Genomic DNA, 87,377 nt, shown 5'->3' with positions numbered 1-87,377 from the left:
CCGGAAGGCGAGGAAGCCGCGGCGCTCGCGAAGACGCTGCGCGACTGGGTCGGCAAGCAGATCGGGCCGATTGCGAAGCCGAAGGACATCCGTTTCGGCGACAACCTGCCGAAGACGCGCTCGGGCAAGATCATGCGGCGCCTGCTGCGCTCGCTCGCGAAGGGCGAGGCGATCACGCAGGATACGTCCACGCTCGAGAACCCGGCCATCCTCGAGCAGCTGAACCGCTCGGCCTGACACCGCCCGCCACGGCGGGCGCTCCGCTTCGCCGCAGCGCCGGCGCGCGGCCGTATCCGGCCCGCAACAAGCATCGCCGTGCGTTCCCCGACAGCACGGCATGCCGGCGGCTCGCATCGAGCCTGCCGCCGCATTTTTAATTAGTCATACGTATTAAAACACTCAACAAAACGGAGACAGGCGATGAAAGGAAGGATACGGATGATGTGCGCGGCATTGCTCGGCGCAGCGGCAAGCACGAGCAGCTTCGCCCAGAGCAGCATCACGCTGTACGGTGACCTCGACGCAGCATTGCTCTACACGAACCGATCGCTCGACTCGGCAACCGGCGGCAACGCCGGACGCCAGTTCGCGCTGACCGACACCGGCATGACGCCGACCAACTTCGGCATGACGGGTAGCGAAGATCTCGGTGGCGGGCTGCATGCGAGATTCAAGCTGGAAAGCGGCTTCAACATCACGGACGGCGCGTTCGGCCATTCGAACGGCAACTTCTTCGGCCGCCAGGCGTGGGTCGGAATCGACGGCGGATTCGGCGAGACGAAGGTCGGCCTGCAATTCTCGCCGTTCGTGCTCGCGGTGCTCGGATCGGATCCCCGCAATATCTCGCACTTCGGCGCCGCGCTGATCCCGTACGTCGACAACGTGCTCGTCACGGGCCTCTTCAACCCGAACGCGATTTCGTACACGAGCCCGACGATCGCCGGGCTGACGGGCAGCGCGATGTTCGGATTCGGCGGAAAGGCCGGGGATTTCCAGGCGGGACGCCAGTATTCCGGCAGCCTCACCTATACGAACGGTGCATTCATGCTCAACGCGGCGCTCTACGACGGCAACGGCGGCACGTCGCCGACGCCGGTTCCGAGCACGGTCGCGTTCGTCGGCCGCACGATCGGTACCGCGTACACGTTCGGGCCCGTGACCGGCAAGGCGTCGTTCACGAGCTACAAGGTCGCCGGCTCGTTCAGCAACAACGTGTATAGCGCCGGTCTCGACTATCGCGTCACGCCGGCGCTCGACCTGAACACCGGCGCGTGGTACACGACCGACCGCAACGATTCGCACAATCATTCGCTGCTTGCCGCGATCGGCGCCGATTACAGCCTGTCGAAGCGAACCGGCCTGTATGCGCAGGTCGGCGTCGTCAACAACCACGGCGCGATGAACACGGGCCTCGGCATCACGGGCGGCGCGTTGTTCGGATTGCCGGGCACGACGGTCGGTGTCAATGCCGGCATCCACCACGTGTTCTGACGCAGCGCATGCGGACGGGCGGCCGGCACGCGTCCGTCTCCGCATTGCAGCACAGCCGCCGCGAACCCGGGGAACGATGTGCCACGCCCGGCGTCGCCCGGGCCATCCGGCCTCGATGTTTACCCGACCTCAAGTCCGCGGCCGTGCTGCCGTCAAGTCAGGAGCGCGCACCCGATATCCGCAGGGAACCGGGCGTGCACACCCTCAAGGAGACCCAGCAACGTGAACTTCTTCGGAATCGGTCGCGGCCGCCGTTCATCGCGTGCGCTCGTCGGCGACATCGCCGAGCAGGCCGGCAGGCTCGGCATCGAGATCTGCGACGTGTCCGGGCACGTCGAGGAAGTCGCCGCCCGCGTCGCCAGGCAGGCGGAGGTCTGCCACACGCTGCGCGAATCGGCCGCCCTCACGCTGCGCGGCAACCACCGGATCGCCGAGGCCGCGCAGCAGGTGCGCGACGTCAGCGCCAACGCGTCGAGCGCGGTCCTGCAGTCGCAGCGGACGATCGAGGCATCGCTCGCGGACATTCACGTCCTCGTCGAGGGCGTCACCGCGATCGGCAGCCAGATGGGTGCGCTGCGCGACGCGCTCGATCACGTGCGCGCCGTGTCCGAGGAAATCTCCGTCATCGCCCGCCAGACCCACCTGCTCGCGCTGAACGCCGCGATCGAGGCCGCGCGCGCCGGCGAGTCGGGCCGCAGCTTCGCCGTCGTCGCAGCCGAGGTCAAGAACCTGTCCGCCAAGACCGGGCAGGCGACGGCCCAGATCGAAACGACCCTGGCGCGCCTCGCCGAGCAGACCGAACACCTGATCGCGGACGGAACCGACAACGCCGCGCGCGCGCACCGCGTACGCGAGGGTACGCGCACGATCGGCGAAGTCGTGCACGCGACCGGGCACGCGATCACCGAGCTCGCCGGCGAGGCCGAACAGATCGCATCGCTGACGGACGAGATCGAGACGCAGTGCCACCGCCTCGACGAACAGGTGGGCGAGATGGCGTCGGGCGTCGAGAACTCGAGCGACAACTTCTCGCAGGCCAAGGACCGGCTCGGCAATCTGCTCTCCGTCTCCGAGACACTCATCGAACTCACGGCCGCGACCGGCATCGAGTCGCCCGACACGCGCCTGATCGACACCGCGCGGAACACCGCCGCCGCGATCAGCAAGCTCTTCGAGGCAGCGGTCAGCCGCGGCGACATCGCGCTCGACGCGCTCTTCGACGCGCACTACGAGCCGATTCCCGGCACCGATCCGCAGCAGTTCATGACGCGCTTCACGGCCTTCACCGATCGCGTGCTGCCGGCCATCCAGGAGCCGGTGCTCGACATCGACGAACGCATCGTCTATTGCGCCAGCTTCGACAGGCAGTGCTACCTGCCGACCCACAACCGGAAATTCTCGCTGCCCCAGCGCGCGGACGCCGCCTGGAACGCGGCGAACTGCCGGAACCGCCGGATCTATACCGACCGGACGGCGCGCACCTCCGTGTCGCATACCAAGCCGTTCCTGTTGCAGACCTATCGGCGCGACATGGGCAACGGCCACTTCGCGCTGATGAAGGACGTTTCCGCGCCGATCGTCGTCGGCGGACGGCCATGGGGGGTCCTGCGGATCGGCTACAGCGTCTGAACCGGTGCGGGCGCACCGCCCCTACTGCTCCAGCCCCACTCCCAACGGCCGCTGATCGCTGCGCCCGTGATCGTCGACCACCCTGACCGTATAGCTGCCGGCCGTCCGGGGTTGCCAGAACAGCGCGTCGCCCGGCGCACTGCGGCCGACAAACGCATCGTTGACGAACCAGTACAGCGCATGCGCGCTCGCATCGGCCGTCGCGTTGAACGCGATGCGCGTCTCCTCCGTGCTCTTCACGCGCATCGCATACGTACTGCCGCGCAGCGGCGACGTGATGCGCGGCGGATCGCCCTCGACCTGCCCCGCGTCGCGGCAGTCCGCGTTCTGCGGCGGCCGCCGGCGCGGAATGCCGGCCTGCACGAACACCTGCTGCAGATCCGACGGCCAGAACTCGAAGATCTCCGTATGCGTGCGCTTGCCGTCATACGGCGGGCACGCAGCCTTCCCCGTCGCATCGTCGATCACGACCGGCCGGTGCACGGTGCTCACGCGGATCGGCGACGTGCCCGGAATGAACCAGGTCCAGCCCTGCTGCGGGCACCACTCGTTCGGCAAGTCGCCGCTCGCGAGGCAGATCCGCACGCGCTTCAGCTTCGGCGGCACCGCACGCGGCGGCTCGGCGAGCGTGCGCTCGGCATTCAGCGCGTCGACGACCTGGAAGAACAGCGGCGCGGCCGCGTCGACGCCGACGAACGCCGTATTGGTCGAGTTGTCGAAATTGCCGACCCACACGACCAGCACGTACGGGCCGAACACGCCGGCCGTCCACGCATCGCGGAACGACCATGACGTGCCGGTCTTCCAGTAGACGGGCACGCTCGATGGCTGCGCGCCGCTCGTCTCGTCGGGGCGCAGATGCTGGCGCAGCATGTCCATCGTCATGTAGCTCGCTTCCGCGCTGAGCAGGCGCCGGCCCGGCAGCGCCGGTTCGTCCGCGCGCAGCCGCAGCGGCCGGAACTCGCCGCGATTCGCGAGCATCGCGTAGAGCGCCGCGAGATCCTGCATCGTCACTTCGCCGCCGCCGAGCACGAGCGCGAGCCCGTAGTGCTGCGCGCTCGCGAGCCGGCGCACGCCGGCATCCTGCAGGAACCGGTACAGGTCGGGCGACTTGAGCTGCGACGCGACCCACACGGCCGGCACGTTGCGGCTGCGGTTCAGCGCGTCGGTCGCGGTGATCGGCCCGAGGAAATGGCCGTCGAAATTCTCCGGCGCATACGGGCCGAACGAAGTCGGCACATCGCGCAGCACCGTCTGCGGATGCAGCACGCCCTGGTCGAAACCGAGCGCATAGATGAACGGCTTGAGCGTCGAGCCCGGCGAGCGCCGCGCAAGCGTGCCGTTCACCTGCCCGTCGATCGTGCGGTCGAAGAAGTTCGCGGAGCCGACCAGCGCCTTCACGCCCATGTCGCGCGTATCGACGAGGATGGCCGCCGCGTTGCGCACGCCTCGCGTGTCGTTGCGCGCGACATAGCGTGCGATCTGCCGTTCGAGCGCGCGCTGCAGATCGAGATCGAGCGTCGTCACGAGCCGCGCGCCGGCGCCGCTGTCGTCCGCCGTGCCGCCCGACGTCGTGCGCCATGCGCTGCGCGCGGCGAGCGCCTGGTCGACCGCATGTGGCGCGTCGAACGGTAGCGCCGACAGCGGCCGCATCGCGAGCGGCAACGCGAACAGCGGCTTCAGCGACGCATCGCGCGGATGTTTCGTCAGCCAGCGTGCATACAGCCGGTTGCGCGACGCGGCCAGCGCGCGGTTGATCTCGTCCTGCCCGCCGCGCACACGCCGCGCCGGGTCCTGCGGAATCACCGCGAGCGCGAGCGCCTCCGGCAGCGTCAGCGCGTCTGGCATCCGGTCGAAATAGACGACGCTCGCAGTGCCTGCGCCTTCGACGTTGCGGCCGTACGGCGCATCGTTCAGATACGCTTCGAGAATCTGCCGTTTCGAGTAGAAGAGTTCGAGCTGCACCGCGCGCGCAACCTGCTCGAGCTTGCCGGCCGGCGTACGCGTGTTCAGCTTCCACAGCGAGCGCGCGAGCTGCATCGTCAGCGTCGAGCCGCCCTGCGGATTGCCGCCGCGCACGTACGTGATCCACGCGCCGCGCGCAAGCCCGTACGGGTTGAAGCCCGGATGCCACCAGAACCAGCGATCCTCGTGCAGCATCACGGCTTCGACGAGCTGCGGCGACATCCGGTCGAGCGGTACCCACAGCCGGTAGCGGTCGTCCTTCGCGAGCGTGAGCCGCAGCAGGCGGCCCTGCGCATCGGCCACCGCGACCGACGTCGGCTTCCAGTCGCGCAGCGGCGGATGCGGCCACAGCCGGCACGCGGCCAGCGCGCCGAACACGAGCAGCGCGCCGGCGATCCAGTTCTGCCAGCGATGCAGCCAGCGGCCGGCGCCGTGCAGCGCGCGCCGGAGCGCCGAAACATCGTCAGCCACGCGCGGACGCTCCTCGCACCCCGCGCGGCCGGCAACACCGTTGCGGCCGCATCGTCATCGCACGCGCTCCACCGTCAGCGTCGTGCCACCGGGCGCCTGGGCCTGCACGCGGCGGTCGTACATCGACTCGCCGTATGCCGGCGGCGCGACGAAGCGGCCCGCGTTGCTCGCCTTGATCCGGTAGACGAATTCGCGCACGTCGGTCGTCGCGGTTCCGTAGATCACGACGCGATCTTCACGCACGTCCGCGAACTGCGGCTGCCACGTGGAGCCCTTCACGCCGATCGGCGAACGCCACGGCGCATCGGCCACCGGCGCCGGCGCGCCGCCATCGCCGTTGCTGTCGCTATCCTGCGTGTCGGCGACGGGCGGCGGCGCGATCACCGGATCGAAGCCGCCGGGCAGCAGGTCGACGATCGCGACGTTGCCGACGTTCGCCGAGCCCGTCGCACGGATCTTCACGTGCACGTCGATCTCCTGGCCGAGCGTGATCTTGTCGAGCGGCTTGCCGTCCGTGTCGGTGTAGTCGCGCACGATCTCCAGCCCGTTCTTGATCGCCTTCGTCGACGTGCCGCGGTCGTAGCCCGACTGGCTCGCGACCCACCATGCGGGCAGCGTGCTGCCGTTCACGAAGTCGACGCGCGACGCACCGGCCGCCCATGTGCCCGAGCGCACGAGGTTCGCCTGGATCGACGATACGTCCTTCGGCGCAACGCCCGCGCGCACCTCGTCGATTGCGAGCTGGTCGAGCTGGCCCGCGCTCGACGCCGCATACGCATCGAGCGCGAGGATCGTCATCGCCGACGACAGCGTGTTGTAGCGGTTGTCGACGAGCGGCGCGGCAAGGTTGTCCATCGCGCGCGGCGACAGCTTGCGCACGCGCTCCGGGAAGTGTTTCGCGATCAGGTACAGCACGCTCGCGTCGCGCGTCAGCGGATCGAGGTAGTAGCCCGTCACGTATCCGCCGTCGGACGCACGCTTGCGCTCGAGCAGCGCCTGCGGGCCTGCGATCAGCGCCGCGGCCTCCTTGTCCTGCTTCAGCAGCTGGTACGACGCGGCGAGCCATGCGGCCGCAAGGTCGTTCTTCCAGTCGTTCGGATACGCATCCTGCAGCCGCTTCTGCACGGCCGCGAGGCTGTTGGTCGTCACGTTGCCCTGGCGCGTCAGCAGATACACCGCGTACGCACGCTGCCGCAGCAGGTCGAGCGAGCCGAGCGAATCGTTCGCCGCGAGCCTCTGCAGGTACTGGTTGCCGGCGTCGAGCATGTCCTTCGGCACCGCGATGCCGCGCTCGCGTGCGTCGAGCAGCACGTGCATCGCGTACGCGGACACGAATGGATCGGCATCGGGCGTCGCGCTCCACAGGCCGAACCCGCCTTGCGCGTTCTGCCGGCTGCGCAGCACGCCGAGGAACTGCGCGATCGCCGCCGCGTTCGTCGCGTCGGCGCCGGCGTCGGCCGCATGCATCGCGCTCGTCAGCGCGCGCACCGACAGCCACTTCGCCGCGAACACGCGCGGCACGGCTGCGCTCACCATCTGCTCGCTGCAGTAGTGCTCGAAGTTGACGAGATATGACGACAACCCTTCCGACAGCACGAGCGGCGCGGTCGAGATACTCGCGTCGCGCGATGCATAGGCGTCGTACATCGAGCGCAGGTTCGGCACGCTCGCCTTCTTGCCCGGATCGAGCCGCGCGATGTCAAGCTGCGTGCGGAACGCGGCGGCCGGCCGCACCGACACGTCGACGCGCTGCTGCGCACCCTTCGCGCCATAGCGCGCGCCAAACGACAGCGCGCCCGAGCCGAGCGTGTCGGTCGCCTTCACGCGGAACATCGCGACGCCCTCGTGCTGCGGCGCGAGCGCGACGTTCTGCGTGGCCGGCCCGATCACCTGCAGCTGCGGGCCCGTCTTCAGCGTGACCGCGACCGGCACCGGCTGGTTGCCGGCACCCGTCAGGTTGTTCGCGACGCCGACGCTGACGTCGGCCTCGTCACCCGGCGCGAGCGTCGTCGGCACGTTCGGCGACAGCACGAAATCGCCGCGCACCGTCGTCGCGCCTTCGAACGTACCGACCAGGTCCGGCGACACCGACACGGCCATCACGCGCAGCTTGCCGTTGAAGTAGTCGGGCACGGTGTAGCTCAGGCGCGTGTCGCCGTTCACGTCGACGATCCCCGACCAGTAGACGACCGGCTTGTCGCGCTTGCGCTTGAACGGGTTCAGCTGGCGGCCGATCGCATCGTCGGCGTCGCCGCCGGGCGCGGCCATCGCCATCAGCTTCTCGAAGTCCGGCAGGATCAGGTCGAGGATCTGCGACGTGCCGACTTCGAGCATCCGCTTGCGGAAGAAGAACTTCAGCGGATCGCCAAGCTTGTAGCGCGCGACCTGCAGGATGCCCTCGTCCACCGCAAACACGACGACCTTCGCAGGCTTCGCCGAATGCACGGTGAAATTCACCGTGTCGCCGGGCTTCACGAGCGCCGGCGCATCGACCGACACCGCATTGCGGCGCGCATCGAGGTTCACCGAGAACGGCACGACGCCGTAGCTCAGCGGGCTCATGAAGATCTCGTCCGACGACGGATCGCGGATGTATTGCACGTTGATGTAGCCGTTGCCCTCGAAACCGGCCGGCACCGTGATGTGCTGGATCGAGCTGGTCGTGTCCGCATGGAACCAGGCGTGCGCATACACCTTGTCGCGCTCGATCGTGATCAGGCCGCTGCCCGCGTAGGGCGCGCGAATCGCGATCTCGACCTGCTCGCCCGGCTTGTAGTCGTGCTTCGCGAGGCTCACCTGCAGCTCCGCGTTACGGTCGAGCGAACGCGTGACGTTCGCGTCGCCCGTGACCGAATACTCGATCCGGTTCACTGCGGCACCGGCCGCGTTGCGGATCACGAGCGCATAGCTGCCCGGCTTGTCGGTGCGCAGCGTGAAGTCGAGCCCGGCCGCCGGAATCGTCAGCGGCTTCTCGTCGACAGGCACTTCCTTCAGCCGCGAATCGTATTTGTACGCGCCGGAATCCTGCTTGGTCAGCACCGACACGTAACGCTCCTCGACGAGCTGCGCGCGCAGGTCCTTCACGTCGATCGCCTTCGCGTTCGGATCGATCGCGACGAGCCGCACCGTGCGCGGGCTGCCGCGCTTCACGTAGCCGAGATCGTCGACCGACTTGTAGCCGACCAGCCAGTCGTTGTTCGACACGAGCGTCTGCGCGTTCGCGGCGACGTTGCGCCCGCCTTCCGCTTCATAGGCCTTCGCCTGGAAGTAGAGCTGGTAGGTCGCGTCCGCGTACTTGTCGAGATCGAGATCGAACTCGGCATGGCCCTTGTCGTCGGTCGTGCCGTCCTGCAGCGTCGTCGTGTAACCCTCCTTCGCGCGACGCGCGTCGAAGAAATGGAAACCCTGCCAGCTGCGGAACGACGGCCACACCGGGCGCAGCGTCAGCGTCGCCGCGACGCGGCGCTTCTCCGCCGGCGTGCCGAACAGGTTCTGCGCATCGACGAGGCCCTTCAGCCCCTTCGGCTTCACCCACCCTTCGACGACCTGCTGCGACAGCTTCGCGTCGACCTTCATCCGGTCGGGCAGGAATTCCTTCACCTGCACCGTCGTGCTGCCGATCGGCTCCGCACCGGGCTGGCCGTCCTTGACGATATACAGGTTGACCGTCCACGTGCCGGTCGGCGCCGTTTCGGCCGTCGTGTAGCCGAGCTCGGTGAAGCCCGTCGCATCGACCGTCACCGGCTTGCGCTCGACGGTGATCCCGCGCGGGTCGACGATCTCCGCCTGCAGCGGCACGCCGGCCGGGCTGCGCGCCCAGCTCGCCGCGCGCACGATCAGGCCGACGTGGAACGGATCGCCGGGCCGGTACAGGCCGCGATCCGAGAACAGGTAGGCGGACAGCTGCCCCTGGCCCGTCGCATTGCGCTCGCCGTCGACGTCGAAACGCGAGAAGTCGAGCTGGCGGTCGCGGCCGGCCACCGGCAGGAACGACAGGTCGGTGTCCTTCTTCACGACATACAGCTGCGGCCGCTTCTCGCGGTCGAGCCCCTTGAACGCGGGGAAATGCACGATGCCGTCGGCGCCGGTCGTCTGCGTGAACAGCGCCTGGCCGTTCACCGCGAGCACCGACACGGTTGCGCCCGCAACCGGGCGGCCGTTGCGGATCGACTGGACGAACACGTCCTGGCTGCCGTCGAGCGCCTTCTTGACCAGCATCCCGAGATCGGTCACGACGATCAGGCGCGTGTCGCCGAGCGCGTTGTCGCTGTCGTCGCCGTTGCCGTTGCTGTCGCCCGAATCGGCGTTGTCGGACTGATCCTGGCTGCCGTCGCCGGACGATGCGTCGCTGTCCTTCGCCTCGTCGGCCTTCTTCTTCTCGGCCGCCGGGTCGTACTTGGTCAGGTGCAGCAGGAACACGCCGCGCTTGCCGTCCTTCAGGTACTGGCCGAGATCGATGCCTTCGTAATGCGCCTTGCCAGGGTCGCCGGCCGGAAACGCGCGCGTCTGCACGAAGCGCTCGACGATGTGATCCTCGCTGAACGAATACGACAGCTCGGGCCGCGCGTACGTGCCGTTGTTGAAGCTCACGAGATGCTGGAGCTGGTCGGGCAGCACGCGGCCGATCTCGACCTTCATCCCCGGCAGGTTGCGCGACACGACCGACAGCCGCTTGCTGCCGCTCATCGACAGCAGCGAACCGTCGGCCATGAAGCGCAGCAGCTTCGGATAGTCGGGCACCGTGAACGCGGTCGTGACGGGCGCACCAAGCAGGTAGCCGCCCGCCGATTTCAGGTCGCCCGCGAAACGCACGACGATGCGATCGCCCGGCGTCGCGTGGTACTTGAAGCTTTGCAGCGTCGCGTAGTCGTTCTCGGTCGGCACCGCATCGAGCGGCAGCGGCTTCGACTGCTTCAGCACCGCCTCGCTGATGTCGGCCACGTTCCATTCGTACGGCGGATCGTCGTCCGGCTGATCGACGCCCGGCTTGCGCTTCGGCAACACCCATGCCTTGGCGCGCGCGGCCAGGTCGGCGCTGCGCACGCCGTCGGATGCTTCCGCGACGAGCACCTGCTCGGGCTCGTAGCGCTCGTTGTCGACGAGCGTCGGCGCCACGTTGGCGATCGACAGGCTGTAGAGCCCCGGCACGCCGACCGACGCATGCAGCACGTCCGGCGTGCCGTTGCCGCCGCGCGAACTCTTCACGCCCTTGTCGACGTCGAGCCGCGCCACCAGCGGATCGCGCGGAATCTCGAGCGGCTGCGAGTAGACCCACGCGCTCGTCTTCATCTTGTCGTAGTTGACCGTGTAGCGCAGCGGCTGCGCATTCTTGCCGTCGCGACCCACCAGCACGAGGCCGATGCGCTTCTCGAACTCGGCCGGATCCACCGGGTAGTTGAAGCGCAACTGCAGCAGCGCCTGCTTCTCCGTCGGCTTGTCGGGATTCTGGTAGAACTCATTGTTGCCGAATGTCGCGGCGAATGCGGGCAGGTCGAATGCGAAACGGTCGTCGTGCATCGTCACCTGCGGCGCGAACACCCGGTGCACCGCGAAACGCACCTCGACGTGCGCGCCGACCGGCCAGTCGGCCGCCGGCGTGAAGCGCAACGTCTTGTCGTCGGCCCACTCCCACGCGCCCTTCAGCGCGGGCGTCATCTCGATGCCGTCGCCGGCCGGCTTGCCGACCTGTTCGATCGGCGCGGCGGACTGCGCGAACGCCACTTCAAGCGGATGCACGGTGATCTTCGGCTTGTCGCTGTCGTCCACCTCATAGGTGGTGATCGCCGGCGCCTTCACGGTGAAACTGACGGTTTCGGGCTCGGGCGGCTTCGGGCGATGCTTGAACCAGTAGCCGCCATAGCCGAGCGCGGCCGCGAGCAGCACGAGGCCGCCGGCATGCCACGGGCGGCGGCGCACGGCCGCGGCGGTGATGCCCGTCCATGCGGGCGCCGTCCACGACACGTCGCCGACCAGCGGCCGCAGCGCGCAGCCGAGCAGCCACCAGACGAAGCCCGCCGCGCGAATCGGCAGGAGCAGCAGGAAGCGCAGCAAATCCATTTGTTATTTCCTTGTCAAGGACATGCTGCCGGGTGCGGCAACTTTCCCCGAATTGTTATGGGTCTGTGACGGCGCGGCCCGGTTGCGCCGTAGTACTTGGAATATTCGACCGGATGCTGGGCGCCATTATCGATCAGACCCGAAACGATGGAAATATCGGTGTGCCGGCGCGCAACGCCGCTGGATAACCGGCCGGTCGGGTGGATATCGGTCTTCAATGGCGCAACCTCTACGCACGGCGGTGCCCGGTTCGCTAGAATGCGCGGCTCGGCATGATTCGAATCGAAATGAAAGGAAACCGCTTGAAACTCCCGTTCGAATGGCAGATCGGGCTGCGCTATGCACGCGGCGGCCGGCGCTCGGCTGGCGACGGCTTCGTGTCGTTCATTGCCGGCGCCGCGATGGCCGGCATCGCGCTCGGCGTCGCCGCGCTGATCGTCGTGCTGTCGGTGATGAACGGATTCCGGACCGAAGTGCGCGACCGGATGCTGTCGGTGCTCGCGCACGTGGAAATCTTCTCGCCGGCCGGCGCGATGCCCGACTGGCGGCTCACCGCGCACGAATCGCTGCAGAATCCGGCGGTGCGCGCCGTCGCGCCCTATGTCGATGCGCAGGCGCTGCTGACGAACGCGGGCAGCGTGACGGGCGTCGCGCTGCGCGGCATCGATCCCGTGCTCGAGCCGCGCGTGTCCGAGATCGCGCGCAAGCTGAAGACCGGGCGGCTCGACGCGCTCGTGCCGGGCGAGATGGGCATCGTGCTCGGCTCGGCGCTGGCCGACGCGCTGCACGTGAAGATCGGCGACCGCATCACGTTCTTCGCGCCCGGCAACACCGCGCGCATCGGCGACGCGCTGCCGCAGTTCCGGCAGTTCAACGTGGTCGGCACGTTCGAGTCGGGCCACTACCAGTACGACAGCGCGCTCGCATACATCCATATCCGCGACGCGCAGATGCTGTTCAACGTGCGCGCGCCGACCGGCATCCGGCTGCGCCTCGACGATCTGCAGCGCGCGCCGGAGATCGCGCTGGAACTGTCGCGCACGCTGTCGGGCGACCTCTATATCCGCGACTGGACGCGGCAGAACCGCACGTGGTTCGAGGCCGAGCGGCTGCAAAAGCGCATGCTGTCGCTGATCCTGATGCTGATCGTCGCGGTCGCCGCGTTCAACCTCGTGTCGTCGCTCGTGATGACCGTCACGCAGAAGCAGGGCGACATCGCGATCCTGCGCACGCTCGGCGCGCCGCCCGGGTCGATCATGAAGGTCTTCGCGATCCAGGGGATGACGATCGGCCTCGCCGGCACGCTGGCGGGCGTCGCGCTCGGCTGTGCGATCGCGGTGAGCATCCCGTGGGTGCTGCCGGCGATCGAGCAGTTGCTCGGCATCCGCTTCCTGACGCCGTCCGTGTACTTCCTCAGTTCGCTGCCGTCGAAGCTCGCGGCGGCCGACGTGATCGAGATCGCCGCGGCCGCGTTCCTGATGTCGTGCGTCGCAACGCTTTACCCGAGCTGGCGCGCCGCGCGGGTGCGGCCGGCCGAAGCGCTGCGCGACGAATAGGCGCGCGGCGGCCGGCGCGGCGGGGCGAGGCGAGGCGAGGCGTAGCGCGCCGTTATGCGATCTCGTGGAAACCGATGCTGTTGCGGCCGTTCAGGATGCCCGCGAACGCAGCCCCGAAGCCGACGTCGATCAGTTCCGCGCGCCTGCCGTACGTCTTCTGCCCCGAATCGTCGACGAAGATCGCCGCGCCCGACGACAACTGACGGTCGGTATCCAGCAGCGCGAGCGTGCCGCGCGCGCTGCCGGCCGACGGCTCGAACTTCAGCGGCATGCCGTCCTGCGTGGTGAAGTGCCCGCCGGCCTCTTCGAACTTCCGGTTGCGCGCGACGGACGTGTTGATCTCCTTCATGAAGAGGAAGCCCGCGTCGGCGCGCTGGCTGGCCACCTTGCGATCGTCGTCCGTGAACGTCTCGCCCACGGCCGCCGCGCCCTGCTCGGCGAAATCGACGGCCTGCCGGTGAAACTCGCGCGTCGCGAGCACGAGGCCCGCATTCGCGTTCAGCGTCGACTCCACCCACGCGCGATCGCTTTCCGTCATCGTCTTCGACACGACCTCGATCCGGCCGTCGTCGGTCGTGAAGTCGAACTGCGCGTCGGCCAGATCCGGGCGCTTCGCGATGATCTCGTGCAGGCTCGTCGCGAGCTGGCTGGTGACGCCGCGCAGCTTCGTCGACAGGTCACCCAGCATCGACATCTGCTTCATGCGCGCCGCGTGCATCGCGTCCTGATCCAGCGCCCGGACCGCAATCGGCGTGTCCTGCGGTTTCCCGGACGCGGCGTCCGTCTGTTGACGCCCGTCGAGCGCGGCTTCCTGCGCGATCTGCACGAGCGAAAGACCGCTCGCTGCCGTGACTGAAATCGGCATGCCCTCTCTCTCCTTTCAAGCTATTTTTTACCGTTTACGGACAGATTTCCCGGAAATTTAGACCGATCTCCTGTCGACCGCGGGGCACATCGAAAAACTTTGTTTGACTGAAACTAAAAAAGTTTGACACCGAGATTTCACTGAGATAAGTTTGCGCAAGCTTCCGGAAAGCAATCCGGCCAGCCCTGCCGACTCCCGTCGCGCTTTCCTGCCGTTGCAGCACCGCCGTTCGCAACATCCCCGCCTCATCGCATCATGCCGTTCCGTTTCATCTGAAACCTGAAGGAAGATCGGGCATGCCCGTATTTGATTCGCACTCCTCCATTCATTTCGTGCCGCCGGCCTCGCGTCGACCGTGCGGCATGAATCGGCCGCCGCGCTGACGCTTTCCGGTCGGGGCGATGCGGTCGCCCCGACACCCGCCGGGTTGCGCGATGCGTGACGCGCGTCGACGCCGGCCGTGACACCCGGGCGTTGCGCCCGGTGCTTTCGAAGGTGCAGTTCCGCTTCATCCGATGCAGCACCCGGCCGGGCCGCAGGGGGCATATCGCGGGCCGGCCGGTTCCGGACAATCACAAACAAGAATGAGGTCGACAATGAACATTCATCGAACCGGATTGCGTCGCGCGTGGCTTCCCGCGCTCGTTGCAGCCACGACGCTCGCCGCGTGCGGCGGCGACGACGGCGGCAGCGTGGCGGGCGTCTCCGCGCTCGCGCAGGGCCAACAGGAGGGGGCCGCCGCATCGGCGGCCGACAAGCAGCCGCTCGCATCCCGCATTTCGCCGTCCGGCGTCCCGTACGCCAATCCGGCCAGCGGCGGCCGCTACCGCCCCGTGATCGCGAACGGCCAGGTGCAGCCGTCGCTGTCGGGCGGCACGATCGAGGAGAACGCGTGGGTCGACACGCCGGTCGATTCCGACGGCGACGGCACGCGCGACCGCATCCACGTGCGCGTCGTGCGCCCGAGCGAAACCGCGAACGGCGCACGCACCCCCGTCATCGTGCTCGCGAGCCCGTACTACGCGGGCCTCGCCGACAGCCCCAACCACGACGTCGACGTCGAACTCGACGGCACGCCGCACCCCGCCGCCAACGCATCGGCCGCCGCGTCCGCATCGACGTCCGCGCGCATCATGGCCGCCGCGCCGCAGGTGCGGATGCTCCAGCAGGTCGAAGCGGCCGCCGCCGGGCGCTCGTGGATCGAGGGCTACTTCATTCCGCGCGGCTTCACGATCGTCTACGCGGATTCGCTCGGCACCGCCGGCTCGGACGGCTGCCCGACGATCCTCACGCGCGACGAATCGGTCGCGATGGCATCGGTGATCCGCTGGCTCGGCCGCGACGCGACCGCGAAGGACGCGAGCGGCAAGGCGGTCGTCGCGAACTGGTCGACGGGCCACGTCGGCATGTACGGCGTGTCGTACGACGGCACGCTGCCGAAGATGGTCGCGAGCCTGCGCACGCGCGGGCTCGACGCGATCGTGCCGGTGGCCGGGCTGACGAACATGTACGGCTACTACCGCTCGGGCGGGCTCGTGCGCGCGCCGGAAGGCTATCAGGGCGAAGACGTCGACGTGTACATCAAGGCGCTGCTGACGAACGCGCATCCGGAGCGTTGCACGCACCTGATCGATGAAGCACTGCAACAGGAAAACCGCGCGACCGGCGACTATTCGCCGTTCTGGGCCGCGCGCGACATCCCGTCCGCGTTCGCGGTCGCGCCGGCGCTCGTCGCGCAGGGGCTGACCGACGACAACGTGCGCGTCGACCAGTCGACCTCGTGGCATCTCGCGATGCGGCGCCAGGGCGTGCCGACGCAGCTGTGGCTGCATCGCCTGAAGCACACCGACCCGACCCGCGTGCCGGCGATGGCCGATGCGTGGACCGCGGAAGTGAACCGCTGGTTTACGCGTTATCTGGTCGGTTACGACAACGGCGTCGAACGCGATCCCCGCGCGGTGATCGAGCAGGCCGACGGCACGCTGCTGAAGGAAACGGACTGGGCCGCACGCCACGCCACGCCGGTCACGTATTTTGCCGGCGGCGACGGCGCGGGCACCGGCACGCTGCTGCGGCTGCCGAGCGGCGGCCCGCTCGCGCGCTTCACCGACGATGCGCGCATTCCCGCGCTCACGCTGGCGAACGCGCCGACGGGCGAGAACCGCAGCCGTTTCGAGACCGCGCCGCTCACGGCCGCGACACGCCTGTCCGGCGCCGCGACCGCACGCGTCAGGCTGACCTTCACGGCGGTGGCCAACGTGACGGCCCTGCTGGTCGATCGCGCGCCGGACGGTACGGCCACGATCGTCACGCGTGCGTGGACCGACCCGCGCAACCGGTGGTCCGAGTGGCGCTCGGAGCCCGTGCTGCCCGGGATGCCGTACGACCTGAAGCTGACGTTCATGCCGCGTGACTACAAGCTGGAAGCCGGCCACCGGCTGGGGCTCGTCGTGCTGTCCAGCGACAACGAGGCAACGCTGCGGCCGACGCCGGGCACGGGCCTGACGCTCGATCCGGCCGGCACGTCGGTGACGGTGCCGCTGGCCTCGTCGTCCACGGGCGCGTAGTCGCCCGCCGGCTGCCGGCGTAACGGCACGGCCTCCCCCGCCTGCGCGCCGGTCGGCGCCGGCGGGGGATCGCTGCACGAAGGGAACACCTGCGATAGGCTGCGAAAGTCGAATGCCAACGGTGAACCCACATGATCCCCATCAGCGCCAAAGCCATCATCCGCGACGGCCGCTCGGTCCTGTTCCTGCGCAATCCGCGCGACGAATGGGAGTTGCCGGGCGGCTGGCCCGAAGCGGGCGAATCGCTCGAAGAAACCGTCGCACGCGAAGTGCAGGAGGAATGCGGGATCGTCGCATCGGCGATCCGCTACGTGGCGAGCCGTTCGTGCGAGGTCGTGCCGGGCAAGCGCGTGCTCATCGTGTGCTTCGAGTGCCAGGTCGATCGGCACGAAATCGTCCTGAGCGACGAGCACGACCGGTTCGGCTGGATCGACCTCGATGCCGACAAGCCGGCAAACCTGCCGGCGTTCTATTGGGCGTTCTGCAAGCAGGCGGCCTGATTCGCGCCCGCCGTCTCGCCGTCACACCGGCGTCAGCACCGGCTGCCCTGAAAAGTGCCGCTCGGCATTGTCGATGAACTGCTGCACCGAGCGATCGAGCGCCTCGGGCGACCAGCCGCCCATGTGCGGCGTCAGCACGACGCCGTCGAGATCCGTCAGCGCGCGCGGCGGCTCGGGTTCGCCTTCGTACACGTCGAGCCCTGCGCCCGCAATGCGCCGTTCGCGCAACGCCTCCGCCAAAGCAGCGGTATCGACAACGCTGCCGCGCGACACGTTGACGACGAACCCGCCGGGGCCGAGCGCATCGAGCACCGCGCGATCGATCAGGTGCCGCGTGCCCGCACCGCCCGGCGTCGCGACGATCAGGAAATCGGCCCACCGCGCGAGCGCGTCGACACGGTCGAAATAGCGGTAAGGGACGTTCTTCTCCGACCGGTTGTGATAACCGATCTCGATATCGAAGCCGGCCGCGCGGCGCGCGCACTTCTCGCCGATCTTGCCGAGACCGACGATGCCGAGCCTCTTGCCCGACACGTTCGGCGGCATCGGCAATTCGTCGCGCCATACCCCCGCGCGGGTTTTCGCGTCGAGCTGCACGACGTTGCGCACGGCCGCGAGCAGCAGCGCGAATGCGTGATCGGCGACGCAATCGTCGTTGGTGCCGGCGCCCGTGACCACGGTAATGCCGCGCGCCTTCGCGTGCGCGACGTCGATGTGCTCGTAGCCGGCGCCGAGCGCGCTGACGAACGTGAGTTGCGGAAGGCGATCGATCTCGGCTGCGGTGAGCCCCGTGCTGCCGTTGGTCAGCACCGCGCGTATCGTGCCGCCGTGTTCGGCGATCGCGCGTTCGCGTGCTTCGGGTGTGGGGGCATGGCGCACGTCGAACGACGCGGCGATCTCGCGATGCGCGTCGCCGCGCAATGCGATCAGAACCAGCAACTCGGGCTTCATGTCAGGAAGTGTCGGCAAGGCGGGAACGGATTTCAGTGTAACAATCCCGCGAGACGGCTGCGGGTTATCCCCACACGGGCTGTGGGCACGCCGCCCATGCCGTTTGCCAAAGCCGGCTCAGTCAAGTAACTTTCGGCGTACGCCCCCGTCCTGGAGAATGGCCCGTATGAAGCTCGCCCTGCCCGCCCGGATCCTGGGCCTCGCGCTCGCCGCTACCCTCGTCGCGCCCGGCGCGCGTGCCGACACGCCCGTCGTGGTGTCGTCGAAGATCGACACCGAAGGCAACCTGCTCGGCAACCTCATCGCGCAGGTGCTGAAGGCGCACGGCATCGCCGTCACCGAAAAGATCGCGCTCGGCACCACGCCGATCGTGCGCAAGGCGCTCACGAGCGGCGAGATCGACATCTACCCCGAATACACCGGCAACGCCGCGTTCTTCTTCAACAAGGCCGACGATCCCCTGTGGAAGAATGCGAGCCAGGGCTACGACACTGCGAAGCAACTCGACTACGCGGCGAACCATCTCGTATGGCTCGCCCCGGCGCCCGCGAACAACACGTGGGGCGTCGCCGTGCTCGCACCCGTCGCGCAGTCGCAGCACCTGAAGACCTTCTCCGATTTCGGCAAGTGGGTCGCCGGCGGCGGCAAGGTGAAGCTCGCGGCGTCGGCTGAATTCGTGAACAGCGCGTCGGCCCTGCCGTCGTTCGAAAAAGCGTATGGCTTCAAGCTGAAGCCCGACCAGCTCGTCGTGCTGTCCGGCGGCGACACGGCCGCGACCATCAAGGCCGCCGCGAACCAGACCGACGGCGTGAATGCCGCGATGGTCTACGGCACCGACGGCGGGATCTCGTCGAGCGGCCTCGCGGTACTCGACGACGACAAGCACGTGCAGCCCGTCTACGCTCCCGCGCCGGTGATCCGCGAAGCCGTGCTGAAAGCGCATCCGCAGATCGCCGACTACCTGAAGCCCGTGTTCGCGAGCCTCGACCTGAAGACGCTGCAAACGCTGAACGCGCGCATCCAGATCAACGGCGAGCCGGCCGCCGGCGTCGCGAAAAGCTACCTGAAAGCGAAGGGCTTCGTTAAATGACGGGTCGCGCGGCAGCGTCCGCGCGGCGCATCACGGCGGACAAGGTCGGCATCCTGATCGGTATCCTGACGATCGTCGCCGTGCTCGGCCTGCCGTTCGCGGTGCTGCGGCCGAACCGCATCGCGGCCGGCACGGATCTGTCGCTGTTCGCCGCGCTGCCGGCCCTGCAGGGCGCCGCGCTCGCCGCGCTGTGGATCGTCGGCGCGCTGTGGGCGATGACGGCGAGCCGCCCCGCGTGGCGGCTCGTGGCCGGTTGCACGTGGCTCGCGACGCTCGCGTACGCGGTCGGCGCGGCTGCGACGCACGTCGTCGCACCTGACGACATGCTCGCCCGCGTGTCGCCCTCCTCCGGCGTCTGGCTGCTGCTGTTCGCATGGGCCGTGCTCGTCGCGGACGCGCTCGCGCGGCTCGCATTCGGCCCGTGGCGGCGCCTCGCCGCGCTCGTCGTCGCGATCGCGGCGATTTCGGTGCCGCTCGCGAGCGGCTGGTGGGATGGCCTCTCCGTGATGCGCGAATACGCGGTGCGCAGCGACGACTTCTGGCGCGAAGCGATCCGGCACGTATCGCTCGCCGGTGGCTCGGTGGCTGCCGCGCTCGTCGCGGGCGTGCCGCTCGGCATCGCCTGCGCGCGCATCGCGGCCGTGCGCACCGTCGCGATGCCCGTGCTCAATATCGTGCAGACGATCCCCAGCATCGCGATGTACGGGCTGATGATGGCGCCGCTCGGCCTGCTCGCCGCGCACGTGCCGCTCGCGGCCGCGCTCGGCATCCGCGGCATCGGCGTCGCGCCGGCCGTGCTCGCGCTGTTCCTGTATTCGCTGCTGCCGATCGCGTCGAGCGTCGTGGTCGGTCTCGGGCAAGTGCCGCCGCACGTGACCGAAGCGGCGCGCGCGATGGGCATGACGCGCACCCAGCGGTTGCTGCGCGTCGATCTCGTGCTCGCCCTGCCGGTGATCCTCAGCGGCGTGCGCATCGTGCTCGTGCAGAACATCGGGCTGACCGCGGTCGCCGCGCTGATCGGCGGCGGCGGCTTCGGCACCTTCATCTTCCAGGGGATCGGGCAATCGGCCGCCGATCTCGTGCTGCTCGGCGCGATCCCGACGATCGCGCTCGCGCTGGTGGCGGCCGTCATGTTCGAAGCCGCGACCACGCTCGCGAAGGGGCGTGCAGGATGATCGAGATCGAACGTGCGGGCAAACGCTTCGGCGATATCGTCGCCGTCGACGACGTGTCGCTGACGATGAAACGCGGCACGATCACCGCGCTCGTCGGCGCATCGGGCAGCGGCAAGTCGACGCTGCTGCGCATGATCAACCGGCTGATCGCGCCCACCAGCGGCACGATCCGCATCGACGGTGTCGATACGGCCACCGTTGCGCCCGAACAGTTGCGGCGCGGCATCGGCTATGCGATCCAGGGGCACGGGCTGTTTCCGCACTGGAGCGTCGCACGCAACATCGCGACCGTGCCGCGCCTGCTCGGCTGGCCGGCCGATCGCATCGACGCGCGCGTGAACGAACTGCTCGACCTGTTCCATCTCGCACCGGCCGAGTTCGCGGACAAGCTGCCGCACGAACTGTCGGGCGGCCAGCAACAGCGCGTCGGCGTCGCGCGCGCGCTTGCGGCCGAGCCGGCGATGCTGCTGATGGACGAGCCGTTCGGCGCGCTCGATCCGATCATCCGCGGCAAGGCGCAGGACGACCTGTTCGCGTTGCAGCGCCGCCTCGGCATCACGGTCGTGATCGTCACGCACGATATCGAGGAAGCACTGAAGCTCGGCGACACGATCGCGGTGATGGACGGCGGCCGGCTGCTCCAGGTCGCATCGCCGGCCGAGATTCTGGGCAGGCCGGCGGCCGGCGTCGTCGAGCAGCTCGTCGCGGGCGTCGACCGGCCGCTGCGCCTGCTCGCACTGACACCGATCGACGCAGTGGCCGAAGCCGGTCATGCCGACGGCGATCCGATCGCCGCGACGCGCACGCTGCGCGATGCGGTGTCGGAGCTGCTGTGGCGCGGCGTCGATGCGCTGCCGGTCGACGATGGCACCGGTCAAAACACGCGCCGCATCACGCTCGATGCGATCCGCGCACACGCAAGGAAACCCGCATGAAGACGCGCAGCAGCGTGCAGCCCAGGCGGCCGGCGCTTCTCGCATACGCCGCCCGCGCGGCCGCGCTCGCGCTGCTGCTCGTGCTGCTGTTGCGCCCCGCATGGCTGCAAGGATGGTTCGCGCCGTTCGCGGACAACGGCGCACCGGTCATCTACGATCGCGCGAGCCTGCTCGACCTCACGCTCGCGCATCTCGGCACGGTTGCGTTGTCGAGCGTGATCGGCACGATCGTCGCGGTCGCGGCCGGCATCGCGGTCACGCGGCCGTGGGGCGCGGATTTCCTGCCGGTCGCACGCAGCGTCGTCGACATCGGCCAGACCTTCCCGCCCGTCGCGGTGCTCGCGCTCGCGGTACCGGCCGTCGGCTTCGGATTGAAGCCCGTGCTGATCGCGCTCGTGCTGTACGGCCTCCTGCCCGTGTTCGAAAGCACGATCGCGGGGCTCGAGGACGTGCCGCGCGACGTCGTCGATGCCGCGCGCGGGATGGGGATGAGCGGCTGGCAGCAACTCGTGTCGGTCGAGCTGCCGCTCGCGTTTCCGGTGATCGTCAACGGGGTCCGGCTCGCGGTCGTGATCAATCTCGGCACCGCGACGATCGGCTCGACGGTCGCCGCGCGCGGGCTCGGCGACGTCATCATCGCGGGGCTGCAGACGTCGAACACCGCCTTCGTGCTGCAGGGCGGCGTGATCGTCGGGCTGCTCGCGGTGCTCGTCAGCGACGCGATCGGCGCGATTGCACGGGTGGCGGCCGCACGGCGCGCGTAATGCACGCAGTGCGCGTGGGGCCACATCCTGTCGCGCACGGCGGCATGTAAAAACGACCGAAACGCAGCGTCCGGCGACGTTCATCCGGACTCCGATGCGTGTCCACGCAACGACCGGCTCCACGATCGACACCGTTCGAAACAAGCCTACACGCCGCTTTCATTCGAGCCTGTGCTCGACCAACTGCGGCAATTGGCCGATATACTAGGCGCCTTCCAATTCCCCGCACTCCACCATGCGACGGTTTCTCTGGCTGATCGTGCTTTCGCTCGGCATCGCGCAACAGGCATCGGCGCAGCAGGCGCCCGCACTGCCTGCGTCCGCGCCCGAAGCGGCCGCATCGGCGCCGTCCGTCGCATCCGCGCCGCTCGCCGACGCCAACGATCAGCCGAACGAAGCAAACCGCCGCATCACGTCCTACCTGACGAAGAAGTTCGGCGTCGCGAAGGAACGGGCCGCAAAGCTCGCCGATATCGTGAGCGTCACTGCGACGAAATATTCACTGCCTCCCGCACTCGTTTACGCCATCATTTCGATCGAATCGCGCTTCCAGGAAAAGGCGCGCGGCCAGCATGGCGCGACCGGGCTGATGCAGGTCGTGCCGGCCGCGCACCGCGGCCTGCTGCGCAACGTAAAGGACCTGACCGAACCGAACGCGAACGTCGAAGTCGGCTCCGCGATTCTGTCGGGCTACGTGAGGGCGGCCGGCGGCGACGTGCGGGCCGGGCTGAGGAGCTACAGCGGCGGGTCGAATGCGTATGCGGCGAAGGTGATGCAGCGGGTCGATTCATTCCGCTTCGTGCTCGAACCCGACGACGACGCGAAAGCCGCTGATCCCGCGAACGATGCGAAGGGCCGCATGGTGCCGGTCAGCGAAAAGTCGAGCCCGACGTCGGCCCGCAGCAACTAGTCTCCCCTTCGTTCGAAGCGCATGCGCCACACCTCCCGCTTGCTTGCCGTCGCCGCGCTGGCGATCGGCCACTCCGTCGCGTTCGCCGCCGTCGATTGCGAGAAACATGGCCCGACGATGAACAACGTACGGATCTGCATAGTCGATCAGAACAACCAGGCCGTCGAGCGTGCATACCGGTCGCTCGAGCACAAGCTCAAGCAGCGCAACCCCGATACCGCCAGCGCGCTCGCGAAGTCGCAGGCAAGCTGGACTCGCTTCGCCGACGACACCTGCGACTACGTGAAAGCCGCCAATCCGCAGCAGATGATCCCGGAAGACGCGCGGATGAACTGCTGGGTCGATTTCAGCCAGGCACGCGTGCGCATCCTGAAGAAATGGGAAGCGCAGCTGGACGCGCCGCAACCTGCGCAACCGTGACCGACAGAAGGATGCCCGCGCAACCACCTGTCACGCCTGCGCGAAACGCTCCCGCAGAAACTCGATGAAATGCTGCGTCTTCGCGGGCAGCAGCCGCGTTTCCGTCATTGCATAGACGGGTACCGGCTCGCCTTCCCATTCGGGCATCACGCGGCGCAGCCGGCCGGCGGCCAGGTCATCCGCGACGATCGCTTCCGACAGCACGATGATGCCCGCGTCGAGCGTGGCCAGGCGCCGCAGCATGCCGACGCTGTTCGCCCCGAAGCGGCTGCTCACCGGCACCACTACGGAACGCGCGCCGTCATGCAGCGTCCATGACCCGCTCCGCTGCAGGCCCAGGCACGCGTGCCGCACGAGGTCTTCCGGATTGCGCGGCTCGCCGGCGCGCGCAAGATACCCGGGCGACGCATACAGGTAGTTGCGGAGCGTCGCGAGCCGCCGCGCGACCAGTTGCGAATCCTCGGATGGCCCCATCCGGATCGCCACGTCGAACGGCTCGCCCACCAGATCGACACGCCGCGAAGTCAGCTCGAAATCGAAGGTGAGCTTCGGATAGCGGTTCGAGAATTCGACCACCAGCGGCGCCAGAATGACCACCGCGAAATCGACCGGAAACGACGCGCGCAGCACACCGGTCGGCTCCGCCAGCAGCCCGCCGAGCTGTTCGTGCGCGAGCCGCGCCTCGTCGACGATGCGCTTGCAGCGCTCGAAGTAGAGCCGGCCGGCCTCCGTCAGCTCGATCCGGCGCGTCGTGCGATGCAGCAGCCGCAGCCCGATCGCCTTCTCCAGCGCGCCGATGCGCCGCGACAGCGTCGAGTTCGGCATCCCCAGCGCCTCGGCCGCACTGCGAAAGCCCTTCGCCTTCACGACTTCGACGAACAGCGCCATGTCGTTCAGCAGTTCCATGCTCACTGCTCCATCAATGGATCAATGTTATCCAGATTACCCGGTTTATCCCGAAAAGGAAGCAATGGATGATGGATACGTGGAGGCGAGGTCGGCACACCCGTGCGCGGCCGGCGCCCGAGGCGGCATCGTAGCGGCGCCGCCGTCCCGAATCTCAAGGAGCCGACGCATCATGAGCCAACTGTTCACCCCGGTCCGCGTGGGCCGATATACGCTGGAAAACCGCCTGGTCATGGCACCGATGACCCGCAGCCGCGCCGCCTTCGACGGGACGCCCGGCGAATGGGCCGCCGAGTATTACGCGCAGCGATCAAGTCTCGGCCTGATCGTCAGCGAGGGCACGCAGCCGTCGGACGACGGGCAAGGCTACCTGACGACGCCCGGCATCTATACCGATGCGCACGTCGCCGGCTGGAAGGCGATCAGCGACCGCGTGCACGCGCGCGGCGGCCGGCTGTTCATCCAGCTGATGCACGTCGGGCGCATGTCGCATCCCGACAATACGCCGCATCACCGGCAGGCCGTCGCGCCGTCGGCGATCGCGCCGAACGCGCCGATGTTCACGATGAAGGGGATGCTGGACATTCCCGCGCCGCGCGCACTGACGCTCGACGAAGTGCACGAGACCGTGAACGATTTCCGCATCGCCGCGCGCCGCGCGATCGAGGCGGGCGCCGATGGCGTCGAGATCCACGGTGCGAACGGCTATCTGATCCAGCAGTTCTTCGCGCCGAATGCCAACACGCGCACCGACGCGTACGGCGGCTCGATCGAAAACCGCGCGCGCTTCGCGATCGAGGTTGCCACGGCGATCGCCGACGAGATCGGCGCGGATCGCACGGCCATCCGCCTGTCGCCCGGCAACACGCTGGGCGGCCTCGACGAAGGCGCGCAAGGGCCGGACCTGTATCGCCATCTCGCGACGGAACTCGACCGGCTCGGTCTCGCCTACCTGCACGTGATGCATCACGGCGACGAAGCGCTGCTGGCCGACCTGCGCGCGCGCTGGAGCGGCACGCTGATCCTGAACCGCCCGGGCCGCACGCGCGACGCGATCGGCACGGACGTGACGTCGGGGCTGGCCGATCTCGAAGCGTACGGGCAGATGGTGCTGGCGAATCCGGATTTCGTGACGCGGCTGAAGACCGGCGCGCCGATGAACGACGCGCGGCGCGAAACCTTCTTCGGCGGCGATGCGCGCGGATATGTCGACTATCCGGCGCTGGATGGGGCCGCTGCGGCTTGACGCAGCGGCTCGGGGCGATCGCAAAGACACGCCGGAACGCATGTTGCGGCGATCGCCCGGTGAACACTTCATTTCAATGCAGATCGATGTTCACCTTGGACACCATCGGCGCAATACGCAGCACACGGTCGGCCTGATCACACACGCACTCCGAAATATTGCCTATCCATCCACGTTGGCGAATTGTTCTTATATTTCAGGAACTATATAGACCAACAAATGCCACGCTGGCGGCCGACCGGTATCATTTCGACGCGCTCATCGACCGCCTCTCCCGCATCAAAACTGCCCCGCCGCTCCCGTCCATCGCAAGTAATCCCCGCGCGTCCAGTCGAGCGACACGCCGACGCGCTTCGTGCCGGGCCGGATCTTCGGCTTGTACACCGACAGCGTCAGCGACTCCAGCGCCGGCCACTCACGGAACGACAGCACCGCGATATCGGCGACGAGCGTCTCGAGCAGCCGCGTATGCGGCTTGTGCGACAGGAACGCGGCAATGCGCGCGCAATAGCCGTCGTAATCGATCCACTCCCCCTGCTCGCTCGGCTCGCAGCGATAGCCGAGCCTTGCATCGATCACGATCGGCTGCGGCGCTTCATGCTCGTGCGCATGAATGCCGATCCGCGCGGGCACCTTCAGTTCGTCGACGAACACGCTCCAGCCGCGCCCGCGCAGGCGCGGCGCGTCGATCGCCACGAACGGTTCGTCGAACGGCTTCATGATGCAAGCGGCGCAGCTGCGTCGAGCATGATGCGCACGAAGTAGTCGGCGAAGCTGCGGCGCAGGACGATCTCGAATGCATCGTCGCCGGTCGGGATCAGCACGATCGACGACTTGAAGTAGTGCGACTGCGCGCACTGGCCCGGCTTGAACGCACGCGGGTGGAGGTCGAGCGGGCAGCCGCGTGACAGCACGTCGCGCACGCGTTCGCCGCTGATCTCGACGACCGTATAGCCACTGCCGACATCGACGGCCGCCGCATACGAACCCTGCACGGCTTCCGCGAGCTTCGCTTCGAGCACGCCGGCCTGCACGGGCCCGTTCGAACGCACGAGCCACTCGTCGGGGCCGAGCCACAGCACGTCGTACTCGGCGCCGCGCGCAATCGTGTTCGGCTCCGCGGGCGGCCGGCAGCCGACCACGCGCTCGAACGCGCTCACGAATGCCGGATCGCTCAACTCGCCACGCACGTTGACGAGATCGAGGAACGGCCGCTCGCGCAGCGTGAACTTCTTCGATGCACGCGCCTGGTGCGGCTTCAGCACGTCGGCCGCGCCGACGAACGGCGATTCAAGCGTCGCGCCGCCTGCGCCCGCCACCTGCGTCTGGTTTCTGGTTTCATTCCACATGCTGGCGCACCCCTTCGGTATCGTAGAAAACCGGGCTCGAGATCTTCGCGGTGATGCGGCGGCCGTTGGCCAGCGGAATCACGACGCTCTCGCCCATCTTGTTCAGGCCGCCCTTCACCACCGCGAGCGCGATCGAGCGCTTCAGGATCGGGCTGTAGTAGCTCGACGTCACGTGGCCGATCATCGGCGTCGGATCGACCGCCGACACCTGCGTGTCCTTCGCGATGATCTGCGCGCCTTCCGGCAGCACGAACTGCTCGTCTTCGGTCAGCAGGCCGACGAACTGCTTGCGGCCTTCCTTCGCGGTGTCCGAGCGCGCGAGCGAACGCTTGCCGAGGAAGTCCTTCGACTTCGCGACGACGCCGCCCATCCCGAGGTCGTACGGCGTGACCGAGCCGTCGGTGTCCTGGCCGACGATGATGTAGCCCTTCTCCGCGCGCAGCACGTGCATCGTCTCGGTGCCGTACGGCGTGATGTCGAACTCGGCGCCCGCGGCCATCAGCGCTTCCCACACCGCGCGGCCCGCATTCGCCGGCACGTTCACTTCATAGGCCAGCTCGCCCGAGAAGCTGATCCGCATCACGCGCGCCTTCGCACCCGCGACGGTGCCGTTCCGGTAGCTCATGAACGGGAACGCTTCGTTGCCGAAGTCGATGTCCTGGCACACCTTCTGCACGACCTTGCGGCTCTTCGGGCCGACCACCGCAAACGTCGCCCAGTGATCGGTGACGGACGACAGCCGCACCTTCATGTCGGGCCATTCGGTCTGCAGCCAGCGTTCGAGCCACGTCAGCACGCGCACCGCGCCGCCCGTCGTGGTCGTCATCATGAAATGCTGGTCGGCGAGGCGTACCGTCACGCCGTCGTCGAACACCATCCCGTTCTCGTCGAGCATCAGCCCGTAGCGGCACTTGCCGACCTCGAGCTTGTTCCACGGGTTCGTGTACATCCAGTTCAGCAGCTTCACTGCATCCGGCCCCTGGATGTCGATCTTGCCGAGCGTCGATGCGTCGAGGATGCCGACGCTGTTGCGCACCGCCAGGCATTCGCGCTTCACGGCCGCATGGAGATCCTCGCCGTTCTTCGGGAAGTACCACGGCCGCTTCCAGTTGCCGACGTCCTCGAACAGCGCGCCGTGCTCGACGTGCCACTCGTGCACGCAGGTCTTGCGGATCGGGTCGAGGAAATCGCCGAGCTCGCGGCCCGCGAACGTGCCGAACGACACGGGCGTGTAGTTCGGGCGGAACGTCGTCGTGCCCGTTTCCGGAATCGTCTTGCCGAGCGCCCCCGCGAGGATCGCCATCCCGTTGATGTTGCCGAGCTTGCCCTGGTCGGTGCCGAAGCCCATCGCCGTGTAGCGCTTCACGTGCTCGACCGACTCGAAGCCTTCGCGTGCGGCAAGCAGGATGTCCGCGGCAGACACGTCGTTCTGGAAGTCGACGAACTGCTTCGGCCCGCGCGCCGCAGCCTCGCGGCTGCCGACGAGCCACAGCGGCTGCAGTGCGCCTTCGACGGCTTCGGCCACTTGCGGTGCGGCCAGACGCTGCGCAGCCGCGAAGCCCGCCGCCTTTGCCGCTTCCACGCCCGCATCGACCGCGAGCCGCAGCGCGCGCGCCAGGCCGAATTCGCCGGCCGCCGCACCGATGCTCGCTTCCGCCTGCACGGGCTTGCCCGGCAGGAAGCACGCCTTCTCGTCGTTCCAGCAGGCCTTGCCGCCCGACTGCGCGAACAGGTGCAGCACCGGGCTGAAGCCGCCCGACATCGCGACGAGGTCGCACGGCAGCGTCTGCAGCTTGCCGCCCACCTGGCCGTTCGCGAGGGACGCGACGTCGACCGACGATACGCGCCACTTGCCCGATGCGGCCGTGACGACCGCGCCGCTCATCACCGTCACGCCCTGCCGCTTTGCAGCGGCCGGCAGCGCGCCGTTCGACGATGCGCGCGAATCCACGACCGTCACCTTCGCGCCGCATGCCTTCAGGTCGAGCGCGGTCTGGTATGCGCGATCGTTATTCGTGAACACGACCGCGTTGCGGCCCGGCAACACGCCGAAGCGATGCACGTAGGTGGACACCGCGCCCGCCAGCATCACACCCGGCAGGTCGTTGTTGCCGAACACGATCGGCCGCTCGTGCGCGCCGGTCGCGAGGATCACGCGCTTCGCGCGGACCTTCCACAGCAGCTCGCGCGTGCCCTTGCGCATCGACACCGGCAGGTGGTCGGTCAGGCGTTGCGTGACCGTCACGAGGTTGTGGTCCTGGTAGCCGAACGCAGTGCTGCGCGACAGGATCGTCACGTCGGGCAGCTTGCGCAGCTCGGCCTCGATCTTCTCGACCCACTGCAGCGCAGGCTTCGCGTCGATCTCCGCGCGGCACGACAGCAGGCTGCCGCCGAGTTCGCGCTGGTCGTCGACGAGGATCACGCGCGCGCCGGCCGTGGCCGCCGCATGCGCGGCCGCGAGGCCCGACGGGCCGCCGCCGACGACGAGCACGTCGCAGTGCGCGTAGCACTTGTCGTAGCGATCGGCGTCGAGCGCTTCCGGCGCCTTGCCGAGGCCGGCTGCTTCGCGGATCTTCTCTTCGTACTTCGGCCACATGTTGCGCGGCCACATGAAGGTCTTGTAGTAGAAGCCGGCCGGCAGGAAGCGCGACAGCTTCTGGTTGATCGCGTACTTGTCGTTCTCGAGCGTCGGCTCCGCGTTCACGCTGGAGGCGACGAGCCCCTGGTACAGCTCGATCTCGGTCGCGCGCGCGTTCGGCACCGTGTACGGGCCGGATTCAAGCTGCACGACAGCATTCGGTTCCGCGACGTCCGCCGTCACGATCCCGCGCGGACGGTGGTACTTGAAGCTGCGTGCGACGAAGTGCACGCCGTTCGCGAGCAGCGCGGACGCGAGCGTGTCGCCCTGGAAGCCTTGATACGTGCGGCCGTTGAACGTGAACGTCAACGGAATCGCGCGATTGATGCGGCCCCCGGTGCCGAGGCGGTCTTTCTGGCTCATTTGCTCGTGCCCTCTTCGTGTGCGTTGCCGGCAGCCTCGCCGAACTTTTCGTAGCCCTTGATATCGTAGGTCACCGTGTCGCGCGTGGCCTTGAACCAGCGGCGGCAACCCTGCGCATGCAGCCATTGCTCCTTGTGCAGCCCGCGCTTGTTCTCGCGCATGAACACGTATTCACCCCATTCACGGTCGGTCATGTTCTCGTTGTTCACGGGGCGCACGATGTCGGCTTCACCGCCGCACGTGAACTCGGATTCGGCGCGCGGCCCGCACCACGGACATTCGATCAGCAACATGTTTCTTTCTCCTTCAGTGCGGGGTTTAGTGCGCGACGGCGGCGGCGCCGTGCTCGTCGATCAGGTGGCCCGTGTAGAAACGGTCGAGCGCGAACGGCGCGTTCAGCGGATGCGGTTCGTCGCGGGCGATCGTGTGCGCGAACACCCAGCCCGAGCCCGGCGTCGCCTTGAAGCCGCCGGTACCCCAGCCGCAGTTGAAATAGAGGCCCTTCACGTCGGTCTTGGTGATGATCGGGCACGCGTCCGGCGACACGTCGACGATGCCGCCCCACTGGCGGTTCATCCGCACGCGCGAGAACACCGGGAACATCTCGACGATCGCCTGCAGCGTGCTTTCGATGATGTGGAAGCTGCCGCGCTGGCCGAAGCCCGTGTACTGGTCGATGCCCGCGCCGATCACGAGGTCGCCCTTGTCGGACTGGCTGATGTACGCGTGCACCGCGTTCGACATGATCACCGAGTTGACCACCGGCTTGATCGGCTCGGACACCAGCGCCTGCAGCGGGTGGCTCTCGATCGGCAGGCGCACGCCGGCCATGTCGGCGAGCGTCGTCGTGTTGCCGGCGGCGACCACCGCGACCTTCTTCGCCTTGATGAAGCCCTTCACCGTATCGACGCCGACCACCGCGCCGCCTTCGCGGCGAATGCCCGTCACCTGGCAGTTCTGGATGATGTCGACACCCGCGCGGTCCGCGCCGCGCGCGAAGCCCCAGGCCACCGCGTCGTGGCGCGCGACGCCTGCACGGCGCTGGATCGACGCGCCGAGCACCGGATAGCGGCTGTTCAGGTTGATCGTCGGCTCGATTTCCTTGATCTGCGCGGGCGTCAGGAATTCGGCGTCGACACCGTTCAGCCGGTTCGCGTTCACGCGGCGCTCGGTGTCGCGCACGTCCTGCAGCGTGTGGGCCAGGTTCATCACGCCGCGCTGGCTGAACATCACGTTGTAGTTCAGGTCCTGCGACAGCCCTTCCCACAGCTTCATCGCCTTCTCGTACAGCGCGGCCGATTCGTCCCACAGATAGTTCGAGCGCACGATCGTCGTGTTGCGCGCGGTGTTGCCGCCGCCGATCCAGCCCTTCTCGAGGATCGCGACGTTCGTGATCCCGTGCTCTTTCGCGAGGTAATACGCGGTCGCGAGGCCGTGGCCGCCGCCGCCGACGATCACGACGTCGTATTCCTTCTTCGGCTCCGGGCTCTTCCACTGCTTTTCCCAGTTCTCGTGATACGAGAGGCCGTTGCGAAACAGGCTGAATATCGAGTAGCGGCTCATGTCAGTGATCCTTCGTTAGCATTCGATGACGTTCACGGCCAGACCGCCGCGCGACGTTTCCTTGTATTTCGTCTTCATGTCGGCGCCCGTCTCGCGCATCGTCTTGATGACCGAATCGAGCGACACGTAGTGCTGACCGTTGCCCTTGAGCGCCATGCGCGACGCGTTCAGCGCCTTGATCGCGCCCATCGCGTTGCGCTCGATGCACGGGATCTGCACGAGCCCGCCGACCGGGTCGCAGGTCATCCCGAGGTTGTGCTCCATGCCGATCTCGGCCGCGTTCTCGACCTGGTCGGGCGTGCCGCCCATCACCGCGGCGAGTGCAGCGGCGGCCATCGAGCACGCGACGCCCACTTCGCCCTGGCAGCCGACTTCCGCACCGGAGATCGACGCGGTTTCCTTGTAGATGATCCCGATCGCGGCGGCCGTCAGCAGGAATTCGACGATGCCGGCTTCGTTCGAGCCCGGCACGAACTTCACGTAGTAGTGCAGCACCGCGGGAATCACGCCGGCCGCGCCGTTGGTCGGCGCGGTGACGACACGGCCGCCCGCCGCGTTCTCCTCGTTGACGGCCATCGCATACAGGTTGACCCAGTCGAGCATCGACAGCGGGTCGCGCAGCGACTCTTCCGAACGCGCACGCAGGTGCCCGTTCATTTCGGCCGCGCGGCGCTTCACGCGCATCGGTCCCGGCAGGTCGCCCTCGACCTTGCAGCCGCGCTCGACGCAGGCGGCCATCGTGCGCCAGATCGCGAGCAGCCCGGCGCGCACTTCGTCGGCGGGGCGCAGCGCGCATTCGTTGCGCATCGTCAGCTCGGCGATCGACAGCCCGTGTTCGCGGCACTGGCGCATGAGGTCGTCGCCGGTGCGGAACGGATACGGCACCTCGACCGCCGCGCGCACGCCGTTCACGCGATCGCCGTCGCGATTCACGACGAAGCCGCCGCCGACCGAGTAATACTCTTTCTCGACGAGCAGCTGGCCGTGCTCGTCGAATGCCTGGAAGCGCATCCCGTTCGGGTGCACGATGCTCGTGCCGCTCATCAGCTTGCGATAGAAGCCGATGTGCTCCTTTTCCTCGAAGCGGACGGTCTGCTTGCCGAGCAGCGACAGCGATTTCTCCGCGCGGATCGCGGCAAGCCGCGGCTCGATGAGATCCGGATCGATCGTGTCGGGCAGGTGGCCCTCGAGGCCGAGCAGCACCGCCTTGTCGGTACCGTGGCCCTTGCCGGTCGCGCCGAGCGAGCCGTATAGTTCGACCCGCACGCGGCGCACGAAGCCGAGCAGGTTCGCGTCCTCCACGTGCGACGCGAAGCGGCACGCGGCGATCATCGGGCCGACCGTATGCGAACTGGACGGACCGATGCCGATCTTGAACAGGTCGAAGACGCTGACGTTCATCTGGCTTCCTCTGGGTGGGACACACGTGAAATAACGTTGGCGTCAGTACATCAAAGCGTAAAATTGGCCGATAGAACAAAAACGGCATCGGCGTGGGATACCGCCGCCAAGCGCCACTTCGGCGTGCCCGAAAGTGCGTTTTGGCGATGGTTCGCGACGCAAAAGCACAAGTCGACCGGCGTGCGCCCCGCCCGGCAGACGTACCCGCAAACCGAGTGAAACGAGTGAGACCTGCCTTCCCGGCGTGACGAGATTGACCGCGATGACACCCGACGTACCCGCTTCCCCCCTCGCCGAGCCGGCGCCGCAGCGCATCCGCTTCGGCATCGTGCTGCTGCCGAACTTCACGCTGACGGCCTTCTCGGGCTTCGTCGACATGCTGCGGCTGTCGGCCGACGACGGCGACTACAGCAAGCCCGTGCGCTGCGCGTGGAGCGTGATCGGCGAGACGCTCGCGCCGGTGCGCGCGAGCTGCGGGATCCAGATCACGCCGTGGGAAACCTTTGATGGGGCCGAACCATTCGACTACGTGGTCGTGGTCGGCGGGCTGCTGCACTCGGGGCCGCAAGCCGGCCCCGAAACGCTCGAGTTCATCCGCCGCTCGGCGGCGGCCGGCGCGACGGTCGTCGGGATCTGCACGGGCGTGTTTACGCTGATGCGCGCGAAGGTGCTCGACGGCTATCGCACCTGCGTGAGCTGGTTCCACTACTGGGATTTCATCGAGCGCTTCCCGAGCGCCGATCCCGACCTGCTGATCGCCGACCGCCTGTTCGTGATCGACCAGCGCCGCATTACCTGCTCGGGCGGCCGCGCGTCGATCGACGTCGCCGCCGCGATCCTGCTGCGCCATTTCGACCATGCGACCGTGCAGAAGGCGCTGCGCATCCTGCTCGTCGGCGAGATGCAGAAAGGCAATGCGCCGCAGCCGCATCCGCCGGGCCTCGAGCCGGCCACGCACCCGAAGGTCAAGCGCGCGATTCTTCTGATGGAACAGCATGTCGGGCGCTCGCTGCCGCTCGAGGAACTCGCATGCAAGCTCGACATGTCGACGCGCCAGCTCGAGCGGCTGTTCAAGGCCGAGACGGGCAGGAGCCCGCAGGCGTTCGCGAAGCAGGTGCGGCTGCGCACCGCCGCGTGGCTGCTGACCAGCTCCGACCGCACGGTGGCCGATATCGCGTCGAGCTGCGGGTTCGCCGATGCGTCGCACCTCGGCCGTGAGTTCCGCAAGCAGTTCGGCGTGCCGCCGGCGGCGTATCGCGAGCGCGGCGGGGAAGCGGCGGAAGCCGGTGCGGCAATCGCGGCGGACGCCGTCGAGGACATCGCCGACTGACGGCTACGGGCGCCCGCCCCCTTTCCGACCGATCGCGAAACGCCTCCCGGACATATCGGCTTCGACTCAATTGGAACCGGTTCCAGTCAATTTAGCCGAAGTTGCCCACCGTTAACTGAGGGTTATCACGGATGCTGACGCGCATCCAAATTTGTATGATGACCACATAACCTGACAAACCAGAGCATCATGTTCGAGAAAATTCCCGCCCGTGCGATGAGCGACCATGTCGCACAGCAACTGCTCAAGCAGATCGAAGTCGGCAGCTTCTCGGCCACCGGCAAGCTGCCGACGGAGGCCGTGCTCGCGCAGGAATTCGGCGTGAGCCGCACCGTGATCCGCGAAGCGATCTCGCGGCTGAAGAACGAAGGCGTGGTCGAGCCGCGCCAGGGCAGCGGCGTGTACGTGAACCAGCACGGCGCGATCCGGCCGCTGCGGATCGACTACGCGGAAGCGGTCGAGGCCACCTCGCTGCCGCACCTGCTCGCGGTGCGCCGCGCGATCGAGGCCGAGGTCGCCGCCGAAGCGGCCCTGCATCACACCGATGAAGACATGGCCGACATCGACGATGCGCTGCGCAAGATTGACGACGCGGTAGCCGTTGGGCGCGACGGCGTCGCGGAAGACGTCGCGTTCCACCGCACGATCGCGGCCGTCACCGGCAACCCGTATTTCCTGAAGACGCTGCAGTTCCTGAACCAGTACCTCGAAGCCGGCGTGAAGGTCACGCGGCGCAACGAAGCGACGCGCGAGGACTTCTCGCGCCAGGTACGCGAGGAACACGCGGCGATCTCCGACGCGATCCGCGCACGCGACCCGATGGCCGCGCGCAACGCGGCTCGCACGCACATGTACAACGCTGCCCGCCGTCTCGCGGAAGCCGGCATCTGCTGAAGCCCGCGGCCGCAGCCTCTTCTGGCGCCGCCGCTATCACGAACCTCACCCGAATCGATCAAGGTTGACCATGTCACGAAATGTTGGAGTCATCGGCCTCGGCGCGATGGGCCTCGGCGTCGCCCGCTCGCTGCTGCGCGCCGGCCTGCGCGTGCACGCATGCGACGTGCGCGACACCGTACTGCAGGCGTTCGCCGCCGAAGGCGGCATCGCCTGCGCGACACCGGCCGAACTCGGCGCGCAGTGCGACGTCGTCGTCACGCTCGTCGTCAATGCGGCGCAGACCGAAACGGTGCTGTTCGGCGAGCACGGCGCGGTTGCCGCGATGCAGCCGGGCGGCGTCGTGATTGCAAGCGCGACCGTCGCGCCCGACTTCGCGGTCGCACTCGGCGCGCGCATCGAGGCTGCCGGACTGCAGATGCTCGACGCGCCCGTGTCGGGCGGCGCCGCGCGCGCAGCCTCCGGCGAGATGACGATGATGACGTCGGGCCCGGCCGCCGCGTATGCGGGCTGCGAGGACGTGCTCGCGGCGATCGCCGGCAAGGTCTATCGCCTCGGCGATGCGCACGGCATCGGCTCGAAGGTGAAGATCATCAACCAGTTGCTGGCCGGCGTGCACATCGCGGCCGCCGCCGAGGCGATGGCGCTCGGCCTGCGCGAAGGTGTCGATGCCGATGCGCTGTACGACGTGATCACCCACAGCGCCGGCAATTCGTGGATGTTCGAGAACCGCGTGCCGCACATCCTGAACGGCGACTACACGCCGCTGTCGGCCGTCGACATCTTCGTGAAGGATCTCGGCCTCGTGCTCGATACCGCGCGCCGCAGCAAGTTCCCGCTGCCGCTGTCGGCCACCGCGCACCAGATGTTCATGAGCGCGTCGAGCGCCGGCCACGGCGGCGAGGACGATTCCGCCGTGATCAAGACTTTCCCCGGCATCACGCTGCCGCCCGCCCGCTGATTCGTACGACGTACCTGCCATGACCGCTTCCGCTTCCCGTCCCCTGCTCGGCTGCATCGCCGACGATTTCACCGGCGCGACCGATCTCGCGAACATGCTCGTCAAGAGCGGCATGCGTACCGTGCAGACGATCGGCGTGCCCGCCGACGGCGCCGCAGCCGACACCACGCTCGACGCCGACGCGATCGTCGTTGCGCTGAAGTCGCGCACGATTCCCGCAGCCGACGCCGTCGCGCAATCGCTCGCCGCATACGCGTGGCTGCGCGCGCAAGGCTGCCGCCAGTTCTTCTTCAAGTACTGCTCGACGTTCGATTCGACCGACGCGGGCAACATCGGGCCCGTTGCCGATGCGCTGCTCGACGCGGCCGGCGGCGGCTTCACGATCGCATGCCCGGCGTTCCCCGAGAACGGCCGCACGATCTATCGCGGCCACCTGTTCGTCGGCGACGTGCTGCTGAACGAATCGGGGATGGAGAACCATCCGCTCACGCCGATGAAGGACGCGAACCTCGTGCGCGTGCTGCAGCAACAGACGAAGTCGCCCGTCGGCCTGATCCGCTACGACACGATCGTGCTGGGCGCGGCTGCCGTGCGCACGCGGATCGACCAGTTGCGTGCGGAAGGCGCGCGCTTCGCGATCGCCGACGCGCTGTCGGATCGCGACCTCTACGTGCTCGGCGAAGCGTGCGCGGGCCTGCCGCTCGTCACCGGCGGCTCGGGCATCGCGCTCGGCCTGCCCGCGAATTTCCGCCGCGCGGAGCAACTGCCCGAGCGCGACAACGCGGCGTCGCTGCCGCGCATCGACGGCCTGTCGGCCGTGCTCGCCGGCAGCGCGTCGAAGGCCACCAATGCACAGGTCGCCGCATGGCGCGCCACGCGGCCGAGCTTCCGCATCGATCCACTCGCGGCGGCGCGCGGCGAGCCCGTCGTCGACCAGGCGCTCGCATTCGCGCGCTCGTACCTGCCGCAGCCCGTGCTGATCTACGCGACCGCGACGCCCGACGAAGTGAAGGCCGTGCAGCAGGCGCTCGGCGTCGACGCGGCCGGCCATCTCGTCGAAGCCACGCTCGCGGCGATCGCGAAAGGTCTGCGTGATCTCGGCGTGCGCAAGTTCGTCGTCGCCGGCGGCGAAACGTCCGGCGCGGTCGTGCAGGCGCTCGACGTGAAGTCGCTGCAGATCGGCGCGCAGATCGATCCGGGCGTGCCGGCAACGGCCACCATCGACGCGCAGCCGCTCGGCCTCGCGCTGAAGTCCGGCAACTTCGGCACCACGGACTTTTTCGACAAGGCGCTGCGCGCGCTGGACGGAGCCGCATGATGAGCGACGAAGCGAAACGGCGCGAAGAGATCTGCGTGGTCGGCGCGAGCCTGTATGCGCGCGGCCACGCGGTCGGCAGCGCCGGCAACATCAGCGCGCGCCTGCCCGACGGCTGGCTGATCACGCCGACCGACGCCTGCCTCGGCCGCCTCGACCCGAACGACATCGCGAAGGTCGGCGCGGACGGCCAGCCCGTATCGGGCGGCAAGCCGTCGAAGACACTCGCGCTGCATCGCGGCATCTACGCACGCAATGCCGAAGCGAATGGCATCGTCCACACGCATTCGACGCACCTCGTCGCGCTGACGCTCGCGGGCGTGTGGCGCGACACCGACGTGCTGCCGCCGATCACGCCGTACTACGTGATGAAGGTCGGCCACATTCCGCTGATCCGTTACCGCCGCCCCGGCGACCCGGCCGTCGCGGCCGAAGTCGCGGCGCTGGCCGACCAGGTGCGCGGCGTGCTGCTCGACCGCCTCGGCCCCGTGATGTGGGGGCCCTCGGTATCGCAGGCGTCGTATGCGCTCGAAGAGCTCGAGGAAACGGCGCGGCTGTGGCTGATGACGCAGCCGAAGCCCGAGCCGCTGCCCGACGCCGCGCTCGACGAACTGCGCCGGACCTTCGGCGCGCGCTGGTAGCGCCATGCACATCGCACGAATCGTGCGGCATGCTTCATGCAGGACTGCAAATTGGTTTCCCTGCCCGCCGTGTGCGCGGGCCCTTCCGTCAGCACACACACGATCCGGCGGCGTACGCGCCGCCGGCACATAACATCATTGGAGACGACGATGACTGCTCTCGACGCGGCCGCAAGCCGCACGCCCGCCGCGCCCGCCCGTGCGGCCGAACTCGACCGCACCTACAAGAAAGTGTTCTGGCGCATCGTTCCGTTCCTGATGCTCTGCTACGTGGTCGCCTACCTCGACCGCGTGAACGTCGGCTTCGCCAAGCTGCAGATGTCGCAGGACCTCGCGTTCAGCGAAACCGTGTTCGGGCTCGGCGCGGGCATCTTCTTCCTCGGCTATTTCCTGTTCGAACTGCCGAGCAACCTGCTGATGCACCGCCTCGGCGCGCGCATCTGGATCGCGCGGATCATGATCACGTGGGGCCTGCTGTCCGCGCTGTTCGCGTTCGTGCAGACGCCGACGCAGTTCTACGTGCTGCGCTTCCTGCTCGGCCTCGCGGAAGCCGGCTTCTATCCCGGCGTGATCCTTTATCTCACGTACTGGTTCCCGTCGCATCGCCGCGCGAAGATCATCGCGGTGTTCATGTCCGCAATTCCGGTGTCGGGCATCTTCGGCAACCCGCTGTCGGGCTGGATCATGGAGCGCTTCCACGGCGGCTCGGGCTTCCACGGCTGGCAATGGATGTTCATGATCGAAGCCGTGCCGGCCGTGCTCGTCGGTATCGCGACGATCCTGTATCTCGACAACAGTATCCGCAGCGCGAAATGGCTCGACGAGCGCGAGAAGCAACTGCTGGAGGACGAGATCGCCGCGCAGCCGCAGGAACAGCAGCAGCACGGCCATTCGCTGAAAGCCGTGTTCTCCGACCCGCGCATGTGGTGGATGTCGCTGATCTACTTCGCGTTCGTCACGGGCCAGTACGGCCTCACGTTCTGGATGCCGACGCTCGTGAAATCGACCGGCATCACCGATACGCTGCAGATCGGCTTGCTGTCCGCGATTCCGTTCGTCGTCGCGATCGTCGTGATGAACCTGTTCGGCCACAGCGCGGACAAGCGCCGCGAACGCCGCTGGCACCTGATCGTGCCGGCGCTGATGGGCGCGGTCGGGTTTGCGGTCGCCGCGTCGTACTCGCACAATACGGCGGTGTCGATCGTGTTCCTGTCGCTCGCGGCAGGCGGCGTGCTGACTTGCGCACCGCTGTTCTGGTCGCTGCCGACCGCATTCCTCGCGGGCTCCGCAGCCGCGGCCGGGATCGCGATCATCAATTCGGTCGGCAACCTCGCCGGTTTCGCGAGCCCATACGTGATCGGCTACCTGAAGGACGCCACGCACAGCACGGCGTCCGGCATGTACGTGCTCGCTGCGATGCTCGTGATCGGCGCGATCGCCGTGTGGCTCACGCCCGCGAAACTCGTGAACCGCTGATCCATTGAACCGTTAAACCGCCGAGCCAGCCGCCATTCGACGCGGGGCGCCGTGCGCCCCGCCCCATTCATTCACAGGATCCGCTGCCATGCCACGCTTCGCCGCCAACCTCTCGATGATGTACACCGAGCACGCGTTCCTCGAGCGCTTCGCCGCTGCCGCCTACGACGGCTTCAAGGCCGTCGAGTACCTGTTCCCGTACGACTTCGCCGCCGAAGACATCCGCGCGCGCCTCGACGCGCACCACCTCGAACAGGCGCTGTTCAACGCGCCGCCCGGCGACTGGGCAGCAGGCGAACGCGGCACCGCATCGCTGCCGGGCCGCGAGGACGAGTTCCGGCGCGGCATCGACCAGGCGCTCGACTATGCGCGCGTGCTCGGCAACAAGAAGCTGCACGTGATGGCCGGCATGGTGCCGCCGGGCGCCGACCGGGCACGCCATCGCGACACCTACCTGTCAAACCTGCGTCATGCGACGCAGGCCGCCGCCGCGCATGGCATCACGATCCTGATCGAACCGATCAACCAGCGCGACATGCCCGGCTATTTCCTGAGCCGCCAGGACGACGCGCAGGCGATCTGCGCGGAAGTCGGCGCGCCGAACCTGAAGGTGCAGTTCGACTGCTACCACTGCCAGATCGTCGAAGGCGATCTCGCGATGAAGCTCAAGCGCGATTTCGCGGGCATCGGCCATATCCAGATCGCGGGCGTGCCCGAGCGCCACGAGCCGGACCTCGGCGAACTCAACTACCCGTATCTGTTCGCGCTGATCGACGCGCTCGGCTACGACGGCTGGATCGGCTGCGAGTACCGCCCGAAGGCCGGCACGTCGGAAGGGCTCGGCTGGCTCAGGCCGTACCTGTAATTCCAGTATTCCTTTAAGGGTGAAGAACATGAAAGTACTGATCACCGGCGGCGCCGGCTTTCTCGGCCAGCGTCTCGCGCGCAAGCTGCTCGAGCGCGGCGAACTCACCGGCCCCGACGGCCGCGGCGAGAAGATCGACGAGCTGGTGCTGCTCGACGTCGTCGCAGGCAGCGATTTCGGTGACGCACGCGTGACGTCGATCGTCGGCGACATTGCCGATCGCGCGGTGCTCGAAAGCGCGATCGACACGCAGACGGCCGCGATCTTCCACCTCGCAGCGATCGTCAGCGGGCAGGCCGAAGCCGATTTCGATCTCGGCATGCGGATCAACCTCGACGCGTCGCGCACGCTGCTCGAAGTGTGCCGCGCGCGCGGCCATCGGCCGCGCGTCGTGTTCACGAGCTCCGTGGCGGTCTATGGCGGCACGCTGCCCGACGTCGTGCAGGACGACACCGCACTGAATCCGCAATCGTCGTACGGCGCCGAGAAAGCGATCGCCGAGCTGCTGCTGTGCGACTACGCGCGGCGCGGCTTCGTCGACGGCCGCGTGCTGCGGCTGCCGACGATCAGCGTGCGGCCCGGCCGCCCGAACGCGGCCGCGTCGTCGTTCGCGAGCGGCATCATCCGCGAGCCGCTGAACGGCGAGGAAAGCGTGTGCCCGGTGCCGGGTTCGACGCGGCTGTGGCTGCTGTCGCCGCGCGGCGCGATCGAAGCGCTCGTCGCGGGCTGCGAGATCGACGGCGCGAAGCTCGGCAACAAACGGGTGATCAATCTGCCCGGCCTGTCGGTGTCGGTCGACGAAATGATCGCGGCGCTGCGGGAAGTCGCGGGCGACGAAGTCGTGAAGCTGATCCGCCATGTGCCGGACGAGCGCGTCGAGAAGATCGTCGGCAGCTGGCCGGGGCGTTGGGACACATCGCGCGCGGAAGCGCTCGGGCTGAAGGGCGACACGTCGTTCGCGGACGTGATCCGCAGCCATCTCGCCGACGAACGGCGCTGATTCCCGTGCCGCCCGGCGTGCGGGCACGAGCTCCCCGGCCGCGTCAATGCGGCCGGGCGGATTCCCCAATCGGCAACGACGCGCGCTTCGTTCCGCCCGGCCGGTTCGCCGCACCGGCCGCCCACTGCCACGCAAGCAGGCCCGGCAGATAGAACAGCAGGTCGCGCACGCGGCGGGCGCCGGCCAGTGCGAGACAGGTCGGCGGGTCGAACCCGAGCAGCCCGCCGATCAGCACGAACCCGCCTTCCTGCACCCCGAGGCCACCCGGCATCAGGAACGCGATGCTGCTCACGAGCTGGATCAGCGCCTCGATCGCGAGCGCCTGCGCGAAGGTCGGCTCCGCGCCGAGAAAATACAGCGCCAGCCAGATTTCCAGCGCGTAGCCGACGAACTGCAGCGTCTGCCAGATCAGGAGATAACGCACGACGATGCCGGTCTTTCTCCAGATCATCCGGATCGACTGATCGGTACGCGCCGATTCGCCGACCAGCGCCACCACCTTGCCGCTCGTGATGCGGTTGAGCACGCGCATCGCGCGTTCGAACGGCCGCGCATGCTGCACCAGCGCGAACAGCAGCAGCACCGGCACCAGCGCCGCCATGCCGATCGCGAGGTTGCCGGCCACGCGCGCGGCATCGGAGGACACGTGCTCGAGCACGTAGCCGATCGCGACCAGCGCGAACACGAGCTGGCTGATCAGCGTCAGCTGCATGTCGGCGACGAGGCTGGCCGCGACGGTCGCCGGCCGCACGCCCGCCCGCCGCAGCAGGCCGAACGACACGATCTCGCCGCCGATCCGCGCGACCGGCAACAACCCGTTGATCGATTCGCGGATCCACACGAGCTTCAGCATCGTCGCGAACGACGGGCGGCGCGGGCCGCGGATCAGCATCCGCCAGTCCCACGCGTTCGCGAGCATCGGCAGGAGGTGCGCCAGCGCCGCGAGCAACAGCCCCGCACCGGCGATCTGCAGGCGATGCAGGATTTCCAGCGGATGTTCGCGCCAGATCAGCCACACGGCGAGTGCGAGCCCGCCCAGCGCCGCCACCTGCCCCGCATGGCGCAGCCGCGCGTCGCCCCGCGCGGCATTCCGTTCCGCGGCATCGGTGCCGGGGTTCGTCTGCGTCGTCATGATTCGCTCGCCGGCGACAGCAGGCCTTCCCGGTCGACGCGAAAGCGCGTGCCGCGCCACACGACATGCGACGAGAAGAAGCTCGACACGAACACGAAGAACTGCAGGAGATCGACGAACGGCAGCCAGATCGCGCCGCGCAGGCCCGCTCCGGTCGCCCGGCTCGTCTTCAGCATCAGTAGCACCCGCGCGGCGAGCGCCGCGGCCGCCAGCCCGCACGCGGCGGCCGTGCCGCCGGAGAACAGCAGCGCCAGCAGCGCGAGCGGCACCGGGTGCATCAGCACCGAGCCCGCATGACCGAGCCGGTCCGCCGCGCGGATCGTGCAGCTCCAGCGCAATTCGTGTGCGTACAGCTTCGCGAACGTCTCCTCGACGCACGCATGCCCGACGACGAACGGCGGAATGACGACCTGCGCGCCCACCTGCCGCACCGCTTCGCCCAGCGCGTGATCCTCGGCCAGGTGGTGCGCGAAACGCGTGAGCCCGCCGATGCGTTCGAGCGTCGCGCGCGTAATCGCAATCGTCTGGCCAAAGCAGGGCCGTGCGCGCCCGATGAAGAGCCCGGTGATCACGCCCGGCAGGAAATGGTAGTTCGTCATCGCGACGGCGACACCGGGCCAGAAGCCCGGCGATGCGATGCCGCGATAGACGCTCGTCACGATGCCGACATCGGGCTGCTGTAGCGCGCCGACGACCGCGTGCAGATAATCGCGCTCGACCAGCACGTCGCTGTCGGCGAGACAGAGCACCGAATACTCCGCGTGTTCGAGCATGTTCACGAGATTCGCGATCTTGCGGTTCGGCCCGTACAGCCGCGCATCGGCGACGACCTTGATGTTCGCGTCAGGGTAGCGCGCACGCAGCGTCTCGACGGCCGCGAGGGCCTTGTCGTTCGCATCGTGCACGCCGAACAGGTGCTGAACCGGGCCCGGATAATTCTGCACGAAGAAGCTTTCGAGATGCTGTACGAGTTGCCACTCGTCGCCGTGCAGCGGCTTCGCGACGGTGACGCCCGGATAGTCGCGCGGCTGGGCCGCCGCCCGGGAAAAGAACCGGCCGACCAGCACGCTGGCCGTGATCGTGTATGCAATGCCCAGCAACACGCCCAGCCCGCAGACGATCGACATTGCCCCGGCCAGCGCGCGCAGCACATGCAGCAAAACCATGCTTCTCCCCAGTGGTGAACCGTGCAACTACGACGCCCGGAACCCGCCGCGCGCACGCGTGTTCAACCGTGTGCGCCGCCGTATCGATTCCCGTGGAGCCGGATGTGAAGGACGACCAGCCGACGGTACGCGCAATCAGATGACACAACTACCGTGCGGCGATCGATTCCTGTCACACGCACGCAGCCGCATTCAACGGCGGCCTTGAACGCCGTATCGGCAAGCTTGCGGGCCGAAAGGATCGCGGTGGCAACCGCGATGACGGCCCAGATGCGAAACGTCATCGTGGTGAAAAATGCTTCGGGTACGCGCCATGCAAGCAACGACACCAGCACGAAACACTGAATGAACATGCCGGCCATCGCGGCGATCAGCAGGTGGGCGCGCCATCGCCCGATCGTGGAAGATGCCATGAGGAACGAACCTCCCGTACGGACGACTCGCATCGATCGGAGATCGATCGGACGGGTTGCGGATTGACGGGCAAGCTTGCGCGGCAAGTGCCGGACATGCGTGACCCGGTTCGGGATCCAGGGAAGCGGAGCACTGCCCGAGAAATGTTGTGGCCGATGGTAGCGGGATTGCCGGCGGCAAACCTTAAGCGTTCTTCAGAATTGGCGGAAGCTTGACGCAGCACAATTACAATCCGTTGCACGGGATGCACGGTTGCACTCGTACAATCGCAGGCATCTGCACCCGAATAGACCATGCGACTCCTCCTTGTTGAAGACGACGACCTGATCGGCAGCGGTCTCGAGATCAGCCTGAGTCAGGCCGGCTATCACGTCGACTGGTTGCGCGACGGTCACGCGGCCGCCGCGGCGCTCGCGACGACGCGCTTCGCGCTCGTCGTGCTCGATCTCGGCCTGCCGGGGAAATCGGGCACGGAGCTGCTGCGAGCATTGCGCGATGCCGGCGACACCGTCCCCGTGCTGGTGCTGACCGCGCGCGGCACCGTGGCCGACCGGGTCCGCGGCCTCGACGACGGCGCGGACGACTATCTCGCGAAGCCGTTCGAGCTGACCGAGGTGCTGGCCCGTTGTCGTGCACTCGTGCGCCGCTCGCAGGGCCGTGCCGGCGACGAGATCGTGTGGCGCGACATCACGATCGACCTGACCGCCCACACGGTGACGCGCGATGCGTCGCGCATCGCACTGACCTCGCGCGAGTGGGCCATCCTGGTTCAGCTCGTCAGCCACCCGGGCGCGCCGCAGTCGCGCGCGCGCCTCGAAGACACCCTGTACGGCTGGCAGGAAGGCATCGAAAGCAATGCGATCGAGGTCCATGTCTCGAACCTGCGCAAGAAGCTCGGTGCGGAACTGATCCGCACCGTTCGCGGTATCGGCTACGTTGTCGACCTCGCATGATCTCCCGCTCGATACGACGCCGCGTTTCGTCGATGGCGCTCGGCTGCGTGATCGTCGTGTGGCTCGTCGCCGTATTCGGCAGCTTCCGTTATGCGACACGCGAGATTGGCGAATGGGAAGACGCCCGCCTCGTCGAATACGCGTCGCTGCTGGTCGATCTTTCCCCCGCCGACCTCGAACGCCTCGCCCGTTTTCCGCCAGATGCACGCGTCGAACTGGATCGCGGCAATGCGAGATCCGTCCCTGAAACCGACGGCGATCGCCTGCAGCGCGACGTGCTGTTCGAGGTACGCGACGCGCAGGGCCATGTCGTCGCGTCGAGCCTTCCGGCCGAAGCAGCCGGGTTGCCCGACACGCGCAACCCGCGCGGCCCCCCTGAAACGATCGTCATTCACGATGCATCGTGGCGCACGCACACGTTGCGCGATGACGCGTCGGGGCGCCGGATACGCGTGATGGAGATCGCCAATACGCGCAGCGACCTGGCGACCGGTATCGCGCGCGGCATCGTGCTGCCGCTGATCGTCGCACTCCCGGTGCTGGCGCTGCTCCTCTGGTATCTGATCGGGCGCGGTCTCGCGCCGTTGAAGACGCTATCGGCGCTGATCGGCGCACGCGACGCACGATCGCTCGAACCGCTCGACATCGCCACCGTGCCGGACGAAGTGCGCACGCTGGTCGACGCAATCGACCGCCTGCTGGCCAGGTTGCGGCAATCGATTGTGCGCGAACGTGCGTTCACGTCCGACGCCGCGCACGAACTCAAGACGCCGCTCGCCGCGATCAAGGTTCAGGCGCAGGTGGCGATCGCGACCGACGATCCGGCGCGCAAGCAACTGGCGATGCAGCGGGTCGTTCAAGGCGTCGACCGCAGCGCGCGACTCGCCGACCAGTTGCTGCTGCTCGCGCGGCTCGACGAATACGAACGCATTCCGACGCGCGCCGTCGCCGTTCGCGAACTCGTCGACGCCGCCATCGATCGCCATCTCGCGAAGGCGTCGGACAAGGCCATCGCCCTCGTAGCCGGCACGATATCCGGACGGTCGATCGAAGCCGATCCGATCCTGATCGGCATCCTGCTCGACAACCTCGTCGACAACGCCGTCAAGTACGGCCGCCAGGGCGGCCGCATCGAGATCGGTGTAGACGACGACGGTGCGCGACAACGCATCGTCGTGCGCGATGACGGGCCGGGTGTCGCGCCCGGCGAGCACGAGCGGCTCGGCGACCGCTTCTATCGCGGCAGCGGCGCGCAGTCGCCCGGCAGCGGGCTCGGACTGTCGATCGTCACACGCATCGCACACTATTTCGGCGGCACCGTACAGTTCGAGGCCGGCATCGGCGGGCAGGGCCTCGGCGTCGCGATTACGCTGCCGTCGGCGGGCGCGTGTGAACCGACGCCAGCCGGCGAACCCGACGACCGGTCGTCGCGTGCAATTCCACGTGCTTAACGTTTCGTTAAGGAAGCAGCCGTAGAATCCACCCGACCGATACCTTCCCCGCCGTACGCCAGGAGTCTCCATGCCCACGCCCGCCCGCTATGACACCGTTGCGCGCTTGCTTCACTGGTTGATCGTTGCGCTGATCGTCGCGCAATATGCGATCGGCTGGACGATGCCCGACGTGCATCGCGACACCCAGCCCATCGGCCTGATCGCCGCGCACCTCCTCGTGGGAACCGCACTGCTCGCCGCGATGGCTTGCCGCGTGTTGTGGCGCGTGACGCATCGGCCGCCTGCGAGTGACCTGCCGCCCGCGATGCGCGCACTGTCGGGCATCACGCATTTCGCGCTCTACGCGCTGCTGATCGCGGTGCCGCTGCTCGGCTGGATCAACGCGTCGTCGCGCGCATGGGGCGTGACGCTGTTCGGGATCGTGCCGTTGCCCGCGCTGTCGGCGGCCGGCTCCAGCTTCGGCCATGCGATGGGCGACGTGCACGGCATCCTCGCATGGGCGCTGTTCGCCGGTATCTGCCTGCACGTGGCAGCCGCGCTGGCGCACCGCTTCGTGCTGCGCGATCAGGTCACGCAGCGCATGATGCCCTGGTGATCGACACGTTGGCGGCACCGCATGCCATCGCGCGCATGAATCGGGTGGCCGCCGATACCGATACCGTCTGCGTTCCGGTTCATCGCACGACCGACCGGCCGCTCATCGCACGCGGCCGATGAGATGATCGCGGCGCCGCGCGAAGCGGCGCGCGATGACAGGCAGCGCAGCCGGCGCCCTTCTGCCGCGTCGAGCGGCGCGAAGGGCTGACGTACTGCCGTGCCGCGAACACGGCGGCCTGAAGTCGCACAAGACCATATCGACACCTAGTTGCTGGTCTGCGCCGGCGTATCGGGGGCCGGCGCATGCGCAGCGGCAGCCGCCATCCGGGCCCGGTCCTGCTCGGCAAGCTTCGCTTCCGCCGCCTGGATGTCCGCCGGATACTCGCCGTCGTCTCCCTTCGCCGGGTCATACCCGGCTGCTTCCAGGCGGATCAATTCGTCGCGAACCTGTGCACGCGTCAGCGGCGCGGCGGATTGCGCGAAGGCCGACTGACCGACGATCGCTCCGATCATCGTCAGTACTGCGATATATGCTTTCATCATGAACTCCTTCAATGCTCCGTATCGATCAACCTTGTTGAATGCCTTGAATACCCGACCTGCGAATGCAGGCGGCTGCGTCAGCTTCCGAAATAGGTCGTGCAGAAGCTCGCGGGGCCGACGCATGCGGCAGGACCCTGGCGCGGCGACATCGTCGCCGGCCTGCCCGCTTCCGATGACGCGGCCGGATCGCTGCCAACCGCCGTGCTGGCCTGATGCCGCGGCATCTGTTCGGCCTGCCGCTGGAACAGCGGGCTCACGTCCGGATACGACGTATCGGTCACGAAGCGCAGCCCGTTGTTTTCGGCGTCGATCAGTTCCTGCCTGACCTGCGCGCGCGTCAGCCCCTGTGCCGACGCTTGCGGCGCGATACCCGCGAGAGAAATCGCCGCCACCGCGGCGGCCACCAGCCAATGCGTGTTCATGTTCCACTCCTTGAGAAGTCAACGAGACGACGTGCTACACCCGTATGACGACGGAGCGTGTGCGTTTATTCCCGCGCAGCGCGGCACGAATCACGCGGCTTCTCCTGCACCGGGCGCGCTCGGGACGGACGGTCATGAAACTGTCATTCTTTCGTCAGCCGGCGTAACCTGACGTAACGCAGCGCCCGCCGCGCTTCGGGCAGACTGACGCCACTCCTAACGGATCGCCCTTCGATCATGTCCGTCGCTTACGACTACGTTGCCGGCCTGCTGCGCACGCTGTACGACCGTCATATCGACGGCGGCGCTGTGCTCGACCCGGCCGCGTTTCCCGATGCCGAGCGTTTCGTCCGTGCGTGGGCCGACATCCAGGCAGAGGCATTCGCCGTGGCGCGCGACATGCCGCGCATCCCGCGCTTTCACGAGATCATGCGCGAGCAGTACGACATCTCGGCCAACGACGCACGCGACTGGCGGATGTTCATCATGCAGGCGTACGGCCAGCCGTTCCCGCGCAACCTGTCGCGCTGTCCGACCGTCGCGTCGATCGTCGCGGCGTCGCCGGACGTGCTGTCCGCATCGCTGTCGTTCCTCGCGCCCGGCAAGCACATTCCCCCGCATCGCGGGCCGTTTCGCGGCATCCTGCGCGGCTATCTCGTGCTGTCGATGCCGAAGCGCGCCGACGGCACGCCGGCCGCCGTGCTGAAGATCGACGGCCACGAATACCGGCTCGACGAAGGACGCTTCCTGCTGTGGGACGACACGTTCATGCACGAGGTGTGGAACGACAGCGACGCCGTGCGGATCGTGCTGCTGCTCGATATCCGCCGGCGCGGGATGCCGCGCCTGCTCACGTGGCTGTCGAATGCGGTGATCGGCATCGTGCGGCTCGGGATCAGGATGCGCGGGCGATCGATTCCGGTTTAGCGCACGTGGCCGGCGCGCGCCGGGCGACCGATCGCTTCAACCGCCCTCTCGTGTGTCGAAAGGGAACTCGGCCCGCCCAGGACGCAGAAGAAATCATCAGGAGACCTTGGCGGAACCATCCGTCAACGCATCAATGCCCCGCCTGGCGACACACGGGAAAGGCGGGTCGATCGCCCGCACATTCGCCAATTCCCAGCACACGTATCCGGCGCACCATTGCTTGCCTTGCGAGCGGGCTTCATCCGGTGTCCAGTCGCGTCCCCCCACGACGTCGACCCGCGCGAGCGCGATACCGTCGGGATCCTCCTGCCCGTCCTGTCGCAGGAAGATCGTGTTCTGCACCAGCACGAGATCGCGCAACGGCAGGACCCGCGGCGCCCACGACCGGATTTCGACCCGCTTGCGGCCCGCGACGATAGCGTCGACGGCGGGCTTGACGATCGACAGCGCGAATCGCGGCATGGCAAGTACTTCCTTCATCGGCAAGTGGAGAGCGTGCGACCGTCGATCGGCTTTGCAGCCGAATCCGGCATGCGATGACGGTTCGGGCAGGATTGTTGCCGATCCGCCAGGACGTGTCGACCGGGACGGATCGGGCACGCCGGCGCACCGCGACTACGCGATGCCGGCGTTCCGCCCCTGACGGATCACCTAAACTACAGACCGTCCCCTCCGCGCGGCTCTTGCCAGCCACTGCCATGGCGCACCTCTTCTTCGCCGCTTCGATCCAGCGGCATATCGAAACGCCCGAGCGCGAAATCGACGCGCACACGCTCGGCGAAGCATTCGACACCGTTTTCGGCGAGCAGCCGCGGCTGCTCGGCTACATCCTCGACGACCAGGGCGCGCTGCGCAAACACCTGTCGGTATTCATCGACGGCCAGCCGATACGCGACCGGCAACGCCTGTCCGATGTGCTCGGCGACGCGAGCCGGGTTTATGTCGTACAGGCGCTGACAGGCGGATAAGGGGACACATGTATCAGCCCCGATCCGGTGCCGGAACGCGAGGTCGGGCCATCAGGAGACATCGCACATGAACGATCGACTGCTCGTCGCCACCCGCAAGGGCCTGTTCGTCCTGCAGCCCGACCGCAACGGCGGCTGGACGCTCGGTGAGCCGCACTTCGCCGGCGAACCGGTCAGCATGGCGCTCGCCGACCCGCGCGACGGCACGCTGTATGCCGCGCTGAACCTCGGCCATTTCGGCGTCAAGCTGCACCGCAGGCAGGCCGGCGCCGCCGACTGGGAAGAATGCGCGGTGCCCGTCTATCCGCCGCAACCCGCCGGCGCCCGCGCGAATGCCGGCACCGGCGACGCGGACGACGCGCCTCCCGGCCCGCCGCAGCCGCCGTGGACGCTTCAGCAGATCTGGTCGCTCGAAGCCGGCGGCACCGACGAGCCGGGCGTGCTGTGGGCCGGCACGATTCCCGGCGGGCTGTTCCGTTCCGACGATGGCGGCCGTTCCTGGGTGTTCAACCGGGCATTGTGGGATCGCCCGGAGCGCGCCGAATGGGGCGGCGGCGGATACGACGCGCCGGGCATCCATTCGGTGATGGTCGATCCGCGCGACAGCCGGCACGTGACGATCGGCATCTCGTGCGGCGGCGTCTGGCAGACGGCCGACGGCGGCGCGACGTGGCGTGTGACCGCCGACGGCATGGAAGCCGACTACATGCCGCCCGAGCGGCGCGGTGAACCGAACATGCAGGACCCGCACCGCGTCGTGCAGTGCGCAGCCAATCCGGACGTGCTGTGGACCCAGCATCACTGCGCGATCTTCCGCTCGACCGACGGCGCCGAACACTGGCGTCGGATCGAGGCTCAGCCTTCGAGCTTCGGCTTCGCAGTGGCCGTGCATCCGCGTGAGCCGGATACCGCGTGGTTCGTGCCGGCCGTGAAAGACGCATGCCGGATTCCGGTGAACGGCCGTTTCGTGGTCACGCGCACGCGCGACGGCGGGCGCAGTTTCGAGCAATTCACGAACGGGTTGCCGCCCGCGCCGGCGTACGACCTCGTGTATCGGCACGGGCTCGCGGTGGACGATTCGGGCACGCGCCTCGCGATGGCGTCGACGACCGGCGCGTTATGGACGTCCGACGACGGTGGGGAGAACTGGCGGCTGGTGTCGGCGCATTTGCCGCCGGTTTACTGTGTGCGGTTCGGGTGATGATGTGCAAGCGGGGCCGGTTCGCGCACCGCGTTCACGGCCCGCTTTACCGCTCAACGCCCGGCCCCATCCGCGCTACCGCCTCCCGCGTCTGCGCAATCTCCGCCTCGAGCCAGTCGAGAAACGACCTGACCTGCGGCTCCCGCTCCCGCCCCGGCCGGCACAGCGCGACGAAGCGCGCGCCGTCAATCCGCACCGACGGCTCGATCGGCGTCAACGCCCCCTGGGCGACATGCTCGGCGGCCAGCACGGAGCTGAGGAGCGCGATGCCCTGCCCGTGCAGCACGGCCTGCAACGCGTAATGCTCGTCGTCGTAGTGGCGAAATACCGCACGCTCGAGCCACGCGTCGCGGCCGGCCGCGCGACACCACGACGCCCAGTCGACCGCCACCGGCAGCGGCATATCCCACACGGTCTCGATCAGGTCGAGCGGCTCGTTCGCGCGATGCACGACGAACCCGGCGGCCGCATACGCGCCGAAATACTCGTCGATCAGCGCAATCTCGTGCAGCGCCGGAAACGTGCGCGACGTCGCGCGAATCGCGAGATCGATCCGCGCATCGCGCTCGAGATCGGCGAGCGTGTTGCCGGTCTCGACCTTGATGTGCAGGTGCGGATCGACGCGACGAAACCGGCCGAGACGCGGAATCAGCCACATCGCGGCAAACGCGGGCGTGGTGGTCAGCACGAGCGCGCGCTCGCCGGTCGCTTCGGGCCGCACCGCATCGAGCCCGCGGCTCAGCGCGAGCAGCGCATCGTGACTCGCGCGAAACAGGCGCTCGCCTTCGTCCGTGAGCCGCACGCCGCTCGCACCGCGCTCGAACAGCAGCACGCCGAGCCGGCTTTCGAGCGACTTGATCTGGTGCGACACGGCGGCCGGCGTCACGGACAGTTCGTCTGCGGCGGCCTTGAATGCACCGAGCCGCGCCGACGACTCGAATACGCGCAATGCGGTCAGGGGAATTTTCGAGAACACGGGGCCTCGCAGGCCGGATCGGGCCGGGTTGAATTCGATTGAATCGGGGTGAGATTAGGTGAATTGAAGCAGGCGTGCAACGCGGATAGCCTTGCGGGACGTCGCGGCACGGTGCCGCGGCGACTGGCGTCGAACCGGAGAAACAACGTGCAAGGCCTACCGCGCAGGATCACGCAGGCGATGCTCTACGAAGCGATCGCGATTTCCTGCATCTCGCCCGTGATCGCGGCGATCTTCAAGCACGACCTCGTCTATTCGGGCGCGCTGTCGGCGACGATGTCGGCGATCGCAATGCTGTGGAACCTGATCTTCAACGCGCTGTTCGAGCGCTGGGAAGCGTCGCGCCGCCAGCCGGCACGCACGCTCGGGCGGCGGATCCTGCACGCCACCGGATTCGAAGGCGGGCTGATCTTCATCCTGGTGCCCGTCGTGTCGTGGTGGCTCGATATCTCGTGGCTCGACGCGTTCGTCGTCGATATCGGGCTGTTCGCGTTCTTCTTCTGTTACGCGTTCGTATTCCAGTGGGCGTTCGATCGCGTGTTCGACGTGCCGGCGGCGACGAAGGGATCGTGAGCCGAACGCTATTGCATGACGCCGGACGCGGCCCCCGCACGGCGCCGCGACGCGCATTACTCGTTGACGCGACAGTTGTCGGGGCAGCCGGGGAGCAATGTTATCTCCGCGAGCGAGCGCCGATGGTAGCCGCTGCCCTCTTCCATTCGCGGCGGCCGAGTCGAGCAATCGCATCGACCGCGTCGTTGCGCCATGTCGCGCCCGACGTGTTCGCGGGCCAATGAGCAGCGCCTTCGCGCGGCGGGATCGCTGGCGTTGCACCGCGCGCGACGATCGCGGCATGGCCGCAAGGGCGGCTTCATCGATCCACATCGTGACGTTACCTCGGTTGATCAGGCCAGCGTTGCAGGTCGCCCCCGTTCCTGACACGGTAGCGAGCCATCGGTCCGCTCGTCTTGCCCTTGTCCCGGCGCATCTTCTCGAAGCCAGAAATCGAGAATCTACGCAGGAACCCGAATTGTTAAAAAGGCTGCCGGACCGGCTGTTGTGCGTCAACGTCAGCCGGCCGCTTGCTCGCCCGATTTATGCGACAACGCCATCCTGTCGTGTAATCGCATGTAATTGATTCAGCGATGTGACGGGCCTAATGTTTATCCCAGGCAGAAGCCCATCCTCAAACCTTGCCAATAAAGCGCCGACGATTTTTCGTCGATTATATGCAGATACATCAAGGATCTTGTGGAAAGTATGATTTCCGTGTGAGGCTGCTGTCGGGAAGGAAGCATTCATTTATCGACTCATCCAATTACCCCTCAGAGGAAAAAATGGCAAGAATTTATTACACGGCCAATACCAGCTGGCTCATCGGCGTCACCGATCGCGTCAAAGGCAACAGGGTGGTGCTCGTTCCCGCCACTACGGACCACCTGTATACCGAGTGGGACTTCCAACCGGATGGCGGAATCACGCTGCACAGCGACCCCAAGCTCGCCATCGACTGCGGAACGATATCCAGCGAGCAATACCTTTTCCTGAACACCTACGTGAAAAACCAGGCGTCGGCCACTCAGCAATGGCAATTCGACCCGCAATCGGACGACACGCAATCGGGCTACATCGAAAACGTGGCCAATTCGCAATTTGTCTTCGACCTCCAATGGAGAAAGGTCGCGAACGGCACGCCCATCTGGACATTCGCGGCAAACGCATCGGATGCGGAGATCTGGAGCCCGGCTCCGGTCCCCCAGGATTCTTTCAAGAAGTGACCTGAGCCATGCTTCGATGGTGCGCCGATTTACCTATTCGGCGCACCATCGTAACCGCCGGTGGGCACGACGCACCGCATCGCAGGCAGCCGAGGTTGCCATCCGGGTGGGCGTGCTGAACCGCATGGCAGGCCTCGCACGTCCGCAATCCGTTCGCATTGCCTGAAATCATCACCATAGGCCCTTGCCTCGTCACTACGACCGATTCATGCAACAACGCCGCGATCGAGTATTCGATATCGACATCAATCGGCGCGTTTATTCCCATTTTCAAACACGCCCCGTTTTATTTGTTCGATATCCAAACAATACCAGCACCAATGTTGACAAAATCAAAACAACCATAGGGTTTACGTTACATTGTCACCCTGCAAATTCAACTGCTAATGTAGGCTGACGATTAACAGAAAATAATCATTGATTTTTACCCCATACAATCAGCGCAACCACATGCGCCCACTCAATCGCTAAATCTGCCCTCGAATTTTAGAGGACGATTTGCGATGTTCGCAGTTCAATTCCTCAACAAGGAAATCATCATGAACGAAAATCAAGAAAAGCAGGATCTTCCGCTGATCGAATGGATGCAGGAAGATCAGCATGAAGACTGGGTCGAGATGATGAAAGACAGCGCAGTCATTCCATTCGCAACTGCTCTGTGGGCATAAGCAAGCAGCGTCGGATGATGGCGGATCGCAATGATCCGCCATTTTTTGATCCAGAACCTGGATATCCCGGAGATCGTTATGGAAAAAAGTGTCGAAAATTTCTTTTCGTGCGTCCGCGGACATCCAGCCATGATGCAGAAAAACGCGCCCGGCGCCCACATCCTGGTTGGCTCGGACACAAGCCAGAGAAATACCGCGCAATCGATCATTCGGCATTGTCCGAAAAATCTGGAATACTCGTTCACCTACGTCGAGCTCGACACGGAAAATCACGAACAGGTCATCGAGGAAATCGATCGATGTGACATGTTCATCTTCATGTACGACTCCTCCGTACGTTCCGACATCAACCCGCACGGGCCATCATTCATCTCGCCGCTCAAGCCGAAAATGGCCGAGCACTGGAAGAAGTCGGTATTGCTCCGCGAGTACGGCGAATTCTTCAAAGAGGCCTTTTCCGAGAGCATCGACGACATTGCCGCACGCAACGAACGAATCATCGCGGCCGCACAACGCGCTCGACACGTGCAATTTCACGACGGTTTTGGCGGCTCGCTGCACGGAACGCTGGATCAGACATGGAAAAGCCTGGATGGCCGCAACCACTATGATTTGATGCCTGGCGAAGTGGCGACCCGGGTACTCGACTTGACCGGAAACGTCGTATTCGGCGGCACCTTTTTGAGCACGGTGCCCTTTGCCATCAAGTACGGCGTCATCGACCCGATATTGAACATCCGGATCGAGCGAAGCCAGGTGATCAGCGTCGAATCGTCCAATCGACAGCTCGAGGACGATTTCAAGTTATATCTGGATAAATGTGCGGGAAACAGGATCGTCGAAGAGTTCGGGATCGGTACGAACCTGAACGTCAGGCTGCATGGACGAAATGCCAGTTTCGAAGAACGCCATCCCGGGCTGCACCTTGGCCTCGGCGGCGGTGAACGCGGCAGCCATCATCTGGATCTCGTGTTTTCGTCCGGAAAAATACTGTTCGACGACACCGTCATCTTCGACGGCTCGTTCCGTGTGTAGCACCTTCGACGACACGGCCGGCATCGACGCGCCGACAAGGTGCCAGCCTCGCGATTTCCACCTTCGGCATCCTGCTCGCGCAGGTTCACGTTACGCGCGTCCTGCACGGTGACCGCGCACGCCAGAACCGAATCGTCATGGTCGACCTCGAACAGCAACTGCATATCGCGCAGACGCAATACGCAGGCGATGCGCATGATCCCGCGCTTCTGCACCGCATCTGTGAATTGCTGACTGCCCTCAGGCGAGAAGAGGAGATGCTCCCCTGGGCCGATCGCGCGCTGGCGCTCGATCCGCACGACGCCGTTGCCATTACACGGCGTGCCGATGCACTCTACCTGCTGGGCCGCTATGTCGAAGCCGCCGAGACATGGAAACGTGATCCGTCGCGGCACAGCCGCCCTGAACTCTACCGCTTGCGACTGGGCATGAGCCTGATGATGGCCGGCGATCTCGCACAGGCCATTCCGCTGCTCGATGAAGCCTTTCGGATGGCCGCATCCGGTCATGCCGAGATGACGGCATCGATCGGATTCGCGATGGGCGAGGCGATGCTCAAGGCAGGCGATCCGCGCGGCTTCGCCTATTGGCGAATGCGCGACGACGTTCCCAGCCTGTCCGCCAATTACCGCCCGATCGGCATCCCGACATGGGATGGTGAATCGGAGGTGCGCGGCAAGCGTGTCCTGATCACGCATGAACACGGATTCGGCGACAACTTTCTCCTGGCAGCCTGCGTGTCCGATTGGCTCGATGAAGGCGCGCACGTCATGCTCACCTGCCATCCGCAGAGCCACGCGCTCATGCAGGCGTCGCTGCCGCATTGCGAGGCCGTCGCCGCCCCCAATCCGATGCAGTTTCAGGCTCCGTTGCCGGGCGAACTGCAATCACGTGTGGATGGATTTGCGCCGGACCTGCATGCAACGCTGCTCCATTTGCCCATGCTGAAAGCCCGGCACACGCGCGTGGCTGAGCAATGGTTCGTGCCCTATATCCAGGTGCCGCCGCAAAAGCAGCGGATCGCTGCCGAATGGGCGGCGCAAGTGCGCGAGAAGCATCCGGGCAAGAAACTGATCGGACTGTTTTGGGATTGCGTGCAACGACACTGGCCTGAAAAGGGCGCCATCGTCAGGTGCTGGGCCAGCCGTCGCAGCCTGCCGCTCGATGCGGTCAACGAGATCGTGGAACACCCGGCCACGGCGGAATGCATGCATTTCGTGAATCTGCATCATCCCGCTGCCGCGGCGCTGGCAGGCACGCCGGCCCGCAATGTCAGTCACTACCAGCCGGTGATTCGAGATTTTGGCGACACGGCGGCATGCATGGCTCAACTGGACGCCGTGATCGCGGTCGATTCGGGCGTCGCCAATCTGGCGGCCATGATGGGTAGGCGGACTTGTGTGCCGACCCACATCTGTGGCGATTGGCGTTGGGGCGTCGAGGGTCCCGCGAGCCCGTGGATCAGGCATGCAACCGCGTTGCGGCAGACCCGCGAAGGTGACTGGAGCGACGTGATTCGAGGTATCCACGCGTGGCTCCTCACGCCGTCGCCTGATGCCTGATTCGAACCATCCCGCCTGAACAGGCCGGACAAACATGCCGACGCCCCCGGTTCCCGGGATCTTCCCGGGACGGGGGGCGCACGTCCGTCAAGCCGCTTGCGGAACCGGCGAAAGCCCGAGCACGTCGCTCAATGCACGCCGAGATACGCCTTCACCGCCGGCAGGCCCGGCTTGCCGTCGAGCGTCGTCACGCCCGCGAGCCACTTGTCGAGCGCCTGCGGGTTCGCCTTCAGCCACGCCGCCGCCGCCTTGTTCGGATCTTCCTTGTTCATGATCGGCATCATCACGTGGTTCTCGATCGTCGTCGTGAACTGCAGGTTCGACACGAACTTCGCGACGTTCGGGCAGCGCTGCGCGTAGTCGGGCGGCGTCGCCGTCAGCACCTTTGCTTCGCCGTAGTTCGGGCCGAACACGTCGTCACCACCGGTCAGGTAGTCGATCTTCATCTGCACGTTCATCGGATGCGGTTCCCATCCCAGGAACACGATCCACTGCTTGTCGCGAATCGCGCGATTCACCTCGACCAGCATCCCGGCCTCGCTCGACTCGACCATCTTGAACTTGCCGAGGCCGAACTGGTTGCCGTCGATCATCTTCTTGATCAGCAGGTTGCCGTCGTTGCCCGGTTCGATCCCGTAGATCTTGCCGTTGAGCTTGTCGGCGTACTTCTGGATGTCCGCGAACGACTTCAGGCCGCCCTGGTACACGTAGTCGGGCACCGCGAGCGTGTATTTCGCGCCGGTCAGGTTCGGCGTCGAGAGCACCTTGATCGTGCCGGCCTTCGTGAACGGCTGGATGATCGGGTCCATCGTCGGCGACCAGTAGCCGAGGAACACGTCGATCTGCTTGCTCTTGATGCCGGCAAACGTGATCGGCACCGATGCGATCGTCTTCGTCGGGCTGTAGCCGAGCCCCTGCAGCATCGTCGACGCGAGGCCCGTGGTCGCCGCGATGTCGGACCAGCCGACATCCGCGAAGCGCACGTTCTTGCACACGGGCGGATCGGCCGCATAAACGGCCGACATCGGCGCGGTTATCCCGATCCCGCACACCGCTGCGATCAATAGGCGCTTCATCTTGCTTCTCCTCAAAGTGATGTCGTTTGATTGAATACGGGATCGCTTATTGAAGCCGCGCGCCGCGATCCCGGCGGCGTCGCGGACCATGGGGTCGGTCAGCGCCCCGGCAACCGGCGCTCGTAGCTCGGTGCGTGGCCGAACTGCGCACGGTAGGCCTTGCTGAAATGGCAGGGCGAATGAAATCCGCAGACCGTCGTCACGCGCGCGATCGACGCATCGGTCGTGCGCAGCAGGTCACGCGCGCGCTTCAGGCGCAGCGTCAGGTAATAGTGGGTGGGCGACACGTTCAGGTACACCTTGAACATGCGCTGCAGGTGCCGCTGCGACAGCCGCACGAGCCGTGCGAGTTCCTCGAGCGACAGCGGCTCCTCGATGTTCGCCTCCATCAGCCGCACAACCTCGATCAGCTCCGCGCGCGAGAAGCCGACGCGCGCGTCGACCGGAATCGGCTGCGTGTCGGTCGAGCTGCGGATGCGCTCCAGGATGAACTGCTCGGATACCTGCGCGGCCAGTTGCTGACCGAACCGCATGCCGACGAGGTTCAGCATCAGGTCGAGCGGCGCGGTGCCGCCGGTGCAGGTCAGCCGGTCGCGGTCGACGACGAACAGTTCGTCGGCGAAACCGACCAGCGGAAACTCGGAATGCAGCGCGGACAGGTTCTCCCAGTGCACGGTGCAGCGATAGCCGTCGAGCAGCCCGCTCGACATCAGCGCATACGCGCCCGTGCAGATGCCGCCGAGCGGCAGCCCGCGTTCGGCCAGCGCCGCGAGCGTATCGCGCGCGCCCTCGTCGACCACGTCGCGAATGTGGATGCCGCCGCATACGATCATCACGTCGGGCAGATTCGTGTAGTCGAGCGCCTGCGTGGGCCGCACCGCGATGCCGTTGCTGGCGTGCGCCGGACTGCCATCGAGCGAATAGATCGACCACTGATAGTGATCGGCACGCCCGACGTAGTTCGCCATCCGAAGCACTTCGACGGCGCTCGAGAACGCGATCATCGAGAAGTTCGGCAGCGTCAGGAAGCCGAAGTGGGCGAGAGACGAAACCGGTGAAACGCAGGCGGCGGGCGCGACAGCGACGGCGGACGTCACATCGGTCTCCTGGCGAGGAGGTTGCAGGGGGCCAGCCCCGCAGCGCAAGCCGCGGAGGCCGATATCCGTATTCAGGGTGAGCGGCCGGGGGTGCCGGCCGCCGGGGTCAGGCTTGCGCGGGTGCAGCCTTCACACGAAAGAGCTGCTTGAGGCCCGAGAACAGCGGCGCCTTCACGGTGCCCGGTGCACGGCCGAAGCTTTCGGTGATGCGGTCGAGAATGATCGCGAGCAGCACGACCGACAGGCCGCTTTCGAAACCGAGGCCGATGTCGAGGCGCTGGATACTGGCGAGCACGTCGTTGCCGAGGCCGCCCGCGCCGACCATCGACGCGATGATCACCATCGACAGCGCCATCATGATCGTCTGGTTCACGCCCTGCATGATCGACGGCAGCGCGTTCGGGAACTGCACCTTGTACAGCAGTTGCCACGGCGTGCAGCCGAAGGCCTGGCCGGCTTCGACGATCTCGCGGTTCACGTGGCGGATACCGAGGCTCGTCAGGCGCACCGCAGGCGGCATCGCGAAGATCACCGTCGACAGGATCCCCGGCACGCGGCCGAGACCGAACAACATCGCGGCCGGAATCAGGTAGACGAACGCGGGCATCGTCTGCATCAGGTCGAGAATCGGGCGCACGATCGCGGCGACCCACTTGCTCTTCGCGGCCCAGATGCCGAGCGGGATACCGAGCACGAGGCTGATGATCGTCGACGACAGCGTGAGGCCGAGCGTGATGACCGTCTGGTCCCAGAAGCCCGTCGCGAAGATCAGCAGCAGCGACGCGGTGGTGAACAGCGCAAAGCGCCAGCCCACCCGCCACAGCCCGATGCCGATGAAGATCGCCATCATCAGCCACATCGGGATCGCCTGCAGGCCGTGCTCGACGAATGCCGCGAGCCCCTCGATCGCTTGACCGATCGCGTCGAATGTCTTGGCGTCGTGGTCGAGCAGGTAGTGAACGGACTGGTCGACCCAGGTACCGAGCGGAATCATTTCAGACATGGGAGCCTCGCGAACGCGTGATGGCCTTCAGGATGAGCGCACGATCGACCGAGCCGCAGTAGCAGCCGTCGTCGTCGACGACAGGCAGTGCATTCGGGCTCGCGACCACGCGCGCGACGACATGTTCGAGCGACGCATCGCGCCGGATGCTTTCGATCGGCCGCACGGACGGCGTGGCCTGACCGAGCGCATCGCGCGTGACGAAGCCGCGGATCTTGCGTTGGGCGTCGAGCACGAACGCGTATTCGGCACTGCCGTTCAGCGTCGCCGCGACGTTCTCGGCATCGCACTTCGACACGATCGGCACGGCGCCCGTCTGCATCAGGTCGCCGGCCGTGAGGTAGCGGCTGGTGTCGATACCGTCGAAGAACGCGCGCACGTAGTCGTCGGCCGGGTTCGCGATGATGTCCTGTGGCGTGCCGACCTGCACGAGCCGGCCGCCTTCCATGATCGCGATGCGGTTGCCGATGCGCAGCGCTTCCTCCAGATCGTGCGACACGAACATGATCGTGCGGCGCTGCTCCTTCTGCAGTTGCAGCAGCACATCCTGCATTTCCCGGCGCTTGAGCGGATCGAGCGCGGAGAACGCCTCGTCCATGATCATCAGCGACGGGTTCACGGCCAGCGCACGGGCGAGGCCGACACGCTGCTGCATGCCGCCCGACAGCTCGGACGGCAGCTTGTGCGAGAACGGTGCGAGGCCGACCTGCTCGAGCACTTCCATCGCACGGCGCTCGCGCTCCTTCTTGCCCATGCCGCCGACTTCCAGGCCGAATGCGGCATTCGATACCACGGTGCGATGCGGCATCAGCGCGAACGACTGGAACACCATGCTCATGTCCTTGCGACGCAGCGCGGTCAGCGCCGAGCGGCGAGCCGACGCGACGTCGAGCCCGTCGATCATCACCTTGCCGGCGCTCGGATCGACCAGCCGGTTCACGAGGCGGATCAGCGTGGACTTGCCGGAGCCGGACAGGCCCATCAGCACGAAAATTTCGCCTTCCTGCACATCGAAGGAGACGTTGTGCACGCCGACGACCTGACCGGTGCGCTTGAGCACATCGTCCTTCGTCGCGCCGGCGGCGAGCATGTCGAGCGCCTGCTGCGGGTTACTTCCAAACACCTTGCACAGACCTTCGACCACGACCTTAGGGGCATCCATCGAAACCTTCTCCTCGTGTAGCGGGGACTCGCGCTTGTCTTAGCGTGCCTACATAGTTGCCAGAAAAAACCCCGACCTGCCGACGAATTACGACAAACGCTTGCGCAAATACGACACGGCCTCCAGCCCCGCCGGGCGGGCCGCGCCGCGCGGCGGCACCCGATTGCGGCGGCGCAATACGCGCACGGCCAGCAACGGCGGGCATCGCGCGTCGGACTTGTGCGCAGCAGCGCAGCGCATATCGCGTCGCGTGTTGCGCCAATTCGCATCGGGCCCGCGTCGCTTTACGACAATTTCACGTCCGATCATGCGCCGATCTGTTCAGACGAAAACGCGCACGGCATCCACCAGTAAAAAGCATGACCGTGCAAAAAGCCGCGCAACGACACCGGGCGGCGCACGCCGCGATACCACGCCAACCCGGAAAATCCGCGATGGCCGCTGTGATACATTCCCCGCAAACACGCTGATCGCGACGTCGCCACGGGGCCTTCGCACGAAAGTCACCCGCTCGACGCGCGCCTGCCGGTTCGCCTGCCGGCCGTGCTGAAACCGCCTCGATCCGGTGCCAACCGCGATCGATGGACGATAACGATACAGAGAGGGAGCAAGGCGTTGAACTGGGCATTTGCCGTAATCGGCTTCATCGTGGGCGGCATCGCCGCATTGATCGGGGATTTCTCGGCCGCGAACGGTTCGCTGCTCGGCGCCGCCGTCGGGTTCTGTATCGGCCACGCGCTGCAGCAACACAAGCGCAAGAGGGATCACGCGGCACCGGACGCGTTCGCGACGTCCGCGTCACCGCCCGCGTCATTCCCGCTCGCCGATCGCGTCGCGCGCCTCGAAGCGACCGTCGAGACGCTGACGCGTGAAATCGCGTCGCTGCGCGGCCAGCTGGCCGGCGCACAAACCGGCTCGGCCACGACCGACGCGACGGTGCACACGCCCACCGGCACCGCATCTGCAACCCCATCCGCCCCCGTCCCGCCTTCGGCCGCCCTGCCGCCGCGCGTGCCTGCCCAGCCGGCCGCCGCACGCGCGGACGCGCCGGCGTCCGCATCTGCCCCGGCTCCCGCACCGGCCCCGGCATCGGCACCGGCCCCCGCGACGGTTCGCGCCGCCGCGGCGGTACCGGCACCGGCTGCGACGCCCCGTACGAGCGAAATGCCCGCCACGCCGGCTCCCGCACCGTCGGTTTCCCCCGCACCGCCCCAACCGCGCGAACCCGGCATCGCCGAGCGTGCATTCCGCGCCGCGCGCGACTGGCTGCTCGGCGGCAACACGGTCGTGCGCGTCGGGATCATCGTACTGTTCTTCGGCATCGCGTTCCTGCTCAAGTATGCGGCCGACAACAGCATGCTGCCGATCGAATTCCGCCTCGCGGGCACGGCGCTCGCCGCGGCCGCGCTGCTCGCGATCGGCTGGCGCGTGCGTGCGCGCCGCGCAGCATACGGGCTCGTGCTGCAGGGCGGCGGCGTCGGCATCCTGTACCTGACGATCTTCGCCGCGACCAAGCTTTACGCGCTGCTGCCCGTCGGCGCAGCGTTCCCGCTGATGGTTGCGGTGTGCGCGCTGAGCGCGTTCCTCGCCGTGCGGCAGAACGCGCTGCCGCTCGCGTTCATGGGCAGCGCGGGCGGCTTTCTCGCACCGGTGCTGCTGTCGACCGGCCAGGGCAACCACGTTGCGCTGTTCAGCTACTACGCACTGCTGAACGCGGGCATCTTCGCGATCGCATGGTTCAAGGCCTGGCGTCCGCTGAACCTGCTCGGCTTCGTGTTCACGTTCACGATCGGCTCGGCGTGGGGCGTGACGGCCTACCGCCCCGCGCTGTTCGCGAGCACCGAGCCGTTCCTCGTCCTGTTCTTCCTGATGTATGTCGGCATCGCGCTGCTGTATGCGGTGAAACGCGAGCTCGCGCTACGGCACTACGTGGACGGTACGCTCGTGTTCGGCACGCCGATCGTCGCGACCGCGCTGCAGGCGTCGCTCGTGAAGGACATGCCGTTCGGGCTCGCGTGGAGCGCCGTCGCGCTGTCGGCGTTCTACGTCGTGGTCACCGCGTGGCTCGCGCGGCGCCGCGACCGCCTCGCGCTGCTGTTCGAATCCATGCTCGCGCTCGCGGTAATCTTCGCGACGCTGGCCGTGCCGCTCGCGTTCTCGGGCCCGACGACCAGCGCCGCATGGGCGATCGAAGGCGCGGCTGTCGTCTGGCTCGGCGTGCGCGAGAAGCGCATGCTGCGGTTCGGCTTCGGGCTGCTGATGCAGGTTGCCGCGGCCGGTGCGTTCTTCACGAGCCTGCTCGGGCCGGCCGACGCCACCGCGCTGCCCGTGCTCAACGGCCCGACCATCGCGATGCTGCTGATCGCGCTCGCCGGCCTGTTCACCGGCTGGTGGCTGCACGGGCGCAGCGAAGCGCGCGCCTGGCATGCGTGGATGCCCGACATCGGCGCCGCCGCCGCGGCGTGGGGGCTGCTGTGGTGGGTAAGCGGCGGGCTGCACGAGATCCTCGTCTATGCGAGCCGTCACGTCGACCTGCATGCCGACCGCTTCGTCATCGATACGACCGCGCTATTCGCGGCCGGCACCGCGTGGCTCGCGCACGTCGCGCGCCGCCGGCTTGCGTGGCCGCTCGCCGAATGGCCCGCGCTCGCACTGACGCCGGTGCTGGCGCTGCTCGCGCTGCGGGCGTTCGATGCGCACGAAGCACCGCTGTCGGGGATGGGCGCGTTTGCGTGGCCCGTCGCCGTCGGCGCGGGCCTTGCGCTGCTGTGGCGCCAGTCGCGCGGCACGGCGAGCGTCGATCCCGCGCAAGGCACGGCACGCGGCCTCATGCAATCCAGCGCCGCAGGCATCATCGCGCCGCTGCATACGCTGATGTTCTGGACCCTGTGCGGGCTGCTGTCGCTCGAAGGCTTCTGGCGCCTGCGCGTATTCGTTCCCGAAGGCGCATGGAGCTGGAGCGCATGGGCCTACGGCTTCGGTGCGCTGCTCCTGCTGGTGTCGGGCCCCGGCTCGCGGCTGCGCTGGCCCGTCGCGGCGTTCCCGCACGCGTACCAGGTGTGGGGCGCGGCACCGCTCGCCGCGCTGCTGTGGCTGTGGAGCATCGCCAGCGTGATCAGCGACGGCAACGCGGCGCCACTCTTCTGGCTGCCGCTGCTCAACCCGCTCGACGTCGCACAGTTCCTGGTGTTCGTCGCGTTCGCCGTGTGGCTGCGCCGCCTGCGAGCGCTCGGCATTGCGTGGCATCCACGCGTTGCCGACTACGTGGCCATCGCGACCGTGTTCCTGTGGTTCAACGCGCTGATGCTGCGCACGCTGCATCACCGCTTCCACATGGCCTACGACATCGACACCGTGCTGTCGTCGTTCGGCATCCAGCAGGTGTTCATGGTCGGCTGGAGCCTGTTCGCGTTCGCCGGGATGTGGCTGACGCGCCGCGACGGCATCGCCCGCGTGTGCGCGTTCGCGTCGCTGCCGCTCGTCGTCGTGATGTGGGTGTGGACCTTCTACGCGAACTTCACGCAGGACGGCGGAAGCTGGGCGCGCGTGCCGCTTTTCAACCCGCTCGACCTCGTGCTCACGGTCGTCTATGCGCTCGCCGCGTCGTGGTTCGTCCGCGCACGCAAGCTCGGCTGGTCGTTCGGTACCTATCGCGTCGAACTGCTGAGTGCGGCCGGTGCGACCGCGTTCCTGTGGCTGAACGCGATCCTGCTGCGCACGCTGCATCACTGGGCCGGCGTGCCGTACGAACTCGGCGCGATGGCGGAATCGACGCTCGTGCAGGCGTCGGTGTCCGTGTACTGGACGCTCTGCGCGCTCGCGATCACGATCTGGGCCACGCGCCGCGGGCTGCGTCCGCTGTGGTTCGTCGGCGCCGCGCTGCTCGCGCTCACGGTCGTCAAGCTGTTCCTGTTCGACCTGTCGCACGTGACTGGCATCGAGCGCATCGTGTCGTTCATCGGCATCGGCGTGCTGCTGCTGTTGATCGGCTATTTCTCGCCGCTGCCGCCGAAGGCCGCCGCGCAACAGGGCGACCAGCCATGAAACGAATCGCCGCCCTGCTCGGACTGAGCCTGCTCGCGTCATTCGCGATGGCCGACGGCGCGCCGGGTGCCGGGCACGTCGCGCAACGGTTCTCGCTCGACCTCGACGGCGCCGCCGCGTATTACCAGCTCACCGTGCCGCAGCCCGTCTATGCGGCAAGCCGGCGCGACGATCTCGGCGACGTGCGCATCTTCAACGGCGCAGGCGAGCCGGTGCCGTATTCGCTCGACGCGCCGGCCGCGACCGCGACCGCGACCGCGCCCGCCGTACCGCCGAAGCGCACGCCGGTGCACTGGTTTGCGCTGCCGCCCGCCCGCGCCGATAACGGCAGCGCACCGCTCGGCGTGACGGTCGGCCCGGACGGCGCGCTGCGCGCGGGCGTCGCCGCACCGGCGCACGCGAAGCACGGCGCGGATCTCGTCGACCTGTCGCACGCGGACGGCGAGATCGACGCGCTGCTCGTACACGTGGGCGACGACAGCTACCAGGGGCGTGTCGCCGTCGAAGCCAGCGACGACCTGCGCAGCTGGCGGCCGCTCGGCAGCACGCAGCTGCTGAAGGTGGGCCACGGCGACGACATGCTGGTGCAGGAACGCATCGCGCTCGAAGGCGCGGCGCCGCGCTACCTGCGGCTCGACTGGCTCGACGGCGCACCCGCGATCGCGTCGATCGACGTCGAGACGCACCCGCGCGGCGCACGCGGGACCGACACCGCGTCCGTGCCGCGCCAATGGCGCGACGCCGTGCACGTGCGGGCCGGCGGCACGCCCGGCGAGTACCTGTTCGACACCGATGGTGCATATCCGGTCGACCGCGTGCGCATCGACCTGCCGCAGCCGAATACCGTCGCGCGCGCGACGCTGCAAAGCCGCGCCGACGCACAGGCGCCGTGGCGCGACGTCGCGGGCGCCGTGCTGTTCCGGCTGCAGGGCAAGGCCGGCGAGCAGCGCAATCCGCCGCTCGAATTCGCGGCGAATACGGATCGCGCGTGGCGGATCGTCGTCGACATGCGCAACGGCGGATTCGGCGGCGGCCAGCCGGCCGTCGCAATCGGCTGGCATCCTGCCGCGCTGACGTTCGTCGCGCGCGGCACGCCGCCGTTTACGCTCGGCGTCGGCGACGCGTCGCTCGTGTCGTCGGCCGTGAATCGCGACGCATTGCTGGTCGGGATGGCGCCCGAAGTGCGGCCCGCGCGCGTCGGCGCGGCATTGCCGGTATCGGCGGTCGCGCCGGCGTCAGCCGCCGACACGGATGCGCCACGCCGCTACGTGCTGTGGAGCGCGCTGGTCGTCGCGGTCGGCGTGCTCGGCACGATTGCGTGGCGCCTCGCGAAAGGCGGTGTCGATACGCGCCGCGACGGGTGACGCGGGGCGCTCGTCGCCCGTCTCTACACGCCATGTATCGGGTGAACCTGTTTCCTTCGACGTTCCCAATACATCACTGCGTACAGTCGTCGCATCGGAACCACGATGCGACGACGTGCAGGAAACCTATCCATCGCATGACCGGCCGCTGCCACGCACGCGCGTGCGCCGGCCCTGCGGCTGAAGCGGCTTCTGCTGCTCTTCCCGATCATGCTGCCGCTGTCGATCGCCCTGCCCGCGCATGCCGACGACACGCCGGCGGCGCAGGGCAGCATTGGTGAGACGAGCCGGTAGCCTGCTCGCGTGCGGCTTCCGTTTCCACGCAACCATCTTATGAAGGTTCGCGTGAAGATCGCGGCAAAGGATCGCGTCGGGGTATAAAAAGCGCGTAAACGTCCGTTTCGCCGCGGCGCGGCGGGGGTGTCTCGAGGGCCGTACACGAGCGGGAGCGCCACACTCCGCTCATCCGACGTTTACGCGGCAAAGCAGGAAAACGAACCGGGGCGCAGCGTTCAGCCGAACGTGTAGCGCCCGTGCTGACGCGGGCGCCACGGCGACGAGCGGCAACTCGCGGCACCGGCCGCGCGTCGTGCCGCCCAGCCTGCGCCACGTCGCACGCGCAGGTCGCGCCGGGCCATCGCGGCCACCCTGGCCACGCGCGCCGGCAACGCATACGCAAGACGCCGCACGGCCGCCACGCGTGCGGCCATGCGCGACGCGGGCGACACGCGGCGCGCGACCTGCGCGACGGGCCGCTTGCACAGGATCGCGCTGTCGTAGCGCTTGCCGTCGAAACGCATCACGTCGACGACGTCGAAACCCTGCGCGCCGTAGAACGCGAGCAGGTGCGCAGCGGGATGCGGCGTATCGAGTGCGAGCAGCGTATAGCCGCGCAGCGCGGCCCACTGTTCGGCGAACGACAGCAGCAACGCGCCGATCCCGCGGCTCTGGCAAGCAGGGTCCACCGCCACCTGCCGCACACTCGCGACACCTTCGCGCCGGTACAGCGAGCACGCCGACGACGGATCGGTCGCATACAGCGTGGCCGTGCCGATCACCCGCCCGCCACATACGGCGACGTAGCACTCGCCCGCTTCCGCTCGGCGGCGCGTGACGTCCTCGCTCTGGTCGACGCACGTGCAGTTGAGCCCCATCGCGCCGAGCCGCGCGAACGCGCGATGCAGCAGCGGCGTGAGTTGCGCGTAGCTGTCGAAGGCCGGATCGAATCGCCGCACGATCACCCGATCGGCGCACACGGAAGGCGGCGCAGCAGGTGTGTGTTCGGCGATCGCGTTCCAGGGTATCGACATTGCCATGCTCCGTGGTTGGGATGCCCGAAGTCTATGAGCGCGCCGGCCGCCGTCGCAAGAAAAAATGTCGTAAAAGTTTAGGGAAATGCGTGTGGAGAGACGGCGAAATCGACGTGTGCGGCTGCTCCGTTTGCGTCGTTACCGATGCGTGAAACCTGGCCGATCGTTGTGCGCGCAAGCAGCGCCATTCACGACGGCATCGAATGCCGGCACGCGCGCCGTTGACACAAGCAGCAGCACCCTCCAGACTCGCCGGATTCTCCCCGCTCGAGCGCACTCATGGTCACCTGCTTCCTTCGCTACGTCATCGATCCGTACAAGCTCGACCAGTTCGAAACCTACGGCAAGCTGTGGATTCCGCTCGTCGAGAAATTCGGCGGCACGCATCACGGCTACTTCCTGCCGTCCGAAGGGGCGAACAACATTGCGCTCGCGATGTTCTCGTTCCCGAGCCTCGCCGAATACGAGCGCTACCGCGAACGCTCGAAGGACGATCCAGCCTGCCAGGCCGCGTTCCGCTACGCCGAGGAAACCCGCTGCATCGTCAGCTACGAGCGCAGCTTCTTCCGCCCGGTGTTCGAGTAACGGGCAAGCACCCGGCGTATCGCGCCCCTTTTTTTGACCGGGACGAAAAAAAGCCCCGCCTGCATCCGCGCGGCGGGGCCAACCCATGTCAGTAGAGACATCATGGAGGAGACGGGCCCATCTTATCGACCACGGCCCGCCGTCCCAACCAAGCATTTCTGCTATCGATCTGGGCGGCCGCGCACACGATTGCCCCTGCCTTGCGGCATATCGATAGAACGAAAAGTCGTTTTCAGAGTGGCGGCGGGGTCGTTACCATCTGGTTTTAAGCCTGTGCTTAGCCGGGCAAGCCATCCCCAAGGAGCGCCCCTTGACTGCATTCGATCAACACCGCCGCCCGTTCGTCGTCGGCATTGGCGGTACCACCCGGGCAGCGTCGTCGACCGAACGCGCGCTGTCGTTCGCGTTGCGCGGCGCGCAGGCGGCCGGCGCACGCACGCGGCTGTTCGACGGCCCGTTCCTGCATACGCTGCCGCACTACGCCCCCGAACACAAGACGCTGACCGACGCGCAGCGCGAACTGATCGACGCCGTGCGCCAGGCCGACGCGATCATCATCGCGACGCCCGGCTATCACGGCGGCGTCTCCGGTCTCGTGAAGAACGCGCTCGACACGCTGGAGGAGTTGCGCGCGGACGATCGCCCGTATCTCGACGGGCGCGCGGTCGGCCTGATCGTCACCGCCTACGGCTGGCAGGCGGCCGGCACCGTGCTGACGTCGCTGCGTTCGATCGTGCATGCGCTGCGCGGCTGGCCGACACCGTTCGGTGCGACCGTGAACACGCTCGAAACGCGCTTCGACAGCGCCGACAGTTGCTCGGATCCGAAGGTCGTCGCCCAGCTCGAGACGGTCGGCACGCAAGCGGCCGAGTTCGCGCTCGCGTTCGCATCGCATCGCGCGGCCTCGCATGCGGCATCGGTCGACGCGCTCGCGCCGGTGCTGAAGATCGCCAACCAGTAATCTCCCCGCATTCCGCCGCCCACGCCCGGCCGACCCTGTTCGCCGGCGCGGGCGGCTCACCTTCGGATGAGCGGCCACGCGCCGTGCACGCCGATCCTTGTCCCCGGTTGCCCATTCCCCGCCCCCGTGCCGATAACGATTCGGCCCGCCGCGTGATTTGCATTGGCCGAAAGATTGGTTCACGTGGCCGGCAGGTTTTCGTACGCTGAAAGTCCGAACTTTCTCCGTACTCCCTATGAACCGTACGATCCGCTACAAGGGCTATGAAGTCGCCCCCGCCGCCGCCCGGTTGCCGAACGGGCTGTTCGCCGCCAACCTGACGATCGAACGGGCGAGCGGCGGGCCGTCGCCGCGCTCCGTGTCGTTCGACGCGATCGATTTCTTCTTCGAGGAAGAGCACGCGCTTGCCTATGCGTCGCGCTGGGGCCGCCTCTGGGTCGACACGAACGCGTGACGACCGCCTGGTATCGTTTGTCAATTAAGTTGAGCGCAATACATGAATAAAATCAACGGCGTGCAAATCATTCCGCCATGATTGCTCGCTTCATTTTTGCCATACAAGTTGAGCAAAAGCCGCTGAATTGACAAGAAATACGAGCCCTCGCTAATAGGCTTGGTTCTTCCCAAGATGTGGCGGTCTATCGATCGATTTTCGTCAAGATTGGCCGAGCACTATAGCGGAAGTGGCCTCCCACGCCACCTCCGCTCACCACTCTACTCGGCGGGACTAGCATTGACGGGAGCCATCATCAAATGCATCAGGGCTTCCGCCGCTTGTCCGGCTTCCCGGCACTCGTAATGGATTCATCTCATGATCCAGGTATGTGTTTTGGGAGGTCTCCAGTTCCCCCCTGGGGCCGACCTAAAGGCCGCCCGGTACAGCTCTCCGAAACGCCCCCGCGAGAACACGGAGCCTTCCCCTATTCGATCACATAGGTTCGCCTTGTTGACTCCGTGACCATTTCGCCACGTCACCGGAAATCTAGGGGGGGTCTTGTGCGTATGCGCCGCGGGCTTACTGAACGTCAGGGCACGCCACTCCGTACCGCGCAGGGGCCCCCTGCGAAACGTGCAGTGCCTCGGCGGCGCACGTGAAATTGCGGTGTTCCGGGACGGCCAGGAAGTAACGGACATCACACAACAGCACGGCGAATTTCCTCGTCCGCGATAACCGTCCGCGATAACAATTGGTATTTCCTATGGTTACCATCACAAACCCGTCTTGGACGCTATGACGGAACAGGTCCATTCTCCATTCAACGCATCGCACTGACCGACGCGGCGACGAACGCCAGACTGAATGGAGCTGACCATGCAAGAGATCATCGACGGTTTTCTGAAGTTTCAACGGGACATCATGCCCGCACGCAGGGAGTTGTTCCGCAAGCTGGCCACCAGCCAGACGCCGCGCACCCTGTTCATTTCCTGTTCCGATAGCCGCATGGTTCCCGAACTGGTCACGCAGCGCGAACCGGGCGATCTGTTCGTGATCCGCAACGCCGGCAACATCGTGCCTTCGTTCGGTCCCGAGCCGGGCGGTGTGTCGGCTACCGTCGAATATGCAGTGGCCGCGCTCGGCGTGACGGATGTGGTGATCTGCGGCCACTCGGACTGCGGCGCGATGACGGCCGTCGCAACGTGCAAGTGCCTCGACCATATGCCCGCCGTCGCGAACTGGCTGCGCTACGCCGACTCGGCGAAGCTCGTCAACGAGGCGCGTGAACATGCAGGCGAGCGCGAGCGCGTCGACTCGATGGTGCGCGAGAACGTCATCGCACAGCTCGACAATCTCAAGACCCATCCCTCCGTTGCACTGGGACTTGCGCAAGGCCGCCTCAATTTGCACGGATGGGTCTACGACATCGAATCCGGCTCGATCGACGCGCTCGACGCCGCGACTCGCCAGTTCGTGCCGCTCGCCGCGCATCCCGATGTCACCGCGACGCCCGCCGAGTGCGTGGCTGCGCTCTGATTCCCGGCTCGTCACACCGACTGCCGATCTCACCAGGTTGATTTACTCAAGGAGCAACATCATGACCCAATCGCAAGTCACACCGAACGCACGCGAAGCTCTGACGGAAAAGATCGTCGACGCGAAGGTGCGCAAAAACCTCACGTTCGAAGCCATCAACGAAGGCACTGGCCTGAGCCTCGCATACACGACAGCCGCGCTGCTCGGTCAGCATGCGCTGCCGGAGAATGCGGCGAAGCTCGTCGCCGAACGCCTCGGGCTCGACGACGACGCCGTGCGCCTGCTGCAAACCATTCCCGTGCGGGGCAGCATTCCGGGTGGCGTGCCGACCGATCCGACCGTCTACCGCTTCTACGAAATGGTGCAGGTGTACGGCTCGACGTTGAAGGCGCTGGTTCACGAGAAATTCGGCGACGGCATCATCAGCGCGATCAACTTCAAACTCGATATCCAGAAGGTTCCGGACCCGGAAGGTGGCGAGCGTGCCGTCATCACGCTCAACGGCAAGTATCTGCCGACCAAGCCGTTCTGAACCCATGATGCAAAGACGAAAATTCTTACTGAGCACCGGTGCCGCGCTTGCTTCGGGCGGCCTTGCCCTCTCGGGTTGCACGATGACGGGGCCGCGCTCCACGTCGAGCACCAACAATGCGCTGTCCCCCACAAGGAGATCCGAAATGACTTCACCCGCAGCAGTTCGCCCGCCGCTTCCGCCGTTCACGCTGGAGACGGCCATCGAGAAAGTCCGTCTCGCGGAAGACGGCTGGAATTCGCGCGACGCGGCCAAGGTCGCGCTCGCCTATTCGCTCGACACGAAATGGCGCAATCGCGCAGAGTTCGCGAACAATCGAGCGGAAGCGCAGGCGTTCCTCGAGCGCAAATGGAAGAAGGAGCACGAGTATCGTCTGATCAAGGAACTGTGGGCATTCGGCGGCAATCGCATTGCCGTGCGCTACGCCTACGAATGGCACGACGACTCGGGCAACTGGTTCCGCTCCTACGGCAACGAGAACTGGGAGTTCGGCGAGGATGGCCTCATGCAGCGCCGCTATGCGTGCATCAACGATATGCCGATCAAGGAATCCGAGCGCAAGTATCACTGGCCCTTGGGCCGTCGGCCGGATGATCATCCGGGGCTGAGCGAGTTGGGGCTTTGAAGCCCGGATCGCTACAGCCGCGGTGAGCGATTAGCGCCCGACGATCCTGTTGCGAAGAACGACGGATTGTTGGGCGTGTATTGAAGTTCACTGGTACTGCTAGTTTTGTCGGGTGGTGCGCGAATCTCGTCCGGTGATTCGGCTAGCAGAAACTATGAACCGCAACATCATTACTTTTAGCATTACTTAATTTATATCGAAACAAGGAAAGGGAAACATCATGAACAAGAGCATCCGCCACATTTCTTACGTCCTGTCGGCACTCACGCTGGCGGCTTCCACCACGACCGCGTTTGCTGCCTCTTCCGCAGAAGCGGCCTCACAGGGTTACCACTCCGCTGCGCCGTTGATTCAGCGGAATGCGGCTCCGGAAGCCCAGCGCGCACTGACCCGTCGCGACGTGATCAACGAGCTGATCCAGGCCGAGCAGGACGGTACGCTGCAACGCCTGAACGATACGGTTTTCCACGGCTCGTGACGCCAGACCAAGCGGCTGCGACGAAGCGAGTCGTACGCCGTCTCACAAAGGGGGAGTCGCCTCGATGTGTTTATGTCCGGCGAATCGCCAGTTGCAGCATCCAACGCGGCAACAATCACGCCGAATTCGATCGTGAACACTTCCTCGATCGCAGCCCACATCGGCTTTGCCGATGCCGCCGAATCTACGGCCAGCAAACACTCGGTTAACGGTTTGACTAAGCGCCCAGCAGTGGAAGGTGTCGGGGTCGGCGCGCCTGCTAACGCGGCTGCGCCAAGGCCGGTCGCCACCCAAATGTCGGATCGTTACCGAGGCGGAGACGAGTCAGCAAATGCGGGGTTCCCGTCGACGATCTCGGCAAAACGCGCTGTTGCGGGCCAATCCGCTCGCGCTGCATCAGCTTCGAAGCAAGTCACTCAACTACGCAACGCCGTCGATGTCGGTGGTGGTCACGTCGGCTCTCCAAACCGCTCAGTCAGCAGTTGTAAGAACGCCCTGCTTGCCGCAGTGCGATACGCACCCTTGCGCTCCAAGACGGCAGCCGTACGCGTTGGCAGAGGGGGATCGAGCGGCACGGGATGTAGGCCCTCTTGCACGCGTGCGATGTGATCAGGGAGAACCGTCGCCAGCTGCCCGCGACGCACGATCTCAACGATTGCACCGATCGTATCCACTTCGATTGCGACAAGCGGTCGAATAGCGTGACGCGCAAAATGCTCATCGATGAACCGGCGCGTCGCGAATGTGTCGTTCAGCAAGACCAACGGCTCCTTGCCAAAGTCAGGCCCCGCGAGTGCCTTGCGGCGTGCGGCACGCGGGTGGTTGCGGCCTACCACCAGGCTCAGCGTTTCCGCGAAGAGGGGTTGGCTTTCGATGTCGACCGAAAAGGCCGGATGGAATGCGACACCGATATCAAGCCTGTCGTCCGCAAGCTGCGCCTCCATCTGATCCTGTGTGAGTTCGCGGATATCGATCCTGATGCCAGGATGCAGCTGGTGAAAACCATCGACGACCGGCCCGACCAAGGAAGCCGTATAGGTCGGCGTTACTGCGAAACGCAGGCTGCCCCGGCTCAGTTCCGCCACGTCGTGTATCGCCCTCACACCTGCATCAAGGTCCTGTAGCGCGAGCTTGGCGTAACGCATCCACGCCTCTCCCGCGTCGGTCAGTTGAACGGCTCTGCCTGAACGGTCGAACAGCTGTGTTCCCAAGGTGTCCTCGAGCTGCCGAATCTGCTGCGACAAGGTGGGCTGCGATACATGAAGCGCCTCGGCAGCGCGCGTGAAGTTCTTCTGTTCTGCTACTGCAAGGAAGTAACGGATATGACGTAGCAGCACGGGAATCCCCTCACCTATTGGCTATTCCTATCGAATCTATCGCAAACCAGTCTTGGACGCTATTGAAATTCGCGTCCATCCTTCATCCATCGAATCAACGCCCGCATCCAAGCCGATCGTGAGGGAGGTCGTCGATGGGTTGCGGATACGCCGAACCGGGCCGTTAGTACGCTCGCGCCGAGGGAAATTATTTTGGTTCGTAGACTTTCCTAATGACCTTCGTTCGAGCGATCATCGTGTCCGCCTTTTCTGCTTGCCATCGACCTCCCGCTCGATGTTGTGCGGTCGCGCGCATCTTCGATCGTTCATTTGCTCGGCGGCGAAACGCCGGGCGATGTGTTGCCCGAGTCTTACAACAGTGTTGGTCAAAGCCACAGTCGTATGCCTGCCCGTTATCGTAGGTTGATGACCGTGTCCGGCGTTTCAGGGGGCTGCTCCACTTGGACCGAAGACCCGAAAGTTTGAGATGGCATCAATGGAGAACGGGCCAGCTTTCAGCTGATTCCACTTCTTGCGAGTTTGCACCCACTGCGCGTGCTTAAATTGTGCAGCGTTTGCTGCATCGTGAAGCGCCGGATATCCAAAGTCGTCGGCATACTCGCGAAGGGCTGCCTGTCGCTCACGCCAATTGCCGGTACCTTGGTTAGCAAACGCGATATGTTCGAGGCACAAGTGAAGGACCGTTGCCGCACAGCGTTCGCTCGATGAGCGGTCTCTATATGACACAACACGATCAGCAAAGAGAACTGCAGCGTTGTTCTTCTCGATCGCTTCTGCGACATCAATGTTGAAACCTGGAATGAAATGCGCACTCAAGGCGATGATTTCTTGCTGTTCCGTCGGCAGTGAGGAGTACCAGCCAAGGAAGTGGTCGAGCGGTGATTCAATATTTTCGTTTGACATAATTGAGTCGATCGGCACCAACTCTACCGACTCGAAAGTAGAGCGCGCCGCGCAACCAAGGCGCGATCCGTACTGCACGAGTTTGGACGCACCAACCATAATGTCGCTGTGCCGCGTTATTTCGTTATCCTGCTGTTTTGCGACGTCTGCAAAAGCTGCGCGCGACAATGAGCGGCTGTTGTGGAGACGTGCGAAAAGCCCCGTTGCGCTCTTTTTGGTCAACCCTTGGATTCGAGTGAGAGAGCGAGTGGGGTCTATGGGCGTGCATCCGCCTGCATCCCGCATCCTGTGCCTTGCCACTCGCACGGCCTGCATCACAAGCCATCCCGCTGCCGAAGCCTAGTGTTTGCGGAAGCTCCTTCCCACCAAGGTTCTCCGTTCCGAATGCAAACAGGATGCCATTCAGTCCGTATGTTATCCACCCGAGGAGACGCAATGGATTCCAGAGGCAAGGGCTGCTAGGCTTACTGCCCACATGGAGTGGGCAGCCATCGCTAGAGGGCAGACTAGGTGAGAAGGACAGCAAGACACCCTGGAAGTCCCAAGCTGGGTGGGGTTGCTCCGTCATACCAAGCTTCGGGAGGCCGTCGTCGCAGAGACTGCCCCACCGCTGTCTTCGTTTCCCCGCGTGTTTCCAATTGAAGCGATACGATCAGCCTAGCTATTAGAGGCCGAGATCCGACAAGCCGGGATGATCATCCGGCCGACGGCCCAAGGGCCAGTGATACTTGCGCTCGGATTCCTTGATCGGCATATCGTTGATGCACGCATAGCGGCGTTGCATGAGGCCATCCTCGCCGAACTCCCAGTTCTCGTTGCCGTAGGAGCGGAACCAGTTGCCCGAGTCGTCGTGCCATTCGTAAGCGTAGCGCACGGCAATGCGATTGCCGCCGAATGCCCACAGTTCCTTGATCAGACGATACTCGTGCTCCTTCTTCCATTTGCGCTCGAGGAACGCCTGCGCTTCCGCTCGATTGTTCGCGAACTCTGCGCGATTGCGCCATTTCGTGTCGAGCGAATAGGCGAGCGCGACCTTGGCGGCGTCGCGCGAATTCCAGCCGTCTTCTGCGAGACGGACTTTCTCGATGGCAGTTTCCAGCGTGAACGGCGGAAGCGGCGGACGGAGTTCAGTGTTGGTCGACATGGTGTTACCTCAGTGGCTGGTGGATGAAGACCCGATACCGGGCCGAAGGGTGGATAAGAGCAGTGCTGCGTGTTCTCGATCGCTTAGTCTGGCGACTCGCCCATGTGCAGGGCGGACTACGCCCGCTTACACCGCGAAGGTGATGTAACCGCCCGAGTGCGTCATGATGTGCGCCCAACGCACGGCCGCGTACAGGCCCTCGGCGGATGCAAAGTCGCTGCCGTCAATCGCGACGACCCACTGGTCCTCTTTGAGGCGAAGCGCGAGTCGTTGGTTTTCGACCAGGTCGCTGTACCAGCGCCATGTGGCCGGATTCGACTTATCGGCCTGCAGAGCTTGATGAAGGGCAGTGACTTCGCAATCTGAGGGGCACATGACAGCCTCCTTGACGTACCGATCTTGAGTGATTGAGACAGGTCTGTCTCAATATTGATGTAGACAGGTCTGTCTGTCAAGAAATTTCCGTGCCTCTCGGCGCCTGTGCAGAGACAGGTCTGTCTGCCATAATGGAGGCATGATTTGGCAAAAAAGGGGCCGAAATGTCACAACCCTCCGCACGCGACCGGATATTGGAAACCGCGGCGCACCTGTTCTATCAGGACGGGTTTCGTGCCACGGGCATCGACAAGATCATCGCCGAGTCAGGCGTCGCAAAAATGTCGCTTTACCGGCACTTCGCCTCCAAGAGCGAACTTATTGCAGCGTTCCTGGACCGTCGTCATGAGTTCTGGATGCACTGGTTTGTCGAAGAGGTGGAGGCTCGTTTTGCTCAGCGTGCCGAGCTGTCCGTCATCGCGGAAGCCTTGGGTGAATGGTTTGCGCAGGAAGACTTCCGTGGTTGCGCCTTTATCAATGTGGTCGCCGAAGCCGGATCGACGGGAGACCCGGGGCACCTTCAGCAGGCCGTATCCCACAAGCACGCACTTGAGCAGTACATTTCTGAACTTGCTGGCCGCCTCGGGCTCCAGTCGCCTGCTACCGTCGCCGCAGATGCGATGCTCTGCGTAGAAGGCATGATTGTGCGCTATCAGGTGACACATGATTCGACAGTGGTGGATTCGGGCAAGCGTGTACTGGCGAGAATCGAAGAAGGCGCGTCAACAAGGCGCAGGTCCAAAGCTGCCTGACGGGTCCTTTCCGCGTGGACATCAACACCGGTGTCGCGTTTCATGGATGCAGAGCCTCTCGGCCGAGTAAACCAGTTCCTCCACTTGCACAGAGGCACCCTGCCGTCGTCCAGCTTTCGCGCCACCGCCTGTCCACTTGCTTCCCGTGTGCACAGTTCGTCGTCGCAGCCTGCTCGGACACCAATGAAGCAGTTGGTCGGCCGGCCGAGCTAATCACGCATTTCCTGGCTTCCGGATAGCGGTCGCGAATCCGCTTCGACAGTTTCTGGCGACAGGGATAAGCCCTTCTTCGTCCGAGCGAATCCCGTCCTTGTGATGTCCGCCGGCATCGTCGACCGAAACATCCGCGGACGACGGCACGAGCACGTTTTCCCATTTCGCGACCGCGGCCGAGGCGACCGCATTACCCAGCACATTGGTCGCCGTGCGCCCCATGTCCAGGAAATGATCAACGCCGATGATGAGGAGCAGCCCGGCCTCGGGGATATTGAACCGACCCGGTGTTGCGGCGATGACGACCAAGGAGGCGCGCGGCACCCCGGCCATGCCTTTGCCGGTCAGCATCAGGAGGGCAAGCATCGACAACTGCTGCACGAACGACAGATGAACGCCATACGCCTGCGCAATGAACAGCGTGGCAAATGTGCAGTACATCAACCACTACCGCGCAGGGGCCCCCTCGCTCGTCTTAGATGTCAATCCGCTCGGTTTTAACGACCAACGACACCGGCTATCGTTTTTCAGTTAAGTTGAGCGGCATACATGAATAAAATCAACGGCGTGCAAATCATTCCGCCATGATTGCTCGCTTCATTTTTGCCATACAAGTTGAGCAAAAGCCGCTGAATTGACAAGAAATACGAGCACTCGCTAATAGGCTTGGTTCTTCCCAAGATGTGGCGGTCTATCGATCGATTTTCGTCAAGATTGGCCGAGCACTATAGCGGAAGTGGCCTCCCACGCCACCTCCGCTCACCACTCTACTCGGCGGGACTAGCATTGACGGGAGCCATCATCAAATGCGTCAGGGCTTCCGCCACTTGTCCGGCTTCCCGGCACTCGTAATACGCACCCGCTCCACCAGCACGGGGCCGCTCGGGTTGAGTTCGCGTGCACGTTCAATCGCTTCGCGTTGCGTCGTGGCAGTTGCACTTGCCCGTTGCGAATGCGGACGACGAACTGCGTAATCGCCTTCATCGAGGCGACGCTCAACAAAGATCTTGTTGGTCATTGGTCTACTCCGTAGCTGATTGAAGTTGCTTACCGGTCAGGAAGCGCAAGCAAGTTGTCCGTCCAACGCCCATCGGCGACCGTTTGCACATATTTGGTCCTCCCGTTGTTGTTGACGTGTACGGCGTCGCCGACGCGCAGCATGCGAAGGTCCGCCGAGAAAATCCAGCGACAGGTGGCGAGTCGGCGGCCCGGGAGCCGCTGCCGCCACACCTGCTGCGTGAAAAGCGCGTGCTCAAACCGGATTCGATCTGCCCCAAGTGCGACGGCGCCATGCAGAACCTCGGCGAGGACGTCTCCGAACAGCTCGCCCGCGTCGCGGCGATGTTCAAGGTGATTCGCACAATCCGGCACAAGATGGTCTGTCCCAGCGGTGGCCACATCGAGCAGCCGTCAATGCCGGGGTTGCCGATCGAGCGTAGCATCGCCCATCCGAGTCTACTTGCCGACATCCTGGTATCGAAGTACGCGGATCATGCGCCGCTGTACCGCCAATCGGAGATCGCCGCGCGCGACGGTGTGACGCTGGATCGCGCCAGCATGGGCCGCTGGGTCGGGCAATGCGAGGCGCTCTGCCGCCCGCTGACCGACGCACTACGCCGGTACACGATGGCGGGCACGAAGCTGCACGCGGACGACACGCCGATCCCCGTGCTTGCGCCGGGCAACAAGAAAACAAAGACCGGACGGCTCTGGGTGTACGTGCGCGACGACAGCCGTTCGGGCTCGACGGAGCTGGCCGCGGTGTGGTTCGCGTACTCGCCCGATCGCAAAGGCATCCATCCCCAGACCCATCTCGCCGGATTCAAAGGCATCCTGCAGGCCGATGCATACGGCGGCTTCGACGAACTGTACGTGAACGGCAAAATCCGCGAGGCTGCGTGTTGGGACCACGCGCGGAGAAAATACTACGAGGTCCACGCTAGCACGCCGACAGACGAGACCAAGAGGCTGCTCGAAATGATCGGCGAGCTTACAGCATCGAAGCCGACATCCGTGGCAAGCCGCCCGATGAACGACAGCGCGTGCGGCATGAGAAAAGCAAGCCGCTGCTGGAGGCCTTCGAAGCGAGGATCCGGGGCAAGCTCGCAACGCTGTCGCGCAAGTCGGAGCTGGCCGGCGCGATCCAGTATTCGCTGAATCACTGGAACGCTCTGACGTTGTTCTGCGAGGACGGGCAAGCCGAGATCAGCAACGCGCTGGCTGAGAACGCTCTGCGCTGCGTGAGCCTTGGGAGGAAAAACTTCCTGTTCGCCGGCTCCGACAGCGGAGGCCAGCGGGCCGCCGCAATGTACAGTCTGCTTGGGACGTGCAAGCTCAACGGTATCAACCCGCGCGCCTATCTGGAATACGTCCTGACCTACATTACTGATCACGTCGCCACTCGCATCGACGAACTGTTGCCCTGGAACCTGGCTGACAAACTGAAGCCACCCACTCCGCCCAAGGAGACTATCTGACGCGTAGTCAAGACCTGATCTCTCAGTCAGCGTCAGATTAAGTCTGAGATTGCTTCGTCGTCACTTCATCAAGGACCGTGATCGACCCGCAGCGGTCAGTGGTATCGACCGATAGCCGTCGTTCATTCGCTTCTAAACATCTGTGAAGTCACCATTTGGCTGCTTGTAATGCGTACCCCTTCGCTTCTTAAGCGCTGCAGAAACTGATTCCGTGCCACAGATGCGCTAGCCCAAAGATCGACACGATCCCCCTCCCAAAGAAGAAATGTGGCTCTTAGCGGTATGTAGATGTATGCGCTCATGCCGCAACGAAGCACTGTGGCGCAACACCCAAGCACGTCATCTGCTTCGCTGGCCTCGAAGAGTTGGCCAAAGCCGTCCCACGGGTTTAGCTTGCCGGAGCATGTCGATTCCATTTCCTCTAATAGTGAATTCTCAAGCTCCCCATACCTCGACCAATCCGTGACCTGGAGCAAACAGGTTCTCGGCGGTTCAAGATAGCTGCGAATGCCGTCGACAATCACGGAAGCTGCCCCATCGTTTTCCGGCACTGCGAATTGCAAATACGATGTGTGGCCTAGTCCGGCCTTCCCGTACGGCGCTTCAATACATTCTTCGTTTTTCAGCCACGTCGAACAATCGGAAGGGGACAGCGATTTCATGTCGGTACCCGAGCATGTTGCGCAAGTAGGAGGTGGATCCAATTGTCGACCAATTAAGTGGTCGCGTCTAACGTCTGAAATTGGCCGAACTGAGTCAGACAATCTGACGCCGTCTGTTTGGCCTAGACCAGCCTTTTACATCCGATTGCCAGGTAAATCTGGATAGATCGTGGGCACGATCTAACGTGATCCACACTTCCCCAACCCCTCACATCATGCTCCACGCGCGCGTGAATCGGGGACCGGCCGCGCCGAGCCGCTTACGGTAATGTTTCATGTCAAGAAGCTCGTCGGTGCTTGAAACTGCTCAGTTCCGGCGAGTCCACTAACTTGCGAGTGATGTACTCGAAGGGGTACCTATGCGCGTCACATTGAACTAGCAAGGCAAGCTCTTCCGCAGCGGCCGAACCACCATGCTCGGCCACCTGCGCGGCCCTTTACTGAGCGCTGGCTCCGCCATCCAAAACCAACTCGGCCCCATTCATCCAGTGGCTTGAAGCCACGAAACAAACTGCATCCGCGACATCCTTTGGCTTTCCGAATCCCATAGGATGAGTGCTTGCCAGGAGGGTTTCCGCTACGTGCTCGTCCGGAGCCAATCCCGAGTCCACAAGGCTTTTGACAACGGATTTTCCCATCCCCCCTTCGACGACAGCCGGGTGAATCGAATTAACTCGAATACCATAACCAAGGTGCGCACATTCAATGGCGGCGGCTTTGGTCAAGAGGCGAACGCCGCCCTTAGCGGCACAATACGCACTCAAACCAAACGTACCGACGATACCGGCCAGTGACGAGATATTAATGATGCTGCCGCCGTGCCCGCTACTACCGCCTGGTTTCATCACTCGAATCGCCCACTTTGTGCCGAGGAACGTTCCTTCCAGATTCACCCTCTGAACGCGCTGGAATTGCTCAACGGTGAGATTCTCGAGAAGCGAAAAAGCTTCTATCCCGGCATTGTTCACTACGAGGTCCAGACGACCGTGCGTCTCAACGGCGAATTGGACAACTCTCTGCCAGTCAGGCTCGCTCACTACATCATGTTTGACGAATTGCGCCCCTTGAATAGCTCGTGCAGTCGTTCGGCCCAAGTCCTCCAGGACATCCGACACGATTATTCTTGCGCCTTGGCGCGCCAGAGTAGTCGCGATCTCCGCACCAAGACCTTGTGCGGAACCAGTTACCAACGCCACCTTGCCATTTAAATCAAGAATCGGCTGATCCATCACACTCACTCCAACGGTTCGGGTAGATTGCCCTGGCGCACCTGTCCGCCACGCCCGTCGCCTACCTGGCCTTCGGGCGGCTTTCGCGTCGCGGCGGGGCAGGAAAGCGCGCAGTAAGAAATAGGCGCGTTCGTTTTCATCCCCGCGAATCGGGGAATTCGCGAAGTTGTACGCGGCATTTCGACGGATCAGGGATTGCTCCAACCCTCTGCATAGAGCTGCTGACAAAGAAGCCCAAGGCGCATGGTCACCGTGTAGCTCTCGCCATCCCCGATAAGGGAGGGACGGGTGTCGCGGAACAGCTTCTCGATGGGATATTCGCGTGTCGTGCCCACCGCGCCGAAAAGCTGAAGCGCCTCGTGGACCACTTTCATCGCCTCTTCGGTTACCGTCACCTTGTTCGCTGCGGTGACATAGGGGTGGACCCGCTCCGAAAGGCGTGCAAACGCGAGTGAGCGCCGAGCCGTCGCGCGAGCCAGTTCAATCCGGCGCAGCATGTCGCCGAGACGATAACGGGTCAGTTGATGATCGATCAGCAGCCTTCCGCCCTGCTTACGTTCATGGCAGTACTGCAGCGCCAATTCGAACGCCGCGCGGGCGACGCCCACGAATATCGGCGACGTGTGTGCTCCAGCGTAAGACCACACGGAAGCAAAATTGCCGTAGTACTCGTCTTTCAACGCGACGGCGAAACGTTTCGGAACACGAACGTTGTCAAAATAAATTTCCCCTTGAGGAAGCGCGCGCAGGCCGATTTTTTCAAGCGGCTTGCCGCGCGAGACCCCGGGAAGGTCGAGAGGGATGATCACCCCGACACCGTACGGCAGGCCGTTCTTGTCAAGCCGTCCATCGCCATAGTCCGCGCCCATATAGGCGATCGCCACTTGCGCAACGGCGCCGTTGGATACCCAGGCCGAGCTTTGTCCGTTGATCACGATCTCGTCGTCGCCCACCTTCGCCCACAGGTTGCCTTGATTACCCGGCGTGCCTTGCGGCCAATCGCGTTCGATGTCGAACACCTGGAAGTCACTGCCCCGGTCGGGCTGCGTTCCAATCCAGCACCCGATGCGGCCGGCACACAGCTCGACCAGTTCCTGCTTGCCGGCCGTAACAGCCAGTTGCATGGGGAAGTTGGCGATCCCCAGCGACAGGGCAAGCCCGCTGTCGCCCCATCCGAGCTCCTCGGCGATCATCGATTCCATGCGCAACGCCGTCTCGGCGGGCAGCGAAGCGAACAGCGCGGGATCTACGCCGAGCTTCGCGAACTCTGTAAAGACCGAGTAAAAGGGCGATCCTGGCGCAATGGCCTGCTCCGCGGTCATCTTGTCCAGCTCCGTGCCCGTTGGGCGGAGGACTTCCTTAGCAAACCGATGAAGCGTTTCCTGAACGGCGCGCTCCTCCTCGGACAGCGGCGTTTCGAAACCGGTCAGGCAAACGTCCGGCAAGTTCAGTTCAGTTTTCAGTCGCAGCACGTTCGTCTCCTTTGGGTTTAAGCAACGCGTTATGCGTTGGGCAGGCCTTTGGCATATTTCGCCAGCGCCGGATCCATGAAGTCCCACGGCTGAGCACTGGTGGTGTAGAAGTCCATCGAGGGCGAGTACTGGCTAGGATCATCGAGACTGCCGCAGAAAATCAGCACAATCTCGGGCTTCTCCGCGATCTTTCCAAGGATGGGCGATCCGCAATCGGGGCAAAAGCCACGCTCCACGTCGTGGCCGAGATCACTCTTCACCCCGTGATATCGTGGCTCGCCCGATACGATCCGAAACGCGGGAGCCGGCACGATCCGCACCGAGGCGTAAGCACTGCCGGTTGCACGTTGACAGTCACGGCAATGGCAGTTCAATGAGAAAATCGGCTCGGCCGAGCACTCGTAGCGAATCGCCTTGCAGGCGCACCCTCCACTGTATGAATGACTCATGTACATCTCCTCTTCGGTTGTTGAGCGGAGGACGCTTCACGAACCTCCGATGCAGTTTGTTCAGCGCAATGTGCGTGGGCGTTTGCTCGACTTAGCTCAAGTTTGCTGCCACACCGGGCATCACGGTTTCAAGATCAGCTTGCCCGTTGATCGGCGAGATTCAAGTAACGCATGTGCGTGAGCCGCCTCGGAAAGAGGGAAACACCCGCCGATCGGCACCGTGATCTGCCCGGACTCGACCCATCCCATCAGGCGGGAGAACTGTCGTTTCATTCGCTCGGCGTCAGCGAGGTGCACCCCAAGATAGAAGCCGCAGACACCGAGGTTGCCCCCAAGCAGGTGGGCCGCATCCACGAGCATCGGCTCGTTGGAAGCCGCGCCGTACGCGACGATGCGCCCGGAAGGCCTGAGAAGAGCCAGCTCGCGAGCGAGTGCCTCGCCGCCCTGGACATGGAGGATGAGATCGAAGCCTTCGTTGTTCGTGAGGGCACGCGCCGCCTCTTCCCAGCCCGGCTCCGTATAGTTGACCGTGCCAGTCGCGCCTAGCTCACGGGCGAGTTCGCCCTTGTCCGGGGAACTCACCGCGCCGATGACATGACGGGCACCGAGCAATCGCGCAATTTGCACCGCCAATCCACCTACGCCGCCGGCCGCGCCTTCGACGAGCACGTTACGGCCCGTCACGGGACCGCCGACGTCGTCAAGCACCAGCAGCGCGGTCATGCCTTGCACGAAAATGGCCGCCGCAATGGATGAGTCGGCATCTTCCGGAATCGGAATCGCACTACGCGCTTCGACAATGACGTACTCGGCATAGCCGCCGTGATCGAACAGGCCGATAAGCCTCGAACCCGGCTGCCAGCCGGTCACTCCATCGCCAACGGACACGACGGTTCCACATATCTCGCTTCCCAGTACGATCGGAAGGGGTGTTGGGGCGGGATAAAATGCACCTCGGCGACGGACTGTATCGGCAAAATTAACGCCGGCGGCGTCCACCTTGACCAGTAGTTCTCCAACACGAGGCTTGGGCGCCTCGATGTCGACCAGCGTGAGCACCTCCGGTCCACCGGTACGTGCGATTTGTATTGCCTTCATTATCTGTATCTCCTCTCGTCAAACTAGAGCACGGCAGTCGCGCCGCCATCTACTGCAAGGATTTGCCCCGTGATGTGCTTGCCGGCATCCGATGCGAACAATGCGACCGCCCCCTTCAGATCTTCGCTGTCGCCGATACGGCGCAACGACACTTCCGCGGCGACGCTATCGGCGCTCAACTTATTGAGCAACCCGCGCGTCATGTTCGAAGGGAGAAAGCCCGGGGCGATCGCATTGACAGTAATCCCGCGCCGTTCCCACTCGCCCGCCAGCGCCCGAGTGAAATTCACGACGCCCCCCCTTGCTCGCGTTGTAGGCAATCGTGCTCATGGGGTCGGGCGAATTACCTCTGAGCCCAGCGATCGATGCGATGTCGACAATTCGGCCATACCCGCGCGGGATCATCAATCACTTACCGATTTGCTGGGTAAGTAGAAAGAGGCCCCGGATGCTGAGATCCATCACCTTGTCCGATGCGTCGAAGGGATGATCCTCCGCCGGCGCACTCCACACTGCACCCGCATTGCTTACGAGGATATCGACGTGTCCCAATCTAGCGAGCGTCTCGTTGGCCAAGCGATGAATATCTATCTTGACCGCACCGTCCGCTGCGATGAAATCCGCTTCGATGCCCAGCGAATTCAAATGCGCCTGTGCCTCTTGCAATTCGCCGATTTCTCGAGCCGAGAGCACAACGCGCGCACCCAGTTCGCCGAGCGACTCGGCGAACTGCAAACTGAGGCCGCGCGAGCCGCCAGTAGGTCGTGGGAATATGTTTCTTGTGAGCGATGAAAAACCACGACCGCCCGAAGATGCGGTCCAGTTCCTGCTCGTAGATACCTTGGTAGGAGTTGACCGGGGGATCGATCGCCCCCGCCTCTTCGTCGAACAGCGCAGAAGCGGGATAGCCTTGCACGGTGGTATCAGGCACTTGCGTCTCCTAGATAGTTGCCCATGGCGAAGCATCGGCTCTTATTGCGGTATGCGGGCCGTTGGTGTGAGCGTCGCGCGCATTTCCGTTACTCGAACAATAGGCGTTCACGGACTGTCCACCTTTGCTCACAGCGCGGAAAAGCTTTGCTTGTTGGGCAGCGACATCTTCGGATCACATGACGATGCTTCGCGGGGCAGCATCGATGGATGGCGTTCGCATTGTCCGCGGCGCCGCGCGCCTCGAGTCATCGAGACGGCCAGCCGAACCGGCCGAACGGTCGCACCGGGACAACGGTGTCTGCAAGCTCGGCATGCACGGACGCGTGCGGCTTGTCGCGAATCATCGATTCAATCCTGGCTGCTTGCGTGCGCCACCGGACGATCGTCGGGCAGGCCGGAATCGGCAAACTGACCCGGCTCATCAAGCTCGAGGGCAGCCGGTTGAAGATCTCTCCGGACACGCGGGAATGGACCGACGAAGTCCCACCGCTAGCAGGCATCAGCGCATTCAGTTAGCGACGATTGCTCGCCCTCTCGGCAGCAGCAGAATTCACCGCACCCCAACCGGGTTGTACGAGGCAATCGCCGTTCGGCTGGGTCAAGTTTCAGGAAATTGAAGATGCGACGACGCGACCCCAGTGACATGCGAGCACACCAAGGCGTTAAGCGATGAGGTCAAGGATGTGCGCCGCGCCACGAGATTCTCAAGCTAGCGATCGCACTATTTAGTTTGGCAGCACTCGACCGCCGCAAACCCTGATGTCAAGTGTCAGCTTTTTTTCGCAGTCTCACGCCGGCAAAGCCGGCGTTTTCTGCAGGACGAACCCAGCGGAAATATTACAGCGCCTTCTTCAGCAGGCGACCCATTTCCGACGGGTTGCGCGTGACGGTGATGCCGCACGCTTCCATGATTTCCAGCTTCGCTTCGGCCGTATCCGCACCGCCCGAGATCAGCGCGCCGGCGTGGCCCATGCGCTTGCCCGGAGGCGCCGTGACGCCCGCGATGAAGCCGACGACCGGCTTCTTCATGTTGT

The 87,377-nt window shown here is 65.7% G+C and carries 76 protein-coding genes and 8 pseudogenes; 46 read left to right on the top strand and 38 right to left on the bottom strand.

Annotated elements, in window-relative coordinates:
- The 3 genes from B7G54_RS32840 to B7G54_RS32830 form a co-directional block, all read left to right on the top strand.
- On the top strand, positions 1–237 hold a 237-nt coding region (locus B7G54_RS32840), incomplete at its 5' end, for an AMP-binding enzyme (RefSeq protein WP_425266530.1).
- 183 nt (positions 238–420) lie between these two features.
- Entirely contained in the window at positions 421–1,491 is a 1,071-nt protein-coding gene (locus B7G54_RS32835) for a porin (RefSeq protein WP_085042888.1), read from the top strand.
- Between the two features lie 222 nt (positions 1,492–1,713).
- Complete coding sequence (locus B7G54_RS32830; RefSeq protein ID WP_085042887.1) at positions 1,714–3,120, top strand: methyl-accepting chemotaxis protein; 1,407 nt, start codon at positions 1,714–1,716, stop codon at positions 3,118–3,120.
- Positions 3,121–3,141: 21 nt separating this feature from the next.
- Here the strand turns inward: B7G54_RS32830 and pbpC are convergent, their stop codons facing one another.
- Both pbpC and B7G54_RS32820 read right to left on the bottom strand, forming a co-directional pair.
- Positions 3,142–5,556, bottom strand: a complete 2,415-nt coding sequence (gene pbpC, locus B7G54_RS32825) for a penicillin-binding protein 1C (protein WP_085042886.1) — start codon at positions 5,554–5,556, stop codon at positions 3,142–3,144.
- A 54-nt stretch (positions 5,557–5,610) separates the two neighbouring features.
- Positions 5,611–11,613: an MG2 domain-containing protein gene (locus B7G54_RS32820; RefSeq protein WP_085042885.1), complete on the bottom strand. Its 6,003-nt coding sequence runs from the start codon at positions 11,611–11,613 to the stop codon at positions 5,611–5,613.
- A 302-nt stretch (positions 11,614–11,915) separates the two neighbouring features.
- Between B7G54_RS32820 and B7G54_RS32815 the strand changes: the two genes are divergently transcribed.
- Positions 11,916–13,169, top strand: a complete 1,254-nt coding sequence (locus tag B7G54_RS32815) for a lipoprotein-releasing ABC transporter permease subunit (protein ID WP_165765643.1) — start codon at positions 11,916–11,918, stop codon at positions 13,167–13,169.
- Positions 13,170–13,221: 52 nt separating this feature from the next.
- On the opposite strand, the gene B7G54_RS32810 is transcribed toward B7G54_RS32815, so the two are convergent.
- Positions 13,222–14,034, bottom strand: coding sequence for a hypothetical protein (locus B7G54_RS32810; RefSeq protein ID WP_085042884.1), 813 nt, complete (start codon positions 14,032–14,034; stop codon positions 13,222–13,224).
- Positions 14,035–14,630: 596 nt separating this feature from the next.
- Between B7G54_RS32810 and B7G54_RS32805 the strand changes: the two genes are divergently transcribed.
- Together B7G54_RS32805 and B7G54_RS32800 are read left to right on the top strand one after the other, a co-directional pair.
- Positions 14,631–16,601: a Xaa-Pro dipeptidyl-peptidase gene (locus tag B7G54_RS32805; RefSeq protein ID WP_085042883.1), complete on the top strand. Its 1,971-nt coding sequence runs from the start codon at positions 14,631–14,633 to the stop codon at positions 16,599–16,601.
- A 131-nt stretch (positions 16,602–16,732) separates the two neighbouring features.
- Positions 16,733–17,101 carry an NUDIX domain-containing protein gene (locus B7G54_RS32800; RefSeq protein ID WP_085042882.1) on the top strand — a complete coding sequence of 123 codons (369 nt, stop codon included), beginning with the start codon at positions 16,733–16,735 and terminating at the stop codon, positions 17,099–17,101.
- A gap of 21 nt (positions 17,102–17,122) precedes the next feature.
- Here the strand turns inward: B7G54_RS32800 and B7G54_RS32795 are convergent, their stop codons facing one another.
- Positions 17,123–18,052: a 2-hydroxyacid dehydrogenase gene (locus B7G54_RS32795; RefSeq protein WP_085042881.1), complete on the bottom strand. Its 930-nt coding sequence runs from the start codon at positions 18,050–18,052 to the stop codon at positions 17,123–17,125.
- A gap of 166 nt (positions 18,053–18,218) precedes the next feature.
- Here B7G54_RS32795 and osmF point away from each other — a divergent pair, with 166 nt between their 5' ends.
- The 6 genes from osmF (at position 18,219) to B7G54_RS32765 (ending at position 23,346) form a co-directional block, all read left to right on the top strand.
- Entirely contained in the window at positions 18,219–19,142 is a 924-nt protein-coding gene (gene osmF, locus B7G54_RS32790) for a glycine betaine ABC transporter substrate-binding protein OsmF (protein WP_085042880.1), read from the top strand.
- Complete coding sequence (locus B7G54_RS32785) at positions 19,139–20,317, top strand: ABC transporter permease (protein ID WP_085042879.1); 1,179 nt, start codon at positions 19,139–19,141, stop codon at positions 20,315–20,317. The genes osmF and B7G54_RS32785 overlap by 4 nt, the downstream gene beginning before the upstream one ends.
- The gene (locus tag B7G54_RS32780) at positions 20,314–21,252 is read left to right on the top strand and encodes an ABC transporter ATP-binding protein (protein ID WP_085042878.1); all 939 of its coding nucleotides are present in this window, start codon (positions 20,314–20,316) and stop codon (positions 21,250–21,252) included. Before B7G54_RS32785 ends, B7G54_RS32780 begins: the two co-directional genes overlap by 4 nt.
- Positions 21,249–22,016: an ABC transporter permease gene (locus B7G54_RS32775; RefSeq protein WP_085042877.1), complete on the top strand. Its 768-nt coding sequence runs from the start codon at positions 21,249–21,251 to the stop codon at positions 22,014–22,016. Before B7G54_RS32780 ends, B7G54_RS32775 begins: the two co-directional genes overlap by 4 nt.
- 235 nt (positions 22,017–22,251) lie before the next feature.
- The gene (locus B7G54_RS32770; protein WP_085042876.1) at positions 22,252–22,926 is read left to right on the top strand and encodes a lytic transglycosylase domain-containing protein; all 675 of its coding nucleotides are present in this window, start codon (positions 22,252–22,254) and stop codon (positions 22,924–22,926) included.
- A 21-nt stretch (positions 22,927–22,947) separates the two neighbouring features.
- The gene (locus tag B7G54_RS32765) at positions 22,948–23,346 is read left to right on the top strand and encodes a lysozyme inhibitor LprI family protein (protein WP_085042875.1); all 399 of its coding nucleotides are present in this window, start codon (positions 22,948–22,950) and stop codon (positions 23,344–23,346) included.
- A 30-nt stretch (positions 23,347–23,376) separates the two neighbouring features.
- On the opposite strand, the gene B7G54_RS32760 is transcribed toward B7G54_RS32765, so the two are convergent.
- Entirely contained in the window at positions 23,377–24,252 is an 876-nt protein-coding gene (locus B7G54_RS32760) for a LysR family transcriptional regulator (RefSeq protein ID WP_085042874.1), read from the bottom strand.
- 172 nt (positions 24,253–24,424) lie between these two features.
- On the opposite strand from B7G54_RS32760, the gene B7G54_RS32755 reads away from it, so the two are divergent.
- Positions 24,425–25,498, top strand: a complete 1,074-nt coding sequence (locus B7G54_RS32755) for an alkene reductase (protein ID WP_085042873.1) — start codon at positions 24,425–24,427, stop codon at positions 25,496–25,498.
- 279 nt (positions 25,499–25,777) lie between these two features.
- On the opposite strand, the gene B7G54_RS32750 is transcribed toward B7G54_RS32755, so the two are convergent.
- From B7G54_RS32750 to B7G54_RS32725, 6 genes are read right to left on the bottom strand one after another with little or no spacing between them, the layout of a single operon-like run.
- Positions 25,778–26,218 (bottom strand): dihydroneopterin aldolase, encoded by a 441-nt coding sequence (locus B7G54_RS32750; RefSeq protein WP_085042872.1) that lies wholly within the window; start codon positions 26,216–26,218, stop codon positions 25,778–25,780.
- Complete coding sequence (locus B7G54_RS32745; protein ID WP_085042871.1) at positions 26,215–26,847, bottom strand: sarcosine oxidase subunit gamma; 633 nt, start codon at positions 26,845–26,847, stop codon at positions 26,215–26,217. Before B7G54_RS32745 ends, B7G54_RS32750 begins: the two co-directional genes overlap by 4 nt.
- A complete protein-coding gene (locus tag B7G54_RS32740) occupies positions 26,837–29,848 on the bottom strand; it encodes a sarcosine oxidase subunit alpha family protein (RefSeq protein WP_085042870.1) in 3,012 nt (1,003 codons plus the stop codon). The genes B7G54_RS32745 and B7G54_RS32740 overlap by 11 nt, the downstream gene beginning before the upstream one ends.
- Positions 29,845–30,141 (bottom strand): sarcosine oxidase subunit delta, encoded by a 297-nt coding sequence (locus B7G54_RS32735; protein ID WP_085042869.1) that lies wholly within the window; start codon positions 30,139–30,141, stop codon positions 29,845–29,847. The genes B7G54_RS32740 and B7G54_RS32735 overlap by 4 nt, the downstream gene beginning before the upstream one ends.
- Positions 30,142–30,166: 25 nt before the next feature.
- Positions 30,167–31,411, bottom strand: a complete 1,245-nt coding sequence (locus tag B7G54_RS32730; protein ID WP_006480591.1) for a sarcosine oxidase subunit beta family protein — start codon at positions 31,409–31,411, stop codon at positions 30,167–30,169.
- A 15-nt stretch (positions 31,412–31,426) separates the two neighbouring features.
- Positions 31,427–32,812, bottom strand: a complete 1,386-nt coding sequence (locus tag B7G54_RS32725) for an L-serine ammonia-lyase (protein WP_085042868.1) — start codon at positions 32,810–32,812, stop codon at positions 31,427–31,429.
- Positions 32,813–33,074: 262 nt separating this feature from the next.
- On the opposite strand from B7G54_RS32725, the gene B7G54_RS32720 reads away from it, so the two are divergent.
- From B7G54_RS32720 to denD, 8 genes are all read left to right on the top strand, one after another.
- Complete coding sequence (locus tag B7G54_RS32720) at positions 33,075–34,142, top strand: GlxA family transcriptional regulator (RefSeq protein ID WP_085042867.1); 1,068 nt, start codon at positions 33,075–33,077, stop codon at positions 34,140–34,142.
- Between the two features lie 189 nt (positions 34,143–34,331).
- Positions 34,332–35,036 carry a FadR/GntR family transcriptional regulator gene (locus tag B7G54_RS32715; RefSeq protein WP_085042866.1) on the top strand — a complete coding sequence of 235 codons (705 nt, stop codon included), beginning with the start codon at positions 34,332–34,334 and terminating at the stop codon, positions 35,034–35,036.
- Positions 35,002–35,997, top strand: coding sequence for an L-threonate dehydrogenase (gene ltnD / locus B7G54_RS32710; protein ID WP_244289456.1), 996 nt, complete (start codon positions 35,002–35,004; stop codon positions 35,995–35,997). The genes B7G54_RS32715 and ltnD overlap by 35 nt, the downstream gene beginning before the upstream one ends.
- Before the next feature lie 19 nt (positions 35,998–36,016).
- On the top strand, positions 36,017–37,315 hold the full coding sequence (gene otnK / locus B7G54_RS32705) for a 3-oxo-tetronate kinase (RefSeq protein ID WP_085042864.1): 1,299 nt from the start codon (positions 36,017–36,019) through the stop codon (positions 37,313–37,315).
- Complete coding sequence (otnC, locus tag B7G54_RS32700) at positions 37,315–37,953, top strand: 3-oxo-tetronate 4-phosphate decarboxylase (protein WP_106409052.1); 639 nt, start codon at positions 37,315–37,317, stop codon at positions 37,951–37,953. The genes otnK and otnC overlap by 1 nt, the downstream gene beginning before the upstream one ends.
- Before the next feature lie 150 nt (positions 37,954–38,103).
- Positions 38,104–39,429, top strand: coding sequence for an MFS transporter (locus B7G54_RS32695; RefSeq protein ID WP_085042862.1), 1,326 nt, complete (start codon positions 38,104–38,106; stop codon positions 39,427–39,429).
- A gap of 88 nt (positions 39,430–39,517) precedes the next feature.
- A complete protein-coding gene (gene otnI / locus B7G54_RS32690) occupies positions 39,518–40,294 on the top strand; it encodes a 2-oxo-tetronate isomerase (RefSeq protein ID WP_085042861.1) in 777 nt (258 codons plus the stop codon).
- A gap of 28 nt (positions 40,295–40,322) precedes the next feature.
- Complete coding sequence (denD, locus tag B7G54_RS32685; protein WP_085042860.1) at positions 40,323–41,294, top strand: D-erythronate dehydrogenase; 972 nt, start codon at positions 40,323–40,325, stop codon at positions 41,292–41,294.
- Positions 41,295–41,337: 43 nt separating this feature from the next.
- Here the strand turns inward: denD and B7G54_RS32680 are convergent, their stop codons facing one another.
- The 3 genes from B7G54_RS32680 to B7G54_RS32670 all read right to left on the bottom strand — a co-directional run bounded on the left by B7G54_RS32680 (position 41,338) and on the right by B7G54_RS32670 (position 44,005).
- Positions 41,338–42,426 (bottom strand): lysylphosphatidylglycerol synthase domain-containing protein, encoded by a 1,089-nt coding sequence (locus B7G54_RS32680; RefSeq protein ID WP_085042859.1) that lies wholly within the window; start codon positions 42,424–42,426, stop codon positions 41,338–41,340.
- Positions 42,423–43,592, bottom strand: coding sequence for a bacteriohopanetetrol glucosamine biosynthesis glycosyltransferase HpnI (gene hpnI, locus B7G54_RS32675; protein WP_085042858.1), 1,170 nt, complete (start codon positions 43,590–43,592; stop codon positions 42,423–42,425). Before hpnI ends, B7G54_RS32680 begins: the two co-directional genes overlap by 4 nt.
- Positions 43,593–43,654: 62 nt before the next feature.
- The gene (locus B7G54_RS32670; RefSeq protein WP_085042857.1) at positions 43,655–44,005 is read right to left on the bottom strand and encodes a hypothetical protein; all 351 of its coding nucleotides are present in this window, start codon (positions 44,003–44,005) and stop codon (positions 43,655–43,657) included.
- Between the two features lie 294 nt (positions 44,006–44,299).
- Between B7G54_RS32670 and B7G54_RS32665 the strand changes: the two genes are divergently transcribed.
- From B7G54_RS32665 to B7G54_RS32655, 3 genes are all read left to right on the top strand, one after another.
- On the top strand, positions 44,300–44,959 hold the full coding sequence (locus B7G54_RS32665) for a response regulator (RefSeq protein WP_069260688.1): 660 nt from the start codon (positions 44,300–44,302) through the stop codon (positions 44,957–44,959).
- The gene (locus B7G54_RS32660; RefSeq protein ID WP_085042856.1) at positions 44,956–46,410 is read left to right on the top strand and encodes an ATP-binding protein; all 1,455 of its coding nucleotides are present in this window, start codon (positions 44,956–44,958) and stop codon (positions 46,408–46,410) included. The genes B7G54_RS32665 and B7G54_RS32660 overlap by 4 nt, the downstream gene beginning before the upstream one ends.
- Positions 46,411–46,480: 70 nt before the next feature.
- Positions 46,481–47,008, top strand: a complete 528-nt coding sequence (locus tag B7G54_RS32655) for a cytochrome b (protein ID WP_085042855.1) — start codon at positions 46,481–46,483, stop codon at positions 47,006–47,008.
- Positions 47,009–47,274: 266 nt separating this feature from the next.
- Here B7G54_RS32655 and B7G54_RS32650 read toward each other — a convergent pair whose 3' ends face one another.
- On the bottom strand, positions 47,275–47,550 hold the full coding sequence (locus B7G54_RS32650; RefSeq protein ID WP_085042891.1) for a DUF4148 domain-containing protein: 276 nt from the start codon (positions 47,548–47,550) through the stop codon (positions 47,275–47,277).
- 80 nt (positions 47,551–47,630) lie between these two features.
- Positions 47,631–47,975 carry a DUF4148 domain-containing protein gene (locus B7G54_RS32645; protein ID WP_085042854.1) on the bottom strand — a complete coding sequence of 115 codons (345 nt, stop codon included), beginning with the start codon at positions 47,973–47,975 and terminating at the stop codon, positions 47,631–47,633.
- Positions 47,976–48,212: 237 nt separating this feature from the next.
- On the opposite strand from B7G54_RS32645, the gene B7G54_RS32640 reads away from it, so the two are divergent.
- Positions 48,213–48,902 carry an aspartyl/asparaginyl beta-hydroxylase domain-containing protein gene (locus B7G54_RS32640; protein WP_085042853.1) on the top strand — a complete coding sequence of 230 codons (690 nt, stop codon included), beginning with the start codon at positions 48,213–48,215 and terminating at the stop codon, positions 48,900–48,902.
- Positions 48,903–48,998: 96 nt separating this feature from the next.
- On the opposite strand, the gene B7G54_RS32635 is transcribed toward B7G54_RS32640, so the two are convergent.
- Positions 48,999–49,382 (bottom strand): ASCH domain-containing protein, encoded by a 384-nt coding sequence (locus B7G54_RS32635; RefSeq protein WP_244289455.1) that lies wholly within the window; start codon positions 49,380–49,382, stop codon positions 48,999–49,001.
- Positions 49,383–49,600: 218 nt separating this feature from the next.
- Between B7G54_RS32635 and B7G54_RS32630 the strand changes: the two genes are divergently transcribed.
- Together B7G54_RS32630 and B7G54_RS32625 are read left to right on the top strand one after the other, a co-directional pair.
- Entirely contained in the window at positions 49,601–49,870 is a 270-nt protein-coding gene (locus B7G54_RS32630) for a ubiquitin family protein (RefSeq protein WP_085042852.1), read from the top strand.
- A gap of 67 nt (positions 49,871–49,937) precedes the next feature.
- Entirely contained in the window at positions 49,938–51,071 is a 1,134-nt protein-coding gene (locus B7G54_RS32625) for a WD40/YVTN/BNR-like repeat-containing protein (protein WP_085042851.1), read from the top strand.
- A gap of 46 nt (positions 51,072–51,117) precedes the next feature.
- Here B7G54_RS32625 and B7G54_RS32620 read toward each other — a convergent pair whose 3' ends face one another.
- Positions 51,118–52,047, bottom strand: coding sequence for a LysR substrate-binding domain-containing protein (locus tag B7G54_RS32620; RefSeq protein WP_085042850.1), 930 nt, complete (start codon positions 52,045–52,047; stop codon positions 51,118–51,120).
- Positions 52,048–52,194: 147 nt separating this feature from the next.
- Here B7G54_RS32620 and B7G54_RS32615 point away from each other — a divergent pair, with 147 nt between their 5' ends.
- Positions 52,195–52,620, top strand: coding sequence for a PACE efflux transporter (locus B7G54_RS32615; RefSeq protein ID WP_085042889.1), 426 nt, complete (start codon positions 52,195–52,197; stop codon positions 52,618–52,620).
- A 104-nt stretch (positions 52,621–52,724) separates the two neighbouring features.
- On the opposite strand, the pseudogene B7G54_RS32610 reads toward B7G54_RS32615, so the two are convergent.
- A pseudogene (locus tag B7G54_RS32610) lies at positions 52,725–52,918 on the bottom strand (IS5/IS1182 family transposase); the annotation flags it as partial.
- Positions 52,919–53,384: 466 nt separating this feature from the next.
- On the opposite strand from B7G54_RS32610, the gene B7G54_RS32605 reads away from it, so the two are divergent.
- From B7G54_RS32605 to B7G54_RS32595, 5 genes and pseudogenes are all read left to right on the top strand, one after another.
- Positions 53,385–53,825 (top strand): RICIN domain-containing protein, encoded by a 441-nt coding sequence (locus B7G54_RS32605; RefSeq protein ID WP_085042849.1) that lies wholly within the window; start codon positions 53,385–53,387, stop codon positions 53,823–53,825.
- Positions 53,826–53,886: 61 nt separating this feature from the next.
- Positions 53,887–53,991 (top strand): annotated as a pseudogene (locus B7G54_RS38365) (IS5/IS1182 family transposase); the annotation flags it as partial.
- Positions 53,992–54,364: 373 nt separating this feature from the next.
- Positions 54,365–54,493 carry a hypothetical protein gene (locus tag B7G54_RS40045; protein WP_021163990.1) on the top strand — a complete coding sequence of 43 codons (129 nt, stop codon included), beginning with the start codon at positions 54,365–54,367 and terminating at the stop codon, positions 54,491–54,493.
- Between the two features lie 30 nt (positions 54,494–54,523).
- Entirely contained in the window at positions 54,524–55,528 is a 1,005-nt protein-coding gene (locus B7G54_RS32600; RefSeq protein ID WP_133059239.1) for a M29 family metallopeptidase, read from the top strand.
- A 137-nt stretch (positions 55,529–55,665) separates the two neighbouring features.
- Entirely contained in the window at positions 55,666–57,090 is a 1,425-nt protein-coding gene (locus B7G54_RS32595; RefSeq protein ID WP_085042847.1) for a tetratricopeptide repeat protein, read from the top strand.
- A gap of 128 nt (positions 57,091–57,218) precedes the next feature.
- Here B7G54_RS32595 and B7G54_RS32590 read toward each other — a convergent pair whose 3' ends face one another.
- From B7G54_RS32590 to B7G54_RS32575, 4 genes and pseudogenes are all read right to left on the bottom strand, one after another.
- Positions 57,219–58,166, bottom strand: a complete 948-nt coding sequence (locus B7G54_RS32590; protein ID WP_085042846.1) for a choline ABC transporter substrate-binding protein — start codon at positions 58,164–58,166, stop codon at positions 57,219–57,221.
- Between the two features lie 98 nt (positions 58,167–58,264).
- Positions 58,265–59,263: a GlxA family transcriptional regulator gene (locus B7G54_RS32585; RefSeq protein ID WP_085042845.1), complete on the bottom strand. Its 999-nt coding sequence runs from the start codon at positions 59,261–59,263 to the stop codon at positions 58,265–58,267.
- Between the two features lie 106 nt (positions 59,264–59,369).
- Positions 59,370–60,266 carry a choline ABC transporter permease subunit gene (choW, locus tag B7G54_RS32580; protein ID WP_085042844.1) on the bottom strand — a complete coding sequence of 299 codons (897 nt, stop codon included), beginning with the start codon at positions 60,264–60,266 and terminating at the stop codon, positions 59,370–59,372.
- Positions 60,259–61,550, bottom strand: a pseudogene (locus B7G54_RS32575) (quaternary amine ABC transporter ATP-binding protein); the annotation flags it as partial. The pseudogene B7G54_RS32575 and the gene choW, both read right to left, overlap by 8 nt.
- Positions 61,551–62,043: 493 nt before the next feature.
- Here B7G54_RS32575 and B7G54_RS32565 point away from each other — a divergent pair.
- On the top strand, positions 62,044–65,472 hold the full coding sequence (locus B7G54_RS32565; protein ID WP_085042842.1) for a DUF2339 domain-containing protein: 3,429 nt from the start codon (positions 62,044–62,046) through the stop codon (positions 65,470–65,472).
- Positions 65,469–66,836 carry a DUF3999 domain-containing protein gene (locus B7G54_RS32560; RefSeq protein ID WP_085042841.1) on the top strand — a complete coding sequence of 456 codons (1,368 nt, stop codon included), beginning with the start codon at positions 65,469–65,471 and terminating at the stop codon, positions 66,834–66,836. The genes B7G54_RS32565 and B7G54_RS32560 overlap by 4 nt, the downstream gene beginning before the upstream one ends.
- A gap of 512 nt (positions 66,837–67,348) precedes the next feature.
- On the opposite strand, the gene B7G54_RS32555 is transcribed toward B7G54_RS32560, so the two are convergent.
- On the bottom strand, positions 67,349–68,146 hold the full coding sequence (locus B7G54_RS32555) for a GNAT family N-acetyltransferase (RefSeq protein WP_085042840.1): 798 nt from the start codon (positions 68,144–68,146) through the stop codon (positions 67,349–67,351).
- Between the two features lie 279 nt (positions 68,147–68,425).
- On the opposite strand from B7G54_RS32555, the gene B7G54_RS32550 reads away from it, so the two are divergent.
- From B7G54_RS32550 to B7G54_RS40265, 8 genes and pseudogenes are all read left to right on the top strand, one after another.
- Positions 68,426–68,731: an NIPSNAP family protein gene (locus B7G54_RS32550; protein ID WP_085042839.1), complete on the top strand. Its 306-nt coding sequence runs from the start codon at positions 68,426–68,428 to the stop codon at positions 68,729–68,731.
- Positions 68,732–69,041: 310 nt separating this feature from the next.
- The gene (locus tag B7G54_RS32545; RefSeq protein WP_027790596.1) at positions 69,042–69,692 is read left to right on the top strand and encodes an NADPH-dependent FMN reductase; all 651 of its coding nucleotides are present in this window, start codon (positions 69,042–69,044) and stop codon (positions 69,690–69,692) included.
- Positions 69,693–69,927: 235 nt separating this feature from the next.
- Entirely contained in the window at positions 69,928–70,146 is a 219-nt protein-coding gene (locus B7G54_RS32540; RefSeq protein WP_006480563.1) for a hypothetical protein, read from the top strand.
- Between the two features lie 858 nt (positions 70,147–71,004).
- Positions 71,005–71,664, top strand: coding sequence for a carbonic anhydrase (locus B7G54_RS32535; protein WP_012372075.1), 660 nt, complete (start codon positions 71,005–71,007; stop codon positions 71,662–71,664).
- Between the two features lie 61 nt (positions 71,665–71,725).
- On the top strand, positions 71,726–72,196 hold the full coding sequence (gene cynS, locus B7G54_RS32530) for a cyanase (protein WP_085042838.1): 471 nt from the start codon (positions 71,726–71,728) through the stop codon (positions 72,194–72,196).
- Positions 72,197–72,341: 145 nt separating this feature from the next.
- Positions 72,342–72,821, top strand: coding sequence for a nuclear transport factor 2 family protein (locus tag B7G54_RS32525; RefSeq protein WP_028362915.1), 480 nt, complete (start codon positions 72,342–72,344; stop codon positions 72,819–72,821).
- 220 nt (positions 72,822–73,041) lie between these two features.
- Complete coding sequence (locus B7G54_RS32520; RefSeq protein WP_085042837.1) at positions 73,042–73,299, top strand: DUF4148 domain-containing protein; 258 nt, start codon at positions 73,042–73,044, stop codon at positions 73,297–73,299.
- Between the two features lie 72 nt (positions 73,300–73,371).
- Positions 73,372–73,659 (top strand): annotated as a pseudogene (locus B7G54_RS40265) (SDR family oxidoreductase); the annotation flags it as partial.
- A gap of 89 nt (positions 73,660–73,748) precedes the next feature.
- Here the strand turns inward: B7G54_RS40265 and cynR are convergent.
- From cynR to B7G54_RS32500, 4 genes are all read right to left on the bottom strand, one after another.
- The gene (gene cynR, locus B7G54_RS32510; RefSeq protein WP_085042835.1) at positions 73,749–74,636 is read right to left on the bottom strand and encodes a transcriptional regulator CynR; all 888 of its coding nucleotides are present in this window, start codon (positions 74,634–74,636) and stop codon (positions 73,749–73,751) included.
- A gap of 423 nt (positions 74,637–75,059) precedes the next feature.
- Positions 75,060–75,761 (bottom strand): hypothetical protein, encoded by a 702-nt coding sequence (locus B7G54_RS38815; RefSeq protein WP_133059238.1) that lies wholly within the window; start codon positions 75,759–75,761, stop codon positions 75,060–75,062.
- Between the two features lie 442 nt (positions 75,762–76,203).
- Positions 76,204–76,683: a nuclear transport factor 2 family protein gene (locus B7G54_RS32505; protein WP_047851177.1), complete on the bottom strand. Its 480-nt coding sequence runs from the start codon at positions 76,681–76,683 to the stop codon at positions 76,204–76,206.
- 126 nt (positions 76,684–76,809) lie between these two features.
- A complete protein-coding gene (locus B7G54_RS32500; protein WP_046549705.1) occupies positions 76,810–77,058 on the bottom strand; it encodes a hypothetical protein in 249 nt (82 codons plus the stop codon).
- Positions 77,059–77,222: 164 nt separating this feature from the next.
- Between B7G54_RS32500 and B7G54_RS32495 the strand changes: the two genes are divergently transcribed.
- Entirely contained in the window at positions 77,223–77,810 is a 588-nt protein-coding gene (locus B7G54_RS32495; RefSeq protein ID WP_085042834.1) for a TetR/AcrR family transcriptional regulator, read from the top strand.
- A 213-nt stretch (positions 77,811–78,023) separates the two neighbouring features.
- Here the strand turns inward: B7G54_RS32495 and B7G54_RS32490 are convergent.
- From B7G54_RS32490 to B7G54_RS38355, 3 genes and pseudogenes are all read right to left on the bottom strand, one after another.
- Positions 78,024–78,467 (bottom strand): annotated as a pseudogene (locus B7G54_RS32490) (dicarboxylate/amino acid:cation symporter); the annotation flags it as partial.
- A gap of 367 nt (positions 78,468–78,834) precedes the next feature.
- Positions 78,835–79,041 (bottom strand): DUF2188 domain-containing protein, encoded by a 207-nt coding sequence (locus B7G54_RS32485; protein ID WP_085042833.1) that lies wholly within the window; start codon positions 79,039–79,041, stop codon positions 78,835–78,837.
- 29 nt (positions 79,042–79,070) lie between these two features.
- Positions 79,071–79,184: a DUF3892 domain-containing protein gene (locus B7G54_RS38355; RefSeq protein ID WP_229050697.1), complete on the bottom strand. Its 114-nt coding sequence runs from the start codon at positions 79,182–79,184 to the stop codon at positions 79,071–79,073.
- On the opposite strand from B7G54_RS38355, the pseudogene tnpC reads away from it, so the two are divergent.
- Positions 79,158–80,257: pseudogene (tnpC, locus tag B7G54_RS32480) on the top strand (IS66 family transposase); the annotation flags it as partial. The gene B7G54_RS38355 and the pseudogene tnpC sit on opposite strands and share 27 nt — an antisense overlap.
- A 72-nt stretch (positions 80,258–80,329) precedes the next feature.
- Positions 80,330–80,500, top strand: a complete 171-nt coding sequence (locus tag B7G54_RS40260; RefSeq protein ID WP_425266531.1) for a transposase domain-containing protein — start codon at positions 80,330–80,332, stop codon at positions 80,498–80,500.
- 122 nt (positions 80,501–80,622) lie between these two features.
- Here the strand turns inward: B7G54_RS40260 and B7G54_RS38810 are convergent, their stop codons facing one another.
- The 7 genes and pseudogenes from B7G54_RS38810 to B7G54_RS32450 form a co-directional block, all read right to left on the bottom strand.
- On the bottom strand, positions 80,623–81,162 hold the full coding sequence (locus B7G54_RS38810; RefSeq protein WP_133059237.1) for a hypothetical protein: 540 nt from the start codon (positions 81,160–81,162) through the stop codon (positions 80,623–80,625).
- A gap of 437 nt (positions 81,163–81,599) precedes the next feature.
- On the bottom strand, positions 81,600–82,391 hold the full coding sequence (locus B7G54_RS32475) for an SDR family NAD(P)-dependent oxidoreductase (RefSeq protein WP_085042832.1): 792 nt from the start codon (positions 82,389–82,391) through the stop codon (positions 81,600–81,602).
- 188 nt (positions 82,392–82,579) lie between these two features.
- The gene (locus B7G54_RS32470; RefSeq protein WP_085042831.1) at positions 82,580–83,863 is read right to left on the bottom strand and encodes an acyl-CoA dehydrogenase family protein; all 1,284 of its coding nucleotides are present in this window, start codon (positions 83,861–83,863) and stop codon (positions 82,580–82,582) included.
- 29 nt (positions 83,864–83,892) lie between these two features.
- Positions 83,893–84,312: a GFA family protein gene (locus B7G54_RS32465; protein ID WP_071336339.1), complete on the bottom strand. Its 420-nt coding sequence runs from the start codon at positions 84,310–84,312 to the stop codon at positions 83,893–83,895.
- Positions 84,313–84,432: 120 nt separating this feature from the next.
- Positions 84,433–85,410, bottom strand: a complete 978-nt coding sequence (locus B7G54_RS32460) for a quinone oxidoreductase family protein (protein ID WP_085042830.1) — start codon at positions 85,408–85,410, stop codon at positions 84,433–84,435.
- 23 nt (positions 85,411–85,433) lie between these two features.
- A pseudogene (locus B7G54_RS32455) lies at positions 85,434–86,184 on the bottom strand (SDR family oxidoreductase).
- 996 nt (positions 86,185–87,180) lie between these two features.
- A pseudogene (locus B7G54_RS32450) lies at positions 87,181–87,377 on the bottom strand (succinate--CoA ligase subunit alpha); the annotation flags it as partial.

Origin of the sequence: Burkholderia puraquae (assembly GCF_002099195.1) — a bacterium.
Lineage (GTDB): Bacteria > Pseudomonadota > Gammaproteobacteria > Burkholderiales > Burkholderiaceae > Burkholderia > Burkholderia puraquae.
Note: the sequence above shows the minus strand (reverse complement) of the source record. Positions and strands in the feature narration are given on the sequence as shown.

Coding starts and splice junctions, on each gene's coding strand:
- cynS (WP_085042838.1), top strand. CDS start 71,726: ATGACCCAATCGCAAGTCACACCGAACGCACGCGAAGCTCTGACGGAA.
- B7G54_RS32745 (WP_085042871.1), bottom strand. CDS start 26,847: ATGTGGAATGAAACCAGAAACCAGACGCAGGTGGCGGGCGCAGGCGGC.
- otnI (WP_085042861.1), top strand. CDS start 39,518: ATGCCACGCTTCGCCGCCAACCTCTCGATGATGTACACCGAGCACGCG.
- B7G54_RS32485 (WP_085042833.1), bottom strand. CDS start 79,041: ATGACCAACAAGATCTTTGTTGAGCGTCGCCTCGATGAAGGCGATTAC.
- B7G54_RS32660 (WP_085042856.1), top strand. CDS start 44,956: ATGATCTCCCGCTCGATACGACGCCGCGTTTCGTCGATGGCGCTCGGC.
- B7G54_RS32750 (WP_085042872.1), bottom strand. CDS start 26,218: ATGAAGCCGTTCGACGAACCGTTCGTGGCGATCGACGCGCCGCGCCTG.
- B7G54_RS32520 (WP_085042837.1), top strand. CDS start 73,042: ATGAACAAGAGCATCCGCCACATTTCTTACGTCCTGTCGGCACTCACG.
- B7G54_RS32795 (WP_085042881.1), bottom strand. CDS start 18,052: ATGAAGCCCGAGTTGCTGGTTCTGATCGCATTGCGCGGCGACGCGCAT.
- B7G54_RS32535 (WP_012372075.1), top strand. CDS start 71,005: ATGCAAGAGATCATCGACGGTTTTCTGAAGTTTCAACGGGACATCATG.
- choW (WP_085042844.1), bottom strand. CDS start 60,266: ATGTCTGAAATGATTCCGCTCGGTACCTGGGTCGACCAGTCCGTTCAC.
- B7G54_RS32600 (WP_133059239.1), top strand. CDS start 54,524: ATGATCCGCCATTTTTTGATCCAGAACCTGGATATCCCGGAGATCGTT.
- B7G54_RS32695 (WP_085042862.1), top strand. CDS start 38,104: ATGACTGCTCTCGACGCGGCCGCAAGCCGCACGCCCGCCGCGCCCGCC.
- B7G54_RS32590 (WP_085042846.1), bottom strand. CDS start 58,166: ATGAAGCGCCTATTGATCGCAGCGGTGTGCGGGATCGGGATAACCGCG.
- B7G54_RS38810 (WP_133059237.1), bottom strand. CDS start 81,162: ATGAAATCGCTGTCCCCTTCCGATTGTTCGACGTGGCTGAAAAACGAA.
- B7G54_RS32655 (WP_085042855.1), top strand. CDS start 46,481: ATGCCCACGCCCGCCCGCTATGACACCGTTGCGCGCTTGCTTCACTGG.
- B7G54_RS32595 (WP_085042847.1), top strand. CDS start 55,666: ATGGTCGACCTCGAACAGCAACTGCATATCGCGCAGACGCAATACGCA.
- B7G54_RS32540 (WP_006480563.1), top strand. CDS start 69,928: ATGAACCGTACGATCCGCTACAAGGGCTATGAAGTCGCCCCCGCCGCC.
- B7G54_RS32715 (WP_085042866.1), top strand. CDS start 34,332: ATGTTCGAGAAAATTCCCGCCCGTGCGATGAGCGACCATGTCGCACAG.
- B7G54_RS32835 (WP_085042888.1), top strand. CDS start 421: ATGAAAGGAAGGATACGGATGATGTGCGCGGCATTGCTCGGCGCAGCG.
- B7G54_RS32650 (WP_085042891.1), bottom strand. CDS start 47,550: ATGAAAGCATATATCGCAGTACTGACGATGATCGGAGCGATCGTCGGT.
- B7G54_RS32725 (WP_085042868.1), bottom strand. CDS start 32,812: ATGAACGTCAGCGTCTTCGACCTGTTCAAGATCGGCATCGGTCCGTCC.
- B7G54_RS32810 (WP_085042884.1), bottom strand. CDS start 14,034: ATGCCGATTTCAGTCACGGCAGCGAGCGGTCTTTCGCTCGTGCAGATC.
- B7G54_RS32605 (WP_085042849.1), top strand. CDS start 53,385: ATGGCAAGAATTTATTACACGGCCAATACCAGCTGGCTCATCGGCGTC.
- B7G54_RS32800 (WP_085042882.1), top strand. CDS start 16,733: ATGATCCCCATCAGCGCCAAAGCCATCATCCGCGACGGCCGCTCGGTC.
- B7G54_RS32770 (WP_085042876.1), top strand. CDS start 22,252: ATGCGACGGTTTCTCTGGCTGATCGTGCTTTCGCTCGGCATCGCGCAA.
- B7G54_RS32760 (WP_085042874.1), bottom strand. CDS start 24,252: ATGGAACTGCTGAACGACATGGCGCTGTTCGTCGAAGTCGTGAAGGCG.
- B7G54_RS32785 (WP_085042879.1), top strand. CDS start 19,139: ATGACGGGTCGCGCGGCAGCGTCCGCGCGGCGCATCACGGCGGACAAG.
- B7G54_RS32665 (WP_069260688.1), top strand. CDS start 44,300: ATGCGACTCCTCCTTGTTGAAGACGACGACCTGATCGGCAGCGGTCTC.
- B7G54_RS32625 (WP_085042851.1), top strand. CDS start 49,938: ATGAACGATCGACTGCTCGTCGCCACCCGCAAGGGCCTGTTCGTCCTG.
- B7G54_RS32630 (WP_085042852.1), top strand. CDS start 49,601: ATGGCGCACCTCTTCTTCGCCGCTTCGATCCAGCGGCATATCGAAACG.
- B7G54_RS32780 (WP_085042878.1), top strand. CDS start 20,314: ATGATCGAGATCGAACGTGCGGGCAAACGCTTCGGCGATATCGTCGCC.
- B7G54_RS32765 (WP_085042875.1), top strand. CDS start 22,948: ATGCGCCACACCTCCCGCTTGCTTGCCGTCGCCGCGCTGGCGATCGGC.
- B7G54_RS32640 (WP_085042853.1), top strand. CDS start 48,213: ATGTCCGTCGCTTACGACTACGTTGCCGGCCTGCTGCGCACGCTGTAC.
- B7G54_RS32560 (WP_085042841.1), top strand. CDS start 65,469: ATGAAACGAATCGCCGCCCTGCTCGGACTGAGCCTGCTCGCGTCATTC.
- B7G54_RS32735 (WP_085042869.1), bottom strand. CDS start 30,141: ATGTTGCTGATCGAATGTCCGTGGTGCGGGCCGCGCGCCGAATCCGAG.
- B7G54_RS32775 (WP_085042877.1), top strand. CDS start 21,249: ATGAAGACGCGCAGCAGCGTGCAGCCCAGGCGGCCGGCGCTTCTCGCA.
- B7G54_RS32465 (WP_071336339.1), bottom strand. CDS start 84,312: ATGAGTCATTCATACAGTGGAGGGTGCGCCTGCAAGGCGATTCGCTAC.
- otnC (WP_106409052.1), top strand. CDS start 37,315: ATGAGCGACGAAGCGAAACGGCGCGAAGAGATCTGCGTGGTCGGCGCG.
- B7G54_RS32505 (WP_047851177.1), bottom strand. CDS start 76,683: ATGTCGACCAACACTGAACTCCGTCCGCCGCTTCCGCCGTTCACGCTG.
- B7G54_RS32755 (WP_085042873.1), top strand. CDS start 24,425: ATGAGCCAACTGTTCACCCCGGTCCGCGTGGGCCGATATACGCTGGAA.
- B7G54_RS32805 (WP_085042883.1), top strand. CDS start 14,631: ATGAACATTCATCGAACCGGATTGCGTCGCGCGTGGCTTCCCGCGCTC.
- B7G54_RS40260 (WP_425266531.1), top strand. CDS start 80,330: ATGTACAGTCTGCTTGGGACGTGCAAGCTCAACGGTATCAACCCGCGC.
- B7G54_RS32500 (WP_046549705.1), bottom strand. CDS start 77,058: ATGTGCCCCTCAGATTGCGAAGTCACTGCCCTTCATCAAGCTCTGCAG.
- B7G54_RS32495 (WP_085042834.1), top strand. CDS start 77,223: ATGTCACAACCCTCCGCACGCGACCGGATATTGGAAACCGCGGCGCAC.
- B7G54_RS32555 (WP_085042840.1), bottom strand. CDS start 68,146: ATGTCGATACCCTGGAACGCGATCGCCGAACACACACCTGCTGCGCCG.
- B7G54_RS32820 (WP_085042885.1), bottom strand. CDS start 11,613: ATGGATTTGCTGCGCTTCCTGCTGCTCCTGCCGATTCGCGCGGCGGGC.
- B7G54_RS32740 (WP_085042870.1), bottom strand. CDS start 29,848: ATGAGCCAGAAAGACCGCCTCGGCACCGGGGGCCGCATCAATCGCGCG.
- denD (WP_085042860.1), top strand. CDS start 40,323: ATGAAAGTACTGATCACCGGCGGCGCCGGCTTTCTCGGCCAGCGTCTC.
- B7G54_RS32475 (WP_085042832.1), bottom strand. CDS start 82,391: ATGGATCAGCCGATTCTTGATTTAAATGGCAAGGTGGCGTTGGTAACT.
- B7G54_RS32670 (WP_085042857.1), bottom strand. CDS start 44,005: ATGGCATCTTCCACGATCGGGCGATGGCGCGCCCACCTGCTGATCGCC.
- B7G54_RS32525 (WP_028362915.1), top strand. CDS start 72,342: ATGACTTCACCCGCAGCAGTTCGCCCGCCGCTTCCGCCGTTCACGCTG.
- B7G54_RS32680 (WP_085042859.1), bottom strand. CDS start 42,426: ATGACGACGCAGACGAACCCCGGCACCGATGCCGCGGAACGGAATGCC.
- osmF (WP_085042880.1), top strand. CDS start 18,219: ATGAAGCTCGCCCTGCCCGCCCGGATCCTGGGCCTCGCGCTCGCCGCT.
- B7G54_RS32720 (WP_085042867.1), top strand. CDS start 33,075: ATGACACCCGACGTACCCGCTTCCCCCCTCGCCGAGCCGGCGCCGCAG.
- B7G54_RS32550 (WP_085042839.1), top strand. CDS start 68,426: ATGGTCACCTGCTTCCTTCGCTACGTCATCGATCCGTACAAGCTCGAC.
- B7G54_RS32460 (WP_085042830.1), bottom strand. CDS start 85,410: ATGAAGGCAATACAAATCGCACGTACCGGTGGACCGGAGGTGCTCACG.
- B7G54_RS32635 (WP_244289455.1), bottom strand. CDS start 49,382: ATGAAGGAAGTACTTGCCATGCCGCGATTCGCGCTGTCGATCGTCAAG.
- B7G54_RS38355 (WP_229050697.1), bottom strand. CDS start 79,184: ATGCTGCGCGTCGGCGACGCCGTACACGTCAACAACAACGGGAGGACC.
- B7G54_RS32730 (WP_006480591.1), bottom strand. CDS start 31,411: ATGAGCCGCTACTCGATATTCAGCCTGTTTCGCAACGGCCTCTCGTAT.
- B7G54_RS32645 (WP_085042854.1), bottom strand. CDS start 47,975: ATGAACACGCATTGGCTGGTGGCCGCCGCGGTGGCGGCGATTTCTCTC.
- otnK (WP_085042864.1), top strand. CDS start 36,017: ATGACCGCTTCCGCTTCCCGTCCCCTGCTCGGCTGCATCGCCGACGAT.
- B7G54_RS40045 (WP_021163990.1), top strand. CDS start 54,365: ATGAACGAAAATCAAGAAAAGCAGGATCTTCCGCTGATCGAATGGATG.
- hpnI (WP_085042858.1), bottom strand. CDS start 43,592: ATGGTTTTGCTGCATGTGCTGCGCGCGCTGGCCGGGGCAATGTCGATC.